Raw genomic sequence first — 115,343 nt, 5'->3', positions numbered from 1 at the left:
GGTGCAAAAGATATCATTCTGGGCGAGTTGACCAGGAGGGTTCACCGTATCTTCCCTGATGCTGATGTTCGGGTTAAACCGATGATGACACTGCCGGCGATCAATACCGACGCCAGCAAGCATGAGAAGGAACAGATAAGCCGTACTGTTCAGGAAATGTTTGAAGAGTCTGATATGTGGCTGGTTTCAGATTAAATGCCTTGAACCGTCATATTGCACAGGTACAATCCGATGCGACTGGGAACCACCCAATACTCGCTATATTGTAAGGTAACCAGTCGGCCGCAGTTACGTTCTTGCATACGACGTGACTGCGGCAATTCATATCACAAGAAAGGCATCACACACTGCTGTTCTGAAGTTCAGTAATTTGTTTCTGTAATGCCTGAATTGATAACGTCAGTTTGGCAATCATTGCTGTCTCATCCAGAGAATATGCGTCGGTAGTATCATTCTCATCATATCCATCTTCCAGACCTTTTCCCTTCACACACTCCGGGGACGTCACCACCAGGTCATTTGCGATAAATCCAAGCTTCGTTTCGCTCTCAGGAATAATACCTCGCTTCTTAAACCTGAACGTCGCGGGCTTCCATTCCATAACTTCATTCAGTGCTGTGGCAGATGCGGACAACTCACCCATCACGTTTTTATCCGAGAGATATTTTATTTCTTTTTTAAGATGTCTGTCGGATGTGGTTGTTAGCTGGAGTGCCCCCATTCGCGAATTATCAACCCACAAATCTACAGGCCCGCCAACGAAATTAAGGAAGGTTGAGTACATTTGCGGACCACCATAAATACCGGGCTGGCATAAAATGCCTCCGTTAGCGTAAAACACGGTACGCCTGTTCCCAACGGAATCAAGGTTCAGGATCACACGATTAGTACCATCGGTGAAATCAGCACGTGACCCACGGAGTCTGGCCGCTTCCTGCCCGGGGATTACATCAAACCCCAGAGAGTGAGAGAAAACGCCATCCGTTCCCCATGCCAGATTCACACCACTATTAATTTGACCTCCGGTTTTACCATTTATGGTGTTCAGGCGCGAATCGCTGCCCTGACAAAACTGTCCCTCTTTATCGCCAAATGGTTGAGAAAGTCCGGTACCGCCCTGCTCTTTAGGAACAACACCATCAACCTTATCTGCTTTATCGGCCACACTATTGATCAACTTTTTCGCAGATGGGCCCGTAGTCTGACTGGTATCTGGAAGCTTAATGGTTACATCACCGTCAGCAGTGAAAAACTGCTGCCAGTTCTGCTTGTCGTAGTTCAGTCCGCGAAGTGCCTCAGCACTCTGGGCCACCAGCGCCGCGGTAACCATATTCAGCGCCACGCGGGGAACGGCTGACCAGGCGGCACCAGATTGTGTTGGCCCGGTGAAATTACTTACCAGCGTCAATGCTGTACCGCTTTCCACTGATTTAACCGGGAGCGTATAAGGAACACCACCGACAGTGACAACAATAAAATCTCCGGCCGCCACCTCAGTAGTAAACGCGGTCCCGCTGCCAGCGACCGCATCAGAGTTATGCGTCAGGGTTAAAGTTCCTGCTGACATGGATATCTCCTGAATTCAGATAATAAAAAACCCGCCGGAGCGGGTTATTTTTGGTATTTCATTGAGAGCAATTCGAATGGGTGAAGTTATTTTTATTCACCCATCGCCAGTTAAAGGGATAACCGGCCCTGTACTCAGTCTGATTAGCAATTTTTCGCACACCGTAAATCTGCACTGACTGGGGTAGTCCACCAGCCACTAACTCAGCCTGACAAACAGGTTTCTGTTTCTCCAGAACAGGTCCTGAACATGCGGAAAGCACCAGACTGGCAATAACTGGAATAATTATATTTTTCATTTCGACACCAGAGTTAATTATTTAAACAAAAAATAACCAATGGCATCGAATAATAAAAATAGTTTTAATAGATCAATATTCTTAAATTGATCGTTTAAATCGATCGGTTTAATCATATACCGCTGTATTAATCGCCGTTATCACAATACCGCTATTTGTCGTACCGATTGAAGATCCGCTTGCTGATGTTGATGAAAGTCCTTTTATTCTTGTTCCCGCACCTTCATTGAAGCAACCCGTTCCTACATCAACAGGCTGAATGATTGGCTGCCCACCAGGCGCTGAACCAGCATGCAGAAGAACAGACCCCAGCCCTATCGGATTTACAGCCCATTTACCCGACATGTTTGCGTCGATGTTCAGCCCACCCGTTACAGCGCCGGGTGAGCCTATAGTTGTAAGGTCGCTTAATACCCGAGACTCATTCGTAAGTACCAATGTCCCTTCGGTATCCCATATAGCCACTCCCCAGGCCGGAAGAGTAAGCGGATATATGGCAAAAAAATACGCCTCCAGAACGAAAGCCGAACCTCTGTAATTAGACGCATCAACACTGAACGTGTTGCCACTTTTTGAAGCTGATATTTTCGCTGGGGTGCTGGTTCTTGCAAATACAATTCCCCCCTTCTGACCGTCGATGGTCACTGACACCGAAGCACTATTAAAGCTCCCCCCAAAAGTTGAGTTTACCGTTACTTTTCGGTAAAGCGTCATTGGTGTGGAATCAGGCGTGATAAAAGGGTTCCCGTTAGGTAATGAAATCAATGCGCCATATTTAGCCATCTACGCAGTCTCCGCAAAAACGATTAACTGCACTTTGACTGCCGGGTAATCATTAATCCCATCACTACCTGAAGGCTGTATTGTTATGGTGTTTCCAGATGCAATAATATTTCTTTTATCTGTGTAACTTATTGTCCCTTTATCCTCCAGAGTACCAACCGCAAAACCGACCTTTAAACCGGGCTCGAGGTTGAACTGGTAGCTTCCCGTTTTCTGACCTAAAGCAAGATCGATGATGCCCACCACGGTTACAGGTTTAATGCCATAGTTATTCGGGACGCCGTTAGCGTCCCATGAAGCAAATCCAAAATCAGACATTGGGAGCCACCCCTGTTAGTTTACCAATCTGCACAAACAAACGACCTTCCGGCCCTGTAAAGGAAAGATTGTTGTCGGCTTTAGAAAGACACCACCCCCCCTGATTTGCAACTTTGTAACCTTCTGACCAGATAGAACCTGAGATTTTCGCATTGTTGATTGCGGCGTTAGCAATTTTGGCGCTTGTTATACTTCCATTCTGAATAAACGCATCGCTGATAAAAACCTGACCATTAACAACAGCAAAGGGTGAATATTGCGTATCACCGCTGCCACTCATCAGGACGAACTGATTGGCGTTAAATCCGACACGAGTGACTACCGGTTTACCCGCTTCGGCCAGCACTGCAATCGACATCCCGGCGTTATACATCACACCGTTAATCCGGACCCCGGTTTTAAGGGTGTAAATCGCAGAGGCTCCGGTAGCATCAACCACGGCAGTAAGCTTGTCCTCCAGTGCGGCAGTTACATTATTGAACTGCGCCTGCACCTGCGTCGACATTTCAGCCATGGCCTTATCGACCTGCGCAATGGTCGTTTTAACCACCAGAATATCCGCGCGTACCTCGCCGTACTGCGCCCACTGATGTTCCACGGTTGCATGGTTGGCCAGCGCGTTCTGCAATGCGGCTTCGAGGTTGGTATCAATGTCGCCTGTCAGGCGGTCACCGTCTGCAGACGTCAGGAAGTCATCAGCAATATCGCCCAGGTAGTCGTCAGCATTCGCGTTGGATACACCACGAACCCAGTCGGTCCAGCCTGATTCATTACCCGTTCTGTCAACCAGCTGCGCGCGGTACCAGAACTCCTGTCCCGCCTTCAGTCCCAGTTGGGTGTATTCGGCTGACGGATAAGGCACATCCGACAGCAAAAGAGGATTAGAGAAATCACTGTTCGCGGTGTACTGAATTTCCGTTTTCAGCGTATCCCCGGTGTTAGCCGGGAATCCCCAGTTCAGGCGAATCCCCCAGTTGATCGGCGTTGTCGCAAAGCCGACAGGTTTCGGTGGATTTCCCACCTTGCCCGTCAGCGTTTTCTCTTCGGAGTAGCCCCAGCCAGAGGAAATTTCAGCGGCATTAATGGCACGCACACGCACGAGGTAGCGCCCTGCATAAATACCCGATACATCAAATGAGGTGGTGGAGCTGCGCGGCACGTTTACCCAGTTACCATCATTGCGGCGCCACTGTGCCTCGTAGGCGATAGCATTCTGCGCCTGGTCCCAGCTCACACGCATGGTTTCGACGCTGATATTCTGCTGCACCACTGAAAACGAGCTGATCACAATGTTAGCCGGCGGCGACTGGTTACCAGGCGGGATTACACTCACGGGCCGCTGGTCAATGATGGCTCCGGTATCGATACGGGCATATTTATCCGGGTCATGCCATGCGCCGGTAATAGAGAAAGTGCCATCATCATTATCGGAGACGCTGACAACTCGATACTGCTGGGCGTAGAGTTCATCTGACTCAACCACCCATACAGCTTCGGCCTGTGGTGTCTCACTGTATGCCGTGGTGACTGTGACTGATTCCCCATTAATCGCCTGAATAGTCCTGCTCTGTGACGCACCGGAGGGAAGATTGATAATAAGGCGATCGCCTGCTGCTGCATCAGCTACGCGGTCAAGTTTTATCACGCGACCGTTAACAGCACTGATGCGGCCACCCATAACTTTGCCGGACAGAAGCTCGTCTGACACGGCGATGATGTATCCCGGCTGCGGAATGTTTCCGTCCAGGCCAACATCAAACGAAACAACACGATCCTTATTGTTGGTGAGAATACCCCAGCGCCCCTTTCGGTTCGCTTCTGATTGACGGGTACAACCGATGGCTGTCATTTCCAGCTGATTAAATCCGTACCGGGCCACCAGAGGCTGCTCAAATACTGGCTCCATCGCATCCGCATAAGCGTTACCCGGATCAGACCAGGAAACCAGCGCGGTGGTATACCGCGTTTTTGTCGTGCTGCTGGAATAGGTAAAGCGTCCGTCGATAACGTTAGCGCGGGTGTAAGCGTAATCCACATCTCTCGGCATATCGGCAAGCGCAACAATCTGATCGCCGCCCCAGTACGTCATACCCCGGAATATAGCCGCAAAGTCACGCAGCACAGTGTAAGCGTCATTCCTGTCCTGAACATAGACGTTACAGGTATAGCGTGGCTCTGTCCCGCTTCCACCCTTTCCATCCGGTACCGGCTGATCGCAATATTGCGATACCTGGTACAACGTCCATTTATCGATGTTGGCTGCACTCAGGCGATTACCCAGACCAAAGCGATCGGTAATAACCAGATCGTAAAATATCCACGCCGGGTTATCGGTCCAGGCCCACTTAAACGCGCCCTGCCATGTACCACTATAAGTCCGCGTATCGGGGTCATAGTTATCAGGCACTCGGATCACCCGGCCACGTGGTTCACAGGATATCTGTGGAATCGAACCATTGAACTGACTTGAGTCGAATTCGATGTACAGCAGCGCGGTGTTCGGATAGCGCAGCTTGGCATCAATCACCTCCGTGAAGCTTTGCAGCGTCATCGTGTCGCCGATCTTGGCGCTGTTTGCGTCAGCGGTAATCTTACGCAGTCGGATTGTCCAGGTGCTGCCAGCCTGCGGTAAATCAATACGGTGGCTGCGCTCATAACCAGACGTCGTTTTGCCGGTTACGCTGGTATTAAGAACGGTTTGCCAAGTCCCACCATCAGTTTGCAGGTCTATTGCATAATTGATGGAATACCCTATCAGATCGCCGTTGTCCTCTTGCTTAAACAGAGAAGGCCATTTCAGTCGCAGGCGAACGGCTGATAGTTGGGTGTTGGTGAAGGTACGCGTCCAGGCTGTTGCGCTTGATACTTCAGTTCCAACGTTGATTTCGTTTTCGGTACCGGGAATGCCCTGAATGTAATTTTGTGCCTGAGTTCCCGCGCGAAACTCCCACGTCACACCGCTAAAGTTTTGGGAACCGTCGGAGTTTTCCAACGCCGTGCCGTCCAGGTAGATATTTTTTCCGGTTAATTGCCCTGCAAATTCCCCTTCCCCAAGCGCAACGAGGATTTTGGCCTTCGCTACAGATTGCAGATCATCAGGCTGTTCGGTAGGGGTTCGGGAACTGGAACTGCCGCCCTTGCGGCCTTTAATCGGGGTTACTGTAGCCATATTGCGCCCATAAAAAAAGCCACCATAAGGTAGCCTGAAAGGAAGATTATTTTGTTATTGCTGGTCTTCGACGTATATACCAGCAGAGATGATCGCCCCGCCAATGCGTCTGCGACCATAAAGCAGCGGGACCGGATAACCTTGTGCGGCAGTATTTGTCACCCCACCGAAAGCATATGAAGCGTGGTTATCTGCACTTTGCTTACTGGCAAGACCTGACGGTTGAGGTGAGAGCATCTGAACAACGCCGCCAAGTGCCATTGCCGCACCAATTTTCATCATAGGCACGCCAACAGCGCCGCCCCCAAAATATGTTGCTACAGCACCAACTACAACTAAAGCTGCTCCCAATATGGTTTGTAACACGCCAGCTTTTTTACTGCCTATAACGACAGGAATAATGCGAATAACCTCACCTGAAACAGGATATCCAAGATCAGATTCACTCAGATTTTTTTTACCTTTGAACACCGCATAAGTAAGACCACGCAGCTTACTTGAATTCAGAAACTTTTCGAATCCATTAATTGTACAGCATAGGGCGCTTACTGCTTCGGATGTGCTTCCGACTAATCGATAGTGTTGTTTACCAAATGTTTTCCCAAGAACACCACCTAATTCTATTTGCGTCATAACCTCAGACATAATCGCTCCATAAAAAAACCACCAGGAGGTGGTTTCATTGCACTGTAGTAGGTTTTATATCTACATTGGCATCATTGTCTATATATATTCTGACAGTCTTACTATCATCAGTTTTTATATTTATATAGCGTTCTTGCCTTTCAATTCCGGAGTTACACATACCTTTCCCATCAAATGTAGCTCCGACCGCCCATTCACCTGGAGGCAGATGAAAAATAGCCTTTTCCTTCTGGTTTAAAATTGCGGCTTTCTCACCGTTGATATACAAACTTGCTGCACAGCCTGCAGAGATAAATCCGCTGTCACGCACAACAGTAAGTACACCATCATTCGGATTAGTCTCTTGAAATTTATAGAGCTGATTTGCCGGAGCAAGTTTTGCTTTACTTGGAGGAACCACCTCAGTTGAACATCCAGACAATAACGCAATAGACAAGACTAAAAGTATTTTGTTCATATTCCATTCCCTGAGTAAACGTCCATAAAGGTTAGCACAGAGATTTATACCGTAGAACCTTCATCGTCCGTTCCTGCCAGTAGCCGCCATAAGGCACACGCTGACTCAAATGGCCATAAAGATGGTGGAGTAGCATATTGCCTTCCAGCAGGATCCCTGCATGGTTCCACTTATTAGCCTGGACCTGCATGATAACCATATCACCTGGCTGCGGTACGCCACTGAATTCACGGAATCCGCATTCATACCAGCAATCGTGGTAGAAGTTTTCGGGATAACTGTCTTCCCACCAGGGATAATCGACGCGGTAATCCGTCAACTCAATGCCATGCGTTTGCCGGAAGTAGCTCATCACCAGCCCCCAGCAATCGAAATGGCCGAGCACGAACGGACGTTCCAGCAGCGGTAACTCGCCGCGCGGCTGAATGGTGCGTAAATCCCCTTCCGGCCAGCTGACGATATGCCAGGGAAGTAACGTAGCGTCACACTGTGCCTTATCCAGTTCACTCGCCTGCGTCGTGGCATCCGGGTGGCTGTGGACAATGGCTATCACTGTGCCCCAGTCTTCGGCAGCGGCATAATCTTTCGGCGACAGGTGGAAATGCTCTGTCGGATCGGTTGCCAGATTACGGCAGGGAATGTACCGCTGCACCCTGCTTTTTTGCACCACTACGCCGCAGCATTCACGCGGATATTCAGCAGCAGCATGCGCCATAATGGCGTCGATAATTTTCTGACGCATATCAGCTCCTGATCAGGGATGTGCCAGGGAAGCCACCGAACGGCAACTCGTTCCCCTCGCCATGCCTCAACTTGCACGCAGTGAGCGTACCGGGACATTCATCGAGTGACGGATCGTTAACCGGGTTGTTGTGCTTGTCGAAATAACGCGTTCCGGCATAGTCACATCCATCACCTGAGCGATATTTGTTACGGATACACCAGGTACAAAGCGAATGTAGCTGGCGCGTCGGGATCATCAGCCCCTGCAGGTCCATTGGACTGGACAACGTAAACGCCACCACCTCGTTGGTTTCAGTGCTCTTGGCGTCAATGTAAAACACCTTCAGCTTTTCCTGCTGCGGATCCGCTGACGGGTTTCCCTCCGGATAGTTTTTCGCATCCAGATACTGCGCCAGCGTGTCATGAATCGTGACCTTTGCCTGCAGCAGGTCATCATAAGTAAGACACAGCGCCGTAATGGAACTATCCAGGTTAGCTACCGACAGCGTCGGCTGCGCGCTGGTCCCGTCGGTCGCCGTCTCAATACCCTCGATCTGGCAGGGCCAGGCTTTATATTCCTGCCCCTGCCACCAGATTGATTTCGCCGGTAGCTTATTTTCATCTCCACCAGCAGCGGCAATTTCATCGGGAGTGTGGGCAATGTTGTGGGCGTGGAAGCGGAGAACGTCGGAAACACCAAATGCGGTGCCATCGACATCAAAAAGCCGGACAACATTGCCCGGCTCAAGTTTCTGATAATCACTGTTTAAGCTCATGGTGCAAACGCCTGTTCAAAGGTGGCTGATACGGTTTCCACCGTTTTACTTTTGGTGACGCGCTGCAGGCTGTCTGCCTCAACACGCCACAGCGCAAGATCACCGCCTGGCGGGGTAAACGAAAAGGATTTCGTCTTATGGCGCCGCAGGAAAGCATAAATATCCCGGACGGTTTGCGGTTCGCCGGTAAATGAAAACTCATAACTGAGCGTTTCATCATTCATCCCGGCACCTGACACCTGCTTATAGCCATCACCAAACTGCGCCGTACGGACGGTATCCTTACTTTTCAGGGTCGGCTGGCTGGATGCTTTAATCCGCCATGCAAAATGCTCGATCGCCATTACTTACCTCTGTTTTGTTGCATTCCAGATGATGCCACCGGGCCGGACTTCTCTGGTGATACCTTCCCTGATTGAGCTGTTGATCACCTGCTGATAGGCTTTCCCCAGCGCATCGCCGCTTCCTTTCTGTTGACCGGAATCCCCCTGGCCTGTTGTCACCGAAACCGGCGCATACACGCTGACGCCAAAAGGAGAAGCAACGCCACCGCCACTCACGCCGACCAGACCACCAGTCGCATAACCACGCATCATGCGATAAAGGTTGCCGACACCTATTCGGTTGGTGGCCTCCTGCGTAAAGACAAACTCGCCACGGTGCACCACACCTGCTGGCTCATACTTGCCGCCGGATCCGGTATAACCACCGCCAGCAAAACCCAGCGCTGACGTGGCAGAACTGACCAGGCCAGCCATGGCCTGCTTCATCAGGATCTGCGTCAGCATCGACAACGTGGAACGGGTGAAATCTGCCCAGTTTGCTTTCCCTGTCGTCAGCATATCGGCCATATTCTGGCTGATACCATCGAATGTGGCTGAAGCAGCGGACTTCATCGAACCATAGGCATCAGCTGCTGAATCGGCATAGTCAGCCCACGCTGATTTCGCCCCAGCCTGCCAGTTGCCGCGGAGCTCGTCCTGTGCGGCATAATATTTCTTCAGTGCATCCAGTTCGTTCTGATAACCCTGATCGGTGTCCGTACCACCGGCATTCATCCAGCCCTGCCGCAGCTGTGCCTCTTCGTTTTGCCGCTGCGCGCCGCGGCTACTCATGCTGCCACCGGCCACCAGCGCTCGGGTCTTCTCCCCAATCTGGGTAACGTACTTCTGCGAGCTGTCCTGCAGGCGGTTTAACCGTTCTTGGGCAACAATCTGATCGCCCAGCCGGGCATTCACTTCGGCCCGCGCCAGTACCTCGTCTTTGTTCGCCAGCACCGATTTTTCATCGGCGGTCAGCGCGCGCTTTTTGGCGGCCTCTTCCAGCACCGAAAAGCGGGATTGTTGTTTCCACAATTCCTGCCGCTGCTGGCTGATGGTATCAGTGATGCTCTTATGCTCCTGCAGAGTGCGTAACTGCGCCTCCAGCTCCAGCGTCTGCGCGCTGGCAGTATCGACACTTTTCACGCCTGCTGGCGTTTTCACTGCTGACGGTTTTTTAGGCTTCTTCAGCGAGTCGTCGTATTCCTTCTTAGCGGCTGCCATCAGAATGTTGTAATCAGCCTGGAGGATACGTCCGTCTTTGATGGCCTGATTATATTCTTTCTGTTTTGCCGTAAATTTATCCAAAGCTGATTCGGTCTTTGAATATGCAGCCTGCGCCTGCGCGGCATACTTCTGGCGGTCAGATTCAATCACTGCCTCGCGGGCGGCGTTATCCTCAGTTGCCTTTGCCACACTGGCCTGCTGCTGAGCCATTTCCAGTGCAAGGCGGGCAGACTCCCGATCGTTCCAGTAGCTGGCGCGCGCATCATCATTGACATAACCATCACCTTTACGCAGATTCCAGATTTCATCCGCCCGCTTAAAGGCCGCTTCCGCTTTGGCAACCATCTCCTGCGTGGTGTCAGGCCGCCCAATATCGAGCGCCGCATCCCACATCGATTTAAAGGCACGCTTCAGGCTGTCGGCAGCAGTCTCAATCGACCCCATATTGTCGCGCAGGCTCTTTGTCTGTTCGCGAAAACCGTTCGTCGCCGCATCATTAGCTGCCTGTAGAGCCCCGGCCTCATCCCCGGCACGCTGCAGTTGCGCCACATAAGCAATCTGTTCCGCGGTAACGTTGTGGAACTGTTGCGCCATAGCAATAAGGCCTGAAGTCGGATCATTCGTCAGTTTGCCAAATGCCGCTGCCACCTTGTCGACCGGCACGCCCGACGCATCGGTGAACTTCGCTACCGCCTGACTCATCTCATCGAACCGGGCACCGGCACGCACTCCGGCGTTGACCAGCTCCATCAGCGCGCTGCTGGTCTGGTTAAACGTGAGTCCCGCCTGCTCGCCGGATTTCGCCAGCACCAGCATGCGGTTTGAGGTCAGCCCGGCAGTGTTACCGGACAGGACCAGCGTTTTGTTGAAATCAGACAGCGTGGACGAGCCCTGATACCAGGCGTAAACCACCGCGCCAGTGGCGGCAGCCAGCGCGCCAACGCCTACCATCACCGGCGATATGGTGCCCAGCAGCGCCCGAAAGGTCGGAATAATACCGCCGAAGGAGTCTTTCACCTGACCGCCCTGCTGCAGCAGGATAAGCCACGGACTCTGCCCTCCGGCCAGCTGAGTGGCGATATCCGTAAACTGCGCAGGCAGCATACGCATCGCCGCGTTGTACTGGCCGACTGAAATACCGGCCTTCTTCGCCGCGCTCTCCTGGCGGGTAAATGACTGCTGCACCTTCAGAGCAGAGTCATTCGCTGCGTCACCCGTCTGCTTAAACTGCCTTTTTACGTACTCCATCTGCTCGTTGAACTTTGACGAATTAACGTCAAGGTTAACGACCAGGTCACCCACTGCCGTCTGGGCCATAGCGAACACCTCCTGAAATGCCCTCGGCCTTTGCCATCAGCACAGCGTCACCAGGTTCATCATCGGCAATATCCTCCGCAGAAGGTGAAAGCAGGCTGAAGCTGGCAGGGGTTGATGTGGTTTTGGGGTCAAGCGCGGTAATGACGATATGCATCAGCGAGGAAAAATGTGCATCCAGTTGCGCATCATTAAAAAAATTGTCCTGGTAGAACGTTCGCCAGTCGGCGTATTCCGTTGACGACATACCAGCAAGCATGGCGCGCCAGTCCGGGCGGCGAAATTCACGCGCCAGTTTCAGGACGAATGTCAGCTCGCTGGCGAGGACTTTTCCAGACTGACCAGATCAGTCACAGCGATATCCTCTGGATCATTCGCTTCCTGCAGCGGAACCATGCCGGATAACAGCTTCACGCTGTACTCTGCAGCGGAAACAATCTCCAGCGGCCAGGTCATCAGCACTTCATTCTGGATCTGCTCAACGTCTTCTTTCGGTGTTTTGTGCGTCCCTTTCAGGGGATGTCCATGCCATAAAGACATGGCCACCAGCAGTGCGCCGGATTTAATCGTCATATCCATCGCCGCCTGCATGTCGGCATCGGTGATACTTTCCAGCGTCTTCAGGTGTTCAAGATGCTCAATACGCTGCAGCGCCGACAGTTCGTAGAGCGTGACGGTCTTACCGTTGCGTTCGAACGGCTCACTTTTTAAAAACATGGGTTACTCCAGAAAGCGGGGCCACAGCCCCGGAAGTCAGGAAACGGTGACTTTACAGGTCGCGACAAAAAGCCCGTCGTTGGTCATCACGATAATGTCGGCGGTTCCGGCGGCAATGCCGGTTACTGTCAGAACCGTACCGGCGACAGTCACTGTGGCTTTACCTGCATCCGTGGTGGTGGCCCGGAAAGATGGATCGCTTGCGCTGGCTGGCGCCACGGTGACATTCAGCGTGGTGGTGGCAGCAACCGCAACGGTGGTGGTCGATTTATCCAGGCTGACGCCGGTTACGGCAATCGCTGCAGCAGCGCTGTCTTCAGCAAGACCTGGTTTGCCGTTGTTGCTGATTTTGACAGAACGGGTAATGGTGTCTTTTGCCGTCACCGTTTTACCCAGGCTGCTTACCCAGCCACGGAACACATCGATGGCGCCATTCGGGTATTTGATTTTGTACGCCAGCACGGTACCGTCATCAAACCAGCGAACCAGATCCTGCTGCCCGCTCTCGGCAGGTTTCCAGGCCAGCGTAAAACTGGCCTCCCCCGCCGATTTCTGCCCCTGCGCGGTAGCAGTCCAGTCGGCATCTTCGTCGTCCAGATAGGTGTCGTCGTTTGATTCGGCAGTCAGTTCACCGGGCTGCAGGTCTTTAATCTTTGCCAGGCGCGTCCAGTCAACATCCGATAATGGGTTGGCGAAGGGGTTACCCGATCCGGAATAAATCCAGAGCGTGGTGGTGGCACCCTTTACCGGCGCCAGTGGGTTTGGTGTAGTCATTACGTCCTCACATTTCGTAAGTAATGGAATATTTCAGATCAGCCGAACTCCACAGCCCAAGATCGTCATCGCGCTGGTAGTCATACCCCTGCTGCACCATGTTATTGATCAGCAGAGAAAGTCCTGGCACATTGCCAAGCACCGGATAAATACGTGACTCCATCCAGTCATCGAGCTCGGAATCGGGTACCTGCGCCGGTAAAAAGATTTCGATATGCAGCGTGGCCTGCCAGATATCAGCATCCAGTTCTTCGCCGGTATACCCGGCATCCGTCAGGAAGACAGCGACCGCCGGAAAATCCCCCTCCTCCAGTACCGCTGGACGTCCGTCAAAATAGAGTGCGTCTTTACCAATATGGCTCTCCAGCGCATCAATAATGGCCTTTCTAATATCAGTGTGTTTCATCGTTTCAGAATCAGCCTGAGTTGGTTTTTAAGGGATGCCCGAAGTTCTTTGGGCATATCCGATTCCATGAGCTTCGGCAGCTCATCTTTAAATGCGGTCGTCAGTGGCGCTGCCAGTGGAATGCTGACCACTTCAATCGGGTAGCGGGGTCTGGATGTCCGTCGCATCACATGCCATCGGCCATTCTTCAGTTGTTGAATAAAACCACCAGGGAAACGAAAAGGGCCAATACGCAACACACTATTGGCCCCTTTTTTGTCCCGTTTTCTGCGGGATAACCGTACGCTGGCGGTACCGAGCTTTATCGCGGGCAGGTTGCCCCGGTTCACGCGAATCATTGCCATCGGCTTTTTCGCCGTGGCGCGTTTTATCCTGGCGCGTTGTTTTACCAGCTTGCGTGGCACCCGCGTATCTTTCGAGACAACGGCAACGCTTCTACTGACTGCCCGGGTGGCGACACGGTTAACAGCCTGCGCTGAGGCACGCGGAACCGCCGTATTGCTGATGCTGTTCAGGTTTGCTATAGCCTGTTCAAGCCCTTTTAAAGACATAGTTTCCCCTTAACGGCGTCGGGTTGCTGTGGGAGGAGAACCCGTACCGAGCCAGACATGGCAGGATCCGCAGTCATCAGGACCAATACGATCAACCCAGAAAGGTTTTCCGTTAATATCCAGCGTATCCAGCCGCGCCAGCTGCACAATCGTTGCTGATTTCACAAACAGCGACGGGCTGGTCCCCTCGACACGGATGCCGGGTGTGGCGTAACCGATATTTTCCGGATCATCGAAAACACCACTCAACGTGACGCCAGAAATAGCGCCGGACGTTACTGTTGCAGAAGTCCCCATAACCTGCCGAATAGTGTCATCGGCCTGTGTTATTGCAGCATCAAAAAGGTTATCGAAATCAGCCACACAGCCCCCTGTTAGTGCTTGCGGACCAGCCCAAGTGCAACCAGGCTGTCCGCATCCGCTTCTGTCACGCGGATCACGGTCCCCGCCTCCACAATAGATACCCGTTCATCGCGGGTCGCGTGCAGCGCCTCAATGTGCAGCGTGACCAGCGTTTCGACTGCCGTCAGCGCGTCATCTGTTCTACCGCTTAATACAGTATCCACTGGCGGCACGGGGTCTACGGCGCCGGTGGATGCACTACCATCACTCACGCCACCATTTTCAACACTATCGGTATCCGTGCCTTCATCCAGTTCTTCCTCCAGCTCCGCAATGCGCATAGAGAGCTCCTGAATGGTGCCACTGGTATTCACTTCCCGACCAAGCTGCGCGCCAAGCTCATTAAGCCGCGCAATCAACTTTTCTTTTTCTGTCATAAGAACAACTCCGGAACAGGGCCCCGCAGGGCCACAGAATGGACATCAGGCGAGTTTGACAGACACGAACGCATCCGGGTCAGCCAGCAGCATCAGTGGTGCAGACTGGATCATGGTGAACTCACGCGCCGGATCGCCTGTCTGTACCCAGTTTTTCGGATAACGCGTGGAAGCGTTAATGCCTTCACGCTGGGCATCAACATCCTGAATGCAGCCGTAGGTGCGCAAACCGCGCGCCTGGGTATTACCCAGCACCATGCTCAAATCCGGCAGGTAGTTCTTTTTGGTGTCGTCTTCAATGTATTGCCCGGAGTAAACGACGATGGCCACATCGCCATACATTCCCTTGTAGGAGACCGCTTCCCCCAGATCTTTCAGCGCCGTTTCCAGTTCAGAGTTAGAACCGCGACGGGTGTCGAGCTTCTCTTTTACCGCTTTGAATGAACGGAACAACGCCCAGCCCTTCGGATCAAAGACGATAATATTGACCACGCCGCTGGCGTTCAGCGCATAGGTTTCAATATCGTCAGTAGGGTCATAGGTTTCTTTGTCGCGGGTGCTCCAGGCCGCAGCACCTGCCTGGATGATGTTGTTTCCGGCACTGCGTCCCATATCCACCTCAACCGGTTCAAACGCTTCGCCGGTCATGGTGTATTTACCGTTGAGAACAGCAGCCACAGCCTGTTTCTCTTCCACCTGAGCAATCGCCAGTTCTTCATCCTTCATGTTCTGCAGGATTATGCGACGGCGGCGGTAGGCCGGGTCAGCCAGATTTTGCGGGTCTTCATCCGGCAGGCGGCGCAGCGTCATCTGCGGGTTTACCTCGTGCTTGGGCTTGACGTAACCCGGCGTAAACTCTGATGTTGCGCCACCACGGGAGCGGATAACCTTGCCGGAAATAACAGGAGAGACGTACAGCGCCATGTTGACCATGCCCGGAATTTGCGACAGATACACCTTCTCGGTGCTGAAGGGGTAGCTTTCACGGAAGAAAATACGCAGGAAAAGCGGATCGAATTTGAATTTCTTCTCATTGACCGCCAGCAGTTGGGCAGTTGTGTAAATTGACATAGATGTTTCCCGTAAAAAAAAGCCGCGAAGGCGGCTTCTGTGGATGATGGTTAGTGTTAAGTCGGATGTCAGACGATACTGATGGCTGTACCTGCGAATGCGTTGCGTTTGATGTGTTCATCTGTCACCGCATCCGGCCAGAGCACATCTTCAATACGGAAAGAGCCGGACTTATAGAATGCCAGCTCAGTGCTGCTCTGGTCCGAGGAAACAGCCAGAATGCCACAGGCAGCCCCAGCATGCTGGCCATCCCAGACGGTCAGCTTGCCGGAAGTGGCATCCAGCATCAGGGGCGTCATCGCCGGTACTGCTTTCGTCAGTTCACCGGGTGCATAACCGGTATGCGCCGGATCACTGTTCCCGAGGGGCTGATTGTGCGTAAATTGTTCAGTGTTAGACATGTTGACCTCTTAAACAGGCGTATTTAACAAATCGTCACCCGCCTCAGCAGAAGCGTTACCTGCCGTGACGGTGCCGGGTGCTGTTTCCATCAGACGATCCAGCGCAGTATCCGTGCGCGCCAGAGCACTCTGAGGTGCTGCGGCAAGAATGCGCTGGGCACTTTCCACGGTCATTCCCGGCGTTTCTGCCAGCGCACGCGCCTGTGATTCACGCCCTTTCGCCTCTTCACAGTTCAGGATCCCCATAATGCGACCGTTTTCGGCTGCGACCGCCGCTGCCACCTGGCTGCTGATATCAACAGTTGCGCCCGCGGCAGGGTCAGTAACGACCACAGCAGGCGCGTCAACGGTGGTCACGGTCTGGTCAGCAGATGCTGCTGGTTGAGTGGTATCTGCGGATGCAGTAGTACCTTTCATGCTTCCTCCTCGGGAAATCATCGTTCGTTTATTAATTGCATCGCGCATAACGTTCAGCGCATCCATGTTGTTGACCAGCTGCTCCGCCAGGCCGTTGTCTACTGATTCCTGGCCTGAAAACACAGCTGCTTCAGTATCAAGAACGGCCTGAACCGACATGCCGGTATAACCTGCCACCTTTTCAGCGAACATCTGCCGGGTAGCGTCGATACGCGCCTGAAAATCTGCACGTACCTCTTTGGGTAATTTCTCGTAGGGGTTCCCGTCCACCTTGTGATCGCCGCTGTAAATCAGCGTGACCTCAACGCCGCTGGTTTTAAGGGCAGCGCCGTAATTGCTGTGGGCCATCATGACCCCGATGGATCCCGTTCTGGCCGTCTGCGTCACAAGCCGACGCGATGCCGCACTGGCAATCAGCTGGCCAGCGCTGCAGTTCATATCGTTGGCTAACGCCCATATGGGTTTGATATCCCGCATGCGGGCGATGATGTCCGCACAGTCAAAGGCACCCGCCACCATTCCACCTGGCGTATCCATATCCAGAAGAATGCCGTCTACACCCGGATCGCTGATTGCCTGCTGGAGGCGGGCGATGATGCCGTTGTACCCCGTCATCCCCGAATACGGCTGGAGTGAGCGGGTTTTACTGACCAGCGTCCCGGAAACCGGCAGCACCGCGATACCATCAGTGACCTGGTAGCTTCGCGCCGGCTTTGGCCCCATGTCCTCATCATCACCAAAGAGTGCCAGCGGTTCAGCCATCTGCTCTGCGCCAAGCGTAACGCCCGACACGGTGTCGGTCAGACGGGTGATACCTAACTGACCAGCGAGCGCGCAAAAGAAAACCCGCGCATAGGCGGGTTCAAGTAAAAGTGGCTCATTGAAGGCCATACTGGCAATGTGCGGGAGATTACGCAGCTCTGGCGTCATCGGTCCCCTCCTCATTCGATTTTTTCAGTCCAGACTCAAAGGCCGAAGCCGCCCACGCTGGCGGTTTAAGTCCCGCTGCGCGGCGCTCCATCGTTTCGCGAACCTGCTGGGCAAAGATTTCCTGATAATCTTCCCCGCGTTTGGCGCATTCCTTCTCATAGGTGCTCAGCCCCGCCTCAATGAGCATGACAGCCTCCTGCACCTCCTTCAGACCGTCAATGGCCATTCTACCGGAGCCGATCCAGTCTGCATTTCCCCAGGCGCTTCTCGCCTCCTGAAAACTGAATCGGGCTTTAGACGGTAATGTCACCACGCGGCGGACAATGGCCTCTTCCAGCCAGCATAAAAACATCTGACAGGCCTGGCGGGAGGCAACAAATTTGCGACGCCCCATAAAGTACGCCCAGGACTCGTTAGCACTGGCGCGGGCGGTGGAATAACTCATCTGCGAATAGTTGCGAGAGAGTTGCTCATACGACACCCCCAGCCCTGCAGCAATGTAGCGCAGCAGAGATTGTTCAAACGTCGAATAGCCGTTGTCAGTGTCCTGCGCTGACTGAAGATTCAGGGAGTCGCCCGGCATCAGATGCGGCACCTTCGCGCCCCCGAGACGAACCGGCGCCGCGGTATAGTACGAGGCCATCTCCCCCAGCCAGCCGGTCATCTTGCTTTGCTGCTCTTTACTGTCTGAGCCGAGAATAAAGTCCATCGCAGTTTGCGTATCCAGCTCACTTTCAATCGTAGCGGCATACATCGCCTTGACAATCGCACTCTGGAGCTGCGTATTTTGCAGTGTATCGAGCATTTTCATTTGCTCCATGACGCTGTAAAACACGTTAGCACCGCGTGTCTGCCCATCTTCCAGGGGTTCAAATACGTGGATAAAGGAAGGCCGGCCGCCGGGCAGTTCACGCGGGATGTAGGTCCACTTCTGCGCCATCCACCCCGGATAGCCATCCTCGCTGACGTAATATCCCAGCGCGGCGCCACTGTCATTTGTTCTGACACCTGCCCGACAGTTTCGCGTGTCTCCGGCATTATTGGGGTTGCTGATGCGTTTTGGGCTCACCATCTTGAACTGTGTGCGGAAAAGACGCGTGGAATCACTGTCCCAGGTGGCCTGTGCACATAACTCACCGTTAAACGCATGCATGGAAACACCCTCGCGGATCATCATGGTGAATGTACGCTTACGTTCCGCATCAATGCAGCAGCAATCGTCCTCCGCAAATTCTTTCCAGGCCGCCTCAACTTCACGGGAGAACGCCCGGGCCTCTTCCTCTCCAATGCCCAGAAAACGCCAGCTGGGGCGATAACTGAGCCGGAAAAATGACCCGACAATGTGATCCTGATGGAGCTGTACCGCGTTTGCCGCATAGCCGTTATTGCGGACCAGGTCGTCAGCGCGCGCGTTACCACGGGAAAAATTAGGCAATAACGCAGCATCTGCGCTTTCACTCGGTGGGTTCCAGGCGCGGAGCTGACCGCCAAAGCCACCAGCACCGCCATGGTATCCGGCATAATCCCGCAGAGCGGTTTTACCGTCCGGTCCTAACAAAGCAGGTGTTTTCATGCGTAAAATCCTGCCGGTCCCCGGCGTCGTGGAGTGGTGCCAACCTGTGACTCAAGTTCGGCAATGTATTTTTTCAGGTCACTGACGGAGGTCGCGGTAAACTCAACCCGCCGGCCGTCTTTTTGCACCGTTGCCACCCGCTTTCCCATCATGAGATCGTGCAACGCAGCGCGGGCGGCATCCAGATCAGTCTGTGTCGCCATTATTCATCTCCAGATAATGCCCTGGCATAATCAGCCAGGGTTTTGTTATTGGTCCGGTTCCCCTCTTCCTCCAGTAGGCTCGCGAGCAGTGAATCAAGATTCAGTTGCCATCGCGAAATACTGATCCGCAGGGCAGCCAGCGCGTACACGAAGCAGTCCAGCGCCTCATTTCGTCGCTTTTTGCTGTCCCAGACGATTTTCTTACGCCCGTCCACCCATTTTTCAACCTGCTCCTCAGCAGTAAGCTGCTGTGCCTCAGCCAGATCGTAAATTTCGGGGTTATTGGGGAAATGCACGGCACCGGCAAGAGGATCACTCCCTTCCGGCTGAAGTGTGAAGCGGTTATAAATCTGCTCCTTTGCGGTATCAGTCCCCACTTCCGTCAGATAAACGCCGTTCTTGTTGCGTTTGCGCGGCATATTCGCCACAGGCTTGCCGTAAACGGAAGCCCCTTTAATTGGGATCACGCGAAACAGACCATGCTTTTTTGAGCGATTGTAGACAATGGTGGGGTCAATACCGCCGATATCCCAGCAGATACGGGATACCGACATTTCCACGCCATTCTTTCGGAGATAGGTTTTGTTAATCGCCTCGTCCACCCTGACGAGGGTCGCTTCATCATCATGACGGCCCATAATGATCTGCCGGTCAATCAGCCAGCTTTCCTCACCGGGCCCCCATCCCCAGACGCGCATTTCATATCGATCCAGTTGGGAGTCGATCCCGGCTGTCAGATAAGCAACACGCTCCGGTACGGATGCCCCGAAGAACTCTTTGCGTTCGGCCATGAGCTCCGCGTCAGGCCGTTCACCAATTTTAGGCTCCCATGTTTCGCCCAGAGTGGTGTTCACGAAGGTTTTACGCTTTCCTGTATCCCCTTTCGTTTTTAGCCAGTCTTTAACGATCTGAACCCAGGTGGTAAACGGGCTGTATGCCGTCCAGATGTGAAACGTCACGCTGTCTGGCGGGTCGATTTCGGTGCCTGTTGATGAAAACCAGGATAAACCGTCGCGCGTCCAGATCCCGGTGGTGTCGCAGATGTAACGAGCTTCAGTGAAATCCAGCTCCTGCTGCTTAATGACGCAGGCATTATGTTCACACAGGTAAAAGACGCTGGAGGGTTCGCCCGGTGTCCATTTCAGCCCGAACGGGGTCTCTTTGTCGCCGAATTTAAGGTACTGCTCTTCACCACAGTGCGGACAGGCAACATGAAAACGCATGAAATGCCCGGACTCGCTGGCAGCACGCTCAATCTGGCAGGTCCCCTTTGTTTTTGGCGTTGAGCCGCGAATAGATTTGGGCCAGACAGACCCCTCAATACGTTTATCACCCAGGAACGTCGGGGATCCCTCTTTCTCAATATCTTCATCGAATGCCGCCAGTTCATCGTAACCGGCGACATCGACCGATTTCTCACGATAGTTTTTCGCCGCTTTACCACCCAGACACCAGAACCCGCGACCGTTGGAGAAGCGTTTCATACTGAGCGTATTGTCCCGGTGCTTTTTTCCATACCAGGGGGCCAGCGCCAGAAGTGACGGAATATCGCGAATCGTCGGCTCAACATGCGACTTCATAAAGTTTTCGGCGTCACCATCAGTAGGCAGCCAGATAAGGGAATTTCGCTGTTTGTGCTGAATAAAATACGCATAAACACCCAGCAACATTTTTGAATAGCCAACACGGGCAGACTTAACAACGTTGACCTCACGTATGTAATCGTTACCCATCGCATTCATGATCGCGCGTTGAAACGGCAACGTTTCCCAGCGCCCTTCCTGGTAGGCCGACTCTTTGGGGAGATAGTAATTATCGTCTGCCCATTCAACCGCCGTTTGCGGCTCAGGTCGGTACAGCGAAAGTAGACCCGCGCGCGCAGAGTGCTGCAGCCCCTTAACCTGACTGTTCGATATATTCACTCAGCAACCCCGGTATTATTTCATCCAGCGCAGCTGCTTTGTTCATGGCTTTAATGATGTCCTTCTTGAGGAAATCAATATGTCGGTTTTCCAGCTCCGGGAAGCGCCGCTGAACCGACAGAGGAACTCCATCAAGAATGCTGGCTACTTCTCCGGCCATCCGCGACAGCACGAACGTGCAGAATGCGGTTTCCACCACCTCAGCGGAATCTTTTGCATTTTTTAGTTCCTGGGCATCTGCCTGCGCTCGGGTGAGGCGGTGACGCTCATAGTCAATCGTACCAGGCTGAAGGTCGGATTCCGATGCAAGACGAAGGTCTTCCACCTCCTTCCGTAATTTCTCATTCTCAATCGCCGCGTCGCGTGCGGAATACCATTCGATAGCCGCGGAAGATTCATAGAGGACCTCATTACCTTTTCCACCGCCACGTGCTACAGGCATTCCCTGATCCTGCCAGTTCTGAATGGTTCGCACGCTGACCCCAAATATTTCAGAAAGACGCTTTTTGTTGACCTCCATAGCTCACTCCATACACAAAAACAGAGAAAGGAAACACCCTCTGGCTATTTAGCCGTTTTTAAGGCTTATCATTTCCTTTCTTTTCAGGGGGTGTTTACAGTTAAAACAATGAATTAGCGAGAAGAAGAACGGAAACGGCAAATGCCTGAAAATTTTCATAAATAGCGAGAATCTGCGAGGTCGCCGCCCCGTAACGGCCCGGATCGCCGGAAAGGACCCGTAAACGATAATGATTATCAATTACACGCTATCGACGGCACTGCTGCCAGATAACACCACCGGGGAAACATTCCATCATGATGGCAGTGCGGACATAGGAAGCCAGTTCATCCATCGCTTTCTTGTCTGCTGCCATTTGCTTTGCGACATCCAGCGCCGCACATTCAGCAGCATTTTTCAGCGCATTATCAAGCACCGCTTCGAGATTGGTATCAACGCCAGATTTAACTTCGAATTTATCGGTACTAATGGTTACCTTGTTCTGCACCGGCTCATCACGCCGGATACCAAGGCTGATGTTGTAGATATTGGTCACCGGCTGAGGTGTATCGATTGCCGCTGCGTGGATAGCACCATTTGCGATAGCGGCGTCCTTGATGAATGGCACTCCATTGCGAATAAGTTCGAAGGAGACGGTGTCACGAATACGCTGGTCCAGCTCGTCGATTGCCTTTTGTGCAGCAGAGGTATCAATCTCAACACCAAGCGCCATCGAAGCGCAATATTGCTGCTTACCAAAACGCGTATTGACCAGGTGTTCAACGGCAAATTTCTGCCCTTCTGATGTCAGAAAGGTAAAGTGATTTTCTTTCTGGTATTCAGTTGCTGTATGTCTGGTTTCAGCAAAACCCAGCTTGCGTAATTCAGCGGCACCAGATTTAGACGGCAGGTCACCTGACAGCAACGCGCCACGGAAAAAGAGTGCATACAGCACGTCAGTAGCAGCGCCAGACAGCGTAATGATTTTGTTACTCATGATACGTTTCCTTTTAGGCGTGAGTCTGTCGCACGGCAATGCCGCCCGAGAGGTAAATGCAACCTAACGGCATCACCCAGGCTCGCTACTGAAAGACTCTCTTCGATATGCGCGTGCGATACGCATGAAATTCCGGTCCGGATACATGTGTTTTTATCAGGATATCCAAACCTATTTGCTTGCCTTATTTTGGTCGTAGCGGAATTAAATCCGTGCAAAGGAGATGTGAGCAATGAGTCTAGAAAAATTATTAATCAAAGACAGGAAGTGCGGTACATGTTCTGTTTGTTGCCATTCGTTACGAATCGAACAACCTAATCTTAAGAAGCTCGCCGATGTGCCATGCCAACACCTTAGACCACAAGGAGGATGCTCGATTTATAATGCACGGCCAGATGTATGCCGTACCTGGTATTGCGGATGGCGAATAATGGATGTTGGCCCAGAAATGAGACCCGACCGGAGTGGGGTTCTGATCCGTTTCGATGGATCCTCACTCTGTTTTCAACCCGTAGATAAAGATCGTGTATCGTCTTTGCTCGATTCAGAGCCGCTGCGCGTTTTGGGTGCCTCCATAGTCAATGGAATGAAGGTTGAAATATCAGTCCCCACGAAGGAAGGTTATTGCTCAGCCAATTTGGACGTTACTGAACTTATGTCAGTGGTCGTTAAAAGTAGAGAGTATGAAAAAATGCGTTCAGCACTGCTTGCAGCTATCCAGTTTGCGTCACATTCAAAGACAGACCCCGTAGAACCACTGAAGTGATTATTCGAGTCGGAGCCCCCTCCGACTCTTTAAAATGGTACTTCTTACAATGCTTAAATTTTTTTAGTAGGCTGACTTCCTCATTATTAATCGACACCATTAATGATTTATCAGATCGAACATTTATTTTTTTCATTGCATGGTTTTCTCTAATTTAATGAGTCCGGCTAGCCTCTTCTGATTCGCAGTTCACCTGCCACGCTCTGTTGTGAGCCAGAATGTCCCGCTTCGTCTGTTTATCCAGCACAGCAATATCATGCTCAGTGAGGTAGATAATATTTACCCAGTCACAGGCCGTGTCCGTTACTTCAGGTTTTACGGGTAAATTTTTCGCGCAACTCACGGTCAACATCGTCATCAGGAAGATGATTAACAGTCTGCTGTACATCCCTGGCTCCTTTTGTTGTTTCTACCCGGCGTTCAGCAACAGCTTCAGTAGCTACTGCACGTTCTTCAGTGCGTTGCTGGTCTGCTTTTGTTTCGGCGATATTGGTTCCGCGTGATTTACCCAGACCAAAAGCACCTGCAATTGCAGCCAGCGCGGCAACAACCAGGCCAATAATCATTTCAAGTCCCATAGTGACCTCACACCAGTGCGGCTTTAGCTTTGGCGTAACGTTCACGGCGGTCGTTAATGCCGTTCTGCCCGCCGTTGATAATCTGCGTGACACGCTCCACATCCCCCGAATAGAGAAGGCAACCACGTAACGTGAAGTACCATGCCGCCGAACGGGCCGCATGTCGCTCTTGCGTCAAAAGTTCTGGCGTACTGATCAGATCAAGTTTCAGCGCCGCACCGCATTTGGTGTAGTTCTCACGACCAGTGATTTGAAGCAGGCCACGACCGCGATATTTCCAGCCGTCACCCTGGCTGTTATTCCCCATGCGGTCACCATAAACCAGATTGGCTATTTGCGGCTGGTGGGCCACCTGCTTACCATCTACACGCCCCAGCATTTCACACTGATACGGCGTCAGGCGTTTACCAAAGGTTTTCTTCAGCCCGTCTACCGAGTATTTGAAGCTCTCGACCAGCGAGGTAAAACCAGCAGATTCATGCCCAACTTGTGCAATGAACATGGCCTGATCGGTAACTGCTGTGATTCCAAACTCTTTCATTGCAGCATCAATGTGCGGAAACCAGCGTGCAGAAAGCCCGGCGCTGATACCAGCCGCCTGCTGAAATTGTGATTGGTTCATTATTGCCTCAAATGATCAACCAGGCGTGCCACGTTGCCTCTGACGGCAACCAGCACAGACAGGAAAATAATGTTGGCCCCGATAGTGGCCCACGATGAATAAGGGTAGATGCCGCACAGATATGCCAGCGGAACTGCGCTGTAGATGACCGTAAGCAGCCACGCCAAGCGAGATATCCATGGTCGATGTCGCGAATCGCCACGACGATAAAACATCAGGGTCAGCACTACACCAGCGCAGAGCAATGCATTTAAAGTTGCCGATGGGTCATTTTGTACCACCTGAACCTCCCCGGCGCGTTATCAGCGCCACCAGCGAGCCAACATCCTGATTATTCAGGAACGTCAGGATTTTCACGGCTAAAGCAGAAACGATTACGGCGCCAATGGCATCCAGTGGTTTATCACTGTAGCCGGTAGCCTGAGCCAGCTTTGAACCCACCAGCCCGGAACAAAGGATCCCTGCGATATACGAAACCAGAAAATATGCCAGTCGGCGCGCTGCACTTAGATCTGCTGCGGTTGCAATGTAAAATACAGCCCCGGCAAATGCGCCAAATACCACACCGTAATCGGTTCCGGACAGAAATCCATAGACGCTGGCTCCCGTCAGGACACCACCAGCCAGCCCAGTACCGGAAATCGGATCGGACATTTAGCCCCCTCTTAATTGCTGTGAGTCCTCTCAGGAATGAGGGGAAATAGGTTCAGGCTTCACGGGCTGGATTTATCAACAATGTGTATCGAGGATGATTCCCATGAGCCTGAAATAGAAAAGGCCACCAATTGGTGGCCTTAGAATGCAAAAAACCCCGCCGAAGCGAGGTTTCAAATATTTATTTGGAACTAACTAGTTATCTTCATGACAACCTGACAAGAGATCATCAGCAGCATGCACGCTTTTTACCATCATCTGGCGTAAGCTTGATGACTACTCCAGGATTCTTGCGTTCTAACATCTGAGTTTGGCTCCATGAAATGCCGAAAGATTCCATAGGAGATGCGTTACCAGCAAAGAGTTCGGCAACGACTTTAGCCGCATCGATCTCGATCTGCTCATGATGTTTCATTGAAGTCCCCTCTATGCAGCGCTAGGCTGTGATTGCTTCTCTTGAAGCATACAAGCAACCAAGTTGGTCACTTGAAAATGTATAAATTAAAGCGTAGTGCATTTTGATGTATCTTGTGTGGGCTCAGATTGCATCAACTAAATGTGGTTTTCAATACTTTTATGATAAACCGAGTCAATTTAAGAACACCACTCACACTACTTAACCGAAAAGGTTTTTCTAAGCACCATAGCGCAACCTCCTCGTTCGTAATCCGAAATGTATTCAAAACCACTTTCAGTATAGTACCTCATTGCGCCATCAACTGGACTGACTAAAGCTATCGTATCAATAGTTTCGCCTTGATGATTGAGGAATTGTGCGTATGCAGAGAAGCAATCCAAAACGATACCCAGCATCTGATGATCTAGGTCTTCATGAGCATCGTTACGCTTTTCCATCCAGCAGATATGTACAGCCTGTTTAGGCTTGTAGTAACACCCGAATGCAAATCCGATTGGCTCACCACGATAGTATACAACCAGTTTAATCGGATGTTCTTCCATCATATCAATGAACACACGCGACTTAAGCCCTGGATCCCAGCGCAGCTTGTTATTTGTTTTAAGAAATTCCATATCTTTTAGGATCAGCTCGTCTGCATATACGAGTTCCAGCGACTTATGCGGAAAGCGTCCTTTCAAATGTTCTGCAACATTTTTGAATACTGCTGTTTGGAAGGCTTGGAACATCATGTCGATCCAGACAAGGCGAAAACCCAAATTTTACCTATTCGATAGCCTGTTTTTCAATGCCATATGAGTAAAATCCGAAAAAAACCCGCTCGGTGGCGGGTTTATTAACTCTGAACATACAATGCCCATCGTTAATGTCAAACATACACAAAAACGGCAACATTGCAAACATTATGACGCTAAATTACGCGATATTTATCACATCTTCACTTTTAGTAACTCGATTTAGCTGAGAGCTTGAATAACTCTCCTCCTGGAAACATTTGGTCACTAGGCTTTCATAGAATGGTTTCCAGCTATAACGCCACGTTCGGTCAGGCAGACTCGGCAACTCAGAAAAAACACCTCGATAGGCAACCGATGATTTTGGCCTGCTGTATCCCCGCCCTTCGCAGCGCTTACATTCTTTGTAAACCGGTACGCCCTGCTGTTCTGTCGCTTTACGGTCAATCGTCTTACCTGTGCCGCCGCACTGGCATCGCTTACTTAACTTTCCGGTGCCATGGCAGCGGGAACATAACGTTTGATCAGTGTCAGTAACATCTCGCTTTACCTCAAAGTCAGATGGTGACTGTCTCATGTCTTTTGCCCATTGTGGCAATCGCATTGTGTAATGGCTTTTCGTCACTGTTTTAGTAGTTGTGAGCAACCCTTTACCACAACATTTTGGGCATTCCACGCTATCAGCTGCTGATGAGGAATAATCGTTATAGGCAAACCGGGCAAGAATACGCATGCAGAGGGGAAACTTTTTCCCTGACGCTTTACGAATGGCCATAGGCGCATGCTCTTTCGCGTACTCCGTTAGCCAAGCTATTGACGCCTCCCTGTCCTGGCTGCTGATACCAGCTTTGCCCAGAAACATTGCCAGGCCGATCCCCGCATCGGCCTGAGTCATCCCCAGTGCAGCCATTACATCAGTAACCGTCAGTTGTTCACTGGCTGTCGCTCTGCAGGTATCTGATATGTGCATACCTTTCGGCGCAAAAAATTTCAGTACATTATCCAGGTTCATACGGTCTCCATACGTTTAAGCTTTCGCAATTACGCCGATCGCCAGCGCCCGATCCATAAAACGCAGTAGCAGCTCAAGCTGCGTACCATGCTTCTGCTCGAATGCCGATACATCGGCGTGTAACTCGTCGTGGCACTCTCTGCACAGAGGGATCACGAAGAGATCATGGGCTTTTGTTGCTGTCCCCCCCATACCGTGCCCTACGATATGGTGCGGATCATCTGCTGGTCGTCGGCAACACTCACAGGGTTGTGTTTTAACCCAGCGGGTGTACGTCTCATTTACCCAGCGGCGACGTTTTGGCCTGAGCATGAAAGACTCTGGCGACTCCGGATTAACAGAGAGCGTGAGGATCTTCTTCGCCTTCTCCTGCACGAGGCTGGTTGCAGACGCAGAAGGCACAATGTCGCTTTCCCTCATGACAGAGCGGATGTTTTCATCCGGAAGGCGTAGCCCCCTGTGCGCAACGCTTTCCGGTATTACATCAGCCAGGTCGTTCCTGACCATCCACCAGCACAGTTCCGGAAGCGTCAGGATATGCGACTCGGGAAAACCAGAATCACGCCGAATGACTTCCAGAATCCAGGATACCAGGTTACCGGCCGCTATACCTGCAAGCTGTTCGGTATGCTGCCCGGACAAAGTGTGATCACAATGCCAGCACAGGCGAATGCTTCCTGGTGAGTGCCGCATTGTTGTGAAGTTCTTGTCGTGCCACGATGAATGTGGCCACTGGCATTCAAACCGAGAACTCAGCCACTGCTCAAGGGAAGGAAGCCCACCGGCGCGCTGAATAACCCGCTCATTCCCGAAGACCTGCCGCATTACCGGATCATCAGCCAGCGGCTGAATGGCGGCGGGAACAGCTCCTGTACTGAATGACGCCATTTCTTCTGGTTCAGGCTCGAGCAGAACGCGACCGCGCATAAAGAGGTGCATCAGTTCCGCGCCGGGACGAAACAACACAATCCCCATGCGATGGGCGACTTCAGGAGTTAACAAAGCCCTCACGCCGCCTGCCCCCCTGCAATATGTTCAGCCCACAAACCACCAATCCAGCGTACTCCCTTGGCAGTGAAGCGCGTCTGGCTGAATGCGTGATTGGATGTGCTCGATGTTCCCGTCTTAACTTCAAATCTTCCCGCGGAAATGTGCTGCGCCATGGGGGTAAGTGTGCCGCCCAGGCGATACAGGATATTGCGTTCAATAAGGAACAGACGAAACTCAGTTTCTTTTGCGTTAAGCAATTTGGCTACCTGCCGGAATGACATGGAGCCTTTTGCAGAGCAATAACGATCAACAAACTCCACTTTTGGCGCCGCTGCTGCCAGTTGGATGGTCAGTTGCTCTTTCTGCTCGGCTAAATCAGCAGCCAGGCGCAGCGCTTCCGGCAATGAGCGGGGAACACTGACACTCTGCCCTTCTTCCAGTTCCTGCCAGCGATCGACGACCGCGGCGGTAAATTCAGGTGACAGTCTGGCAACAATCACCAGAGAGTCGCGTTTGTTAAAACGATACTCCTGGTACACATTACCGTTATGCTCAAAATCGAACTGCGCCAATGGCGCGGTTAAAATTCCCGCAGCAACAAGACGCTCAGCCGAGCGTTTCACGTCACTGTGTTTACTCTGAACCAGATCCGCAATATCACGGCTGGACATTGTTACTACACCATTCACGATTAACTGGCTCATACTTTTCTCCATATCAGGCGGCTGCACCCGCCGGTTCATATCTGCTGATCGTTATCTCTACCCGACCTTTCGGCACTACGGGTCCCCATTCCACCAGCATGCGCTTAATCTGGCTGTCATCTTCCCAGACACCCGCATGCGTCAGCGCGTCAAACAGGGCTTTGTTGTAATTATCGATATCCCGGCGGCGCGCATCCGGCGGGTACAGAGTGATTTCTACCGCTGCCAGTTCAGTCGATGGCTTCGGGAGACGTCGTAATTGCTCAATGATCGCCACGCAGGCAGCGCTTTGGTATTTACGTCCATCAGCGCTAATGAGGTGACGACCGGCCAGCGGCCCCTTGTTAGGGGCGCGCCAGTAAGTGTTCACGCTCGGAGGGAACGGGAGCACAAGTTTCATGCCACCTCCTGTTGTTGCACTGCACACAGTTCCGGAAGATTTGCCTCCACCAGCGCCCTGGCGAACGGTGGTGGTACCGCATTACCGCAGCGGGCTACCTGCTTATCTTTTGCATAGCGATTTCCACGGTAGTCCTGATCAATAACGTATCCATCCGGGAAGCCCTGCGCTTTGTAGAGTTCATGCGGCTGCAACATACGCATTCCGATATCAACGATCTGGTATTTAACCCCATCGATCGTTACCAGCCATTCATCGTCACTTTCCCCGCAATACGTCTCGAGAAATGTGCGTACCTCACCCACGTGTTGGCCACCAGCGGTGATTGTTGGCATGGGTACATCAAGGCGTTGCCCGTCGCGGCATGTTCCACGCAGTTTCACCAGATGAGAGGCAACAACTGCATGATGGTCGACAGTGGTCACTGAGTGCGCGGGTTCATCCATACTGACACCCGGTCCCGTATAGTTACCGCCGTAGTGTTTAGCCAGGAACGCGCTCACCGTCGCGAATTTATTTCCACCTGCAGTAACGGTCCCCAGCGGGTTATCCAGCCGCAGCACACGCGGTTCTTGTCCAGGTCGTTCGCCATAACCCATCTGGATCAGCGTAGGCGTTACCAGTTGAGATTTACCGCCACCGCCAGCGGTGATGGTTCCGCTCGGTTCGTCGGCCCGGTGGCCGACGCTGGCCCCAAACTGGCGGGCTATCACTGGCGCAACAAGACAGGCGCGGGATTGCTTCAGAATGGTATGAGCAGGTTTATCCAGCGGGCGCGGTTTAGCCTGGTATTCACTACCACCATTACCCGCCAGGAATGGCGTCAGTGCAGCCTCAACAATCCCGAGTGCATGCCCATTCCCACCTGGCCGTTTTGATGTGCCAGCGGTTACCGTCGGGACAGGTTCGGTAACTGGCTGCCCGGTTGCGCCAGTGCGGAATTTTGTCAGGTGTGGAACAGCTAACGCGTAACCGTGGGTTTTAGTAATAGTTTGCAAAGGCTCGTCCAGCTTCTGACCGCGGAAACAGTCGTAACTCGTTTTGGTGCTGGTGTGATTGCACTTCACGATAAACGGCGACGCACTTTCGATAACAAAGCGCTGTATGCCGCGCGCGATCCGCTTCAGAGTGTTCTCTGCCAGCGGTTTTTTGCGGTCGAAAATGGACAGGGCCGGAACATTCCAGTCGATACATTCCGCAGCGGTACGCCATGGCATCAGCCTGCCGCTTTGCACCTCCAGAGACTTAGGATCCCCATGGGTAACAGCAGGCCACTGGATTGGGCAACCATCGCAACGCATAACCATGAAGAAGCGTTTGCGGATCGTCGGCGCGCCGTAATCACACGCGCGTAGTTCGCGATAATCAACATCATATCCGAGCCCATCCACCAGCTTTTGCGCCTGCTCGCTACCTCTTTCGATAGACAGAAACTCACAAACCTCAGCCAGTGCCGGGTGATCCGCAGGAATGCCAGTGGAAAGCATGCCGACAAAAGCATTGAATGTTTCGCCAGTGCGGGCAGGGTCTGGACGCATTTCATCGGCCAGCAGCGGTCCCCACGTTTTAAACTCTTCCACGTTCTCCAGCATCATCACGCGCGGTCGTTTCGCCAGTGCCCAACGCAGAACAATCCAGGCAAGACCGCGTATCTCTTTTTTCACTGGCTTCGCGCCTTTTGCCTTCGAGAAGTGTCGGCAGTCTGGGCTAAACCATGCCAGCCCAACAGGATTACCTCCGGTGGCGGCTACCGGATCCACGTCAAATACGGATTCGCAGTAATGCAGTGTGTCCGGGTGGTTCGTCTTGTGCATCGCAATGGCGTTTTCGTCGTGGTTGATCGCAATATCCACGCTGCGCCCGATCGCCAGTTCAATACCCGTTGATGCGCCACCGCCACCAGCAAAGTTATCAACGATAATTTCACGCATTGATGGCCCCCTGCATGCTGCTGACCAGTCCACCAGCAGTAGTAATGATTTCGCTGGTTGGCATACGCTCAAGCCACAGCTGGTTAATGTTCGCTTTCAGCTTGTTCTGCTGCGATGCGTCCAGAGAATCCGCCCCCTCAACCTGGTTGAACACCAGACCAACCTCAAGCGGCCAGATACGCGAATCCACATCAGGTAATACTGCTGGCGCTACAATGGGTTCTTCTTGCTCTGGCACCGTGGTGGCTGGTGGCTGAACCTTTCCCGCGGCAAATTCGACCAGTGACATAAACGCCTTCCCTTTTTCCTCCAGATCGGTACGGCTGATGTAGCTGAAACGCTCGCCGCGCCAGGTCTTGTCGAACAAAGCGATTGCACCAGCAAAGAAAGCACCTGTGGGTTTCTGCTTATCGTCGGCAGGAACAAACCACACAGGGAGATCGAAGCCAATACGACCGCGAATAAACATGATGTGATCGGCGTCTTCCGGCCACCATGTTTCACTTGTCGCCGCTTTAATGAGGAACACGTAACGCCCACCCTTTTCACGCATCTCCATTGTGTGATCCATGATGTGGGTCATGCCGGTGATCGCCTGTTTCTCGTGGTACTGAGAGCGGCTATAGGGTGGATTACCGAATGCGGCCCCGCCGATTGACTCCAGCATTTCCGCCCAATCCTGCACCAGCGCGTTATCTTCGGCGGTGTACCATACCGGGCATTTCGCGTTGTCGTCGTCAGCAAACAAGTCCAGAACTAATGGACCAAATAGTGCGTTGATCCCCCAAAAAAGCAGATCCGGTGTCCGCCACTGATCGCCAACCTCTTTCAGTTCGTGGGCAGGTTTGCAACGCAGTGCTGCCAGCGCCTGGCAATATTTATTTGGCATCATGAGCGGAACCCCGAATTTTCTGGCAGTGAGTAATCAACTGTCTGATAACTGGCCCGTGCTACTGGTGAATCACCTGAAGGCTGTTTCATGGACACGGAAAGCTTCAGACTTAATTCGTCCCACTTTTCGCGAAGTTTTGAAGGGCTGAGAATGTTTTTGCACCAGAAGGAATCCTGATTAGCTCGTTTGAAGAGTGCGCGAATTTGCTTATGCGTTCTGCCGTCCTGCGCCACCATCAGACGTACTTCGTTAGCCCAGGATGCCCAGTTAGGCTCTTTAGGTCGGACTACTTCACCGTCACTTTCAGCGGCCTGCTCGTACATCGCGATGATTTTTCCCCATAGGTATTCCGCACAAGTCAAATCATCCTGACTGCCCCACTGCCGCTTCGGTACATTCCAGGTCACTGCTTCAGGATGTTTAGCAAGAAACTGTTCAACAGGAGATGAACTTTCAGCGTCCGGTTGCGAAGCTTCCGGACAAGAAGGGTTACTGATCTGTTTGTGGTGATCTGAGTAATGATCTGTATAGAGAATAGGTTCCGCGACTTCGCGGTTAGGGTTCCGCGGTTCTACGTTTTCGGTTCCGTGATTCTGCGGAATGGGTTCCGCGACTTCACGTTTCCCGTTCCGCGATTCTGCGGAATCCAGCGTTACCGGGAATAAAACGTTGATTAGAGCTTCGCCATTGATACGGTAATGCGTCTTTTTAGTGCCGTTTACCTGTCGCTGGGCCTTCTCGACAACCCCTGGTAACCATCGGGTACAAATTTTGTTTACCAGACGCTGCACCTGATCTTCACTCACGCCGCGAATCTCTGCCGCCAGCTCACTGTGTTCTTTGTAAAACCAGCCATCATTCAGGTCTGATTTACCGGACCAGAACACAAGCTGGTTTAGCACAGCACCCAAAGCATGCGCCTGCTGATCGCCGGAGAAATAATCGAGGTACGGGACCGGAATGGTGATGCAATTCCTTTGCCCCGACAGCGATTGAACGATTTCAAATATCTGGCTCATGATCGTCCGTTATCTCCCTGAACTTTTGCCTGAAATGCTCAAGTGGGCTGAAGCATTCGTGTGGATAGCCATCTCGCAGGTAGATAACGCGCTGTGTTTCTGGCTCCCAGCGGATAACACGAACTGGCACTCCGCGGTGATCTTTGAACCTTCGGTTAAGTTCGCGCACAGGCGTTTTGCCCTCCGGTTGTAGACCCCCACAATTGAAACCGCCCTACTGTGGTTACACGGAACCCAGCGGTTTGATAATCTGCGTTCATACCGAAACAACGGAGTACCCGAAACCGGGATCATCCTGAGTTGCGGTAGACGGTTAAAAGCCGTTAAACTGTTCATGCGGATTATTTCTCCATACTCGAAGAGTTGTTCGCCAAGGCGCCCGGAGCTGCACACTCGCGGGCGTCACTCTTTTCTGGAAGGCAATAGACTCGTGAAATCAGGTTCAGAAACGTCATAAGCGTTACCCGGAACTGGTAGGCGATTTCGTTCAGACTGTCCCACTCCCCTTTATCAACCACACCATCATCGATGTATCGACGATATGCGTTAACCAAGTCACCAAGCCTGCCCACCAGCTCAGCCAGCTTTAAACCAATCTCTTCGTTCTCTGTTTCTGGTGCCGCGCCCGGGATATGGATCCCGTTATCTGTTTGGCGAGAAAACGCATCAGCTATGTAGCTAACACCGGCGGCTTTCTGTAATACCATCGCCCAACCCATAGGGAAGATCTGATCCCCGCCAACACGGAGGCGGTTAAACAGCGCGTTCTCTGTTACTCCTAACCATTCCGCTGCTTCGGCATAACCACCAGGTAGATCGGTGATCGTTTTTTTTATCGCCGCCACCAGCCATGCTGGCTGACGTTCGACTTTCCAAATAGGCTCGTTACCCACGGCTTACCCCTTAGTTCTGTGGTTACAATTACGCTGCTGAATCTTTAATCTTTTGAAAAATATCAGGACGTAATTTCTCTCTTGAAACTCCGGTGACCTTTTCAATTAGCGCTGATAGTTTTGCTGGTGGTTTTTTCTCTCTGTTCAGCCAGTTCCAGACCTGCTGTTGTTTCACTAATCGCCCAGAACTAGCGGTAAGCTTGCGCGCTAACTCTGATTGGCCACCAGCCAGAGCGATTGCCTCTGAAAGGGCTAACTGCTCGGGAGTCATAGTTTTCTCCTGTATCAATACATAAAAGTTGTTGCCGATAGAGATTATACAACCTTAACAACTTTTATCACAACTTTTAGGTGTTGGAAAGCTAAAACATAAAGTTGTAATCTCACCATAAATAAGGGGGGAAGTTGTGAACACACTGGCGGAAAGACTGAAAATTGCGAGAGAAAAAACAGGGTTAAGCCAAGCTCAACTCGCTGAATCCATAGGTGTTTCTCAACAATCCGTAGCAAAAATAGAAAACGGAGATACATTGCAACCGCGAAAGATAAAAGAAATCGCAAATGTATTAGGCGTTAGCCAAAAGTGGTTGCAACTAGGCATTGAGGAAAATGCTTCACTTTCTGATTTTGTGGTTGGAGAGGCTGAAAGTGCCAGTTTAGACCCTGCCATTTTCGCTGACATACCAGTACTAGATGTTGAGTTATCAGCCGGAAATGGGTGTGAAGCCGAAATTGTGGAGTCTGTAATTGACTGGTTTCCTATCCGAAGAATGGATTTAAGGAAAGCTGGAGTCAGCGCTACAAATGCTAGGATCGTAAAAATTTGGGGGAACAGCTTATTGCCAGTTCTCAATAACGGCGATCATGTTGCTGTTGATATCGCACAAACAAATCCTATTCGAGATGGCGATTTATACGCTGTTAGAGATGGGGTCCTGCTAAGGGTCAAAGTGCTAATAAACCAACCTGATGGTGGTTTAATTATAAGAAGCTTCAACAAAGATGAGTATCCAGATGAAATACTCACCTTCAATGAACGCCGCGCAAGAATTCATGTTATCGGCAGAGTGTTCTGGTCATCACGTTCATGGTAATACGCTAAATAGCATTTCCTCTGAGATAATTTTTAGCTTTGCACCATTATCGTCGCGATAGCTAACAGCTTTCTCTATCTTTCTCCCATGGCTGGAAAATTTCCAGTCTCTGGATGATAGGGTTCCGACAACAAGGAAGTCCAGTTTTTGGGTAATTCCATTACTTATTTTTCCCCCTGCACTTTTGATCCGTTCCTCTACCACCGCTCGTTTACCTGCCATAAAGGTACCCGTTAAACAGTAGGTTTTGTCCGCAAGATCAACGAGTGCATCATTATCAATCGGTAGCCTCGTCGCCAATCCATCAACAACCCCGCTGTCTAGATCGCATCCAGTAAAGTCAACAAGTGCTTTATGTAGAGTTTCGCTTTCCTCTGGAGTTATTACCCCATCGTTAAGGATATCTTTTATTAGAATGTACAAATCCTTCCCTGGGTAGTTACTCTTAAGAGCCCCATTTTGGGTTAACCACCAATCGAGATATCTAATTTCATCTTCCGTCAAGGTCCTATCCGAGATCAGCCCTTTACACAATCCATTAAGAAGATGTAGATCCATTTCAGCAGAGTAAAAATCAATTCCAGGAATATCTAAAATTTCTCTTTGGATTTTTGTCAGACTGTTTTTGAGTTCTTTTCTTTCTTCCTCTGTAATGACACCATCAGCTAAGATATCTGAGACCCTCGCCGATAGACTCTTAATAACACCATTTCTTATAATTTGATTTGCTTCAAGTAGCCATGTGTCAAGGTAAAGAACTTCCTCATCTCTTACCACCCCATCAGCAACAATACCATCAATGATACTGATTAGGTTCGCAAACAACTTATCTCTATTGTGTGTGTAATTAAATACGTAAAGCTTGTCTTCCATACAGCCTCCTCTTTTTTTATACATCCTTGCATTCATCTCATCTTCAATCAAACCACATAAAGTTGTTGACATTGTGCATCACCACAACTAAATTACAACTTAAAGGTGTTACACAACAGCGAACAGGCAGGACGCCCACGAAGTAGCCGCCGGTGGCATATGAATAACCGGATGATTCGCTGACAGGTGTCTTCGGGAGGGGTTGCGAAGCTGGCTTGACCACCAGCAACAGAAACTCAGCCACGATACGGAGCCGTTAACCCACGGCGTGGAGTGTAAATACCATAGGGGTTGTAGCTGGTTGGTCGCCAGCGCCCCGCCCAAAGATACCTACCACCGCGCCTGATGTGGTTAAAAGCAGGCCAAAGCAATAACAAGTAACTCCCTGTTCTGGCGGCCCGGTGTTTTCCCGTTTGTCCGGTAACCGCCAGCCTTTTTCAGGGCACAACATAAAAGGGCATCACCGGGCGACGGGCTCATAACCCAATCCACCCGGGCAAGAGGATGGCGATTGCAGTCGCCGACAAATGCAGGTGCCCTTCTCTGTTGTGTATGGAGAAAGTTCGGCGGTGGCAGCCGCCTTAACGAGGGTAAAACCATGAGTAATGACCGCATGACCGTAGTGCCAGATTTTCTTGGCGAACTGGATGCCGGCGTGTTCATGAACAAAATCGCGGCAGCACTTAATACCACCGCGCTTGGCGTTCTGAACAATGGCAACAAAGGCAAAGTAGTCCTCACCTTTGATTTTGAGCGCATGGGTAATTCCGTTGAAGAGAAGCGCGTCAAGATCAAGCACAAGCTGAACTACAGCACCCCAACACCGCGTGGTAAAGCCTCCGAGGAGGACACAACCGAAACCCCGATGTGGGTCAACAAAGGCGGGAAGCTCACCATCCTGCAGGAAGATCAGGGTCAGTTGTTCGGGATTACTGGCGCGGTGGATGGAAAGCTTAAAGCGGCTCAGTGATCCGCGACAACAAACTCACTGATACCACTTCGATCATCAGTTAATAAGGAATTTCTATGTCTCAGTTAGACAGCGGTACTTTTCAGCAGGTAAAAGACCTGGTCCTTTCTGGCTACCACCTGAATGATATTCATGGCCTGGCTTGCCCGACCGCATTGCTGCCAGATGGTACTAGCGTTGAAAGCCTTGAGCGCTTTTCTCTGGAGCGTTTCCGCTTCCGTGGTGCAATGACAACAACCAGTATTGACGATTTCGCACGTTATTCTAAAGGTTACGCCAGCGCCAGCGATCCAGCCCGTTGCTTCATTGATGCTGACAACATGACCGCTCGTTCAGTGTTCAACATCGGCACCCTGGATAATCCCGGTCACGCCGATAACGTTGCTTCAATCACCCTGAAGAAAACCGCCCCGTTCCGCGCGTTACTGCAGATCGATGGTCAACGTCTGAAGCAAAAGCAAATTGCTGAATGGCTGGAAGACTGGAGTGATTACCTGCTGGCGTTTGATGCCGATGGTAATACGATGCAGATTTCCCAGGCGGCTCAGGCAGTGCGTCGTATCACCATTCAACAAGCAACCCAGCAGGACCATGAAACTAGTGATTTCGCTGGTAAAAAATCCCTGATGCAAAGCGTTGAAGCAAGCAGCAAAGACGTAATGCCTGTGGCGTTCGAGTTCAAATGTGTGCCATATGAAAGTCTGGGCGAACGCCGCTTTAGCTTGCGTAACAGCCTGCTGACCAGCGATGACCCCTGCTTTGTTCTGCGCATCGTCCAACTTGAAGCCCAGGAAGAAGCGATCGCCAACGAATTCCGCGATTTGCTGATCAGCAAGTTCGAAGGTGAATCAGTGGAAACTTTCATCGGTAACTTTAAAGCCTAATTGCTCTGCATTAAATCCCCGGCGCCGCGGGGATTTATTGAAGCGTAATTCCATTAATTATCGCCAACCGGCGAGGGATTCGTGCAACCAAAATCTGCGCGGTGCAGCGCGCCAATATGGAGAAAACCATGAGCTACATTCAGACATTATCCGGCAAAAAATTTAACTACCTGACCGCCACAATCGACGATATCGATGTTGAGGATATCGCGACTGCTCTTTCCAACATCTGTCGATTCGCTGGGCATCTCCCAGAGTTCTACAGTGTGGCCCAGCACTCTGTGCTTGTAAGCCAGATTGTGCCGCCAGAGTTCGCCTTTGAAGCGCTGATGCACGACGCTGCGAAGGCATATTGCCAGGATATTCCAGCCCCGCTCAAAGCCTTGCTGCCTGACTACCAGCGCATGGAAACTTATATTGATGGTCTTATCCGCTTTAAATTCGGTATCTCGCTTGAGCATGCTGCTGTCGTGAAATATGCCGATCTAACCATGTTAGCTACCGAGCGCCGTGATCTGGAAATCGATGACGGTTCAAAGTGGGAAATTCTCGAAGGTATTCCCTGCTCTGATCTCGTTCAGGTTATCCCTCTCCGTCCTGGTCAAGCCTATGGCCTGTTCATGAACCGCTTTAACGAACTGGTGGAGCTGCGCCAATGCGCCGCATGAAGGTAAAAGAACTCGTTGCGGAGGCTTTTGCCTCCGTTGCTGAACTGCCACCAAAGCATGCACCGCTTATGCGCGAAGTCGCCACCAGATTGGACGCTACGTTCGCAGCATTAAAAGAGTCTCTGGTGCAACTGGAACAGGAACGTAAAGGTAAAACGCCATGACCGTATTTGAATATCTCCAGGCTCACCCCAACGCCACCAGCGCTGAAATAGCTAAGGGTTTAAACAAAAAGACAGCTTCGATCGCTGGCGCATTATCGCAACTCTATGGCACCGGCCGGATCGTGAAGTCTGGTGTTCGCAAGGGCATTCCAACATACCGTGTTAACGATATGCCGTTTGGGTGCAGTAACAGCCTAACCATGATGTTTAACCAGCTATTGAATAGCGCCAGACAGGGAGCAGCCCAATGACAGCACTCAACAAACAGGCGCAGCGCCAAACAGCAGAGAAAGCCCAAGAGCATGGCGTATTCAATATGGATATTCACTCCGAGACCGTGCTGGCGCTGCTGGATGAGCTGAAATCCTCAGAGAACAACCTCATTGATAGCGAATGTCATGTTGCTGAACTGGAGGAAGCGCTACGTGATAAACAGGCGTTACTTGAGGCGCTGGATAATTCCCTCCGCGAACTCCTGCCCGGAACTCAGTACATGGACCCGCCAGATGGTGGCAGCGCTACCCCACTGGAGCAAGTGCGACGGATGGTTGCTGACTACCGGAATCGGATTGCAGAACTGGAGGCGCGGGAGGATAAACCAGTTATGTTCATTGACGGCGATATTTCACCTGCTGACGCCGACAAGCTGGCTTCTGTAATTCGAGAGTTCAACGAAGAAACAGAAACTCCAGCAGCAAGAATGGCGAGGATTATTCGCGAAAATCCACATCCAACAAACATATGCGATATGCCAGCCGCTGGCATTGGCGTGAAGGGGGAATGAGATGGCAAAGTCACCAATGAAACTCATGCTGCGGGCATGGAACAAAGAGCTTAAAAATCCAGAATGGGGCATGGGCAATCGTAAACACCGCAAAGCTTGTGCTCGTGATTTTGCCGGAGCCAGCATAGAAACCGATGCTGATATCCCTAACCAAGCCGAAGCAGATGACCGCCTGGCGGAAGAACTTACTTACTGGACGGACTAACCCATGAAAACTAACCACCCGGCGCACAGTCCTGTATCACTCGATCGCCTGCACCAGATAAGCGAAATACTCAGCAAAGCAGCAGCACAAAGCGACGGCGGCAATCTTGGTTACGCAATGGCTGATGCTGTGAAGGTGATTGATGGGGCGATTGCAGCGTTTGGTGCTGAGCCTGTGGCGTGGATAGTTCACGCTCGCACTGGTGACCAATTAACCACAGACGGCGGCTATGTCGCCAATGCCGAGGGGATATTAGGCCTTCATTCGACACCCCTCTATCGCCACGCGCAGCCAGCACAAACCGGCGTAGATGACGATGTACGCAACATCATTGGGTTATTAGAAACCAATGAATGGGCTGAGCATTGCACTGAAACGGTTTTAGGCTCGCGTCTGGAAGCGGAAATAACGCGACTCGTTGGTAGTCCGCAGCCAGCGCTGGTAGTGCCGGGGAATTGCGTAACAGCAGAACACCGTCGCGTTATTGAAATGCTGCTCAATGTTTGCGGGGCCGCATTCGAACTCGCAGATGATAGCTGTCAGCAAGATGTTGATGGCGAAGAGTGCCACGTTGTTCCAGACGACGCATTTCAGAAGCTAAGTGATGCGCTGGACGAAATCGAAAACACTCTCCCGACAGAAGATGTCGACAGGCCAGACGTATTTCTTGCCTGGTCGGCAATGCCAAGGGCAGCGCTGAAATCTATTCTCCAGGCTGGAAACTCTCCGGTAACTCCGGATGGTTACGTACTGGTGCCTATCGTTCCGACCGAGGACATGATTATTAACGGCTTCGAATCGGTTCCAGATCCGCACTTCAGCGATGAAAAAGAGTGGGAGGAATACGAAGCATTGAGTGGATGCCGACAGGCGGCGCGCCGGGATGAGTTGTGCTGGGCAGCAATGATTAAAGCAGCACCAAAACAGGAGAATATTTAACGTGAACAACTTAATGATCGACCTTGAGTCTATGGGCAAAAAACCGAATGCCCCTATTGTCTCCATTGGTGCCGTGTTCTTTGATCCGCAAAGCGGTGATCTTGATCAGGAGTTTTACACCGCCGTTAACCTTGAAAGCGCTATGGAGCAGGGAGCGGTGCCGGATGGTGACACTATTTTGTGGTGGTTAAGACAAAGCTCAGAAGCACGATCAGCAATCTGTGTTGATGATGCGATGCCGATATCATCTGCCCTATCTGAACTGAGCCATTTCATTAATCGGCATTCTGATAACCCAAAATATTTAAAAGTTTGGGGCAATGGAGCTACTTTCGACAACGTTATATTGCGCGGCGCATATGAGCGCGTCGGCCAGGTTTGTCCGTGGCAATTTTGGAACGATCACGACGTCAGAACCATCGTCACATTAGGCAGAGTTGTGGGTTTCGATCCAAAGCGAGATATGCCATTCGATGGGATAGCACATAACGCACTGGCTGATGCCCGCCACCAGGCGAAATATGTTTCAGCGATTTGGCAGAAACTAATCCCAACCACCAGCAACAGCTAAAATTTTCCCCGGGTGCAGCCGGGGTAATGGAGAAATATATGCTGAGCCTCGATTGTGTTCCCATCTCAACTTATTGCAAAGAGACAGGCGAAACCCCGGATGCCATCAACAAACGAGTGCAACGTGGAGTATGGCGTGAAGGGGTTCAGGTGCTAAAGGTCGACGGCGTTAAGGAAAGATGGATTGATCTTAGTGAGGTTGCAAAATGGGCACGACAGAATCGCCTAAACTCCCGCGCGGCGTAACCATCAGGAAACATCGCAACGGCGAAACCATCAATATTACCTTCACTTATAAAGGGGTGAAATGCCGTGAGCCCCTTTCTAATCTGGACGTAACCCAAAAAAACATCAAATACGCCGTGCGCACGCTCGGCGAAATCCATAACAAGATCGAAAGAGGGACGTTTGTTTATGCGGAATACTTTCCCCGTTCTACCCGGTTAAAAATTTTTGGCAACGCTGCCGCAGGCAAAACGGTGAAGATGTACCTGGACGAGTATCTGGTGATTTGTGAAACGAGGAAACTATCTCCTTCAACAATTGGCGGATATAAGAAATGCCGAAGCGCGCTGTCATCACTTCATATTTTTCCTGCAAGTGAGTTGACGCCGGCCGCACTGAAGACATGGATCCAGAACCAAAAAACGACATTGAAAACAATCCGAAACCAGCTGTCATTCCTGCGTTCTGCTTTGGATGAGGCAGTAACGGATGGTGTGCTTCAGATTAACCCTGTATCACTGGTCACAGCCTCACGCTACCAAAGTGATAAATCGGAAGCAGAAAGCAGCTACGTGGTCGATCCTCTATCGCCCGCTGAAGTTAATGCTTTACTCGCTGCGGCCGGAAACAAGCAATGGGAAAATCTTTTCCGGTTCGCTATACAAACAGGCCTACGTAGTTCTGAACTATGTGCTCTTCGCTGGCGTGATATCGACTTCGTTGGAAAGACCGCTCATGTTCAGAATGCCTGTGTTGTCGGCGTTATCAAAGGAACAAAAACAAAAGCCGGTACACGGAAAGTAGAACTGACTGAAGAGGCATTGGTAGCTTTAGCCAGCCAGAAACTGTTCACTTTTATGAAGGATGAAACGATATTCGAAGACCCAAAAAGTAACAAACCATGGGCTAGTGCTGACGCAATTAGAAAAAAAGCATGGGTTCCGACATTGCGAAAGGCAGGTATTCGATACAGAAACCCATATCAGACTAGGCATACATTCGCCACAAGCCATATCAGTCGGGGAACAAACTTGTTCTGGCTTGCGACTCAAATGGGACATAAAGGACCAGAGATGCTTTTCCGTCACTACGGCTCATATCTGAAGGAATATGATGGACAAACAAGCCTGAAGAAGATAAAAATATAATCCATGTCTGAATTATTGGCCGCAATTTGTGGCCATTTCATGGAACAAGGTACAAACATGGCAAATCCAATAACCAAACTAAAAAAAATAAACGTTGTGAAATTTCGCGGACTGAAAAATATAAATATAGAATTTGGTTCTCGCCTAACTGTTATTTGTGGTAAAAACGGCACTTCGAAATCAACAATTCTTGGTATTATCGCCCAAATTTTTAGTTTTACAAAAGATCTGTCTAAGAACCCCGAAGTTGATTTAACACAATATAAGACATTAACTAATGGCAGCTTCAAGTCAGCTTTCAGCGAACACTTTAGACTTTCAGAACAATTTGATACTGCCGGTTCAATGGAAGTCAGGATCAGTGTTTATGATGGCGCATCTAACAAACATCTTGAAAAGCTAACATTGGGCCTATACAGCTCCAGTGACAGGGATAAATCAAGGCCAATAGTCAGGGGTAATGATTCCATACCAGGCAAAAACCAAAGTAGAAACGTCACCCATCCAGTTATTTTTCTAAGTTTAGCCAGACTTCTCCCTATTACTCTACGGACTGATTACTCTACAAGGGATGTTCAGTACATCAATGAAAACTCAGATGATATAAGAATAATGAGCAATCAACTCTTACTTAAGAATAATGGGTGCTCAGTAACAGCCACGAAAGGGACGATCGATTCAATGGTCGTACATGGCGATAATTATGACCACCAATCAGTTTCTGTTGGTGAGGATAATGTAGGGCAATTAATTCAAGCAATATTTTCATTTAAAAGGCTAAAAGAGCTTTATGGCGATTATCATGGGGGTATTTTATTAATTGATGAAGCGGATGCAGGTCTTTTCCCTGCTGCTCAGTTAGAATTAATTAACATTCTTGCTAAAGCAGCTAAAAAGTATGACTTGCAAATAATAATGACTTCACACTCACCATTAATAATTGAAGATATTTTTAATCGTTCTAAGCAAGATGCCAACGGATTTAAAACAATCTATCTAACAGATACCTATGGTGATATTAAAACAAAAGATAACCTATCCTGGGCTGATATCAATGCTGATTTGCATGTTGAAACTGTAAAAATAAATGATGAAATTAGCCTTCCAAAAGCCAACGTATATTTTGAGGATAAAGAAGGTTTTGATTTCTTTAAACAATTGATTATTGACAGAAGAATAAACAGAATATTGAATCCATTGGGGAATATAAATATTAGCTGTACTGCCATCCTAGATTTAATGGCTAGAAAAATCCCTGAGTTTACTATTAAAAGCCTAGTAATCTTAGACGGTGATGTTGCTCTCGATAACAGTGATAATGCAAAAAAAGCAAAAAAAGAGAGAAGCTTATGCTTGCTTCCTAGCATTCTTCCTCCAGATCAAATGATTTTTGAATTCTTATATAACTTACCTCCAGATGATACATATTGGAATAATAAGAATAGATTTACAAAAGCAGTATTTATGAAAATAACAAAAGATATAATTACAACGCTAAAAATAGGTAACCACCCTATTGTTCTACAAAATTCTATAGAGAATTATAAAAAATCAAACAAAAACTATGGAGGAGTTGTTAGAAAACTATTTAAAGATTTTGCCCATACACCTGAGTTCCTAGCACAAGTAAAAGGGCCTGTTAAAGATAACCCCTATAGATATTGGGTGGAGAAACACCCTGTGGAATCCGATAACTTCAAGCATGAACTAATCAAAAATCTTAAAATTATTATGACAAATGGTCATGGCGTTGACTCTGCTACTATCACTTCGTATCTGTCTGGCAACTAATTGATTGAAAAGGGCTTTATGTGATGGCCATAAAGCCCTTTTTTTGATATACTTTAGACCTGACATTTAGAGGTATCATATGCGTTTTAACACCCCACTTCGCTATCCTGGCGGCAAAGGCAAGCTTTCAAATTTCATGCTTCGGATTATTGAAGAAAATAAGCTTTCGCCTATACATTATGCAGAGCCATATGCTGGAGGGGCTGGTTTAGCACTGAAGCTTTTACATTTAAATGTAGCTGAAAAAATCATTCTTAATGATATTAATATCTCTGTTTATGCTTTCTGGCACAGTGTATTAAATAATGCAGATCACCTATGTGCTTTAATTGAAGAAACTGAAGTCACAATGGATGAGTGGTTCAAACAGAAAGAAATAATTAATAAACCAAAAGACCATGATATGCTAACAATTGGTTTTTCTACTTTTTTTCTGAATAGAACAAATCGTTCTGGAATATTAAAAGGTGGTGTGATTGGTGGTAAAAGTCAAGAAGGGCAATGGAAACTTGATGCTCGCTATAACAAGAGTGATTTAATTTCTCGGATTCAGAAAATATCAAAAAACCGTGAAAGAATAGATTTGTATAACATGGATGCAATTGATTTCATAAAAAAGATAGTTGTTCAATTGCCTAAGAAATCATTAACATATTTAGACCCACCATATTACATAAAAGGTAAGGGATTATATATCAATCATTATGAACATAGTGACCATGTTAATGTTGCAAAAGTAGTTCAGAATGATATTAAAACACCATGGATCGTTTCTTACGATAATACTCCTGAGATCCAAGGTATGTATAAGGCATCATCATTAGTGTATGGAATAAACTACAGTGCTCAAGATCGATATAAGGGCTCAGAAGTGATGTTCTTCAGTAAACGATTGAAGGTCTTTAAAACCGATGATCCAACTAAGGTAAAAGCACCTGCCATTAAAAATGCTATGAGCTAGACGACTGCCCCCGGACAGAGAAAGCGCCGCAAAAGAGCCGCAGTAAAGTAACTTTCTGATAAATCATTTAGAATCAATATGATAATAAATTTCGGACGCTGGTTCAACTCCCGCCAGCTCCACCAAATCATGATCCGGATACGTCCGGTGAAGTACAGAAAGCCCGCACGGCACAAGCCCTGCGGGCTTTTTTGTGTCTGTCGTTGTCCGAGAGCATCCGGCTAAATCCAGAGAAAATTGGTACACGTTTAGGTACACGCTATACTGTGGTCCATTAAACGTGTACCAATTATGGAAGGGATCCAGATATGGCGCGTATCACACGCCCCCTCACTAACAATGAAATCCTTAAAGCCAAACCCCGTGAAAAAGACTTCACCCTTCATGATGGTGATGGCTTGTTCTTGCTCGTCAAAACCACTGGTAAAAAACTCTGGCGCTTCCGTTATCAACGACCGGGAAGCAGCAGCCGCACAAATTTGAGTCTCGGCTCATACCCTGCCCTTACACTCGCAGCAGCACGTCAGATACGCGACCAGCACTTAATCACGCTTGCGCAAGGCATGGATCCACAACAGCAACAGGAGCAGGCGTCAGAACAACGCCAGATTGAGTTAGACAGCATTTTCTCAACAGTAGCTGCTAACTGGTTCCAGATTAAAAGCAGAAGTGTCACAGAGGATTATGCAAAGGATATTTGGCGTTCTTTGGATAAAGACGTGTTCCCGGCAATCGGTGCGATACCAGTTCAGGAGATTAAGGCCAGAACGATTGTTGAAGCATTGGAGCCAATAAAAGCACGTGGCGCATTAGAGACGGTTCGTCGCCTAGTCCAGCGTATTAACGAGATAATGATTTACGCGGTTAATACCGGTCTGATTGATGCAAATCCGGCGTCAGGTGTTGGAATGGCATTTGAGAAACCCAAAAAGCAAAACATGCCCACGCTACGACCAGAAGAATTACCCAAGCTGATGCGTTCTCTGGTCATGTCAAATCTATCTGTTTCGACCCGCTGTCTTATTAAGTGGCAGCTTCTGACCCTAGTGCGTCCTTCTGAGGCTTCTGGTGCTCGCTGGGTAGAGATCGATCTCGATGCCAAACTCTGGACGATTCCCGCCGAACGAATGAAGGCTAAGCGTGAACACATTGTTCCTTTATCACCACAAGCATTAGAAATTCTGGATGCGATGAAACCTATCAGTGCTCATCGTGAGCATATTTTCCCGAGCAGGAATGATCCAAAGCACGCCATGAATAGTCAGACAGCAAATGCAGCGCTGAAACGTATTGGCTATGGAGGAAAACTCGTAGCCCATGGATTACGCTCTATTGCCAGTACGGCCATGAATGAAGCTGGATTTAATGCTGATGTGATAGAGGCTGCTTTAGCCCATTCTGATAAAAATGAAGTAAGAAAAGCTTATAACCGCTCTACATATTTAGAACAACGTAAAGAGCTTATGTCATGGTGGGGAAGTCGAGTAAATAAAATATGAAAAAACAGCATCGCCTTTAATGACGATGCTGCGTGTCTTACTGCATATCGAGAAAGAATCTTGATGCAGGATGATATTTATAATCCCCCCAAGGCATCATTCTTTTTTCTGGATAAGTAACAAAAATCCAACGCCGAGATCTTGTTATAGCTACGAAAGCATTATTTCTTTCTTCATCTAGCTCGACTTTGCTCTTAGCTCGATAATCTGGAAAAACCCCCTCACACATACCGATAAGGAAAACTATATCTTTTTCAAGTCCTTTCATTGTATGAACAGTACTTAACATAATCCCATTATTTAAGGTATCATCATTAAGCTGACCCAAAGCAAGTGCATTCCTAAATGAGGATAGATTATCACCGAGGCCTTTACGTTTGAATCGTGTCCACATGGATTGAAGCTGCTCTATATCTTTAATCCCTGTGGCAATATCATCTTCTTTAGCAGAATCTTTGGTATTTGCTCCTAAACTCACCAGTTCTGATTTAATATCTAAACAGAACTTCAAAATATTAGGTGTGTCTACAGACATATGATCAATATGTGCTAAAACCAAGCTAATTAAATCTTTATCTAGGTTAGATGATTTTTTTATGTCAGCATAGACTTTGCTAATATCGTAGGTAACATCTGATTCTGGATTTAATTCTAAACCGATTAATTTATACAATCTCTTCCCATCAACCCAATCCTTTGGATTAACCTTAACCCTTATAGCAAGATCGACTATTTTCCCAATAAGAGAAACAGGCGATTCATTTCTATCACTACGCTTTAGGAAATAAGGTATATTTCTTTTTTTAAGCTCACTTTCCATAGCTTTAAAAACAAATCTATTTCTACCTATAACAACAATTTTAGAGCAATCAATATCGCCCTCAATTTCTGGATGTCTTTTTAAATTCAGTATATGTTGAATGCTATCACAAACCCATATAGCTTCAGATTCTTCATCTGGTAAAGCATTAAAAGATTTATAGCCATCAAGAGCAGCATTAACACCAACTTGGCTATTTGGTTTTAATTTATTAGCTAATTCAATCACTGCTTTCGAAGATCTATAGTTCTCGTTTAAACAATAAGTTTTAGGAGTAAAATCTTTCACGAATGATTTAATAAAATAATCTGATGATGAACCATTAAAACCATAGATCATCTGGTCACTATCACCAACCATCATGACATCTTTTATTTTATCACCGCAGAGAACCTTTATAAATTCGTACTGAGCTCTATTTAAGTCTTGTGCTTCATCAACAAATAAAGCAACGTATTTTTTTTGATATATTCTTGCTACCGATTCTTGATTTAATAGGATTTTATGTGCATATAAAAGTATATCATCAAAATCCACACCACCACTTTCCAATAAAGCAGACTGATAATCTTGATAAATATTCCAAATACGCGGATTGGAGCTGAATTTTATCTTTACTTCATCTTCAGTTAAAAGCTCTCTTTTAATAATAGAGAATACATTAAGATATTGACTTATAACTTTTTCACGATTGCGCTTTTCTCTAACGTCCTCAACATCTAAGTACTCATCAATATTAACCCCCTGTTCTCTTAAGGAATGTAGGAAAACCTCCATCCGATCTTGGTCACGTTCAAATATATGTAATTCTTTTGGTAACCCAATAGTATACCCATAACTTTCGAGTACCCTTTGTGCAACAGAATGAATTGTAGCAATCCAAATCCTATCACGATTTTCTGAGCCATCATCTAACCTTTCAAGCATTTCATCTGCTGCTTTATTTGTGAATGTTAAAGCAACCACACTTCCTCTAGCAGAGTTATTAAGAATGAACCTAACCCTCTCAGTAAGCACTCTTGTTTTACCAGACCCTGCAGATGCAAGAACTTGTATAGCCCCTCCCATAGGAGCTCTAACAACTTCAATTTGAGATTGTGATAAATTATCAATCATAGCTCAAGCCATCCCCTAACTTTATTAAATGCAATAATAACAGATTCCGGAAGTAACTCCTCAATTCTCTTTCCATTTGCATTCTGTGCTAGAATCACTCCTAAATACCCTGCATAACTAGCTTTTGAGTCACGCATTTTTTCAATTATAGCACTATCTTGTAAATCCTCTATTTCTCTTTTCTTGGCTTCTCGATACCGTTCATTAGGACTAGCTTTGGTTTCACTTAACACTAATGATTCAATTATTTCTTCACGAATATTTAACTCGTTGTATAACTCAGCTTCAATATCATTTGTTTCTTTGAGGAACTCTAAAGAGAAACAATCAGGATTCAATACGAGGCCATCTTCACGAACTAAACGTGCTACCTGACGGTTTATCTCACCATGAGTATCACCATCATTATCACTAATAATACAGACAGGGATACCTAAATTACTTGCAAGTTTAATGAATGGTGGGTAATTTTTACCACTGACACTTACACAGTTAACTCCAACACTAAACATCGTCCTACCGAAATACAATTCAAACATGGATGGTATTAATTGTTCTTCTGTAACACCCTCACATAAAATTAAGGCTCGAGAGAAAAGCAACTCACCACGGGTTAACATTATCTCCCTTTTTAATGCATTTTTTTCATCATGTTCAATTCTTTTCTTCAAACAATTTACTGTTACTCCATCACCTTTCTTTATGAATGATCTTATATCTTCTATCTCAGCCATTGCGCTCAGGTATGGTGAATGAGTACTCAGTATAATTTGTCCCTGAGATGATGATAACTGTTTAAACAAGGTTCTTTGTGCATTGGGATGTAGATGCGCTTCTGGCTCTTCAGCTCCAACAATTGGATGTAGCGCCTTATTTTCGAGCTCATGCCGTTCATGCATAAAGCTTAAAAACGATTGAACTGTAAGCATTGAAGCCCAACTTCTCGTCCCAGTGCCATGATATTCCATTGAAAATGAATGGTTTTCTTCATCTCCGAAATGTACTGTAAATTGCTTTGATAGATCTCGGATTTTTTTAGGGAAAGGAGTTATTTCTGTGTGGCTTGATCCTAGAAATGATTGGTTTAACCCTTGAAGTGAATTTTTTAAGCTTTGAAGCGGCTCACTTCTACTCACTGCGGTTTCATTTATTGAACTTATCATTTCTTCAAGTGCAGTAACATCTTCATCTTCATATTTAATATATGATAAGACCTTCCCTATATATGAGCTTTTATCTTTAAGCTCATGATGTATATCCCTCTGAGCCTCAATACAAATATAGGGGATTGCATCAACTTTTGTTCTTACCTTTCTTCTCTCGTTGACAACAATCTCTTTCCATCCCTCAAACTCCCCCCATTCATTCAAATAATAACGTTGTGTATTAAACCCACCTTTTATCTCATCTGGCTGAACTTTTGTACGAATAGCCACAAACTCATGTCCATTTGCATCTACTGCAATATTATCACCGAAAACATCAATCCATTTTTCGTCAAACTCTTCTGTTTTATTATAATGTTCATCCGTAGGTATTATTTTTAAGTCAACGATAACTTCATTAACTTTTAACCCAGAACTATCTATATGAAGATCTTCATCACTAAAGTAACGTTGGTAATCACCTAAAGCTAGTTGCAACGATTTTAGGAAGGATGTTTTCCCCGCATTGTTTGTACCTAACAAAACGGCAATACGTCCTAGCTCAACCTCAATTTCCTTTATACCTCTAAAACCTGAAATCCTAACAGAATTTATAAGAATTGACATATATTCATTCCCTCCTTGATTTTATGACATATACATTCCGAATAAATGTAATAATTCTGTTATCCAGATTATCATTTGCGGAAAATAAAATATAGTATATCCCAACCCTGCCGCGCAATGCTCTCCCCGCCACGCCTGCCCGCTTAAGAGGTCGCTTTTAATGCAGGTGCATGAACGGCCTCAGGCCGCACCGGTACTGGTGTTGCGTGGGATAAAAAATACGGGGATTTGCATGCAAAGCCATGCACCTTATGGATGCATGGCTTTTTTCGGGAAAAATAGCGGAATTTTCGGGGATTTTTTTGCGTGCTAGCGTGCGACCAGTTCTGCACGTCGGCGGGTGTAAATCAGGTTCTGTGCTGGGGTGAATTTCTCGCGATTATCATCCCGCGAAGCCGCATCAGGCCTGAATCCGATGGCCGTTAAAATATCGCTGTCCTGCGCGGAATAATTAATTTTTTCACCTGCGGCCAGCCACACCGACAGGGCTTCACGCAGATAATCAACCGAGTGCTGCATGGCGCTCTGCTTTACTGCGGGAAGCTGTTTGTGATATCCCATCAGCTCAGGTGCCAGCGTGGCGGCCAGCTCCGCGCCGTGCTGCTGCATAAAGTCATGGAGCCGGTTTCGGATACTGATGTGCTGCACCTCCTCATGTGAGCGGATATAGTGACCGGCGGCCTGATTAATTTCCCACTTTTTCACGTCGATATTGTCGCGCAAATCCTGCATTCTGCGCGGAATTTGTTCGTCACCGGCAAGGAGCTGTTCACGGTATTCCCGTTCAAGGTCTGCCAGTTCGGCTTTACGTTTCAGCCAGGTGTTTTTGTTCGTCTGACAGGCCTCAAAGGCCTGCTGTATGGTCACAGTGGTCACGTGTCTCTCTCCTGATTAATGCCGGAACGGCGAGCTGTAGCAGCCCTGTACTTTACGCGGCGGTGGTGGTGTCACCGGGGCGGGGTCGGTTTTCTCCGGTGCGGCACGTATCACACCGTCAACCGACTCGATGGTGCGGAAAGTGGCCGAACATTCGATATTGGTACACTGGTGATAACGCTGTTTGACGTTTTCCGACAGATACCGGCTGGTACGGACGTGCGCGGTCTTTTTGCAGAACGGACAGTGAAACATAATTCAGCCCTCTGCCTGTTCGTGGTCTTTTGCGGCCAGTTCAGCGGCAAGCTTCATCCGTCTGGCCGGGCTTCTTAACAGCGCCATATCAACCCCGGTTATGACCGGGCGATTCATGCCCGTTACGGACAGGACCGGCTCCTGCTCCATATCAAAATGATACAGGGCTGACTGCATATTCAGGGCATCACCCAGCTCACGGGTCACGGTCGCACGCGGCGAGGTTTCCCCGCTCATTTCCAGCGACCGTATACGCAACAGAAAGGCACGTAACAGTGCGGGGCTGATACCGGTCAGCGCCTTCTTCCACTCGCTGTTGGCGTAAGTGGTGAACGCTTTTTCATGGGCGCTGATATAAGCAGTACCGGAGGAGCATGCGCCAAGCATGGCGTGGCTTTTGTCTTTCTCCAGCTCGGTAATCAGACCGGTGAACTCATCAGCCAGTTCGCGGCTGGCGATACGTTTACTGTGTTCAGCTTTCAGTTCAGGAGTGAGGTTGCCGCGCAGGGTTCGAAAGCGGCTGCGCCAGTCCTGTTCGGCCTGTGCACTTTCACTGAGCGCGGTCTGTCGTTCCTGCTCACAACGCTGAATGGAAGCCTCAATGTCGCTGAGTTTACCCATGCTGGCCGTGTGTGCATCTTTTGCTTCGTTAAGTGCGGCCAGCGCACCGGCAATGCGTTGTTCCGCGCCTTCATCCTGTTTACTGATAACGGTCTGCATGGCTTTGATAATGAGTTCGGGTTTCATGTTCAGGCTCTCCGTGTGTTCAACCTGAAATGATTCTGACGCCTCCTGCACAACAACACGATTCATTGCCGTTGTCAGAGTGCTGGCACAAACAGACCTTAAAAACCGGCTGGCCAGAGGAAGGTCGCAGGAAAACCTTACTCACCGTTTGTTTTTTTACTTATAACTATTCACCACTGTTCACCTCAAATAAAAAGATAAGTAATACAGTGAGTTAAGAGGTGAACAGTTGAAGATCTGACTGTTCACCGTCTGTTCACCACTGTTCACCCTCCTGTTTTTTCAGCCAGTCAGTTACTTAGATTTTTTAGCGATTAAAAAGCATATATATATAAATAAAAGTAATCATCGCTTTGCCAAAGAATTATCAAGGATTGCCAACGATTGTCAGAGATTGCCACTGTTTGCCATTCACCTGTTAACGGTTTGTTGTGTGAGATTTCACTGCAAAATGACTTGTTGCCCTGAGGGAAAATATTCACAAAATAGAGAGCTACCCGAAGCCGGACGGACACGACCGGCACTGTATGGACTTTGTGAGGTAGCCCGATGCACACCGCTTTTTCTTCCCCGTCTTCTGCTCCTGCCGCGCCGCTGATGCCGGTTTCTGATACCGTTCACGAACGCTTTATCCGTCTGCCCGAAGTGATGCATCTGTGCGGCCTGTCCCGCTCGACCATTTACGACCTCATCAGCCGGGAAGCCTTCCCGAAACAAATCTCCCTCGGCGGCAAAAACGTGGCGTGGGCGCAGTCTGAAATCACTGCATGGATGGCGGATCGCATTGCCGAACGTAACCGGGGCTATGACGCATGATGATGACCGTTCGGCAAACAGCCCCTTTTTCTGGCTTGCTTCTTTTCGCCGTTTCCAGGTATAGTTTTCCCGCTGTCGCAAAATCGGCAGCCGGGCGTAGGAACCCGAGTTACTCAATGGCGACACCGGACGCGCCATGCGTCTTTTTTTACGTCGTTGCTCAGGCACACCCATTTTTCGGGCTGTGGTGTTTACACCTTAGCCCCTGTCAGATAATGGTGATCCGGGCGGGGCAGCCTTCGGGCTGGCCGGTATTCATTGAGGCCGGTATTCCTACCCCCGTTCGGGTCACCACCCATGAGCGTAGGAACTCCGGTGGTGGCAATAACCGCTACTCAATGGAGGTTGCCACTATGGCTACGACCCTCACCCCGTCACACCCGCAGTTTGTCTTTGTATTTGCCGCTGTTCGTCGCGCAGACCGTAAACCCCGTATTTGTATGCTTCGCACCGTTGCCGGTGATGAGCACGCCGCACGCCTTTCTCTTGTTCGCGATTACGTCCTCTCGTTCGCTGGCCGCCTGCCGGTTGCGGAGGTGCGCGCATGAGACACACCACCATTACTGCCCGTGACCTCGAATGTCTGGAGCATATGCGCAATGTCGGCCAGCTCGTCGGCGACCTGATGCAGGTGCAGGACTGCGCCACCGTTCGTCGTGACCCGGCGCAGCAGTTACAGCTCACCTCCGTGATTTACCTCATGACCGCCCAGCTCGACGGCGTGGTCGAACGCTGCAATCAGCAGTGGCTGACCGGGGAGGGTAACGTATGAAAAAGCCATTACCACCCGTATTACGCGCCGCGCTGTATCGTCGCGCCGTGGCCTGTGCATGGCTGACCCTGTGCGAACGCCAGCACCGCTACCCGCACCTCACCCTCGACGCGCTGGAAAGCGCCATTGCCGCCGAGCTGGAGGGCTTCTACCTGCGCCAGCACGGCGAGGAAAAAGGCCGCCAGATTGCCTGTGCCCTGCTGGAAGATTTAATGGAAGCCGGACCACTCAAAGCCGCCCCGTCGCTGTCCTTTCTCGGGCTGGCCGTGATGGATGAGCTTTGCGCCCGTCATATCACGTCGCCGGTACTGCACTGAGGGAGAAAATAACGATGAAAATGAACGTAACAGAAACCGTAAAACAGGCGTGCGGCCACTGGCCGCGCATTCTCCCTGCGCTGGGTGTGAAGGTGATTAAAAACCGCCATCAGTCCTGCCCGGTATGCGGCGGCTCCGACCGCTTTCGCTTTGATGATAAAGAGGGGCGCGGGACGTGGTTCTGCAATCAGTGCGGCGCGGGTGACGGGCTTAAGCTGGTAGAAAAAGTGTTTGGCGTGACCCCGTCAGAGGCCGCCGGGAAGGTGAATGCCGTGACCGGCAACCTGCCGCCGGTTGCCCCGGAAGTGATTGCGGTCGCAGAGGCTGAAACTGAGGCCGACCGCAAAGCGGCCGCCACGATGGCCGTAAAGCTCATGGAGAAAGCCCGCCCGGCCACCGGCAACGCCTACCTCACCCGCAAGGGGTTCCCCGCTCTGGAATGTCTGACGCTCACCGTCATGCATAAAACCGGCGGCGTGACGTTCCGCGCCGGGGATGTGGTTGTCCCGCTGTATGATGATACCGGTGCACTGGTTAACCTTCAGCTTATCAATGCTGACGGTCTCAAACGAACCCTGAAAGGGGGGCAGGTCAAAGGGACATGTCATGTCATCGAAGGGAAAAAACAGGCCGGAAAACGCCTGTGGATTGCAGAGGGGTATGCGACCGCACTCACCGTGCATCACCTGACCGGGGAAACCGTCATGGTGGCGCTGTCCTCCGTGAACCTCCTTTCTCTGGCGAGCCTTGCCCGTCAGAAATATCCGACCTGTCAGATTGTCCTCGCCGCCGACCGTGACCTTAACGGCGACGGCCAGAGTAAAGCCGCTGCGGCCGCAGACGCCTGTGAGGGCGTTGTTGCCCTGCCGCCGGTGTTCGGTGACTGGAATGATGCGTTTATACAGTACGGCGAGGAAGCCACGCGCAAAGCCATTTATGACGCCATCCGGCCACCGGCGCAAAGTCCGTTCGACACCATGAGCGAGGCAGAATTTACCGCCATGAGCGCCAGCGACAAGGCTTTGCGGGTCCATGAGCATTACGGCGAAGCGCTGGCGGTGGATGCGAACGGCCAGCTCCTGTCCCGCTATGAAAACGGCATCTGGAAAAATATCCCTGCCGCCACTTTTTCACGGAATGTGGCTGATTTATTCCAGCGCTTACGCGCCCCGTTCTCGTCCGGGAAAATTGCCTCGGTGGTGGAGACCCTGAAACTGATTATTCCGCAGCAGGATACACCAGCGCGCCGTCTGATTGGTTTTCGCAACGGGGTACTCGATACCCAAAGCGGCGTATTCAGCCCGCACCACAAATCGCACTGGCTGCGCACGCTGTGCGACGTGGATTTTACCCCACCGGTGGGCGGGGAAACGCTGGAGACTCACGCGCCGAACTTCTGGCGCTGGCTCGACCGTGCGGCCGGTAAAAATCCACAAAAACGCGACGTGATACTCGCTGCGTTGTTTATGGTGCTGGCGAACCGTTACGACTGGCAGCTCTTTCTCGAAGTCACCGGTCCCGGCGGGAGCGGCAAAAGTATTCTGGCCGAAATCGCGACCCTGCTCGCCGGGGAAGATAACGCCACGTCAGCCGATATCGACACACTGGAAGACCCGCGCAAGCGTGCCTCCCTGATTGGCTTCTCGCTGATACGTCTGCCAGACCAGGAAAAATGGAGCGGTGACGGCGCAGGACTCAAGGCCATCACCGGCGGCGATGCGGTCTCGGTTGACCCGAAATACCAGAATCCGTACTCAACACATATTCCGGCGGTGATTCTGGCCGTGAACAACAACCCGATGCGCTTCACCGACCGCAGCGGCGGTGTGTCACGCCGCCGGGTGATTATTCACTTCCCGGAACAGATTGCCCCGGAGGAACGCGACCCGCAGCTCAGGGATAAAATTGCGCGCGAGCTGGCCGTCATCGTGCGCCAGCTTATGCAGAAATTCAGCGACCCGATGACCGCCCGCGCACTGCTCCAGTCGCAGCAGAATTCCGATGAGGCGCTCAACATTAAGCGCGATGCAGACCCGACATTTGATTTTTGCGGCTATCTGGAAATGCTTCCGCAGACCAACGGGATGTTTATGGGGAATGCCAGCATCATCCCGCGTAATTATCGTAAATATCTCTATCACGCGTATCTGGCCTATATGGAGGCTAACGGCTACAGGAACGTGCTCAGCCTGAAAATGTTCGGGCTGGGGCTGCCCATGATGCTGAAAGAGTACGGCCTGAATTATGAGAAGCGGCACACCAAGCAGGGGATACAAACCAATCTGTCGCTGAAAGAGGAAAGTTACGGCGACTGGCTGCCAAAATGCGACGACCCCACTGCGACATAACCAACCTCAGACCGGCAACAGCCGGTCTTTTTCTTTCTGACCATTATCACAGGGTGAACAATCCACTGTTCACCCTTCACCGTATATTCACCCTGTATCACCATGAAATTATTGATAAAAAACCAGAGGTGAACAGTGTGAACAGTAAAACCTGAAAAAACTTTTTATCCCTCCACCACATCGCCTGACCGGGCGCATCCAGAGCGAGAAAAAATCACAAAGGTGAAGAGTCGACTGTTCACTCTTCACCAACTCATCACCATTTATCTTTATGATTTAAAATAGAAAATAAGCATGGTGAACAGTGTGAACAGTTAAATGCAAAAAAACTTTTTTTGAGTATGATGTAGCTCTCCATACTTTATGGAAAGATCCAAGTTAGCTGAAAGCCTCACCAAGACAGCACGTTAATTCGTAACGTGTTAAGCAAAAGGGAATTTTATGGGGACTACTTTGCTTCAAGAAAACCATGAAAAAATTTTAAACATACTAAATGAAGCTAAAGATGTGGCGCTAAGGTATTACAAATTAACCAATAAGCCTCTCGGAATCACTGGAGAAATAGCTGAACATGAAGCTGCAACTCTTCTCGGGTTGTCACTATGTTCAGCACGTCAGTCCGGATACGATGCGACTGAGATTTTGGACGGGAAAGAATATAGAGTTCAAATCAAAGGTCGATATATGCCTGATCCTAAAAAAGTCTCTGCGAGAATTGGTGCTATTGATATATCTAAGCCATTTGATTCTGTTCTTTTAGTTTTGCTTGATGAAAATTATGATGCTTTTGCCATGTATGAAGCATCACGAGATGTAGTAGTCGCAGCTCTTCAAGCTCCGGGGTCAAAGTCTAGAAATGAGCGAAATCAGCTAGGCATAGCAAAATTCAAGTCCATTAGCCGTCTCCGCTGGAGCAAGGTTGTTGAACCTGAGATCCTTTAATTGGTACACGTTTAGGTACACACCTGAAAGTTGAATACGGAAAAATTCTTTATATTTAACGTGTTGATTAATTTATTCAGACTCCGCCAGCCCAAAATTCTCCATCGGTGATTACCAGAGTCATCCGATGAAGTCCTAAGAGCCCGCACGGCGCAAGCCCTGCGGGCTTTTTTGTGCCCTCAATTTGTCCCGCGAAGTCTGATGCCAACTAATTAAATCCGAACCTTTTAGGCCCATTGATAGGCCCAACGAAAAGCTCTATTGTTTTTGAGGGGCCTAAAACTACGGAAACCCGGCAATGGTCAGACAAATCACTCTCCGTAAAAGAAATCGAATCTGCCTGATTCGGGGAAACGAATCACGTTTTCTACGATGGCGATGCGCGGGGCTTTCGGGCGGAGTCCAGCACTTTTCTGGCGAAACAAATTGATCAGCAAGAACAACTCCGCTGTTCGTTAGAAGCCAAAATCAATACTTTCCAACTTGCACCTGAAATCACATAGGCTGGAAGGCTACATCAGTCGCCGTTTTAGATGTTACGACAACACAGTTGCGAAAAACTTATTCTTGTTACTGAAGCGTGAACGGATACATAAAATGATCTACGGAACGCGAGAAGAGACCCGGAGCGATATTTTAAATTTCAACAACCAAAAATCCAAAATAAGATTCATTCTTTTCTGGACTCGCAATTAATCGGCATGTTACTTTAAAATGAATTGATTAATTCCTAACCGTTTCACTGCATCGTGCTGAGATGAGTGTCATTTTTTAAGAAAAGTAACCACATGAACACTGTCACCAGGTTTATTCTGGCATTCAATTTATTTATACCATTAGTGTCACACGCTGAAATTCCTGACAAATTTAATAGCAGTTATCTTCTCGAGGGTTATCAGCTTTATAAAAAGGATCATAACACTATTTACCAACAATCCGCTCCAGCCGCATTTTCAGGATATGTAAGAGGAATAGCAACAGTTCTGACGGCTGAGAAAGAGATTTGTATTTCGGATACATTCGATATAAACCAGGTTTTTGATACCGTAGGCAACTGGCTTAAAAACAAACCAGAAGAAAGAAATAATCCCCCAGCAATGATAGTTGCTGAGGCATTGGTTGAAAAATACCCCTGTTCTTCTTAACTCATCAAAAGGCGGGTTTATACGTTGACGCCAGGTTTATAAACCAGTCGTTCGTTTTTAATGAGCGACTGCTAATCTATATTTCATATTATCTGACCCTTGACTTTAACTGCAAAAACCGCCTTTCTACTAAATACCACGACCCACTTGCCACAAAAAAAGTCAGTATCAATGACAACCCGAATGATAAATATGGATGCGTATTATATAACCCTAAAGAATAAAGAAGCTGGATTACAGGGAAGTTATACAGATAGATACCATATGAAAAATCCCCTATTTTTTCAAAATTGAATCCCAAAGGGATATTCAAACAACAAAAAAGCACAGAGGATACAACAAGAAAATATTCACTCAAAAACCTCAACTCTTTCCCTTCCGCCAGCATATAACAAATAGCAGAAACCACCGCAATTGGTGGGATGAGTTTTATAAAATTTTTAACAATAGCAAACAATGCACCGCCGAAAAAATATGCCGCCATACCGACAAACTGTAACGACATCATCCTGGCATTAGGTGAATCACTGATGCACCGGAAGTAAAACAGCCACGGGACAGAAACCAAACAGACCAAAGTAAAAGCGAGCATTTTATTCCGCACGTATATATAAAAAAAGATCGGCACAGATAAGTACAGGATGATTTCCGTTTTAAGCGTCCACAATGAACCATTGACAGCAGTTAATGGATTATCGACAAATATACCGGGCAAAGCCGGATGCAGAAAGTTCATAAATATTGCATTTGCCACAATATACTTTAATAAATCAAGGTTACAAAAATTTTCTCCGACACTATACATCGCAACTACACAGGCACAAAAAACAATAAAAGAAAGACAAAAATAATATGCAGGAAGTAATCTTAGAGCACGCCTGTAGAAAAAACCACGCTGATTCCTCATGTAGCTTTTTACTATCAGATAGCCGCTTATCACAAAGAAGCATTCAACAATCACATCACCACTAAGGTAAGACAGGATCGGCTTTAACACATCTGAATTTGTAATACCTCCATTATGTACAAGTAGTACACCAACAGCCAGAACCAACCTGATTAGGGTAAAATTATCACTGCATTTAACATTCATTTCATTATAACCTCCTGATTTTTTCTCTAAAATATTTTACTTTACATTTAAATAAACTCACCTTCATATATGAAACAAAAAAACACAACAGAAATATATTTATAGGCATCATTAATCAACCAATAAACATAATAAAAGTGAATAATAATAAACCCAGGACACACAACTTTTCTCGTCGCATCAATATCCTGTTTATTTACGCCTATGTGAATTTGACCGATTGCCACAATACGGCCTTAATCAGTCGGCAGTTCTGGCTTCATTGCCCGTCCCGTCGATCGCATTTCCGTTCTTGAGAAATTATCGCCACGCTATAGGAAAGTTAAGCTCTACGGTTTGTGAATCCGCGATCCAAACTCTTTATAAAAGCCCGTGCTCTACGGGCTTTTGTTAATCCAGACTGGGCTACATTTTCGGCTGATATCGATACTGCTCGAAATATTTCCTCGCCTTCGAGTCCGCTTCCTTTAGAGCTGTTGGAGTCAGGTTCTCCCGGGTAATATCAAGCCCAGTCTGCGCATTAAAGTTCCCATTAGCTACGGCCACAGCATTCCAGATATAGGCTTGCGCATAGTCTTTATCGACGCCTTTCCCCTCGAGGTACATCCTTCCCAGCATTCCCTGCGCTTCCGCGTTGCCCTTTCTGGCAGCCTGATCAAATTGTTCAACAGCTTTCTTGTCATCCTGGGCAACACCTTTACCTTCTAAGTACATCAACCCAAGCTCCTTGTAAGAGCCAGCATCTCCCTGTGCGGCGGCCTGTTCATACCACTCGACGGCTTTCTTATCGTCCTGTGCCGTTCCCTCACCCTTTGAATACATCATGCCGAGCATACCCTGAGCCAGCACATCACCGTGGGGAGCTGCTTGATTAAATAACTCAAACGCTTTCTTGTGATCCTGCGCCACACCGACACCTTCACCAAGGTAATACATGGCCCCCAGCATGCTCTGAGCCAGAGTATCTCCGTGGCTGGCAGCCTGATTAAACAATGCGAAAGCTTTGTTGTTATCCATACCCACGCCATCACCTTCCAGGTATTTTCGACCGAGCAGGCCCTGCGCTCTGGCATCCCCTTGCTCAGCCGCTTTGCTCAATGACTGAACTGTGTTGTAGCCATCTAACAGTGACTTCTTACTTTCAAGAAAATGCTGCGCGTCAGGATTCCCTTTCTCAACAGCCCGGTGTAACCACTCTATCGCATGATAGTTTCCCCGTTCGGCAGCAATACTTAGCCACTCAACCGCCTTCTTATTTCCTTGTTCGGCCTGTTTGTTAAACCAGTCGATAACCGTTTCGTCATACCAGCGCCTCCCTTCGCCATCAAAATAGACTAAGGCAAGAAAATAGCGCGCATCGAAGTTCCCTTGCTCAGCTGCGCGGGTAAGCCACTCAACGGCTTGCTTATCATCCCGGGCAACCCCCTGACCTTCGAAATACCGTATTCCGAGACAGTACTGCGCATCTACATCCCCCTCCCCGGCGCCCTGCTGTAATACCGCTACAGGCTCCTTTTCCCACTCTTTTGCTTGTCCTTGTGATGTTCCCACGCCCCATAACAGGCCAATGAAAGTTAAGGCGAGGAGAGGCCGACTGTTCATAAAACGTAATCCTTGTTAAGAAAATGCACATAATGGAGATGACACTTGCACAATCCAACCGGTTTGACTGGCGGTTGTGATCCCTATCAGAACTATTAGACATCGGCTGGACAAAGCAGGAAAAATAACTTCCTGATAATTCAGGTGATTCTGACAATCATATTTTCAGCGACATAACAATTATTGCGCCAAATGAAAAACATATCTCATCACACATCGTGACCTTTTGTCTTCAGACTGTTATTGAATGTTAATCAAACACATCATTAATACCTGGGATAATATGGAAGCAGATTCAACATAGAGGTACAGGAGGGAGTGGCTTTCCCCGCGCAGATCATTTGCAATATTGCCAGGTTAAATTCTGCGATTCCCGATAACTCAGATCTTCGAGTAACAGACTGAGGATCTGAGTTTTTGGGAATAACTTCGCGAAAACGGAGAGAAAACGGTGTTTTTTTTCAGTTAAGCTATGTTCATGCTTTGGCGCTACTACTCGGTCAGTCTCACAATCCAGGAACGCAACCTATAATGGCAAAAAGTATCCCGCAGCTGCCACATGACCCTCACATGTGCCGCAGTTATGAAAAAAAGACTCGCAGCCCACTGGCTCTCTATTCAGAGTATCAGCGGATGGATGTCGAGTTGCGGGCGCCGCTGGCGATGACCTACAGCCACTGGCATGGTCAGGTTGAGGTCAATGTGCCATTTGATGGCGATGTGGAATACCTGTTTAATGACGAAGTGGTACGCAGCAAACAGGGTTATATCACGCTATTCTGGGCCTGTACGCCTCATCAACTCACAGATGCCGGGCACTGTAAGCAAATGGCAATCTTCAATTTACCCATGCATCTGTTTTTGTCCTGGCCTCTGGATCGTGAACTGATTAACCATGTGACACACGGGATGGTTATTACCTCGTTAGCCTCACAGCAACTCAGCGCTTTTGAAGTTCAGCGCTGGCAGAACGAACTCAACAGCGATAACGAGCAGATTCGCCAGTTGGCCATTGATGAAATTGCCCTAATGCCCAAGCGCTTTAGTCTTTCAGGCTGGAAGCCTGTACTGGGTCATAAAACATCACGAACCCAGAAGAACAGTATTTCGCGGCATTCACAGTTTTACGTCAGCCAGATGCTTGAGTTTATCGCCGCCAACTGTGACAAACTGCTCACAGTCGATGCCATAGCCGAGCACGTTAAACTCAATCCAAACTACGCGATGGGTATATTTCATCGGGTGATGCAACTAACCATGAAACAGTATATTACCGCGATGCGCATCAACCACGTGCGAGCGTTACTCAGTGATACTGATAAGACAATACTCGATATTGCCATGCTTGCGGGTTTCCGCTCCAGCAGTCGTTTTTACAGCTCATTTCATAAATATGTCGGTATGCCGCCGCAACAGTACCGTAAACTCAGCCAACAACGGCGAAATCATCAACCCTATGTGGAGGGATAATTTATTAGCAAAACCGCCGCTTATATTACTACCGGGATATGAACATCAGAGTCACGATCAAAATAGAGAACCCGATACAGTTAATAAAAATAGCGTTTTTCCGGAAACACTAGCCACTATGTCATTCAATAATTGAATGACCTGTAGCAGGTATTTATTTGATTCGTTCAGCCATTAACGATTGGGATGGAATTATGCAACAGAATAGCTGTACCTCACGCAACAGAAAACCATTATCTTTCTTATGGTCAGTATTACCAATGGTGGTAATGCTGAGCGGAATTAGTATCGGGTATTTTATATTTGGTATTCGCGCAGAACCTATGATCCTGATGGGGACAGCGACCGCCTCATTTATTGCTATCGCTCATGGCTACACCTGGGATGACATTCTAAAATCCATTTGTAATAAAATATCGGAAGCGCTACCTGTAATATTGATTGTCGCCAGTATCGGTTTTTTAATTGGCTCATGGATGGTGTCAGGAACTATCCCTATGATGATCTATTACGGTCTGAAGTGGATTAATCCGCAATATTTCTATATTTCCGCTTTTATGCTGGGAGCACTGATCTCTGTCTGCACCGGTACGTCCTGGGGATCTATCGGTACCGTAGGGATTGCCATGATTGGCGTGGCGATCGGCCTCAATGTTTCACTCCCGGTTGCTGCCGGAGCCATTGTTTCGGGGTGCTGGTTCGGCGATAAACTCTCGCCGGTCTCTGATTCAACCAATATGGCGGCACTGGCTGCCGGTGTAAACCTGTACTCACATATCGGCCATCTGCTATGGACCACAGGACCTGGATTTATTATCTGCTGTGTCGTTTACAGTTATATGGGGATGGGTATTGATGCAACCAGCAGTGCTCCAGAAAATATCACTAATTTAATGAGCTCTATCGGCCAGATTTATCACTTTAATATTCTGTTGCTGCTACCGCCGATTATTGTTTTATACGGTTCATTATCAAAGAAACCACCTATTCCCATGTTATTTCTGTCGACCTTAGTCTCGATGATTCTGGCATTAGTCTTTCAGGCATTCACGGCATCCTCTGTTGGTGAATCCGTAGTCAGCGGCTTTAAGCTCGCTATGCTCACAGGAGATGCCCTTCCGGCACTATCATCTGATGTCTCTCGCTTGCTGGAGAGAGGTGGCGCAATTTCTATGTTTAGTAGCTTTGTGACTGTTTTCAGCGCCTTTAGTTTTGCCGGTGCCATGAGCGCAACAGGTTCTCTGCATACCGTGATTAACGCACTGACAAAAGGCGTTAAATCCACATTCCGTCTGGTTGCCACAACTATTGTTACGACATTCACCATCTGTGCCTGCACGGCAAATGGTACCTTACCGCTGCTGTTATGTGGCGATGCATTTAAAGACGAGTATAAAAAACGGGGACTTGCCGCAAAGAATCTTTCGCGAACCACCGAAGATGCCGGGACGGTCGTCGAACCTATTATTCCGTGGTCTGCTTCCGGCGTTTATTGTGCAACTATGCTCGGAGTCGCCACCCTCGATTATTTGCCGTGGGCAATCTTATGCTACAGCGGCGTCATCTTCGCACTACTGTGGGCGGCGACAGGTATCGGCATTGCTAAATACGAGCCAGACAATGTCGCTGAGAATATGGCCGAGCAAAAATCACCGGCTAATTAAAAAATCAATATCGATATTCACCAGGGTTAACTATTCGATATTTAGCTGACATGCAGATTATATGCATATAAATATTCTGCATTTATATTTCATTGTTTAAATAATAATTTATAGAGACTGACCAGGAGTTAACAATGTCTTTGTTTGACGATATTGTCATAAGGGATGATAGTTGCCGTAAATACGGGCAATTACAACAGATGTTTGGCACTCATGATGTATTGCCGCTATGGATTGCAGATATGGATTTTGTCACTCCAGAGCCGATTATGAATACGCTACATGCTGTGGTTGAACAACCCGTTCAGGGATATAACCTGGATTATCCGCACTGGAAGGAAGCGGTTATCCACTGGTATGCGAAACAGTATGACACCGACATCAAACAACACTGGGTGCATTTCGTCCCAGGGGTCATTAAAACGATTGTGTTATCTCTGATGGCGCTCACCCGTTTGGGCGATAATATATTGACCTGTACCCCAATATATGACCCTTATCCAAATCTTGTAAAGACCAGCGGCAGAAACCTGATCCAGACACGCCTGGTCGAGATGAATGGGGGCTATAAATTTGACTGGCATGATTTCCGTGAGAAGCTAAAACAGTGCAAAATGTTTCTTTTTCCTTCACCACATAATCCCGGCGGGATGATATGGAGGCGGGAAACGCTTGAGAAAATTAGCCTCTATTGCCAGGAGGCTGGCGTTATCGTTGTATCGGATGAAGTCCACGGTGATTTAACCTTACCGGGTAAGCAACATTACCCGTTTTTTACCATTGATGAAGGTCTCAACGCTAAATCAATCGTATTGACTTCGATCAGCAAGACCTTCAATACCGCGGCAATCCAGGGCGGGATAGCAATTATTAAAAATGATGAGCTGCGCAGTCAGTTTTATGGTTTTCTCGATAATTGTTATCTTGCAGAGACAAATTCATTACAGCAGGCAGCCATTTATAGCGCCTATACTCACTGCGCTAACTGGCACCAAAATTTATTAACTTATCTGTCTGATAACGTCGCGTTTGTAAAAAGCGAAATAGAGAAAAACTGTCCTTTAATATCAGTTACCTATGGTGGTGCATCCTATCTGCTTTTTCTTAATGCTGAAAAAATGGAACTCAGCGATAAGCAGCTCGCTTCATTTTTTGTTCATGAAGCCCGACTGGGTCTTTCTCCTGGCGCACAGTATGGCCCAGGCGGAGAGGGACACATGCGATTAAACGTTGGCTGTCCACGCGCCGTTTTGGTGGAAGCGATGAACAGGCTAAAAGCGGCTTACCAAAGGCGCTACGCAAGCTAATCTTGAGCTTATCAGCGTACTTTTTCGCTGTCCGCTATCGATATTATGTTGCCCTGCAGCGATGGGGCAACCATTGGCCTTACAAGGTAAATACCTGCCATTTATTACCCAAAGATATTGGTTTAACGGCTATAAAGTCTTTCTCTTCTGTCTGCTGGTGTTAAACTGGAAAGTGTGATCTTCATCATAACCTGCTTAAACAGAGAAAAGAGACACTGCTATGCAACATATCATTGAGGGCTTCCTCAACTTCCAAAAAGAGATTTTCCCTCAACGTAAGGAACTCTTCCGCAGCCTGGCATCCAGCCAGAATCCTAAAGCGCTTTTCATCTCCTGCTCAGACAGTCGCCTGGTACCAGAACTCGTCACACAGCAAGAGCCAGGGCAGCTTTTTGTTATCCGCAACGCCGGTAATATCGTGCCTTCCTTTGGCCCGGAGCCAGGTGGGGTATCTGCGACTATCGAATACGCGGTTGTCGCATTAGGCGTGACGGATATCGTTATCTGTGGCCACTCCAATTGCGGCGCGATGAAAGCCATTGCCGAAAGTCAGTGCCTGGATCCGATGCCTGCGGTCGCCCACTGGCTGCACTATGCCGATGCCGCTAAAGCGGTGGTCGATAAAAAAACCTGGGATAACGAAACCGATAAAGTTAACGCGATGGTAGAAGAGAACGTTATCGCTCAGTTGAACAATATTAAAACGCATCCTTCCGTTGCTGTTGGGCTACGTAATAATGCACTGCGTCTGCACGGCTGGGTGTACGACATTGAAAGCGGCGAAATCCGTACTCTGGATAAAAACAGCAAAGCCTTTGTTTCGCTGGCAGATAATCCGCAGGTACATTTCGAATAAATCCTCAACTGGAGCAGGGATGCTCTGGCAACGTCATACCTCCCCCCACTATCTCTGCTAGTGGACAAAAATCACTGTTGCTACTAGCTTTTACACTGGCGATGAGTGTAGCCGTATTGGAACCAGCAGCAAATTAAGCGATAAAAAGGAGCAGTTGCGAATGCGAACGAAAAATAACAGACTTATTAATATGTTATTCTTTCATGAGTCGTGGGACACTGTGATCATTAAAAATGACGGCCCTCATACATTCCCCACCAATACGCTGGACATCCTTACTAACACCAAGGGACAACAACTCAAAAAAAAATATACCTTCCAGGCCGATCCTTTCATTATTGAAAGGGACAATAAAGTGTATGTTTTTTATGAAGCATTAAGTTTTCGTAATTCTAAAGGAATATTACGATGTCGCATACTTGATGCTAATTTGGTTGAGCTTGATGATGTAAAACTCGAAGGTTTTGATAACCTAAAGTGTCATTTATCATTCCCTTTTTTATTTTACAGTCATGTTCAACTCTTCATGATCCCTGAGTCCTCCGAAAGAAAAGAAGTTATCTTATTCCAGTCCATAGATTTCCCCGTACGCTGGCAGCAAGTAAAAGTATTACTGTCTGACATCGCATTAACAGATAATGTTCTTTGTTCGCACAATGGGAATCTCTATCTTTTATCCACCACGATGGATGATGAGTTAACGATTCATACAGCCGCGGAGGTAAATGGGCCATGGCAGAAAATAACGCCAGCATTACACGTATGTAATCAACACCATCGGGGAGCGGGTTCGCCACACTGTATAAATAATAAAATGTACATCCTCACCCAGGAGTGTACGCCAGAGACTTATGGAAAGTCAGTCTATATCAAAGAGTTAAACACTCTTGACGCTGCCACATTTGATGAGAGTCTGGTTGTACAAATAAACGCCAGCATCAACCAAAGCGAAGGGGTACATACATTAAATTTCACTGGCAACTATATTGTTTATGATACCAAGATAAACCGGTTTAGCTTTTTAGCCATACTTAAAAAAATATCATATAAGTGCATGGTGAAATACAGGAATTTTTACCTTACCAGACGCCACCAATAGCGTTTTATTTATGGCAGTGGCATTGGTAAATCAATGGTCGTTTGCATAAAATTTATCTGGAGACTGTATGGCAATTCTAGTCACAGGTGGCGCTGGTTATATTGGTTCACATACCGTGCTAACCCTTCTGGAGAGAGGAGATGACGTCATCGTCATCGATAATCTCTCGAATGCCTCTCAAACATCACTGAACAGAGTCGCAGAACTCACCGGAAAAGAACCCGTCGTTTACATTGCTGACATCCTGGATCGGGATACTTTGAAAACAATTTTTTCCCGTCATAGCATCACCGACGTTATTCATTTTGCGGGACTAAAATCGGTTTCAGAGTCAATAAAAGAACCTCTCGCCTACTATGAAAACAATGTCACAGGAACGCTGGTTTTGCTTTCTGAGATGTTAACCGCAGGAGTTAAGAACTTTATATTCAGTTCTTCCGCAACGGTATATGGCGAACCGGAAAACGTGCCGCTAAGTGAAAAGTCACGTACAGGCGGTACAACTAATCCGTATGGCACATCCAAATTTATGGTCGAGCAAATTCTGGCGGATTTTTCGCGCGCACAACCCGAGTTTCGCATCACCTGCCTACGCTATTTTAACCCCGTTGGCGCTCATCCTTCAGGCCGGATTGGTGAAGATCCTAATGGGATACCTAACAACCTGGTACCCTACATTTCACAGGTTGCGATTGGCAAACTTGAAACCGTGTCTGTATTCGGTAATGACTATCCGACCCCTGACGGAACAGGCGTGCGTGATTACATCCATGTTATGGATCTGGCAACAGGTCATTTAGCGGCACTGGATTGCCAGGATAAAGGCGAGTCATTCAAAGTTATCAATCTGGGTACCGGAGTCGGTTATTCCGTCATTGATCTCATTGAAGCCTTCGAAAAAGCGGCGCAAACAAAAATCAATTATAAGATTGTAGCGAGAAGACCCGGTGATATCGCCGAATGTTGGTCGGACCCGTCGTTAGCACGAGCAGAGCTAGGCTGGCAGGCCATCTACGGACTTGATGAAATGATGCGTGATACGTGGAACTGGCAAAAAAACAATCCTGACGGATATCACGAGTAATATTTAACCCGCAATGCGCCTTACTATTGGGCGCATTGCGGCTGCAGGCTAACGTGCGGTAATCGACGACACTCGATACCAACCGCTGCTCTGTTTTCCTTCATTGGCAAAGCTAATTCTGGCCATGCCAGACTTGTCCACAATAGCAACCTCAAGATGGTACATCCCTTCCGGCAACGCACCTGGCATTGGCAACTGATAATTCAGCAGATGTTTTCCGGGCAACCAGCGACGAATATCTTCCGGCACATTCCCTTGTGCAATAACTTTATTGGCATCATTAATAATGCGAAATGACAGGGTGTAAGGAAGATAAATAGGCGCGATACCATCGTTATACCAGGTGCTGGTCAGTGCCAGGCTTTGTCCATTTTGCCATACTGACTCGTGGCTCAGGGAGGCTAAACGAAACCGGTAGCCCAGCTTTGTCAGCGCATCATCGACAATCGGCCGATATTCACTGGGGACCGCTCTCGATTTCAGGTTGATCGTACTGGCGTGCTGCTTCACCGCCCAGTCAAAAATCCCCTGCACTTCAGCCCGCGTATAATGGTAGGTCTTCTTCCATTCCGGCATATATGAACACATTTCCAGACTCACTGGCGCTTTCTTCCAGGCATCATTAAATCCTGAAAAACTTGTCTGCGCCGCCAGCAATCGTTGTGGATAATCATCGTGCATATGATTCCAGGTATCGGAAAACACGCGCAGGTCGCCCCAGCAGTCCGCGCGCCATCCAGCCCCTCGCGCCACCGCATTCGCCAGGCTTTGACCGCCACTCATCAACATAATTTTCGGGGTAACGGGAAAAGCAGAAAAATGCATGGCGACGTAACGATCCAACTGAGCCGTCGTGTACCTCTCCAGCAGCGGTTTCAGCGTCGGAAAGTTGCTGTTATGCCACTCTCCCCATGCCCCTACCATGCCAATATCCACAAAAGCCAGATTCTCATTACCATCGTAACGCTTACCAAAGGCATTCAGCAGTCGCTGACTGTATTCAATAAACAGGGGATCATCTAAATCAGGGGCGAAGGTTTTATGATCGGGCGTCCATGTTCCTTTCACTCCTTTTTTAATCAACCAGTCAGGTATTTGCGGACCACTTTCCGGTTCTGCAAGCGCCATAAACCGCAGCCCTACATTCATCGCAGGCCGATGTGCGGCTGCGTATTTGAAAGCATCATCAACAAGTGCAAAATTGTACTGACCTTCGACGGGCTCCAGTTCTCGCCAGTAAAAACGCTCATATTCAAATCCGGTATCAGGGTAATCAGCCAGGCCCAGCTTTTCGCCATATCCCTGATGAAAACTGGCAACCCCAATACCAGGATTCGTCAAAGGGCCGGTCAGTGCTTGGGGCGTTACGGTCGTTAATGCGGCCATTGCCGCCAGCGGAAAGAACAAACACAACAGTGCAGAAACCCATTTACACTTCATCGCAGCAACGCCCTCAGCAGTCTGTTAACACTAGCGGTCTTTCAGGCTTAACCACCAGTCCCAAATACCAACGTGAAAATTGTGGAAAATATCGATACCCAATGCAGATTTGATCATATACAGCGTCAGCAATATACAGCTGGTGACAAACAGCACGGCAATCAGCAGCAAAAAAGTGAGCAAGATTCGCGACAACGTCGACTCCTGGCGATGCTGCTGACGTAAATCTCTGCCAAGCAAAAAAACCAGATAAAAACGTTTACCGAAAAAAGGGAAACTTCTGCGGATATCAACCTTGTGCCTTGCGCCCAGGGTAATGGCGAGGACCGCTTTCTCTACCCCCGCTTTTTGTTCCGGAGTTAACTCTTCCGATATCTGCGGATCAAGCTGAGCATAAAATCTCTCGATAGCGGGGGGACGTGTTTGAGGACTGGTCAAAATTAACCTATATCTTTATCGATTGAGTGATAGACATTGACTGTTTTTCTGGCGATTTCGTGCCAGTTATAATTTTGCAAATATACACTATAGTCAACGCTATTAGCTGCTGCCCACACAGCCATTTTCTCAGCCAGATTAGTCAGATTCCCCACCTTAAAATACGCATCTGGAGGCAATTTGACCTCGAGGTTAGCAGGAATATCGCTCACCACAGCTGGCAGGGAGAATGACATAGCTTCCAATAACGCTATCGGCAATCCTTCATGGTACGAAGGCATCACGAACAGTTTTGCCTGCGAAAACACCGCCTGCAGCTCATCACCTCTTAAAAACCCAGTCATTACTACGCCAGGGGTATCGGCAGCAAGCTGCTTGAGTCGAATGCTGTATTCGGTCGGATGATCCGCATCACCAATTAATACTAATGGCAGTTGCAAACCGCTTTGTTGATAAGCGGAGATAGCATCATGCATCCCTTTTTCTTCAACGAATCGTCCAACCACAACTAAATAGTTTTTCGCTTCGAGTCCAAAGCGGGAAAGCGTGGTGTGAAGAGTGTTATCTGATAATAACCGGGGTTCATTGACGCCGTTGTAAATCAAATGTGCATCATAGCGGCCATGTTTTTTCTGGATCAGTTGGTTAATAACCTCAGAAATAACAATCACCTCACTGGCATATTTCACCGCCCAGCGCTCACCGAGCAACAATATTTTTTTGGCGACATATCCCCATTTCTGCCGATCGTAGTCAGGCCCATGATGGGTGAAAACTACCCTCTTACCTAACAAACGCAATAAAGGAATAACTAGTCCAGGACCAATAGCATGTACGTGCACAATATCCGAGCGGTCTATGCAGGTTCTGAACGTCGCTAAAACGGAATGGACAATCGCTTCCAGCGAGCGTTTTTTAGGTGCCCACAATGCATAAGTTTCGACTTTCTTATAGGAAGACCGTTTGTAATTCACATACGGCGAGCGGGCGATGACACAAATATCAACATCAAACTGCTGTTTAATAGCAGGATAAAGATTCTGGCAATGCGTTTCCACACCGCCCAATACATCTGGGATCCCACGAGTACCAAACACCGTTATTTTTTTGCTCATCTTATGGCCTGCTTAAAAGTTCTTTATATAACGTCTGTAGCGTCTCCATATGCTTGTCGAGAGCATATTTTTCACTTAGACGTTCACGGCCATGTAAGCCCATCACCCGAGCTTTCTCAGGATCCTCTACAAGGGTATCCATCGCTCCCGCCAGCTCCTGTGCATTGCCCGGCTCAAATAAGATCCCTTCAATACCATCGCGAATTTGTTCTGGAATGCCGCCAATGCGCGACCCAATCACTGGCTTCGCAAATGCCATCGCCTCTAACACCGCCATCGAGCAGTTTTCATAACATTCAGAAGGGAGGATCACTACCCTGGCTCGTTTAATCAGATTATCCAGCGCCTCTCCCTGCTGCACGTAACCTAAAAATTCAACATCCGGGTATTTAGCAACCAACTCGTCATACAGCGGACCGTGACCGACAATTTTCAGTGTGGCTTTGTTACGCATTTTTTGATGAGCCTGCAGCAACGTTGCCACCCCTTTCTCACGACTCAAGCGACCAAAGTACAGCACGTAACCCTCATCGTTTATCTCACCGACAGGCTGGCTGTCATCAACGCCATTGACGATCACATCAATACGGGAATTCGGCAGGGTACGCAGCAAAATACCGCGCAAGAACTTACTGGGTGACACGATCACATCCAGTGCCTGATAGTTTTGCGCAATATATTGCCAGGTAGCCTCTAAAGAGAGCAGTAAACTCTTCGAGGCAGAGCCTTCCTGGCAGCGATATCTGAAAGCATTAAAAACTGTCCCGGTGATGCAGGCATCACAAACCTTACCCTCACGTAACATTGAATACGAGGGACAAACAATCTTATAGTCGTGCGCAGTCAACACCGTTTTACAGCCAAAATTGCGCGCCACTTTAATCAATGCCGGCGTCAACTGGTGGTAGATATTATGAAAGTGGACGATATCCGGGCGTTCTTTTTGTAATAACGCCAGCATTTTTTTACAGGCTTCAGCGTTATGAATAAAGCTAACTGCCGTTTTGATACCGCCCAGAAGACTACTGTCTTTATGATAATCCACATTACCGACGAAAAAATCCGCATAATCAGAAGGGAAATTCTTTTCATGCTGCATGGAAAAATCAATCACCTGCACGCCAGCTTTTTTCAGCATGCTTCGTTCCTGAAAATAAACCGTTTCCGCCCCACCCTTAATGAAGAAAAACTTGTTAACCAATAAAATTTTCATCACATCTGCCCTGTTTATTCATGAATGATTTTACTGTTGGGCGGAGTCAGCGGATCGCGTACCGGATAAATACACCCTTTGAGCAACCCCGCTGAACGAACAACCATATTTATTACGCTTTGTAACCCATCGGTTAGCGAGCGGTTTTTCACTATTTTCAACAGGGTAAATACCAGTAATGGCAGAAGTGCAACCGCCATGACTTTACCGTTAAAAGTGAGCAGTGCAGCGAACAACAAAATAAGATAGAGGGCAAATACGGCCTCATTCCTGACTATTTTTAGTGCCCCCATAAACCAGGGTTTCCCCCAGCTACAGCGCAACAGCTCGCCTGGCGCCTGGTAATACCTTGTTTTCCACCGATGCATCAGCATCTTAAACGTCGGCATGGTATGTGAAGTATGGCTAAAATACGGAATATCCAGACGACGCAGTTTGTAACCTGCGCCAGTAATGCGCAGACCCAACTCAGCCTCTTCATAAGCATGTAAATTCCGGTTTGTCAGATAGCCTATTTTTTCTATCGCAGAACGGCGATACAACCCACCGCCACCTAAATGATCGCAATCCCCAATGGGATAAATTTGATTAATTCGTTGCTTACGGGATTTAAATTCATAGTTAACGGCATCATCCATTTCTACGGTCCCGGCAACACCCGCATATTCCGGTTCAGCCTGCAAAAATGCGATGGCCCGATCGATAAATCCTTCTTCCAGCTCCATATCGCCATCCATCAGCAACAGGTAATCTCCTTCACTAAAAAGATAACCCAGTTGATGCCCCACACCGCAGCAGCGATCGTCAGGATCGGTTAATGACACCACCGTCACCCCTTTATTTACCGCCAGTTGCTGGGTGTTATCGGTCGACAGGCTATCGGCAACAATAATTTTATGTGGGTAGCCTACGAGCTGTCGCCGGATACTATCGATCGTTTTCTCAATACCTTTTGATTCGTTGAGAGTCTTAATACTCACTGAAATAAATGGTTTATTGTCCATCCCATCCCCCTGCGCTGCGAAGAACGGTTCGACGAATCACTAAGCTTGAGCCCAGTGACAAATAAAAAAGGAACTGTAACATCGGCGTTATCATCAGTATTTGGCTGTAAGGTAAGCTGATTAAACAACTAATAGCAAAAGCGTTGAACGCTGGCGCGAAGCTCAACAACTGGAGATCCTGCTTGTCCAGTTGCTCAAGCACCAGCAATGGTTTTGGCTGGCACACTTTCAGAATATAAATAAACAGACTAATAAAAAGCAGTGTGCCGATGACACCAATTTCCCAAAGAAGCATACTCAGAGAAGTGGAATCGAGAATTAAGTTATAAACAATATTCAAAAACCCAGGGGAGACTGTACTTCCGCTGTTTGTCGCATTAAGTCCGTAGCCAAATAACGTGCCCGACAGCCCCCACAGATCGTTATTTTTTAGCCAGAACAGAAACGTCGTAAAGCGCCCCAACTCACCGGTAGACATGACGTAGTTTGGGTCAAAAATATAGCTCAGAGAATCGATGAAAATGCTCAATGAGCTTTTCGTTGGGTCGGCGCCAAAAGCCGAAGTATAGTACCAGGCAAGAATCACAACCGACAGGCAGATAAGCAATAGCATACCCGCTACGATCAAAATCAACGTCTTGAAGTTAATCTTACTGACGTCTTTAACATAGCTCGGGGAGAGCCATACCCATACCAGGAATAGAGGTGAAAGCAGGATGACAAACTTCACTTCACCAATGATGCATAACCCTAGCCCGAGCACAATATGCAGCGCCATAGATTTAAACGTCGTCAGCCCGTGCTTATACTCCGAGAGTTTTAGCAACATGATTAACAGGCAAAACAACCCCATTGCTGCTGTATTCCCGCCGCCCATTGGGTCGCCGCCAAATGTACCCACTACGGAGTCCCATTTTTCATCTTCACCACGCTGAGCAACGCGCTGAGGAACCACCAGTAACACCTGATATATCATTACCGGAATTTGTACGTAAAACACCCAATACAAATATCGCGTGGCCCGATAAATCTGCGATTCCCGGCAAAATCCCAGTAGCAAACAGATCATCACCAGCGACAACGCAATTTCGTTTTTAAACGCGACAATCGCGACGGTTACTCCCCCCTGGAGCAGAGTTGAGGCCCCGGCCAGCACCAGAAAAGAGAAATACAGTGCCAGGATTATGGTTTCCTGCGCATCCAGTTGCAGCGGGGCATCCCGTGTCTGCATGACCATTAATCCGACCATCAGCAGCGTCAGAAAAAATGGGATCCACAGCACCGACTGCATACCAGTGAAATACTGCACCAGACCACACAGTATCAACGTAATAAAGGTATAGGCCTGTAAATAATATCCGGTATTCAATGTCATAATATCACCGGCTTGTCTTTCAGGAGATTGGCACGTTTGTTCATTTTGAGATAAATGAACGCATAACGAATAAAGGTCAGTGAAGAAAATAATATTACTGACGCTGCATAGTCATGATAAAAATAAGGCGTCACAACAAAAGCAATCAACACAATGGCCAGCTGTTCAAGCTGGATCCTGAGAAAATAGCGATGGGAACCAAATATCAGCTCAATCACCGTCAAAGGGCTGATCGCCAGCGCCGGAAACAAATAGGGCAACATGTAGCGCGAAGTCTCAATTGAGTTAATCCAGTCTTCGCTAAAACCAAGCCGCATCACAATCGGATAGAAAATAAACACCCCGAGAGTGCAAACAACCCCAAGAACCAAAAGCAGCATCCTTACTTTAGTATACTCTTGATAATTAAAGGTATTATTCCGGAAATCCATAGACCACTTTGAGAAAATCGTATTGCGTACTGCATTACCGATGATCACGACGGGTGCCAGACAGAACCGACTGACGACTGAAAAATAGCCTGCTGTCAGCGCCGAGAACCAGAAGTTAATTAACATGATCGGCAAGTTGCTGCTTGCCATCGCCAACACCTCGGCACTCCCGACCTTAGTGATATGGTGAATATGCTGTTTAAAAAATAGCAGGTTACTGGATGGGCGCAGATGCTTGACAGTCACTGAACGAATATCAAACGAATGTAAAATGCAGCTCGTCGTCAGCAGCATCATCGCACATGCCCACGACCAGTAGAACATCTGTACATGATGAGTGAGCAGCACTGAGAGCACCACTACCACTGAAACAGAAATTCGCTGAAATATCAGAAAAGAAAAATTTGCCGTCCGCAGTGACAAATTCTCTGATATTAAAACCCACGCATTTGAAAGCGACAGCAAATAGAGAAACAGGATGTTCTGATGAAATAACCATGCTGTTAATGCGGCATACGGCAGCGCAATTACCGCACTTTGCAGCAGACAAAACACCACATTTTGCGCCAGGTCCTCATCCTGCTGTTTAGGAATCAACAGCTGTGAGGCAAAGGTACACACCTGTGCCCCAACCACCGCAATGCTGTAGTTGAGCGCATAAAGCCCAACCTCAGCCATATCATACTTGTGTGAGATCAACCAGATAGACAGCGCACCAATCAACTGCGAGATGACTGATGAACCGGCTATCGTGGAAGCACTCTTCAGTAGACTCATACACGACCTGGCGTAGTCATCAGTTGGTCAGTATTAAAGTTCAGTGAACGCAGTCCCTCTTGCGTTTCAAGATTCTTTTCCTCGACCGCATTTAATACCGCGCCAATCACAACGCCCTGATTATCTTCAATCTTATCCAGCGCGCTGGCGATTGTCTCCGCTGAACCACTCCCGGCTTTCACGATGAAAACAACGCCGTCAACCGCCCGTTTAAGCAGTTGGATATCCTGGCTCTGATTCACCGCAGCAACATCAATAATAATGCGCTGGTATTGCGACTTGAGTTCGCGCATTAAGGGTTCAACACGTTCAGACGACAGCATCAGTAAAGAGGAGATCGTGGCCTTGCCGTGTGGAATAAAATCAAGATTCTCATTAATCTTAATACGCGTATTTTCCAGTACGGCTTCACCCCGCAGTAGTTCCGCCATGCCAGCCGATGCTGGGGTAGCAAGCTCAGTAGACAGACCATCATGATTAAAGAAGTCCGCATCAATAAGCAGTGTTTTCTGATCGAAGCTAAATGAACTCGCCAGCAGATTAGCTAACAGAGAGCGCCCTTCACCATGCTCCGCCGATGCCATCGCGACCGTCTGTAACGCGCGGTTATCTAACATTATCCGCGTGCGAATACCGTGAATAATATCGGCGTTCAACGGGTTCTTGAGGATCAGGTCGCGAACCTGTGCTCGCCCCGTTATACCGATGAAACGACGGATCTCACCCAAGGGTTCGATATTAAGGCGTTTTTTCATCCGGCTAAGGGTGCTAATCGAATTATCCATTGCCGCTTTAACGATGAAATACATAATGCTGAAAACGACCACCAGCATGACAATCATCACCAGCAGTAAAGACTTATTCGGCTTAGCAGGCTTTAGCGGAGGAACTGCAGGATCATACAGCACCGCGTCAGCATTTACGCCGGAAAGCGACAACTCCTGAGTACGCTGGTAAAGCGTTTTATACAGATCTTCCATTTTATCCAGTGACAGTTTTTGGCTGTTGTAGATATCCCGTTTTGACGCCATTTTCTGGAATATCTCTTTCTGCTGCGCCAACTGCTGCCGGTAGTTATTTTCATCTGTCACCGCAGCCAGATATTGCTGACGTAACCCAGCTTTCAGTTCACCCAGTACCCGCTGCGTTTGATTTTGAATCGACTGAACGTCGGCTTCTGCTTTTAAGATGGTTGCGTGCTTAGGCCCATACAATTTTCTCTGTTCAGACAGCACGCGCTGTGCCTGAATCAGCGCAATACGTAAATCCTGAATCTGTGCATGGTCAGAAACAGAGGGCAGAGAAATGATATCCCCGGAAGACTTTCCGCGACCATTCACTTCGTTATAAACAGATTCCGCGGCGACACGACGTTGAGTCGCGTCTGCCAGACGATTGGTTACAATGCTTAATTGCTCTGTTTCAAAACCATCAATACCGCGGAACGTTAATAGCCCCGCATTTTTCAGGTAGTCATCCATCTCCGCTTTTTGTTTAGCAATTGACTTCTGCACCTCTTCCATCTTTGCAGCGTTTAACTCTTTCGCTTTCTCTGCTTTCTCGCGCTTTTGCTCAACGGTGTAGTTGATAAAAGCCTGAGCCACGCCATTGGCTATCTCAGCCGAAAGCTGCGGAGAGGTAGATTCATAGGAAATGGACGCCAGATTAGTCGTGCGAATGCCGACGATCTTCAGGTCTTTCGACAACGTCTTCAGCGCCTGTTCGACCCTCAACTGCCGACTCTCACTGCTGTCAGCCCCGCCAGTACCCGATTTCTCACCATTGAAGTCCGGATTTTCATCCAACTTCAGATCGCGCACAGCCTGTTCCAGAATGATTCGTGACTGCATCAGAGCATATTGGGTTTCGTAGTAGCCACTGCGCGTTGAATCAAAACCATCAACCTGTGGAAACGGCGAAACATTATCAGCCTGGGCCTTAATCAGCACAGTCGCCGTCGAAACATACTTTGATGACATCATGCTGATTAATGGATAGGCCACCGCCCCCGCAACGATACCGGCAAGTGCGATTTTCCAGGCATTCTTTTTAAGTTCTTTGGCAAAGCGTGAGAAATCGACTGAGTTCTCTCTTTTCTTGCCGTTTTCCACTATAGATAGTTTCATCGTTAGAAGAACCCCATGCCAATAATCACGACGTCCCCAGGACGAACAGAGTGCGTTAAATCGACATTCTCAAGGAGCTGATTGCTACCAGCCAGTCGAATGTTGATATCTTTGCGGTCTGCACGGTCAGTAAATCCCCCCGCCTGGGCAATAGCTTTTTCTACGGTAAGTCCCGGCTCATAAGCGAATGCATTCGGGCTTTTCACTTCACCTGAAACGTAGAATTTACGGAATTCAGCAATGCTTACGGTCACCATAGGATTAACCATATAACCATTGCGTAAACGTTGAGATAATTCCGCACTCACCTGTTCAGGCGTTTTGTCTTTCAATGCAAGCACGCCAATATAGGGGAAATTTATTGAGCCACTCTTATCCACAATAAACTTCATCGTCATCTCCGGTTCCCCGTAAACAACGATATTGACAGTATCCCCGGCACCAAGTCGGTAATCCTCTGAGGTGACAGCAGGATCGTCCGTTAATGGTGGTCTGGACGTTGCGCATCCGACCAACAGGATACTGAATAGAAAAAACGCGCACAGTTCTATTATTTTCATTTTAGATCTGAACCTTAGCTTTAAGCATAATCATCGAATTATCATAACCTAACGTTCTTATGACTTCCTGATTGTCATTGGGACCGATAAAGAACGAGTCAGTATCCTTATTCGAATTTAATGTATCTAACTGATATTTAATCTCAAAATTAACAGACGGTGTGTAGTCATAGCTCATGGTTACACTGAAGACACCATTTTTATCATGTCGGTCCTTGTTTTGTTTCTTATAGTCTTCCATGGTGTAGGCATAGTCGAGAATGGTTGAAAAGCGTTCACCTAACCAAAAATGCTGGTAAGAAACCCCATACTCAGTCACTAAAATATACCCCCCAACTTCCGATGGGTCTTTAATGCTTTGCGCGGTACGAGCGGTAAAAACAGACTGTTTTAACGGTTTCCACTCTCCCTTAATATCCCAGTTTAGACCATTAAAATCATGCGAGTTTGGGCTGTTTTCAAATGTTTTGTACAACCAGGCGATATTCATATCGACATTGGTTTTCCCCGTCAGCTGCGATTTCAGACCGTAAAGCAAATAATATTCATTACTGTCTTTTTCTGAGTTGTTATCATAGTGACGTTGGTTAGTAATAAAACTATAGCGAAAACGCGTTCTGGATGTGTATTGATCAAAAATCTCTGCAACCAGGCTATTTTCATGCCATTCCTGATCAAGGATGTAATTGTAAAAATCCTCACTGGTATCTTGCGTATCCTGCGTGTTACCGAAAGTCAGTTTTTTATATAACAACGCCAACTCCGCTTTACCACGTCCATCTGGCGCACCGTAGCTATAGCGTAATTCACTGTTGATAAAATTTGTCGTCAGCGGAGATGTAATTCCGTACTGCCGAAACTGGCCCGGCAGAAAACCTTCGGTGATATCACGACCACGATTTTCATGCCCAAGAGAATCTTCCAGATTGAGAGTTAAACCGTGCATTTGCCCATAACGCCAGGCACCGTTAAAACGGAAAAAATGATCGTTGTAGTTATCAGCGGAATCGCTTGAATAGTTACGGTAATCGCCGGAATACATCAGTAAATACTTATCCTGACCGCGCTCTCCGATCATACTCAGCACTGGCGCTGCGCTCTGAAATGAGGAACCAATAGCATCACTGTTATGTGGCTGATAAGTCACGTTATCATCATAACCGTAGTCCACAGCAACCTTGCCCTGGAAGTCGATCCCGGCAAAGCCAATGTGTGATTTCGGTGTTAAATCAGCCCATGCGGACTGCGATATCACGATTCCGGTAATAACTATTAATTTAGTATGCATTCTTACCGACAAATCCTTTGAAAATAGTTTTAATAATAATTTTTATATCCAGCCATAACGACCAGTTTTGAATGTATTCGATATCATACTGAACGCGTTTTTCCATCTTGTAGAGCGCATCAATTTCCCCACGAAACCCGTTAATTTGCGCGAGGCCAGTGATCCCAGGCTTAACTTTATGGCGGATCATGTAATTTTCTACCTGCTTACGGTATTGTTCATTATGCGTAACCGCATGCGGTCTTGGACCCACAATCGACATGCTGCCTTGCAACACATTAATAAACTGAGGTAACTCATCAAGCGACGTTCGACGCAAAAAACTACCAAATTTCGTCACTCGCGGATCGTTCTTCGTGGCCTGAATCACCGTGTCGGAATTCTCCATTACCCGCATAGAGCGAAACTTCCAGACTTTAATTTTTTGCCCACTCAAACCATAGCGGTCTTGTTTAAAAAATACTGGCCCACGTGAAGTGAGTTTGATACCAATAGCGATCGCTAACATTAGCGAAGAGATCATCACCATAATAATGCTGCCCAGCACCAAATCCTCAGCCCGCTTAATAAACGATCCGGCCCCTTCAAACGGGGAACTAAAGATACCGATAGTTTGCAGATTATGGATAGATCTCAACTTAGACATATTGTTACTGTAAGTATAAAAATCAGGCACAATATAGGTATCAACCGTGGTATCAGACATCATGGCCAAAAAATGACGAATACGTTGTAGCGCCACCATCGGCAACGCAATATAGATTTCATCTATATTTCCCAGTTTAGCCTCTTCAACCAGGTTGATCACCGGCCCTCTAAAGGGGCTTTTAATTCTGTTAACAAAATCACCGCAGCGGGATAAGCTGCGTTCATCATAAAAGGCCAAATCTAATTGGATATTGGAATATTCATTCATCAATGCATTTTCTGCAGCGAGGCCATTATCGGTAAGACCAATAATCGCTACGCGAACATTTTTCTTGGTTGAATATTTAAAAATGAAAAAACGAATGTAATATAAAAAAGGTAAGGGAAAGAGATACCAAAAAATAATAGCTGAACAAACTGGGTTGTCCAGTTTACTTAAATATCCTAATGTCTGAGGTTCAGCCACCGCAACACTGACTATCTCAATAGAAATAATCGCCAGCAAGGTACAAGAAAGCAGTCGTTTTTGATTACGTAAGCCAATGGTCTTTATTTTTTGCTGATACATTTTAGTATATTCAGCAAACAGCAGAAAAAAGGTAGAAAAAAGAACACTCAAAATAGCAACTGTCTTAAATGGTGCCATATTCAACAGATGTGCGCTAACAATCAACGTTAAGTTGATAACAATAAAATCGACCAGTTTTATAAATACTGGGTATCCTTGACTGCTAATCTTTAGCGAATTTTTCAGCATATCCCAGCCTATTATCTATTGATCTTTAATTATTTTTTGCTCTTTTCATGTTGCTAATTATATCACAAGTCAAAAAAACGCAATGGTACATTGTCAGTAAATGTAAAAAATAATGCTACACAATGTGACTCTGGCTCCATTGATAGTATGTATTTATATGATTTTTAAGGTTATTAAAAATATCAGCACTTGATTATCATTATCAAAAAAATGATTATTAGCAACAAAGCGACTATTGACAGATAACAATCCATAGACTATGGAATACCCACTTATGTATGATAAATATCATCTGTTTTTCCTTTTTTGCCCACCATTACTGCTAAGTTAATGCTCAACACAGAGAGAGTTATAAAAATATTCTCCACACATCCATCCAATAAATAACAAAATAAAACCATTAAAATTCTAATTAATAATAAAGTTAATTAATTGGAATATATACCCAATAGATTTCGAGTGCATTGAGGCAGCTTGAAAGACCTGGGGTACAGACAGACGATAAACAGCATCTGTATCTCTTTCTTAGCACGATACGCTCAAAAACCGTACCCGTACGCTCAACCCTCCTAACGTCTCACTGCGAGACAGGTGTGGACGCGTATGGTGCAAACGCGCGATGTCATTCACCAGCGCCAGACCGATACCCGCTCCGGGAACATTGCCGACATTATCCAGGCGATGAAACGGCAACAGCGCCTGATGCATCCGATCATCATCAATACCGGGACCGCTGTCTTCAACCACCAGCACCACCGCTTCCCCTTCTCGTAGTAGTCTGGCAGTGACTATTTCCTGCGCTGGCGTATATTTCAGCGCGTTATCCAGTAGATTCCCGCACAGCTCACCAAGCAGAACCTCATCTCCTTCAATCCATACCGCGTCCTGTTCACCTTCATAACCCAGATCGATGGCTTTACTGCGCGCCTGCGCCAGACGAGTAAAACAGCTGGTTTGCACGACCTCATACAGATTGACCGGTGAAAAATGTCTTTCCCCCTGCTCCTTACGCTTTACCGCGGAAAGCTGCAGTAGCCTTTCTGTCAGTTGAATGGTGCTATCCAGCGTCGAACTCATCGCTTGTAAACTCTCATACCACTGCTGCGGCTGTGGGCTGGCGAGGGCTACCGCCGCCTGGGTTTTAAGCACTGCCAGCGGAGTTTTGAGCTGATGAGATGCATCTGCGCTAAAGCGTTCCTGACGCGAAATAAGCGCGCGTAGCCGGTCGATATAGCGGTTGAATGCCACAATCAGCAGACGGGTTTCCGACCATGGCAGCAGCTCCGGCAACGGCGTCAACAGCCCCGGTTCACGGCGCACCATCAATGATGACAGCTGGCGCATGGGGCGTAATACCCGACGAAGCAGCCAGCCGACCAGCACCAGCGTCAGTAACACCAGCAACCCTTGAGAAACCCATGAGGAAAATAGCAGTTGCCCCGCCAGATAGCGCCGCGATTGCAGCGTTTCAGCGACATAAATCTCCGCCATACCAACGATTCCCCCTTCGTTCACTGGCTGGAGAAGACGCGCCACGCGGATAGCCTCCCCGCGATACTCAGTGTGATAAAACCACGCCAGCGCCGGATAAAGCCGGGTGCGCGATGTAGCTGGCGGCATCGCAGGTAAATCGTCATAGCCGGAAATCACCTTCCCCGCCGGATCAACCACTTTGCAATACAGCCTGTCATTCATGTTCAGTTCAAAGCTGTCCAGCACCACCCATGGCACATTGACTTCGAGCTGTTTATTACGAACCACAAGTCGCTCAGACACCGTTCTGGCCGATGAGAGCAGCGTCCGGTCATACGCCTGCGTCGCTGCCTGTAGAGCGCTAACGTAGCTGTTAAACGCCGACAGTCCCCACAGCAGCAACAGCGGCAAGCCAAGAAACATTAATAACTGCAGGTACAGCGACTGGGGCTTAACCCACTTCATCACAGCACTCCAGCACATAACCCAGGCCGCGCAACGTCGCGATCCTCACATCGCTCCCCAGCAGTTTTTTACGCAGGCGATGGATATACAGTTCAATGCTTTCAGGGCTGACCTCATCGCTCAGACTGAAGACCTGTTCAAACAGTTGCTGGCGCGAAACCGGGCGTAATCGCCGGTACATCAGCACCGTCAGCAGCGCCTGTTCACGCGGCGTGAGCGCCAGCGGCTGCCCCTGCAACAGAAAATAGCCTTCATCATGAAATGCCAGTTCCCCCAGTTGCTGTATACCTTGCACCTGGCCTGCGCTGCGTCGCAGCAGTGCCCGCAGTCGCGCATCAAGTTCTTCAATTTCAAACGGCTTCGCCAGATAATCATCGGCCCCGACGTTCAGCCCCTTCACTCTGTCAGCCACTGCGCTACGCGCCGTCAGCAGCAGAACCGGGAGCGTCTGCCCGCGTTTGCGCAGTCGCTGAACGACTTCCAGACCATCCAGCCCCGGCATATTGATGTCCAGAACCGCCAACGCATACGTTTCGCTATGCAAGAGATGATCGGCGGCCTGCCCATCAAAGACGCAATCGACAGCAAAACCGTTTTGTACCAGCGCTTTCTCCAGCCAGTGAGCCAATTCACGGTTATCTTCCGCTAATAAGAGACGCATATCACATCCTGTAAAGTTTCTGCCGCATTGAAAGGGAATTGAAAGGTTAATGTTTTAACAATCATGCAACCGAACTGCTACACATCGGCTCACATAATCACAAAAATCTTCTTTCGTACCCGAAACTCCGGTCGCCCGGCGCGAGGATAAATAATGAAAAAACAATTACTTCGTACCCTTACTGCAAGCATGTTACTGATGAGTACCGCTGTTCTGGCTGAACAAGCCCCCTCACGCACTGAATGTATCGCTCCGGCGAAACCCGGCGGGGGATTCGACCTCACCTGTAAGCTGATTCAGGTGAGCATGATGGAAACGGGTGCTATCGAAAAACCGATGCGCGTGACCTACATGCCCGGCGGGGTGGGCGCGGTAGCCTATAACGCCATCGTCGCGCAACGCCCTGCCGAGGCGGGAACCGTGGTGGCCTTCTCTGGCGGCTCGCTGCTGAACCTGTCGCAGGGCAAGTTTGGTCGCTATGGCGTCGATGATGTGCGCTGGCTGGCAAGCGTGGGAACTGATTACGGCATGATTGCCGTACGCAACGACTCACCGTGGAAAACGCTGAAAGATCTGCTGACGGCCATGGAGAAAGATCCCAACAGCGTGGTGATTGGTGCTGGTGCTTCTATCGGCAGTCAGGACTGGATGAAGTCAGCGCTGCTGGCACAAAAAGCCAACGTCGATCCGCACAAGATGCGTTACGTGGCGTTTGAAGGCGGCGGCGAGCCGGTGACTGCGCTGATGGGAAATCATGTGCAGGTAGTGTCTGGGGATCTCAGCGAAATGGTGCCCTATCTCAGCGGCGACAAGATCCGTGTGCTGGCAGTGTTCTCTGACGAACGTCTGCCTGGCCAACTGGCAAATGTCCCTACAGCTAAAGAGCAGGGCTATGACCTCGTGTGGCCGATCATCCGTGGCTTCTACGTCGGACCAAAAGTCAGCGATGCTGAATATCGGTGGTGGGTTGAAGCATTTAACAAGCTCCAGCAGACCGATGAGTTTAAAAAGCAGCGCGAACTGCGCGGTCTGTTCGAATTCAACATGAGCGGCAAGCAGCTCGACGATTACGTGAAGAAGCAGGTCACCGATTATCGTGAGCAGGCGAAAGCCTTCGGCCTGGCTAAATAACCGCAGGGACATTGATGATGAGCGATCGTATTTTTGCGGGTATCTGGCTGTTGCTCTGTATCGCCGGGCTGTTCATAGCCTGGCAAATCAGCAGCGAATACAGTTATGAACCGGTTGGGCCGCGTCCCTTTCCACTTGGCATTATCAGCCTGATGCTCCTGTGCGCCGTGGCGCTGCTGTTGCGTCATCCGGACACCATCAGTTGGCCTCGCCGCCACGTGCTGCAAAAACTGCTCACGATGGTGATTGTTCTGTTGATGTACGCCTGGGGGTTTGAATGGCTGGGCTTTCCGATTGCCACCGCCATTCTCACCGTGGTGATTGGCATGTTGTTCGGTGCCACCATTCCGGCTGCGGGTATTTCTGGCTCTGTCCTCGGCATTCTTCTGTGGTATGCCTTCGATCGGCTGCTTGATGTCACCTTACCACTCGGCGCCTGGCTGGGTTAACGGAGAAACGATGGATACCTGGATATATCTTTCTCAAGGTTTTGCGGTGGCGATGACGCCGGAAAACCTGGTTATCGCCTTGATCGGCTGTTTTGTTGGCACCATCGTTGGGCTGCTGCCGGGCCTCGGGCCCATCAACGGCGTGGCGATCCTGCTGCCGCTGGCCTTCGCATTGCATCTGCCAGCAGAGTCTGCGCTGATCCTGCTGGCCACTGTTTATATCGGCTGTGAATACGGCGGGCGCATCTCCTCGATTCTGCTCAATGTTCCCGGCGATGCAGCCGCCATTATGACCGCGCTTGACGGCTATCCGATGGCGCAGCAAGGGCGCGGCGGCGTGGCGCTCTCTATCTCGGCGGTCAGCTCCTTTTTCGGCTCACTTATCGCTATCGGTGGCATCATTCTGTTTGCCCCGGCGTTAGCGCAATGGTCGCTGGCTTTCGGTCCGGCAGAATACTTTGCCTTAATGGTCTTCGCCATTGCCTGCCTCGGCAGCATGATGGCGCAAAACCCACTGAAATCATTTCTGGCAGCGCTAATCGGTCTCGGCCTTGCGACCGTCGGCGTAGATGCCAACACCGGGGTCTATCGCTTCACCTTTGACAGTGTCCATCTCTCTGATGGCGTGCAGTTTATCGTGGTGGTGATTGGGTTGTTCTCTGTGTCAGAAATACTGTTAATGCTGGAACATACCAGCAGTGGCCAGACGCTGGTGCGTAAAACAGGCCGCATGTTGTTTAACGCCAAAGAAGGTATGCAGTGTGTGGGCGCGACACTTCGCTCGTCGGTGATTGGCTTTTTTGTCGGTGTGCTACCAGGCGCCGGGGCGACCATCGCCAGCGCAATCACCTACATGACTGAGAAAAAACTCAGCGGTAACAGCGACAGCTTTGGTAAAGGGGATATTCGTGGCGTTGCCGCACCAGAAGCGGCGAACAACGCCTCGGCCTGCGGATCCTTTATTCCGATGTTGACGCTCGGTGTGCCTGGCTCCGGTACCACAGCGGTGATGATGGGTGCGCTGACGCTGTACAACATCGCGCCAGGCCCGGCCATGTTCACCGAGCAACCAGATATCGTCTGGGGGCTGATTGCAGCGCTGCTGATTGCTAACGTGATGCTGCTGGTGATGAACATTCCGCTGATAGGTTTGTTTACCCGCATGCTAACCATTCCGCTGTGGTTCCTGGTTCCGGCCATTGCCGCAGTCTCCGCAGTAGGCGTTTATGCAGTCCACAGTACCACTTTCGATCTGGTGCTGATGGTCGCCCTCGGCGTACTGGGCTACATACTGCGAAAAATGCACTTCCCGATGTCACCGTTGATTCTCGGGTTTGTACTGGGGGAAATGTTGGAGCAGAATCTGCGTCGCGCGCTGTCTATCAGTAATGGAAACATAGATATTCTGTGGGCAAGCGGGGTGGCAAAAGTACTGCTGGTACTGGCAGTGATGGTTATCGTGATCCCACCCGTGCTGCGTCTGATCCGTAAGCGCCACAACAAGCCGCAGGTGGACATCGGTTAGTAAAATGACGCGCCTTATCCGGCCTACGATTGATCGCCACTGTAGGCCGGATAAGCGCAGCGCCATCCGGCATTTTTATTTTGAGCGTAAACCCTGAGTTCCTGCCAGGACATGCTCGACAAACTGCGTCAGCTTTGGCAGCGGGCGTAAATCCTGCCGCCACAGCAGATGTATCGGGCGCGGTTCAGGTGTAAAGCCCTCCAGTACCCGAACCAACCTGCCACTTGTGAGTTCTTCGGCCAGTAAAACCTCGGGCTGCAACAGCAGACCCGCCCCTGCGACCGCCGCCATACGCAGGCCGTGGCCATCGTTACAACGCAGGATCGCATCGCGTTTCCATCTGACCTCCCCTTCCACGCCCGGCAGCTTCCATTCGTTGCGGGCCGTCCACACCGTGTGGGATAAACACAAATGATCCACCAGATCTGCCGGCGTTCGGGGCGTACCGTGACGGGCCAGATACTCCGGTGAGGCGCAGATCGCCATACGGTACGGACACAGGTATTTCGCCACTACATCAGTCTGATGAATATCACCAATCCGGATCGCCAGATCCACACCCTCATCTACCAGATCAACCATCCGGTTAGTCAGATCCAGTTCAAGACGTACCTCCGGCCAGGTCTGTAAAAAAGCAGCAGCCAAAGGCGATACCACACATGCGCCAAATGAGGTTGGTGCGCTGATGCGCAGCGTGCCAGCAGGTACCAGCCGCAAGCGCTCTACCGAGCTTTCAGCTATTGCCACCTGCTCCAATACTCGTCTGGCTTCTTCAAAGTAAACCCGCCCGGCATCGGTCAAACTCTGGCGACGGGTATTACGCTCCAGCAGACGCGTACCGAGCTGAACTTCAAGCTGGGCGATATATTTCCCCACCATTACCGCCGACATCTCCAGTCGCGTTGCCGCGCCGGTAAAGCTACCGCTCTCCACCACGGCGATAAATGTTTCCATGCCGCGCAACTTGTCCATATTACAAACCTCTGGTTAGCAATCATCTAACTTTTAGCCAGTTTATCTGATTTCATTTTCATTAAAGAATGGTGGCTCACACTATTCAGGAGGTGGTTATGAAAATCGTCGTTATTGGTGCCAGCGGCACAGTCGGTCGCGCAGTCACAGAAGTATTGAGCCGTACACATGACGTTGTTCGCGTGGGCCGCACACAGGGTGATTACCTGGTTGATATCACTTCTCAGGAGAGCGTGCAGGCGTTGTTTGAAAAAATCGGTCGGGTAGATGCGATCGTGTCCGCCACCGGCAACCTGTTCTTTGGTCCGTTGTCGACAATGACCGACAACGAGTTTAATCAGGGGTTGCAGGATAAGCTGTTAGGTCAGGTGCGGCTGGCATTAACCGGGCAACACTATCTGAATGATGGCGGTTCAATTACGCTTATCAGCGGCATCATCGCTCATGAGCCGATTGCGCAAGGGGCAAGCGCTGCAACCGTCAATGCCGGACTGGAAGGTTTTGTTCGCGCTGCTGCCTGCGAATTAGAGCGCGGAATTCGCATTAATCTGATCAGTCCCACCGTGCTGAGCGAATCCGCCGACGCTTACGATAGTTTCTTCCCTGGTTTTGAAAGCGTGCCCGCCACTACGGTGGCAAATGCTTTTCGCCGCAGCGTGGAAGGCATACAAACCGGTCGCGTCTATAAAGTCGGCTACTGATATTTTGCTGCCGCTGCATCCCTTATCAGCGGCAGCATTATTAACTCATTGTTTTAAAACATTCCCTTCTTGATTTTCTTCCCTGCATCACACTTACCCTCATCTTTTATATTGTTAAATAATTGTTGCTTTTGATCACAAATAATAAACAAAGCAGTCAATTTTGTGCGCACTTTTCAAAAATGTAGATATTTTTAATTTATGGCTACGAAACGAGCATCGCCATGTCTCCCTGACAATCTACTGAGAGGATCGATTCTGATGAACGCACTGACTGCCGTAAAACCGAACGCTGAAGATCCAGCCCAGCACTACAGCGGTTTCACGCTGAAACCATCAGCCCAGTCTCCACGCCTGCTGGAACTGACTTTCTCCGCCGAGACTACGGAGCAATTTCTGCAAGCTGTGGCACAGTGGCCGGTGCAGGCACTGGAATACAAATCTTTCTTGCGATTTAAAGTGAGCAAAATCCTCGACGATTTGTGCGGTAATCAGTTGCAGCCTCTGCTGCTGAAAACGCTGCTGGATCGTGCTGAAGGCGCACTACTGATCAACGCCGTGGGTGTTGATGACGTGGCGCAAGCAGAAGAGATGGTCAAGCTGGCAACGGCAGTCGCACATCTTATCGGACGCTCCAATTTTGATGCGATGAGCGGTCAGTACTATGCGCGTTTTGTGGTTAAAAACGTTGATAACTCAGACAGCTATCTGCGCCAGCCGCACCGTGTAATGGAGTTGCATAACGACGGAACCTACCTCGAAGAAATCACCGACTACGTGTTGATGATGAAGATCGACGAGCAGAACATGACCGGCGGTAATTCGCTGCTGCTGCACCTTGACGACTGGGAACATCTGGATCAGTACTTCACCCATCCGCTGGCACGCCGCGCTATGCGCTTCGCCGCACCACCAAGCAAAAACGTCAGCCAGGACGTGTTTCATCCGGTGTTTGACGTCGACCAACAGGGTCGCCCGGTGATGCGCTACATCGACCAGTTCGTCCAGCCAAAAGACTATGAAGAAGGTGTCTGGCTGAGCGATCTCTCAGACGCGCTGGAAACCAGCAAAAGCATCCTGTCTGTTCCGGTTTCAGTCGGCAAATTCCTGCTGATCAACAACCTGTTCTGGCTGCACGGTCGCGATCGTTTTACGTCGCATCCTGATCTGCGCCGTGAACTGATGCGCCAGCGTGGTTACTTTGCTTACTCCACCAACCACTACCAGACCCATCAGTAAGCGCGAAGGAAAATAGTGGATGTATGATTTTGTGATTATTGGCGGCGGCATTATCGGCATGTCGACCGCCATGCAGCTGATTGATGTCTATCCGGACGCCAGAATTGCGCTGCTGGAAAAAGAGTCCGGCCCGGCCTGTCACCAGACGGGCCACAATAGCGGCGTGATCCATGCCGGGGTTTATTACACCCCCGGCAGCCTGAAGGCACAGTTTTGCCTGGCCGGAAATCGTGCTACCAAAGCCTTTTGCGACCAAAACGACATCCGCTATGACGTCTGCGGAAAAATGCTGGTTGCCACCTCTGAACTGGAAATGGAGCGGATGCGCGCCTTATGGGATCGCACCGCCGCCAACGGCTTAGAACGCGAGTGGCTGAACGCTGAAGAACTGCGTGAGCGTGAGCCGAACATCACCGGACTGGGCGGTATTTTTGTCCCGTCGAGCGGGATTGTCAGCTACCGTGAAGTGACGGCTGCAATGGCGAAAATCTTTCAGGCCAGAGGCGGTGAGATTATTTACAACGCCGAAGTCAGCGCGCTGAAAGAACACGCTACAGGTGTAATCGTGCATACCCGCCAGGGTCAGGAATATGAGGGCGCGACGCTGATTACCTGCTCCGGCCTGATGGCTGACCGACTGGTGAAAATGCTTGGCGTCGACCCCGGCTTTATCATCTGCCCGTTTCGCGGTGAATACTTCCGTCTGGCGCCAGAGCATAACCAGATAGTCAACCATCTGATCTACCCCATTCCCGACCCGGCGATGCCGTTTCTTGGCGTTCATCTCACCCGCATGATTGACGGCAGCGTAACGGTAGGTCCCAACGCAGTACTGGCGTTTAAGCGTGAAGGTTATCGCAAACGCGATATTTCCCTCAGCGACACGCTGGAGATATTAGGTTCCTCCGGCATCCGCCGGGTGCTGCAAAATAACCTGCGTTCCGGCCTTAGTGAGATGAAAAACTCACTGTGCAAAAGCGGCTATCTGCGGCTGGTACAAAAGTACTGCCCGAGCCTGACGCAAAAAGATCTGCAGCCGTGGCCCGCGGGCGTACGTGCGCAGGCGGTATCGCCTGACGGTAAGTTGATCGACGACTTTCTGTTTGTCACCACGCCACGTTCAATTCATACCTGCAACGCCCCCTCTCCAGCCGCGACATCGGCAATCCCTATCGGTGCGCATATCGTCAGCAAGGTTCATGCGCTGCTGGAAAACCAGAACAATCCCGGACGCACGCTGCGTGCGGCACGTAGCGTGGAAACATTACACGCCGCATTCACTCGTTAAACATTTTATGACAGGAAGCAATCATGCAACTTAACGATCCAACCTTGTTTCGCCAGCAGGCATTGATCAACGGCCACTGGCGTGACGCCAACAGCGGCGAGACCATCGCGGTGACCAACCCCGCAAATGGTCAGCAGTTAGGTAGCGTACCGAAAATGGGTGCGGATGAAACCCGCGAGGCCATTGAAGCCGCTAACCGTGCACTGCCCGCGTGGCGGACGCTGACCGCCAAAGAGCGGGCGAATATTCTGCGCCGCTGGTTTAACCTGATGATTGAACATCAGGACGATCTCGCCCGCCTGATGACCCTCGAACAGGGGAAACCGCTGGCGGAAGCGAAAGGTGAAATCATCTATGCCGCCTCCTTTATTGAGTGGTTTGCCGAAGAGGGCAAACGTATCTACGGCGACACCATCCCAGGTCATCAGGCCGATAAGCGCCTGATCGTCATTAAGCAACCTATCGGCGTGACCGCCGCGATTACGCCGTGGAACTTCCCTTCGGCGATGATCACCCGCAAAGCCGGTCCGGCGCTGGCGGCAGGCTGCACGATGGTACTCAAACCGGCCAGCCAGACGCCTTACTCAGCGCTGGCGCTGGCGGAGCTGGCCAATCGCGCCGGGATCCCGGCGGGCGTATTCAGCGTCGTCACCGGCTCGGCTGGCGCAGTTGGCAACGAGCTGACCAGCAACCCGCTGGTACGCAAGCTGTCGTTTACCGGCTCTACCGAGATTGGTCGTCAGCTCATGCAGCAATGCGCTAAAGACATCAAAAAGGTGTCGCTGGAACTGGGCGGCAATGCGCCGTTTATCGTCTTTGACGATGCCGATCTCGATAAAGCGGTGGAAGGCGCGCTGGCATCGAAGTTTCGTAACGCCGGGCAGACCTGCGTCTGCGCCAACCGTCTGTATGTTCAGGACGGCGTGTATGAACGTTTTGCTGAGAAACTCCAGCAGGCCGTGAGCAAGCTGCACCTCGGCGACGGCCTGGAGCCCAACGTCACCACCGGGCCGCTGATTGATGAGAAAGCGGTTGCCAAAGTGCAGGAGCACATCGCAGATGCGCTGGAGAAAGGCGCTCGGGTTATCACGGGTGGCAAGGCGCATGCGCTGGGCGGCAACTTCTTCCAGCCCACCATTCTGGTGGAAGTACCTGACAACGCAAAGGTCGCCAAAGAAGAGACCTTCGGCCCGCTGGCTCCGCTATTTCGTTTTAAAGATGAGGCTGACGTCATCGCACAAGCCAACGATACCGAGTTTGGTCTGGCGGCTTACTTCTACGCCCGCGATTTAAGCCGCGTTTTCCGCGTCGGCGAAGCGCTGGAGTACGGCATCGTCGGGATTAACACCGGCATCATCTCCAACGAAGTCGCCCCATTCGGCGGAATTAAAGCTTCTGGCCTTGGTCGTGAAGGCTCTAAATACGGCATCGAAGATTACTTAGAAATCAAATATATGTGCATTGGCCTTTAATAAAACAAATACTGGAGAACACCTGATGAGCACCAATAAAGAACTTATGCAACGTCGCAGCAATGCCGTTCCTCGTGGCGTAGGACAGATCCACCCTATTTTTGCCGAACGCGCAGAAAACTGCCGGGTCTGGGACGTTGAAGGCCGCGAGTTCCTCGACTTTGCTGGCGGTATCGCGGTGCTGAATACCGGTCACCTGCATCCACAAATTGTCTCTGCGGTAGAAGCTCAGCTAAAAAAGCTGTCGCATACCTGCTTCCAGGTGCTGGCTTATGAGCCGTACCTGGAACTTTGCGAAATCATGAACAAGAAGGTGCCGGGCGATTTTGCTAAGAAAACGCTGCTGGTCACTACCGGCTCTGAAGCGGTGGAAAACGCGGTGAAAATTGCCCGAGCCGCCACCAAACGAACCGGCACCATCGCCTTTAGCGGCGCCTATCACGGTCGTACCCACTACACCCTGTCATTAACCGGGAAAGTCAATCCGTACTCTGCCGGAATGGGACTAATGCCGGGCCACGTTTATCGCGCACTGTATCCTTGCGCTCTGCACGGTATCAGCGAAGACGATGCTATCGCCAGCATCCATCGAATCTTTAAAAACGACGCCGCCCCGGAAGATGTCGCCGCCATCGTGATTGAGCCGGTACAGGGCGAAGGCGGTTTTTACGCCGCTTCCCCCGCCTTTATGCAACGCCTGCGCGCAATTTGTGATGAACACGGGATCATGCTGATTGCCGATGAAGTGCAAAGCGGCGCGGGCCGTACCGGCACGCTGTTTGCCATGGAGCAGATGGGCGTCGCGCCAGATATCACCACCTTCGCTAAATCCATCGCCGGTGGCTTCCCGCTGGCAGGTGTTACCGGACGCGCCGAAGTGATGGACGCCATCCCCCCAGGCGGTCTGGGTGGCACTTATGCCGGTAACCCGATTGCCTGTGCCGCTGCGCTGGCGGTGCTGAACATTTTCGAGCAGGAAAACCTGCTGCAAAAAGCCAATGAGCTGGGCAAGACCCTGCGTGATGGGCTGCTGGCAATCGCCGAAACACATCGCGAAATCGGTGATGTTCGCGGCCTGGGAGCGATGATTGCCATCGAACTGTTCGAAGACGGCGACCACAACAAGCCAGATGCCAAACTGACTGCTGAGATCGTTGCCCGGGCCCGTGATAAAGGGCTGATCCTGCTCTCCTGTGGGCCGTACTACAACGTACTACGTATCCTCGTGCCACTCACCATCGAAGATGCGCAAATCCGCCAGGGGCTGGACATTATCGCCCAGTGTTTTGATGAGGCGAAGCAGCACTAATTGCCGGATGGCGCAATCTGTAGGTCAGATAAGGCCTTTACGCCGCCATTCGACAAACAAGCAAAACAAAACGGATAAGGCCGTCCGGTAAAAATATCCAATAACAATTATACGCGTGCCCCGGCGCGGGAATGCCGGGGTGCTCTCCCAAGTGAAATACTTTCGAGAGGTTTAAAAGATGGGGCAAGTGTCACAATCACATGATTTAGGGGGCGGGCTGAAATCACGCCACGTCACCATGTTATCTATTGCCGGGGTTATCGGTGCAAGTCTGTTTGTAGGTTCAAGCGTAGCCATTGCAGAAGCAGGACCTGCGGTATTGCTGGCCTATCTGTTCGCCGGATTACTGGTGGTGATGATTATGCGTATGCTGGCCGAAATGGCCGTTGCCACCCCAGATACCGGTTCCTTTTCTACTTACGCCGACAAGGCTATCGGGCCGTGGGCTGGTTATACCATCGGCTGGCTGTACTGGTGGTTCTGGGTATTGGTGATCCCACTGGAAGCTAATATTGCCGCCATAATACTGCACTCATGGATCCCAGGCATTCCTGTCTGGCTGTTCTCGCTGGTTATCACGCTGGCGTTAACCGGCAGTAATTTGCTGAGCGTCAAAAATTACGGTGAGTTCGAGTTCTGGCTGGCGCTGTGCAAAGTGATTGCCATTCTGGCGTTTATCGCCCTGGGCGCGGCAGCGATTAGCGGTTTCTATCCCTACGCTGAGGTCAGTGGAATTTCACGGCTGTGGGATCACGGCGGCTTTATGCCTAACGGTTTTGGCGCGGTGCTCAGCGCGATGCTGATAACCATGTTCTCCTTTATGGGCGCGGAGATTGTTACCATTGCCGCCGCGGAGTCCGACACCCCGGATAAACACATCGTGCGCGCCACGAACTCGGTTATCTGGCGTATCTCTATTTTCTATCTGTGCTCAATTTTCGTGGTGGTGGCATTGATCCCGTGGAACATGCCGGGGCTTAAAGAGGTTGGCTCTTACCGCTCGGTGCTGGAATTACTGCACATCCCGCACGCGAAACTGATCATGGACTGCGTCATTTTACTGTCGGTAACCAGTTGTTTGAACTCTGCGCTGTATACGGCATCCAGGATGCTCTACTCCCTGAGCCGTCGTGGAGATGCCCCAGCTTTTATGGGCAAAACTAACCGTAGCAAAACACCTTATGTTGCGGTGCTGCTGTCAACTGGGGCTGCTTTCCTCACCGTGATCGTCAACTATTATGCGCCAGCAAAAGTGTTTAAGTTTCTGATCGACAGCTCTGGCGCCATCGCGCTGCTGGTCTATCTGGTGATTGCTATTTCCCAGCTCCGGATGCGCAAGATCCTGCTGGCACAAGGCGGTGAAATTAAGCTGAGAATGTGGCTCTATCCGTGGCTGACCTGGCTGGTCATCGCCTTTATTATCTTTGTATTAGTGGTGATGCTCTTTCGCCCGGCGCAACAGCTGGAGGTTATCTCAACCGGGCTGCTCGCCATCGGGATTATTTGCACCGTACCAATTATGTCACGCTGGAAAAAACTGCTATCGTGGCAAAAAGCACCCTTGCAAAATACGCATTAAATCCGTTCCCGGCACAGGCCGGGAAACCTTTTCAGGAGTATGACCATGACCGCCATTTCCCAACCGACGGCCATTGATGGGTACCGCTGGCTCAAAAACGACATCATCCGTGGTGTGTATCAGCCTGATGAAAAACTGCGAATGAGCCTGCTGACCTCGCGCTATGAACTGGGAGTCGGGCCGTTGCGCGAAGCGCTTTCGCAACTGGTGGCAGAACAGCTGGTCACGGTGGTCAATCAGAAAGGGTATCGTGTGGCATCGATGTCAGAGCAGGAGCTGCTCGATATTTTTGACGCCCGCGCTAATACGGAGGCAATGCTGGTGAGTCTGGCAATTGAGCGCGGGGACGACGCCTGGGAAGCAGAGATTCTGGCGCGGGCACATATGCTGAGCAAGCTTGAAGCTGTTGACGCCAGCGAGCAGATGCTGGATGAGTGGGATCAGCGACATCAGGCGTTTCACACGGCAATTGTTGCCGGGTGCGGTTCACACTATTTGCTGCAAATGCGCGAACGGTTGTTCGATCTCGCAGCACGCTACCGGTTTATCTGGCTGCGTAAAACGGTGCTATCCGTTGAAATGCTTGAAGATAAACACGATCAGCATCAGACGCTTACCGAAGCAATTATGGCGCGCGATGCAGAGCGCGCCAGCGAATTAATGCGCCAGCACCTGCTGACGCCAATTCCTATTATTCAGCAGGCCATGTCCGGAAAACTTCTGACGGAATAAACCTGTTCTTCTTTACTCTTCCGGAATACGTAAAACCTGCCCGGGATAGATTTTATCCGGGCTTTTCAGCATCGGTTTATTCGCCTCGAATATCTTATTGTACAGGTTAGCATTACCATAAACCTGTTTCGAAATAGCGCTCAGCGTGTCACCGGACTTCACCGTATAAAACTGACTTTCATTCGCCGGCGCAGAAGTTGTGACCTGGTCATCCACACTACCAATACCGGAGATATTACCGATCGCGATCAGAATTTTTTCTTTCGTTTCCTGGCTTAACCCATCTCCAGAAACGGTCGCCTTACCTTCGGCAATTTGGACGTTCACTTTATCTGCATCTGGAATACCGGTTTTACTCAGGTGTTCCTGCACCTTTTTCGCCAGTTCGTCACCACCATGATTTCCTGTGACCGCATCCCAGAGTTTTTCACCCGCATCTTTCACAAAATTGAAGAGACCCATATTCACCTCGGTTATTAACAATCAACACCAAGAAGTGTAGCAGAGGGGAAGGATCGATCAGGAAAGCGGCGCAGATGCGCCGCAATAGTGGAAAAGATTAGTTACGCGTCTGTACCCAGAATGCATGAATAAGACCGGGGATGTAACCCAGCAGTGTCAGTACGATATTGAGGATAAACGCCCAGCCAAATCCTTTCCCCAGCAGTACACCAAGAGGAGGCAAAATAATAGTTAAAACAATTCTCCAGAAACCCATACACACTCCATACAAGCAAAAAATTAATCATTGTGTATACCCAAAATAATTTGAGTTGCAGCCAGACGGCAAAAGAGTGAGTCCCGATGAGCTTGCTCTTGCAAGTGATTCGGGTGAGCGACAAATCTGTCAGAAACAGATTTGAGCGCTACGGAACAACCGCCCGTAAGGCGAGACTCATGGATGAGTCGTGTAACTCGTAGCCAACGCGCATGCAACTTAAGTATGACGGGTATAAAAAGAGATTTCGTCTCTAAGCATAACCAGTGTACTCAACTCTGCCAGCCCTCCCCTGCGGTTTTACCCTCCTTTACTCTCTTTACGCTGGCGTACGATGATTGTTTATTTTAGAATGCGCTTAATTTAGAACTCACTTAAATAACTATGACTGAACTTGAACAACTCCAGGCCAGCGCTGAAAAAGCGGCCGCCCTGCTCAAAGCGATGAGCAATCCGAAACGGTTGCTGATTTTGTGCATGCTCTGCGGTTCACCGGGTACCAGCGCGGGTGAATTAGCCCGCATTACCGGCTTGAGTCCTTCCGCGACCTCCCAACATCTGGCGCGAATGCGCGAGGAAGGTCTGATAGAAAGCCAGCGAGATGCTCAGCGCATCCTCTATTTCATTAAAAATGCGGCGGTGAATTCACTTATCGCCACATTAAAAACACTGTATTGCCCATAAGGAACCATCATGACCATTGGGATAATTTCCCCGCGCGAAGCACAGGCGCTCCTGGCACAAGGGGCAAAACTGATTGATATCCGTGATGCAGATGAGTATCTGTACGAGCATATCCCAGAGGCGCAACTGGCCCCGCTATCCACCCTGGAACAGAACTCACTACCCACAAATTTGCGGGCCGAGCGCATTATTTTTCACTGCCAGTCGGGCAAGCGCACACAAAACGCCGCAGCCAAATTGCATGCCACCGCCGCGCCTGCACAGGTCTGGCTGCTTGAGGGCGGAATCGACGGCTGGAAAGCTGCAGGTTTGCCGGTAACAAAAGATAACTCACAGCCGTTGCCGCTGATGCGTCAGGTGCAGATTGCGGCTGGTAGCCTTGCCTTACTCGGCGTCGTTCTCGGTTACACGGTCAACAGTGGCTTCTTCTTACTCAGCGGTTTTGTCGGCGCAGGTCTGGTTCTTGCTGGCGTTACCGGCTTTTGTGGCATGGCACGGCTACTGGATAAAATGCCGTGGAACCGACGTACTCATTAAGCGGTAATAACCGAAACAGCGCTGTACCCGCCAATTGACGTGCTCTATGGTGGGCCATGTGATAAAGAAAGGAGCGCAGTATGTTTAAACCTGGCGATTTGGTGCAACCGCGTATGGGCGGACCAAAACTGAAAGTTGTCGAAGTGAATGGCGATCAGATTGTGGCCGTACAAGCCAGTAACGAAAGCGGTGAGAAATTCACACTGAAAGCTGCTGATGTTACGCGATATTCCGAAGACGGTGATTTCGGCGTTTGCTGAAATAAGCGGTGAGGATCTCCTCACCGCATTGCTATCAGATTAAAAAATCGTCGAGAGATTTACCAGCAGCCAGTGCCTGAGCAATGGGCTTCGGTGTACGTCCTTGTCCGGTCCATGTTTTCGTTTCACCATTGGTATCAGTAAAATGATATTTCGCCGGACGCGGTTGGCGTTTTTTTCCGCCCCGTGACGTGGTTGGCACCATACTCAGCAACTCTTCTGGATTAATTCCATCAGCTTGCATCAGCGCCAACAACGTATTAATTTTTTCCTGCTGCTCTGCACGCTGACGCTGTAGCTTTTCTTCTTCATCGCGTCTTTCTTTGGTAACTACCCTGAATTTTTCCAACATATCTTCAAGAACCTCGATGGGAAATTCACGGGCCATAGAACGCAGTGTGCGGATATTATTTAAGTTTTTTAACATTAAGCTCATATTAATAAAACCTCTTTAACGCAGAAATCAAAAACAGTAATACGGCAGGAAGTGTATTCGATTGTTTTTTCTATTTCCAGTATATTTTGTCGCAAAGTATTAAGCTAACAACGTTTCTTATTATTTACCTGTTGGTACGGGTGAGTCGATTTTCCGATATTTTATATAACGTGAGTATTAAAATAAATATGGCTAACGGCCTCTTAAATCATATACCCACAATACAGAAAATCACAACGTACAGTCTGGTCTGGCAGACATACCCAACATCAATTCACATTCAGAAAGGAGCTCAAAAAATTCAGAAAAACAAGTCAAAATAAGATATTGATTTAAAAGAGTTTTAACCAATACAGCAACGAAAATGCCAAAACGAACAAAAAACGAACCAACACAGAGCATTTTATCGACAAAAAGACAATAAATAAAAATTTTAAGCTAGTTGCCAGTTATTATGTAGCCATATATCCTATTAAAACGCGAAAACAGCAAGATAAAACACTAGTTAAAAGGCATTCAAAACCTTTTCTTCCCTTTTTACAAGGAGCATTAACATGTTCTCTCCGCAGTCACGCTTGCGTCATGCTGTAGCAGACACGTTCGCGATGGTTGTTTATTGTTCTGTCGTGAACATGTTGATCGAAGTATTCCTCTCTGGAATGACCTTTGAACAATCGCTTTCTTCCAGACTGGTGGCTATCCCTGTTAACATTCTGATCGCCTGGCCCTATGGTATGTACCGTGATTTATTCATGCGCGCGGCGCGTAAAGCCACGTCAGCCGGATGGGCTAAAAATCTGGCAGATGTGCTGGCGTATGTAACGTTCCAGTCTCCGGTATATGTCGTTATTCTGTTGACGGTTGGCGCTGACTGGCATCAGATTACAGCTGCAGTAAGTTCAAACATCGTGGTATCAATGCTGATGGGGGCTGTGTATGGCTACTTCCTTGATTATTGCCGCCGCCTGTTTAAAGTCAGCAGCTATCACCAGGCTAAAGCCTAAATACATCTTCTTCGCGACTGGCATCGCCAGTCGCGCCTTTAGTTCGAACTCACGTCACCAAACAACCCATTTAAATAACGCTCAAGCGCAACACGCGAGCTAAAGCCGTGCGGAATACCATAATGTTCATGGGTTTCTCCCGCTAAATAAAGCGGAAATTGCTGATAGTGATCGCAGGTTTTAATATCTGTCGCGGGGTCAGCCAGCGATGAACTGCGCTCTTTTAGCGTGGGATGGATAACTAAAGCGGTACGTCCCATGCGTGCTTCCCGGTTAACGTACACATAATTTTCACCACGTCGATAGCCATAAGCTTTCTGTGTGACTACATCGACGGTAAAGCCCACTTTTTCAAGTACGCGCGCCACCTCATCTGGTCGTAAATACATATTATTTTCCTCGTTATCTTTTACTGCGGGCTTACCTTACCTGATTCAGCATTAGCAACGCTTTCAGAAAAGTCCATAAAGAAGTGAATATGACGGGATAAATATTTACAGAACGACTGACAATCAGGCCATTGCCAGCCGAAGTTGATATGCGGCCTGCTGCGCCATTTCCACAGATCTAATATTGGTAAATGACAGCAGTATTCCGCCCTTTCCTGTCGATGTTATTCGCCAATCAGTTAAAGCCTGAACTGCCAGACCCGCGAGGTTAGCTTTACGTACTAATACTGTGTCCTCTCCGCTAACCGACATCACCAGTTGGATCCCGCCGTCCTGAGGAACTACGGTAAATCCTTGCTCTGTCAGCGCAGTTTCCATCCATTGACGTCGTTGAGCGTAATGTTGTCGCATCTTCTTCAGATGCCGCCAGAAATACCCCCCGTGGATAAAATCAGCCAGCGTTTGTTGCCATAAAACCGGAACACTACAGGCCGTTAGCGCCGCTTGCTGGCGGAACCGCGACACCTGAGTCAGGGGAACCACCAGCCATGCCGTGCGCAGTGCAGGAAACAGCGATTTACTGAACGTTCCGGCATAAATAACCCGCTGTGGCGCATCCAGGCTTTTTAGCGGTGGCAACGGTTTTCCGTGGTAGCGAAATTCACTGTCGTAGTCATCTTCAATGATCCATGCCTGCGCACGGGCGGCCCACTCCAGCAACTGATGTCGACGGGCTAACGAAAGCGATACCCCCAGCGGACTTTGGTGAGCTGGCGTAAGGAGCGCAAAGCGCGCATGTGGATAGTCACGGATCCCGACGTACACATCCAGTCCCTCTTCATCGACCGGAACAGGCATCATTTCAACCCTTTCCTGCGCCACTACTGGCCTGATTAACGGAAAACCCGGATCCTCTACCCACATTCCCTCACCAGGTTTTGCCAGAGCGCGCAGGATTAATGTCATCGATGCCGCATATCCAGAAGTAATAAACACCTGCTCCGGCAGGCACTCAATGCTGCGTGAAACGCGCAGGTAATCGACAATAGCCTGGCGTAACGTCAGTTCACCGCAAACATCTCCCAGCGCAAGGTCAAAACGCGTCTGTGTGCGCAAACGCCGCCCCATTACCCGCGCCCAGGTTTCCCGGGGGAAAAGATCGAGAGCGGGCAGCCCCATCTGAAACAACTGCGGCGTTGGACTTTCTCCGGCGTATACAACAGGGGCAGCAAACGTTGTATCCAGCCGCAGTTGTCTACTCACAAACGTTCCGGCCTGGCCACGTCGCACAAGCCAGCCCTGAGCCACCAGCTCAGCGTATGCATTTTCCACCGTCGAACGTGACACGCCCAGCTCCTGAGACCATGTACGGCTGGAGGGTAATCTTGTGCCAGGCTTAAGTTCACCTTTCTCAATAGCGGTTTTTAACTGGCGGGCGATTTGCTGGTAGCGTGGCATTTATGGTCTGCTTTTTTAGTGAAAATATGGCTCTCTTTTGCAGACCATTATAGTGCTACATTGCTGGTCATCCAAACGAGGAGAAATACCATGACTATGTTACGCCAGCCCTACTATGAACTCAGCCCTGAAGTCTATAACGCCCTGGTTCAGGCCAGCAAAGCGCTGGAAAACTGCGCTCTGGACACCACGCTGACGGAACTGATTTATCTGCGCATTTCACAAATTAACGGCTGTGCATTTTGTCTGGAAATGCACAGTAAAGCGCTGCGCAAATCTGGCGTTGAACAAACCAAGCTGGACGCACTGGCGGGATGGCGTGTAAGTCATCATTTCAGTGAGCAGGAACGTGCGGCACTGGCGTGGGCCGAGTCTGTCACACACATCGTCACAACTCATGCCGAAGATGATGTTTATCTGCCGCTGCTTGACCATTTTAGCGCCAAAGAGATTAGCGACCTGACATTCGCAATTAGCCTGATGAATTGCTTTAACCGCCTGGCGGTAAGCATGCGTATGTAATTGCGGGCTGCCCGATAAACCGCCTTATCGGGCCTCTCCATGCTTGTCAGTAAGCCCGAGAAGCGTAGGCATCGGGCAATTTATACGTCACTCATCCTCTTCCCCCGCTCCGCTCGTTACTCTGAACACTTTCAATCTAAAATTCCCATATCTTGTATGGTTGAATCTTTTTAAAACTACATCTAGTATCTTCTGTATCAAGACACACACAACCCGACGCCTGTTATCGCGCCGTTCTTTTATTTTTAGATGGAAATACGAATCATGCGCATTATTATTTACACTCGCAACAACTGTGTTCAGTGCCATGCCACTAAGCGGGCAATGGAAAACCGCGGATTTGATTTTGAAATGGTGAATGTCGATCTGATGCCTGACATGGCAGACACGCTGCGTGAACAAGGTTTTCGTCAGTTACCGGTGGTAGTCGCAGGTGAAACCAGCTGGTCAGGATTCCGCCCGGATATGATTAACCGCCTGCGCCCGCAACCCCATGTGGCCAGCGCATGAATACCCTCGTCTACTTCTCCAGCAGCTCCGAAAATACCCATCGCTTTATGCAGCGTCTGGAGATGCCCGCTATTCGTATCCCACTTAATGAGCGCGAACGAATCCGGGTAGACGAACCTTACATTTTAGTCGTGCCGTCTTACGGCGGCGGCGGTACGGCTGGTGCGGTCCCACGGCAGGTGATCCGCTTTTTAAACGATACGCACAACCGGGCATTAATACGCGGCGTGATCGCCTCCGGCAATCGCAATTTCGGCGAAGCCTATGGCCGCGCGGGTGAGGTTATCTCACAAAAATGCGGCGTGCCGTGGCTCTATCGCTTTGAGCTGATGGGAACGCAAAGCGATATCGACAATGTCCGAAAAGGAGTGAGTGAATTTTGGCAACGACAACCGCAGAACGCGTAATCCCGCAAACGCTGGACTACCACGCCCTTAACGCCATGCTGAATCTGTACGATAAAGCCGGGCGGATTCAATTCGATAAAGACCATCAGGCGGTGGACGCTTTTATTACTTCCCACGTCCGCCCCAACTCGGTGGTGTTTGCCAGCCAGGATGAGCGTCTGAATACGCTGATCCGTGACGGTTATTACGACGAAAGCGTTTTAACTCGTTACGATCGCGCTTTCGTGGTGAGGCTTTTTGACCACGCCCACGCCAGAGGATTCCGCTTCCAGACCTTCCTCGGCGCATGGAAGTACTACACCAGCTATACGCTAAAAACCTTTGACGGTAAGCGCTACCTTGAAGATTTTGCGGATCGTGTGACCATGGTGGCGTTAACGCTGGCGCAGGGTGACGAAACGCTCGCCATGCAGCTTACCGATGAGATGCTCTCCGGGCGCTTTCAGCCTGCTACACCGACATTTTTGAACTGCGGTAAACAACAGCGCGGTGAACTGGTCTCCTGCTTCCTGTTGCGAATTGAAGACAACATGGAGTCAATTGGACGGGCGGTAAACTCCGCGTTGCAACTCTCCAAACGCGGCGGTGGCGTGGCGTTTTTGCTCTCTAACCTGCGGGAAGCTGGTGCACCTATTAAGCGCATTGAAAATCAGTCTTCCGGTGTGATCCCGGTAATGAAAATGCTGGAGGACGCATTTTCTTATGCTAATCAACTGGGTGCACGTCAGGGTGCGGGGGCCGTGTATTTGCATGCACATCACCCGGATATTCTGCGTTTTCTCGATACCAAACGCGAAAACGCCGATGAAAAAATTCGCATCAAAACGCTCTCTCTCGGCGTGGTGATCCCGGATGTCACCTTCCGTCTGGCCAAAGAAAATGCGCAGATGGCGCTGTTTTCCCCTTATGACGTGGAGCGCATTTACGGCAAACCGTTTGGTGATATCGCCGTCAGTGAACACTATGACGAACTGGTTGCTGATGCGCGCGTGCGCAAAAGCTACATTAATGCCCGCGATTTCTTCCAGCGGCTGGCGGAAATCCAGTTTGAGTCAGGCTACCCGTACATCATGTTTGAAGACACGGTGAATCGTGCCAATCCGATTGCCGGACGCATCAATATGAGCAACCTGTGCTCCGAGATTTTGCAGGTCAATAGTGCCTCGACGTACGACGAAAATCTTGACTATGTGCAGATCGGACACGATATCTCCTGCAACCTCGGCTCGCTCAACATCGCTCACACTATGGATTCACCGGACTTTGGCCGCACGGTTGAAACAGCGGTTCGCGGCTTAACTGCGGTCTCTGATATGAGCCATATCCGCAGCGTGCCGTCTGTTGAAGCCGGAAACAACGCCTCACATGCCATTGGCCTCGGACAGATGAATCTGCATGGTTATCTGGCGCGAGAAGGCATTGCCTACGGTTCACCTGAAGGGCTGGATTTTACTAATCTCTATTTTTACACCATCACCTGGCATGCGCTGAACACATCGATGAAACTAGCCCGCGAACGCGGTAAAACCTTTGCCGGATTCAAACAATCCCGTTACGCCAGCGGCGAATACTTTACGCAATATCTGCAGGGCGACTGGCAACCGAAAACCGAGAAAGTCCGCGCGTTATTTGCCCACAGCGGCATTACATTACCGACGCGCGAAATGTGGTCACAACTGCGTGACGATGTGATGCGCTACGGCATCTATAACCAGAATTTACAGGCCGTTCCACCGACCGGCTCTATCTCCTACATCAATCATGCGACCTCAAGTATCCACCCGATTGTGTCGAAGGTGGAGATCCGTAAAGAGGGTAAAACCGGGCGCGTTTACTACCCGGCCCCGTTTATGACCAACGACAATCTGGACATGTACCAGGATGCTTACGAAATCGGTCCGCAAAAAATCATTGATACCTACGCCGAAGCGACACGGCATGTCGATCAAGGGCTCTCACTGACGCTATTTTTCCCTGATACCGCCACCACCCGCGATATCAATAAAGCGCAGATCTATGCCTGGAAAAAAGGGATCAAATCGCTGTACTACATCCGACTACGCCAGCTGGCGCTGGAAGGCACTGAAATCGAAGGCTGCGTGTCATGCGCACTGTAAGGAGAGCAGGATGAGATTAAATCGCATAAGTGCCATCAACTGGAATAAGATCCAGGATGATAAAGATCTCGAGGTATGGAACCGCCTGACCAGTAACTTCTGGCTGCCGGAAAAAGTCCCGCTGTCGAATGATATCCCTGCCTGGCAGACGCTGAATGCGGCCGAGCAGCAACTGACCATTCGCGTATTTACCGGGCTGACGCTACTCGACACCATTCAGAATATTGCGGGTGCGCCAACGTTAATGCAGGATGCACTAACCCCGCATGAAGAAGCCGTGTTGTCGAATATCAGCTTTATGGAGGCGGTACACGCCCGGTCATACAGCTCTATTTTCTCCACTTTATGCCAGACCCAGGATGTGGATGCAGCCTATGCCTGGAGTGAGGAAAACGCCCCTCTCCAGCGCAAAGCACAAATCATTCTTGAACATTACGCCAGCCATGATCCGCTGAAGAAGAAAATTGCCAGCGTATTTCTGGAATCTTTCCTGTTCTATTCCGCTTTCTGGTTACCAATGTATTTCTCCAGCCGTGGCAAGCTGACCAATACTGCTGATTTAATCCGTCTGATTATTCGTGACGAAGCGGTACATGGTTATTACATCGGTTATAAGTATCAAAAAGGTCTGGAGGCCATTACAGAATCGGCACGCGAAGAACTGAAGAATTTTGCGCTCGATCTGTTAATGGAGTTGTACGATAACGAAGCACGCTATACGGAAGAGCTCTACGCAGAAACGGATTGGGTGGAGGACGTCAAAGCATTCCTTTGTTACAACGCCAATAAAGCGTTAATGAACCTGGGCTATGAGGCGTTATTCCCGGCTGAAATGGCGGATGTAAATCCGGCGATCCTCGCCGCACTGTCACCTAATGCCGACGAAAACCACGATTTCTTCTCCGGTTCGGGGTCGTCCTATGTAATGGGAAAAGCCGTCGAAACCGAAGACGACGACTGGAACTTTTAACACACATTATTGCGGAGAATATCCGACTGTTTTCCGCAATAATATTTTAACTGCATCACACAATTATGCATATGTGATCTACACTCAATCTCAGTCACATTATTCGTCTGCATTTCAACAATTCAGACGTCTTTTCGGTGTTCCTTACAAAAAATATCATCTTGCTGTTATCAGCGCTCAGCCCTTATATCATGGGAAATCCCGCCTCCTGGCCTTCGGCAATATTCATGCCATTAACAAATTCAGGGTTGTCTCAGATTCTCAGTATGTTAGGGTAGAAAAAGGTAACTATTTCCATCAGGTAATATATCGATATAAACAAATAACAGGAATCATTCTATTGCATGGCAATTAAATTAGAAGTTAAAAACCTCTATAAGATATTTGGCGAGCATCCACAGAGAGCGTTCAAATATATTGAAAAAGGACTTTCAAAAGAGCAAATTCTGGATAAAACAGGGCTATCGCTTGGCGTTAAAGACGCCAGTCTGGCCATTGAAGAAGGCGAGATATTTGTCATCATGGGATTATCCGGCTCGGGTAAATCCACAATGGTACGCCTTCTCAATCGCCTGATTGAACCCACCCGTGGACAGGTACTGATTGATGGCGTAGATATTGCCAAAATATCAGATGCCGAGCTTCGCGAGGTGCGCAGAAAAAAGATTGCGATGGTTTTCCAGTCCTTTGCATTGATGCCGCACATGACGGTACTGGACAATACAGCATTCGGTATGGAATTAGCCGGTATTGCCGCAGATGCTCGTCGTGAAAAAGCGCTGGATGCGCTACGCCAGGTCGGATTAGAGAATTACGCTCACGGTTATCCGGATGAGCTTTCCGGTGGTATGCGCCAGCGTGTTGGCCTTGCCCGTGCATTAGCCATTAACCCTGACATCTTATTAATGGATGAAGCTTTCTCAGCGCTCGATCCGTTAATTCGAACTGAGATGCAGGATGAACTGGTAAAACTGCAGGCGAAACATCAGCGTACCGTGGTCTTTATTTCCCATGATCTTGATGAAGCTATGCGCATTGGCGACAGAATTGCCATTATGCAAAATGGCGAGGTGGTACAGGTCGGTACACCGGATGAGATCCTGAATAATCCGGCAAATGATTATGTGCGCACTTTCTTCCGTGGTGTTGATATAAGCCAGGTATTCAGCGCGAAAGATATTTCACGCCGTAGCCCTGAGGGCTTAATTCGTAAAACACCAGGCGTAGGTCCACGATCGGCCCTGCAATTATTGCAGGATAAAGATCGTGAATATGGTTACGTAATTGAACGCGGTAATAAATTCATTGGCGTCGTCTCCATCGACTCATTAAAAGCAGCCTTAAGCCAGTCACAAGGTATTGAAGCAGCTTTAATTGACGAACCGTTAGCTGTAGATGCACAAACCCCTCTGAGCGAGTTGCTTTCTCATGTTGGTCAGGCGCCATGCGCCGTACCGGTTGTCGATGAGGAACAGCAGTATGTGGGCATTATTTCAAAACGCATGCTGTTACAGGCTTTAGATCGCGAGGGGGCAAACAATGGCTGATCAAACGAATCCGTGGGATACCACACCAGCGGCCGATAGCGCCGCACAATCCGCTGATGCCTGGAGTACGCCGTCTGGTGCGCCTGCCGACGGAGGTAGCGCAGACTGGCTGACCAGCGCACCCGCACCAGCGCCTGAACATTTCAACATTATGGATCCCTTCCATAAAACGCTGATCCCGCTGGATAGCTGGGTTACCGAAGGGATTGACTGGGTAGTAACCCATTTCCGTCCTGTCTTCCAGGGCATTCGTGTTCCGGTAGATTACATCCTTAATGGCTTCCAGCAGCTGCTGCTGGGTATGCCTGCACCTGTAGCGATTGTTCTTTTTGCACTGATCGCATGGCAGATTTCCGGCGTCGGGATGGGTGTTGCCACCTTAATCTCATTGATTGCTATTGGCGCAATTGGCGCATGGTCGCAGGCGATGATAACCCTGGCACTGGTACTGACCGCGCTGCTGTTTTGCGTGGTGATCGGCCTGCCAATGGGAATATGGCTGGCGCGTAGTCCCCGAGCGGCAAAAATTGTTCGCCCCCTGCTGGATGCAATGCAAACCACGCCTGCGTTCGTCTATCTGGTGCCGATTGTTATGCTGTTCGGTATCGGCAACGTACCGGGGGTAGTCGTGACGATTATCTTCGCCCTGCCGCCAATCGTACGTCTGACCATTCTGGGGATTAACCAGGTGCCAGCCGATCTGATTGAGGCCTCGCGCTCATTTGGTGCCAGCCCGCGTCAGATGCTGTTTAAAGTACAGCTGCCGCTGGCGATGCCGACCATCATGGCGGGGGTTAATCAGACACTGATGCTCGCCCTTTCCATGGTCGTTATCGCTTCGATGATAGCGGTCGGTGGGCTTGGTCAGATGGTCCTGCGTGGTATCGGTCGTCTGGATATGGGACTGGCTACAGTCGGTGGGGTCGGGATTGTTATCCTCGCCATTATTCTGGATCGTCTGACACAGGCTGTCGGTCGCGACTCGCGTAGCCGCGGTAACCGTCGCTGGTACACCACCGGACCTGTCGGGCTTTTCACCCGTCCTTTCATTAAGTAATTCACCCATTGCCCGGTGGCATTGCGCTCGCCGGGCCTGAAACTCATAAACTTTGCACAAAATCATTTAAGTTGCACCGCGGCAGCAAACGAATGTATTCCGGAAGCGTACAAACAGTATGTGACGAGTACATAAGTGCAGCCAACAAAGAGTCAGCTTGAAAGATGAAGTGTAATAAGGAACAACGATGCGACAGAATATAATCCTTGCCACAACGTTTGCCACCCTTGTCTCTACCAGCGCTTTCGCTGCCGACCTGCCGGGCAAAGGCATCACTGTACAACCTATCCAGAGCACCATCTCTGAAGAGTCCTTCCAGACGCAACTGGTCAGCCGCGCGCTGGAAAAACTGGGGTATACCGTCAACAAAGCGAGTGAAGTTGACTACAACGTCGGCTACACCTCCATTGCCTCTGGCGATGCGACTTTTACCGCCGTGAACTGGCAGCCGCTGCATGATGATATGTATGCCGCAGCAGGCGGAAATAAAAAGTTTTATCGCGAGGGGGTATTCGTAACAGGTGCGGCGCAGGGGTATCTGATCGACAAGAAAACCGCTGAGCAGTACAAAATCACCAATATCGCCCAACTGAAAGATCCGAAGATTGCCAAAATCTTTGATACCAATGGCGACGGTAAAGCCGACATGATGGGCTGTTCACCAGGCTGGGGCTGTGAAGCCGTTATCAACCACCAGAACAAAGCATTCGATCTGGAAAAAACGGTCGATGTCAGTCACGGTAACTACGCGGCGATGATGGCCGATACCATTACCCGCTTTAAGGAAGGCAAACCGATCCTCTACTACACCTGGACACCGTACTGGGTGAGCGACGTAATGAAGCCGGGCAAAGATGTGGTCTGGTTGCAGGTACCGTTCTCTTCCCTTCCGGGTGAGCAGAAAGATATTGATACCAAACTGCCAAACGGCGCTAACTACGGCTTCCCGGTAAACACTATGCATATCGTTGCTAACAAGGCGTGGGCCGAAAAAAACCCGGCGGCGGCAAAACTGTTCGCGCTGATGAAGCTGCCGCTGGCAGATATCAACGCGCAGAACGCGATGATGCATGACGGTAAATCTTCTGAATCAGACGTACAGGGCCACGTTGATGGTTGGATTAAAGCCCACCAGCAGCAGTTCGACGGTTGGGTGAAAGAAGCGCTGGCCGCGCAGAAGTAATTCCCCTTTATGCCGGATGGCGGCGCGACGCCACCATCCGGCCTGGTAACCAGCGCACTTCTCTCCCTTCCCCATAACCGCACAATCTATCACCTAACAAATCTGCAACATGTAGCTGCTTCCGTTATGATTGTTTTCTGAAACCCATTATTCAGTTGAAAACAATGACTAAAACCACTCATGGACTTAGCCCGTCGCTGATCCTTTTAATGTCCATCGCAACCGGTCTGGCCGTCGCCAGTAACTACTACGCGCAACCGCTACTCGACACCATTGCGCGTAACTTTTCGTTGTCGGCCAGTACTGCGGGCTTTATCGTCACCGCCGCGCAGCTTGGTTATGCTGCAGGCCTGCTGTTTCTGGTGCCGCTTGGCGATATGTTTGAACGTCGGATGCTCATTGTCTCCATGACGCTGTTAGCGGCTGGCGGCATGTTAATTACCGCCAGCAGTCAGTCATTGACAATGCTGATCCTCGGTACGGCGCTGACCGGACTCTTTTCCGTGGTGGCACAAATTCTGGTTCCGCTGGCGGCAACGCTCGCCACGCCGGACAAGCGCGGCAAAGTCGTTGGCACAATTATGAGTGGTCTGTTGCTGGGCATTCTGCTGGCGCGTACCGTCGCCGGATTACTGGCCAATCTGGGCGGCTGGCGCACTGTGTTTTGGGTGGCGTCGGTACTGATGGCGCTGATGGCTATCGCGCTGTGGCGCGGCCTGCCGAAGATGAAATCTGAAACCCATCTCAACTATCCGCAACTGTTAGGTTCCGTCTTCAGCCTGTTTATCCACGACAAGCTGCTGCGTACCCGTGCGATGTTGGGCTGCCTGACCTTTGCCAACTTCAGTATTCTCTGGACATCAATGGCCTTTTTGCTCGCCGCGCCGCCATTTAACTATTCAGAAGGCATGATCGGTCTGTTTGGTCTGGCAGGTGCTGCCGGTGCGTTAGGCGCTCGCCCGGCTGGGGGATTTGCCGATAAGGGCAAATCACATCTCACGACCACCATCGGTCTGTTATTACTGTTATTCTCCTGGCTGGCTATCTGGTTCGGGCATACATCAGTGCCAATGCTGATTATCGGAATCCTGGTGCTGGATCTCACCGTGCAGGGTGTTCATATCACCAACCAGACGGTTATTTATCGCATCCATCCGGATGCGCGTAATCGGCTGACTGCCGGATACATGACCAGCTATTTTATTGGCGGAGCGGCAGGTTCGCTGATTTCTGCTTCTGCCTGGCAGCATGCCGGCTGGGCTGGCGTTTGCCTGGCGGGTATGACCGTTGCCGTACTCAACCTGCTGGTCTGGTGGCGAGGTTTTCACCGCCAGGAAGCCGTAAATTAAGCGGATACAGCTCGTTTATCTCTGATTAAGCTCCTCAGGGTGTTAAGGAGCTCATCAGTCTGCTAAGGTTATAACTCATTGAGCCAGGTTATTTTAATTTCGGTAATGAAGCCTATAATCCTATGGAAAGCCCTGTTCCCCAGTCTGACCCCAGCCCGGCAACGTTAACGGAAGGGGTCAAAGACAGCCTGCCGATAGTCATCAGTTATATTCCGGTCGCATTTGCATTTGGTCTCAATGCAACTCGCCTGGGCTTTACTCCCGTTGAAAGCCTCTTTTTCTCCTGCATTATTTACGCGGGAGCCAGTCAGTTTGTCATCACCACCATGCTCGCCGCAGGAAGCTCACTGTGGATCGCCGCGCTTACCGTGATGGCAATGGATGTTCGCCACGTTCTGTATGGCCCTTCCCTGCGTAGCCTTATCGCCCGACGACTCAGCAAACCCAAAAGCGCGCTGTGGGCCTTTGGTCTCACCGATGAAGTGTTCGCTGCTGCAACGGCAAAGCTGGTACGGGATAACCGGCGCTGGAGTGAAAACTGGATGATCGGCATTGCGCTGTGCTCATGGATTTCCTGGGTATTCGGCACGATTATTGGCGCATTTTCTGGCAGTGGTTTACTGAAGGACTTTCCGGCGGTCGAAGCGGCTCTCGGATTTATGCTCCCGGCTCTGTTTATGAGCTTTCTGCTCGCCTCTTTCCAGCGTACACAGGCGCTATGCGTCACAGCGGCATTAGCCGGAGCGCTGACGGGGGTAATATTGTTTTCTATCCCCGTCGCGATCCTGGCAGGCATTGTCTGCGGATGCCTGACGGCGCTCATACAGTCATTCTGGCAAGGAGGTCCTGATGAGCTATGAGGTTCTGCTGCTCGGCCTGTTGGTCGGTGGCGTCAATTACTGTTTTCGCTATTTGCCACTCCGTCTGGGGATGGGAAATGTTCGCCCGACTAAACGCGGCGCGACAGGCATACTACTCGACACTATCGGCATTGCATCAATTTGCGCCCTGCTGGTGGTGTCTACCGCACCAGAAGTGATGCACGACGCCCGTCGGTTTGTGCCTACACTGGTGGGGTTTATTGTACTGGGCGCAAGTTTCTATAAAACCCGAAGCATCATCATTCCGACATTGTTGAGTGCTCTGTGCTATGGATTAGCATGGAAAATGCTGGTTGTTTTATAGATAAAAATAATCATTTTAATTAAATAATACATTTACTTTATTTGTCACTGTCGTTACTATATCGGCTGAAATTAATGAGGTTATACCCAAATGGATAGTTCGTTTACGCCCATTGAACAAATGCTAAAATTTCGCGCCAGCCGCTACGAAGAGTTCCCTTATCAGGAAGTTCTTCTCACTCGTCTTTGCATGCATATGCAGGGCAAGCTGCTGGAAAACCGCAATAAAATGCTGAAAGCTCAAGGGATTAACGAGACATTGTTTATGGCGTTGATTACGCTGGAGTCTCAGGAAAACCACAGTATTCAGCCTTCTGAACTGAGTTGCGCGCTTGGCTCGTCGCGGACTAACGCCACCCGCATCGCGGATGAGTTAGAAAAACGTGGCTGGATCGAACGTCGCGAAAGCGATAACGATCGCCGCTGTCTGCATCTGCAATTGACCGAGAAAGGCCATGCATTTTTGCAGGAAGTATTACCGCCTCAGCATAGCTGCCTGCATCAACTCTGGTCCTCTCTCAGCGCCACCGAAAAAGATCAGCTTGAGCAAATCACTCGTAAGCTTCTGACCCGTCTTGATCAGATGGAACAAGATGGCACGGTATTAGAAGCGCTGCGCTAATGCGCTGACTCGCTCAAAAATCCAGATTTATAAATGAAAAACCGACAGGCCAGCACGTCATACTGCTGGCCTTTCTGATAAACAGGTCGGCTCAGCCGATGTGAAAAAAATAAGATCGTGGAGAACAACATGAGCGCAAATGCGGAGACTCAAACCCCGCAGCAACCGGTCAATAAGAATGGCAAACGTAAAAGTGCGCTGCTCCTTCTGACCTTGCTCTTTATTATCATTGCCGTGGCATATGGGATTTATTGGTTTTTAGTACTGCGTCATATCGAAGAGACTGACGATGCCTACGTGGCAGGGAACCAGGTTCAAATCATGGCTCAGGTATCAGGCAGCGTGACGAAAGTCTGGGCTGATAACACTGACTATGTCAAACAAGGCGATGTGCTGGTCACACTCGACCAGACGGATGCTAAGCAGGCATTTGAAAAAGCCAAAACTGCGTTGGCCTCCAGCGTGCGCCAGACGCATCAGCTGATGATCAACAGCAAACAGCTACAGGCCAGCATTGAAGTGCAAAAAACGGCACTGGCCCAGGCCCAGAGCGACTTTAATCGCCGGGTTCCACTGGGTAATGCCAACCTGATTGGTCGCGAAGAGCTGCAACATGCCCGCGATGCCGTCGCCAGTGCTCAGGCTCAGCTTGATGTCGCAATCCAACAATATAATGCGAACCAGGCGATGATCCTCGGAAGCCGACTGGAAGATCAGCCTGCCGTACAACAGGCAGCCACCGAAGTGCGTAATGCCTGGTTGGCGCTTGAACGTACCAAAATCGTCAGCCCGATGACCGGTTATGTTTCCCGCCGTGCCGTGCAGCCTGGCGCGCAGATTAGCCCGACCACGCCGCTGATGGCGGTCGTACCAGCCACTAACCTGTGGGTGGATG

Annotated in this window: 126 protein-coding genes and 2 pseudogenes (2 of these 128 cut by a window edge); 58 read left to right on the top strand and 70 right to left on the bottom strand. The window is 49.4% G+C overall.

From position 1 onward, the window contains the following. Positions 1–195, top strand: partial view of a DinI family protein gene (locus SK36_RS03495; RefSeq protein WP_048220770.1) — the 3' portion only. It extends 48 nt beyond the left edge of the window; the window shows 195 of its 243 coding nt (coding positions 49–243); its start codon lies off the left edge, out of view; the stop codon is at positions 193–195. A 145-nt stretch (positions 196–340) separates the two neighbouring features. Here the strand turns inward: SK36_RS03495 and SK36_RS03490 are convergent, their stop codons facing one another. The 43 genes from SK36_RS03490 to SK36_RS03285 form a co-directional block, all read right to left on the bottom strand. Continuing rightward, entirely contained in the window at positions 341–1,567 is a 1,227-nt protein-coding gene (locus tag SK36_RS03490) for a tail fiber domain-containing protein (protein ID WP_048220769.1), read from the bottom strand. A gap of 58 nt (positions 1,568–1,625) precedes the next feature. Beyond that, complete coding sequence (cor, locus tag SK36_RS23310; RefSeq protein WP_071696700.1) at positions 1,626–1,865, bottom strand: phage exclusion lipoprotein Cor; 240 nt, start codon at positions 1,863–1,865, stop codon at positions 1,626–1,628. Between the two features lie 108 nt (positions 1,866–1,973). Further along, a complete protein-coding gene (locus SK36_RS03485) occupies positions 1,974–2,648 on the bottom strand; it encodes a hypothetical protein (RefSeq protein WP_048220768.1) in 675 nt (224 codons plus the stop codon). Next, entirely contained in the window at positions 2,649–2,966 is a 318-nt protein-coding gene (locus SK36_RS03480; protein WP_048220767.1) for a hypothetical protein, read from the bottom strand. Further along, a complete protein-coding gene (locus tag SK36_RS03475) occupies positions 2,959–6,135 on the bottom strand; it encodes a TipJ family phage tail tip protein (RefSeq protein WP_048220766.1) in 3,177 nt (1,058 codons plus the stop codon). Before SK36_RS03475 ends, SK36_RS03480 begins: the two co-directional genes overlap by 8 nt. A gap of 54 nt (positions 6,136–6,189) precedes the next feature. After that, complete coding sequence (locus SK36_RS03470) at positions 6,190–6,780, bottom strand: tail assembly protein (RefSeq protein ID WP_048220765.1); 591 nt, start codon at positions 6,778–6,780, stop codon at positions 6,190–6,192. 34 nt (positions 6,781–6,814) lie between these two features. After that, entirely contained in the window at positions 6,815–7,237 is a 423-nt protein-coding gene (locus SK36_RS03465) for a hypothetical protein (RefSeq protein ID WP_003826218.1), read from the bottom strand. A gap of 31 nt (positions 7,238–7,268) precedes the next feature. Beyond that, entirely contained in the window at positions 7,269–7,979 is a 711-nt protein-coding gene (locus SK36_RS03460; RefSeq protein WP_048220764.1) for a C40 family peptidase, read from the bottom strand. A gap of 1 nt (position 7,980) precedes the next feature. After that, positions 7,981–8,736, bottom strand: coding sequence for a phage minor tail protein L (locus SK36_RS03455; protein ID WP_008322438.1), 756 nt, complete (start codon positions 8,734–8,736; stop codon positions 7,981–7,983). Beyond that, positions 8,733–9,080: a phage tail protein gene (locus tag SK36_RS03450; protein WP_008322439.1), complete on the bottom strand. Its 348-nt coding sequence runs from the start codon at positions 9,078–9,080 to the stop codon at positions 8,733–8,735. The genes SK36_RS03455 and SK36_RS03450 overlap by 4 nt, the downstream gene beginning before the upstream one ends. A 3-nt stretch (positions 9,081–9,083) precedes the next feature. Then, on the bottom strand, positions 9,084–11,600 hold the full coding sequence (locus tag SK36_RS03445) for a phage tail tape measure protein (RefSeq protein WP_048220763.1): 2,517 nt from the start codon (positions 11,598–11,600) through the stop codon (positions 9,084–9,086). After that, positions 11,578–11,856, bottom strand: coding sequence for a phage tail assembly protein T (locus SK36_RS03440; protein ID WP_003034817.1), 279 nt, complete (start codon positions 11,854–11,856; stop codon positions 11,578–11,580). The genes SK36_RS03445 and SK36_RS03440 overlap by 23 nt, the downstream gene beginning before the upstream one ends. A gap of 50 nt (positions 11,857–11,906) precedes the next feature. Further along, a complete protein-coding gene (gpG, locus tag SK36_RS03435) occupies positions 11,907–12,314 on the bottom strand; it encodes a phage tail assembly chaperone G (protein WP_048216153.1) in 408 nt (135 codons plus the stop codon). Positions 12,315–12,350: 36 nt separating this feature from the next. Beyond that, the gene (locus tag SK36_RS03430; RefSeq protein ID WP_048220762.1) at positions 12,351–13,088 is read right to left on the bottom strand and encodes a phage tail tube protein; all 738 of its coding nucleotides are present in this window, start codon (positions 13,086–13,088) and stop codon (positions 12,351–12,353) included. A gap of 7 nt (positions 13,089–13,095) precedes the next feature. Then, positions 13,096–13,494: a phage minor tail U family protein gene (locus SK36_RS03425; RefSeq protein WP_003826202.1), complete on the bottom strand. Its 399-nt coding sequence runs from the start codon at positions 13,492–13,494 to the stop codon at positions 13,096–13,098. Next, positions 13,491–14,045: a phage tail protein gene (locus SK36_RS03420; protein ID WP_003034808.1), complete on the bottom strand. Its 555-nt coding sequence runs from the start codon at positions 14,043–14,045 to the stop codon at positions 13,491–13,493. Before SK36_RS03420 ends, SK36_RS03425 begins: the two co-directional genes overlap by 4 nt. 9 nt (positions 14,046–14,054) lie before the next feature. Then, positions 14,055–14,408, bottom strand: a complete 354-nt coding sequence (locus SK36_RS03415) for a head-tail joining protein (protein ID WP_048216150.1) — start codon at positions 14,406–14,408, stop codon at positions 14,055–14,057. Between the two features lie 11 nt (positions 14,409–14,419). Beyond that, positions 14,420–14,824: a DNA-packaging protein FI gene (gene gpFI, locus SK36_RS03410; protein WP_048220761.1), complete on the bottom strand. Its 405-nt coding sequence runs from the start codon at positions 14,822–14,824 to the stop codon at positions 14,420–14,422. 45 nt (positions 14,825–14,869) lie between these two features. Continuing rightward, a complete protein-coding gene (locus tag SK36_RS03405; RefSeq protein WP_003034798.1) occupies positions 14,870–15,895 on the bottom strand; it encodes a major capsid protein in 1,026 nt (341 codons plus the stop codon). Between the two features lie 68 nt (positions 15,896–15,963). Continuing rightward, complete coding sequence (locus tag SK36_RS03400) at positions 15,964–16,296, bottom strand: head decoration protein (protein ID WP_048216148.1); 333 nt, start codon at positions 16,294–16,296, stop codon at positions 15,964–15,966. A gap of 9 nt (positions 16,297–16,305) precedes the next feature. Further along, the gene (locus tag SK36_RS03395; protein WP_048220760.1) at positions 16,306–17,643 is read right to left on the bottom strand and encodes a S49 family peptidase; all 1,338 of its coding nucleotides are present in this window, start codon (positions 17,641–17,643) and stop codon (positions 16,306–16,308) included. Next, positions 17,624–19,216, bottom strand: a complete 1,593-nt coding sequence (locus tag SK36_RS03390) for a phage portal protein (RefSeq protein ID WP_003826190.1) — start codon at positions 19,214–19,216, stop codon at positions 17,624–17,626. The genes SK36_RS03395 and SK36_RS03390 overlap by 20 nt, the downstream gene beginning before the upstream one ends. Then, a complete protein-coding gene (locus SK36_RS03385; protein ID WP_003034782.1) occupies positions 19,213–19,419 on the bottom strand; it encodes a phage head-tail joining protein in 207 nt (68 codons plus the stop codon). The genes SK36_RS03390 and SK36_RS03385 overlap by 4 nt, the downstream gene beginning before the upstream one ends. Continuing rightward, positions 19,419–21,341, bottom strand: coding sequence for a phage terminase large subunit family protein (locus SK36_RS03380; RefSeq protein ID WP_048220759.1), 1,923 nt, complete (start codon positions 21,339–21,341; stop codon positions 19,419–19,421). Before SK36_RS03380 ends, SK36_RS03385 begins: the two co-directional genes overlap by 1 nt. After that, on the bottom strand, positions 21,316–21,861 hold the full coding sequence (locus tag SK36_RS03375; RefSeq protein ID WP_000453624.1) for a terminase small subunit: 546 nt from the start codon (positions 21,859–21,861) through the stop codon (positions 21,316–21,318). Before SK36_RS03375 ends, SK36_RS03380 begins: the two co-directional genes overlap by 26 nt. 247 nt (positions 21,862–22,108) lie before the next feature. Further along, positions 22,109–22,837, bottom strand: coding sequence for a hypothetical protein (locus SK36_RS03370; protein WP_048220758.1), 729 nt, complete (start codon positions 22,835–22,837; stop codon positions 22,109–22,111). Positions 22,838–23,757: 920 nt separating this feature from the next. Continuing rightward, a complete protein-coding gene (locus SK36_RS24920) occupies positions 23,758–23,955 on the bottom strand; it encodes a hypothetical protein (protein WP_075261751.1) in 198 nt (65 codons plus the stop codon). After that, complete coding sequence (locus SK36_RS03360) at positions 23,912–24,181, bottom strand: hypothetical protein (RefSeq protein WP_048220756.1); 270 nt, start codon at positions 24,179–24,181, stop codon at positions 23,912–23,914. Before SK36_RS03360 ends, SK36_RS24920 begins: the two co-directional genes overlap by 44 nt. A 7-nt stretch (positions 24,182–24,188) precedes the next feature. Then, positions 24,189–24,803: a glycoside hydrolase family 19 protein gene (locus SK36_RS03355; protein WP_048220755.1), complete on the bottom strand. Its 615-nt coding sequence runs from the start codon at positions 24,801–24,803 to the stop codon at positions 24,189–24,191. Beyond that, complete coding sequence (locus SK36_RS03350) at positions 24,803–25,084, bottom strand: phage holin family protein (protein ID WP_000250463.1); 282 nt, start codon at positions 25,082–25,084, stop codon at positions 24,803–24,805. Before SK36_RS03350 ends, SK36_RS03355 begins: the two co-directional genes overlap by 1 nt. Then, complete coding sequence (locus SK36_RS03345) at positions 25,071–25,457, bottom strand: phage holin family protein (protein ID WP_001283171.1); 387 nt, start codon at positions 25,455–25,457, stop codon at positions 25,071–25,073. Before SK36_RS03345 ends, SK36_RS03350 begins: the two co-directional genes overlap by 14 nt. 229 nt (positions 25,458–25,686) lie before the next feature. Further along, positions 25,687–25,872 carry a hypothetical protein gene (locus tag SK36_RS03340; RefSeq protein WP_048220754.1) on the bottom strand — a complete coding sequence of 62 codons (186 nt, stop codon included), beginning with the start codon at positions 25,870–25,872 and terminating at the stop codon, positions 25,687–25,689. A gap of 197 nt (positions 25,873–26,069) precedes the next feature. Further along, positions 26,070–26,606 (bottom strand): hypothetical protein, encoded by a 537-nt coding sequence (locus tag SK36_RS03335; protein ID WP_225280721.1) that lies wholly within the window; start codon positions 26,604–26,606, stop codon positions 26,070–26,072. A gap of 184 nt (positions 26,607–26,790) precedes the next feature. Beyond that, on the bottom strand, positions 26,791–27,621 hold the full coding sequence (locus tag SK36_RS03330; RefSeq protein ID WP_048220752.1) for an antitermination protein: 831 nt from the start codon (positions 27,619–27,621) through the stop codon (positions 26,791–26,793). Positions 27,622–27,636: 15 nt separating this feature from the next. Then, positions 27,637–28,632: a DUF968 domain-containing protein gene (locus tag SK36_RS03325; protein ID WP_048220751.1), complete on the bottom strand. Its 996-nt coding sequence runs from the start codon at positions 28,630–28,632 to the stop codon at positions 27,637–27,639. Further along, complete coding sequence (locus SK36_RS03320; RefSeq protein ID WP_003034743.1) at positions 28,629–29,315, bottom strand: phage regulatory protein/antirepressor Ant; 687 nt, start codon at positions 29,313–29,315, stop codon at positions 28,629–28,631. The genes SK36_RS03325 and SK36_RS03320 overlap by 4 nt, the downstream gene beginning before the upstream one ends. A 13-nt stretch (positions 29,316–29,328) precedes the next feature. Then, the gene (locus SK36_RS03315; protein WP_003034741.1) at positions 29,329–29,715 is read right to left on the bottom strand and encodes a RusA family crossover junction endodeoxyribonuclease; all 387 of its coding nucleotides are present in this window, start codon (positions 29,713–29,715) and stop codon (positions 29,329–29,331) included. Beyond that, positions 29,712–31,646 (bottom strand): DNA cytosine methyltransferase, encoded by a 1,935-nt coding sequence (locus tag SK36_RS03310; RefSeq protein ID WP_048220750.1) that lies wholly within the window; start codon positions 31,644–31,646, stop codon positions 29,712–29,714. Before SK36_RS03310 ends, SK36_RS03315 begins: the two co-directional genes overlap by 4 nt. Beyond that, on the bottom strand, positions 31,639–32,535 hold the full coding sequence (locus SK36_RS03305; RefSeq protein ID WP_048222546.1) for a phage N-6-adenine-methyltransferase: 897 nt from the start codon (positions 32,533–32,535) through the stop codon (positions 31,639–31,641). The genes SK36_RS03310 and SK36_RS03305 overlap by 8 nt, the downstream gene beginning before the upstream one ends. Continuing rightward, a complete protein-coding gene (locus SK36_RS24915; protein WP_048220749.1) occupies positions 32,535–33,557 on the bottom strand; it encodes a hypothetical protein in 1,023 nt (340 codons plus the stop codon). The genes SK36_RS03305 and SK36_RS24915 overlap by 1 nt, the downstream gene beginning before the upstream one ends. Continuing rightward, a complete protein-coding gene (locus SK36_RS23300; protein ID WP_071828988.1) occupies positions 33,541–33,726 on the bottom strand; it encodes a DUF4222 domain-containing protein in 186 nt (61 codons plus the stop codon). Before SK36_RS23300 ends, SK36_RS24915 begins: the two co-directional genes overlap by 17 nt. 172 nt (positions 33,727–33,898) lie before the next feature. Next, the gene (locus tag SK36_RS03290; RefSeq protein ID WP_048220747.1) at positions 33,899–34,450 is read right to left on the bottom strand and encodes a YmfL family putative regulatory protein; all 552 of its coding nucleotides are present in this window, start codon (positions 34,448–34,450) and stop codon (positions 33,899–33,901) included. Between the two features lie 28 nt (positions 34,451–34,478). Further along, on the bottom strand, positions 34,479–34,721 hold the full coding sequence (locus SK36_RS03285; RefSeq protein WP_044702968.1) for a transcriptional regulator: 243 nt from the start codon (positions 34,719–34,721) through the stop codon (positions 34,479–34,481). 136 nt (positions 34,722–34,857) lie between these two features. On the opposite strand from SK36_RS03285, the gene SK36_RS03280 reads away from it, so the two are divergent. After that, positions 34,858–35,544, top strand: a complete 687-nt coding sequence (locus SK36_RS03280) for an XRE family transcriptional regulator (RefSeq protein WP_048220746.1) — start codon at positions 34,858–34,860, stop codon at positions 35,542–35,544. Here SK36_RS03280 and SK36_RS03275 read toward each other — a convergent pair. Then, the gene (locus tag SK36_RS03275) at positions 35,536–36,417 is read right to left on the bottom strand and encodes a BRCT domain-containing protein (RefSeq protein WP_048220745.1); all 882 of its coding nucleotides are present in this window, start codon (positions 36,415–36,417) and stop codon (positions 35,536–35,538) included. The genes SK36_RS03280 and SK36_RS03275 overlap by 9 nt on opposite strands. Positions 36,418–37,015: 598 nt before the next feature. Here SK36_RS03275 and SK36_RS03270 point away from each other — a divergent pair. From SK36_RS03270 to SK36_RS03215, 14 genes are all read left to right on the top strand, one after another. Then, on the top strand, positions 37,016–37,387 hold the full coding sequence (locus SK36_RS03270; protein ID WP_001515608.1) for a hypothetical protein: 372 nt from the start codon (positions 37,016–37,018) through the stop codon (positions 37,385–37,387). 56 nt (positions 37,388–37,443) lie between these two features. Continuing rightward, positions 37,444–38,271, top strand: a complete 828-nt coding sequence (locus SK36_RS03265) for a YfdQ family protein (RefSeq protein WP_048220743.1) — start codon at positions 37,444–37,446, stop codon at positions 38,269–38,271. Positions 38,272–38,399: 128 nt separating this feature from the next. Then, the gene (locus SK36_RS03260) at positions 38,400–38,939 is read left to right on the top strand and encodes a hypothetical protein (protein WP_048220742.1); all 540 of its coding nucleotides are present in this window, start codon (positions 38,400–38,402) and stop codon (positions 38,937–38,939) included. Further along, on the top strand, positions 38,927–39,103 hold the full coding sequence (locus SK36_RS24820) for a hypothetical protein (protein ID WP_001253786.1): 177 nt from the start codon (positions 38,927–38,929) through the stop codon (positions 39,101–39,103). Before SK36_RS03260 ends, SK36_RS24820 begins: the two co-directional genes overlap by 13 nt. Continuing rightward, the gene (locus SK36_RS03255; protein WP_048220741.1) at positions 39,100–39,354 is read left to right on the top strand and encodes a hypothetical protein; all 255 of its coding nucleotides are present in this window, start codon (positions 39,100–39,102) and stop codon (positions 39,352–39,354) included. Before SK36_RS24820 ends, SK36_RS03255 begins: the two co-directional genes overlap by 4 nt. After that, on the top strand, positions 39,351–39,887 hold the full coding sequence (locus tag SK36_RS03250) for a hypothetical protein (RefSeq protein WP_048220740.1): 537 nt from the start codon (positions 39,351–39,353) through the stop codon (positions 39,885–39,887). The genes SK36_RS03255 and SK36_RS03250 overlap by 4 nt, the downstream gene beginning before the upstream one ends. Position 39,888: 1 nt before the next feature. Beyond that, positions 39,889–40,092: a hypothetical protein gene (locus tag SK36_RS03245; protein ID WP_048220739.1), complete on the top strand. Its 204-nt coding sequence runs from the start codon at positions 39,889–39,891 to the stop codon at positions 40,090–40,092. Between the two features lie 3 nt (positions 40,093–40,095). Continuing rightward, a complete protein-coding gene (locus SK36_RS24910) occupies positions 40,096–41,031 on the top strand; it encodes a hypothetical protein (protein WP_048220738.1) in 936 nt (311 codons plus the stop codon). Between the two features lies 1 nt (position 41,032). Then, entirely contained in the window at positions 41,033–41,602 is a 570-nt protein-coding gene (locus SK36_RS03235; RefSeq protein ID WP_048220737.1) for a 3'-5' exonuclease, read from the top strand. 38 nt (positions 41,603–41,640) lie between these two features. Then, on the top strand, positions 41,641–41,847 hold the full coding sequence (locus SK36_RS24905) for a hypothetical protein (protein ID WP_003826122.1): 207 nt from the start codon (positions 41,641–41,643) through the stop codon (positions 41,845–41,847). Then, positions 41,808–42,974: a site-specific integrase gene (locus SK36_RS03230; protein ID WP_048220736.1), complete on the top strand. Its 1,167-nt coding sequence runs from the start codon at positions 41,808–41,810 to the stop codon at positions 42,972–42,974. Before SK36_RS24905 ends, SK36_RS03230 begins: the two co-directional genes overlap by 40 nt. A gap of 57 nt (positions 42,975–43,031) precedes the next feature. Then, positions 43,032–44,765, top strand: coding sequence for an ATP-dependent nuclease (locus SK36_RS03225; protein WP_048220735.1), 1,734 nt, complete (start codon positions 43,032–43,034; stop codon positions 44,763–44,765). A gap of 79 nt (positions 44,766–44,844) precedes the next feature. Beyond that, complete coding sequence (locus tag SK36_RS03220) at positions 44,845–45,726, top strand: DNA adenine methylase (RefSeq protein ID WP_048220734.1); 882 nt, start codon at positions 44,845–44,847, stop codon at positions 45,724–45,726. 308 nt (positions 45,727–46,034) lie between these two features. Next, entirely contained in the window at positions 46,035–47,225 is a 1,191-nt protein-coding gene (locus SK36_RS03215; protein WP_048220733.1) for an integrase domain-containing protein, read from the top strand. Positions 47,226–47,262: 37 nt separating this feature from the next. Here the strand turns inward: SK36_RS03215 and SK36_RS03210 are convergent, their stop codons facing one another. The 5 genes from SK36_RS03210 to SK36_RS03190 form a co-directional block, all read right to left on the bottom strand. Further along, entirely contained in the window at positions 47,263–49,161 is a 1,899-nt protein-coding gene (locus SK36_RS03210) for an ATP-dependent helicase (protein WP_000566758.1), read from the bottom strand. Further along, positions 49,158–50,933: an ATP-dependent nuclease gene (locus SK36_RS03205; RefSeq protein ID WP_048220731.1), complete on the bottom strand. Its 1,776-nt coding sequence runs from the start codon at positions 50,931–50,933 to the stop codon at positions 49,158–49,160. The genes SK36_RS03210 and SK36_RS03205 overlap by 4 nt, the downstream gene beginning before the upstream one ends. Before the next feature lie 309 nt (positions 50,934–51,242). Then, positions 51,243–51,809, bottom strand: coding sequence for a phage polarity suppression protein (locus SK36_RS03200; RefSeq protein WP_048220730.1), 567 nt, complete (start codon positions 51,807–51,809; stop codon positions 51,243–51,245). Positions 51,810–51,824: 15 nt separating this feature from the next. After that, positions 51,825–52,064, bottom strand: a complete 240-nt coding sequence (locus SK36_RS03195) for an STY4826 family bacteriophage gene regulatory protein (protein WP_000468231.1) — start codon at positions 52,062–52,064, stop codon at positions 51,825–51,827. Between the two features lie 3 nt (positions 52,065–52,067). Continuing rightward, positions 52,068–52,811: a hypothetical protein gene (locus SK36_RS03190; RefSeq protein WP_001353007.1), complete on the bottom strand. Its 744-nt coding sequence runs from the start codon at positions 52,809–52,811 to the stop codon at positions 52,068–52,070. 549 nt (positions 52,812–53,360) lie between these two features. Between SK36_RS03190 and SK36_RS03185 the strand changes: the two genes are divergently transcribed. From SK36_RS03185 to SK36_RS03155, 9 genes and pseudogenes are all read left to right on the top strand, one after another. Next, entirely contained in the window at positions 53,361–53,627 is a 267-nt protein-coding gene (locus SK36_RS03185) for a helix-turn-helix transcriptional regulator (protein ID WP_000556587.1), read from the top strand. Next, positions 53,624–54,175 (top strand): host cell division inhibitor Icd-like protein, encoded by a 552-nt coding sequence (locus tag SK36_RS23270; protein ID WP_010364305.1) that lies wholly within the window; start codon positions 53,624–53,626, stop codon positions 54,173–54,175. The genes SK36_RS03185 and SK36_RS23270 overlap by 4 nt, the downstream gene beginning before the upstream one ends. Further along, positions 54,172–54,399: a hypothetical protein gene (locus tag SK36_RS03175; RefSeq protein ID WP_001216599.1), complete on the top strand. Its 228-nt coding sequence runs from the start codon at positions 54,172–54,174 to the stop codon at positions 54,397–54,399. The genes SK36_RS23270 and SK36_RS03175 overlap by 4 nt, the downstream gene beginning before the upstream one ends. Then, positions 54,396–54,716 carry a DUF5375 domain-containing protein gene (locus SK36_RS03170; RefSeq protein ID WP_000743146.1) on the top strand — a complete coding sequence of 107 codons (321 nt, stop codon included), beginning with the start codon at positions 54,396–54,398 and terminating at the stop codon, positions 54,714–54,716. The genes SK36_RS03175 and SK36_RS03170 overlap by 4 nt, the downstream gene beginning before the upstream one ends. 14 nt (positions 54,717–54,730) lie before the next feature. Further along, positions 54,731–57,064, top strand: a complete 2,334-nt coding sequence (locus tag SK36_RS03165) for a primase-helicase zinc-binding domain-containing protein (RefSeq protein WP_048220729.1) — start codon at positions 54,731–54,733, stop codon at positions 57,062–57,064. 441 nt (positions 57,065–57,505) lie between these two features. After that, positions 57,506–58,006 carry a DUF6998 domain-containing protein gene (locus SK36_RS03160; RefSeq protein ID WP_000537444.1) on the top strand — a complete coding sequence of 167 codons (501 nt, stop codon included), beginning with the start codon at positions 57,506–57,508 and terminating at the stop codon, positions 58,004–58,006. 377 nt (positions 58,007–58,383) lie between these two features. Beyond that, positions 58,384–58,500 (top strand): annotated as a pseudogene (locus SK36_RS25185) (hypothetical protein); the annotation flags it as partial. Beyond that, positions 58,496–58,651, top strand: a pseudogene (locus SK36_RS24895) (IS3 family transposase); the annotation flags it as partial. The pseudogenes SK36_RS25185 and SK36_RS24895, both read left to right, overlap by 5 nt. 143 nt (positions 58,652–58,794) lie before the next feature. Further along, positions 58,795–59,151 carry a Rap1a/Tai family immunity protein gene (locus SK36_RS03155; protein WP_048220728.1) on the top strand — a complete coding sequence of 119 codons (357 nt, stop codon included), beginning with the start codon at positions 58,795–58,797 and terminating at the stop codon, positions 59,149–59,151. Positions 59,152–59,239: 88 nt separating this feature from the next. Here SK36_RS03155 and SK36_RS03150 read toward each other — a convergent pair whose 3' ends face one another. Continuing rightward, positions 59,240–60,244 (bottom strand): acyltransferase family protein, encoded by a 1,005-nt coding sequence (locus SK36_RS03150; protein ID WP_048220727.1) that lies wholly within the window; start codon positions 60,242–60,244, stop codon positions 59,240–59,242. A gap of 405 nt (positions 60,245–60,649) precedes the next feature. Beyond that, positions 60,650–61,846: an SEL1-like repeat protein gene (locus SK36_RS03140; RefSeq protein ID WP_053069220.1), complete on the bottom strand. Its 1,197-nt coding sequence runs from the start codon at positions 61,844–61,846 to the stop codon at positions 60,650–60,652. 531 nt (positions 61,847–62,377) lie between these two features. On the opposite strand from SK36_RS03140, the gene melR reads away from it, so the two are divergent. The 6 genes from melR (at position 62,378) to galE (ending at position 69,326) form a co-directional block, all read left to right on the top strand. Beyond that, positions 62,378–63,316, top strand: a complete 939-nt coding sequence (gene melR, locus SK36_RS03135; RefSeq protein WP_048220725.1) for a transcriptional regulator MelR — start codon at positions 62,378–62,380, stop codon at positions 63,314–63,316. A 194-nt stretch (positions 63,317–63,510) separates the two neighbouring features. After that, a complete protein-coding gene (gene nhaC, locus SK36_RS03130) occupies positions 63,511–64,980 on the top strand; it encodes a Na+/H+ antiporter NhaC (RefSeq protein ID WP_048222540.1) in 1,470 nt (489 codons plus the stop codon). Positions 64,981–65,114: 134 nt separating this feature from the next. Continuing rightward, positions 65,115–66,287 (top strand): MalY/PatB family protein, encoded by a 1,173-nt coding sequence (locus SK36_RS03125; protein WP_048220724.1) that lies wholly within the window; start codon positions 65,115–65,117, stop codon positions 66,285–66,287. A gap of 220 nt (positions 66,288–66,507) precedes the next feature. After that, complete coding sequence (locus tag SK36_RS03120) at positions 66,508–67,143, top strand: carbonic anhydrase (RefSeq protein WP_045446462.1); 636 nt, start codon at positions 66,508–66,510, stop codon at positions 67,141–67,143. A 160-nt stretch (positions 67,144–67,303) separates the two neighbouring features. Continuing rightward, a complete protein-coding gene (locus SK36_RS03115; RefSeq protein ID WP_048220723.1) occupies positions 67,304–68,242 on the top strand; it encodes a glucosamine inositolphosphorylceramide transferase family protein in 939 nt (312 codons plus the stop codon). Between the two features lie 67 nt (positions 68,243–68,309). Further along, a complete protein-coding gene (gene galE, locus SK36_RS03110; RefSeq protein WP_048220722.1) occupies positions 68,310–69,326 on the top strand; it encodes a UDP-glucose 4-epimerase GalE in 1,017 nt (338 codons plus the stop codon). Positions 69,327–69,374: 48 nt separating this feature from the next. Here galE and SK36_RS03105 read toward each other — a convergent pair whose 3' ends face one another. The 13 genes from SK36_RS03105 to tctD form a co-directional block, all read right to left on the bottom strand. Continuing rightward, the gene (locus SK36_RS03105) at positions 69,375–70,766 is read right to left on the bottom strand and encodes a DUF4832 domain-containing protein (protein ID WP_048220721.1); all 1,392 of its coding nucleotides are present in this window, start codon (positions 70,764–70,766) and stop codon (positions 69,375–69,377) included. Positions 70,767–70,796: 30 nt separating this feature from the next. After that, entirely contained in the window at positions 70,797–71,204 is a 408-nt protein-coding gene (locus SK36_RS03100) for a hypothetical protein (protein WP_045446474.1), read from the bottom strand. 2 nt (positions 71,205–71,206) lie between these two features. Continuing rightward, positions 71,207–72,319: a glycosyltransferase family 4 protein gene (locus SK36_RS03095; RefSeq protein ID WP_048220720.1), complete on the bottom strand. Its 1,113-nt coding sequence runs from the start codon at positions 72,317–72,319 to the stop codon at positions 71,207–71,209. Between the two features lies 1 nt (position 72,320). After that, positions 72,321–73,532 (bottom strand): glycosyltransferase family 4 protein, encoded by a 1,212-nt coding sequence (locus tag SK36_RS03090; protein ID WP_045446480.1) that lies wholly within the window; start codon positions 73,530–73,532, stop codon positions 72,321–72,323. A 14-nt stretch (positions 73,533–73,546) separates the two neighbouring features. After that, positions 73,547–74,536, bottom strand: coding sequence for a glycosyltransferase family 2 protein (locus SK36_RS03085; RefSeq protein WP_048220719.1), 990 nt, complete (start codon positions 74,534–74,536; stop codon positions 73,547–73,549). After that, the gene (locus SK36_RS03080; protein ID WP_045446486.1) at positions 74,526–75,911 is read right to left on the bottom strand and encodes a hypothetical protein; all 1,386 of its coding nucleotides are present in this window, start codon (positions 75,909–75,911) and stop codon (positions 74,526–74,528) included. The genes SK36_RS03085 and SK36_RS03080 overlap by 11 nt, the downstream gene beginning before the upstream one ends. Continuing rightward, a complete protein-coding gene (locus SK36_RS03075; RefSeq protein ID WP_048220718.1) occupies positions 75,908–77,119 on the bottom strand; it encodes a lipopolysaccharide biosynthesis protein in 1,212 nt (403 codons plus the stop codon). The genes SK36_RS03080 and SK36_RS03075 overlap by 4 nt, the downstream gene beginning before the upstream one ends. Beyond that, entirely contained in the window at positions 77,116–79,245 is a 2,130-nt protein-coding gene (locus SK36_RS03070) for a GumC family protein (protein WP_048220717.1), read from the bottom strand. Before SK36_RS03070 ends, SK36_RS03075 begins: the two co-directional genes overlap by 4 nt. Before the next feature lie 2 nt (positions 79,246–79,247). Further along, positions 79,248–79,805, bottom strand: a complete 558-nt coding sequence (locus SK36_RS03065) for a polysaccharide biosynthesis/export family protein (protein WP_045446495.1) — start codon at positions 79,803–79,805, stop codon at positions 79,248–79,250. A 1-nt stretch (position 79,806) separates the two neighbouring features. Then, positions 79,807–81,093, bottom strand: coding sequence for an outer membrane beta-barrel protein (locus SK36_RS03060; protein WP_045446498.1), 1,287 nt, complete (start codon positions 81,091–81,093; stop codon positions 79,807–79,809). Next, entirely contained in the window at positions 81,083–82,498 is a 1,416-nt protein-coding gene (locus SK36_RS03055; protein WP_045446501.1) for an undecaprenyl-phosphate glucose phosphotransferase, read from the bottom strand. Before SK36_RS03055 ends, SK36_RS03060 begins: the two co-directional genes overlap by 11 nt. Positions 82,499–83,023: 525 nt before the next feature. Then, complete coding sequence (locus SK36_RS03050; RefSeq protein ID WP_048220716.1) at positions 83,024–84,436, bottom strand: sensor histidine kinase; 1,413 nt, start codon at positions 84,434–84,436, stop codon at positions 83,024–83,026. Beyond that, complete coding sequence (gene tctD, locus SK36_RS03045; protein ID WP_048220715.1) at positions 84,423–85,097, bottom strand: transcriptional regulator TctD; 675 nt, start codon at positions 85,095–85,097, stop codon at positions 84,423–84,425. The genes SK36_RS03050 and tctD overlap by 14 nt, the downstream gene beginning before the upstream one ends. Positions 85,098–85,250: 153 nt before the next feature. On the opposite strand from tctD, the gene SK36_RS03040 reads away from it, so the two are divergent. Genes SK36_RS03040 through SK36_RS03030 form a run of 3 tightly spaced genes read left to right on the top strand, consistent with a single transcriptional unit; the run spans position 85,251 to position 88,202 of the window. Further along, on the top strand, positions 85,251–86,228 hold the full coding sequence (locus SK36_RS03040) for a Bug family tripartite tricarboxylate transporter substrate binding protein (RefSeq protein WP_045446510.1): 978 nt from the start codon (positions 85,251–85,253) through the stop codon (positions 86,226–86,228). A 14-nt stretch (positions 86,229–86,242) separates the two neighbouring features. Beyond that, complete coding sequence (locus SK36_RS03035; RefSeq protein ID WP_136345262.1) at positions 86,243–86,677, top strand: tripartite tricarboxylate transporter TctB family protein; 435 nt, start codon at positions 86,243–86,245, stop codon at positions 86,675–86,677. A gap of 10 nt (positions 86,678–86,687) precedes the next feature. Further along, positions 86,688–88,202: a tripartite tricarboxylate transporter permease gene (locus tag SK36_RS03030; protein ID WP_048220714.1), complete on the top strand. Its 1,515-nt coding sequence runs from the start codon at positions 86,688–86,690 to the stop codon at positions 88,200–88,202. Positions 88,203–88,277: 75 nt separating this feature from the next. On the opposite strand, the gene SK36_RS03025 is transcribed toward SK36_RS03030, so the two are convergent. After that, positions 88,278–89,174: a LysR family transcriptional regulator gene (locus tag SK36_RS03025; protein WP_045446514.1), complete on the bottom strand. Its 897-nt coding sequence runs from the start codon at positions 89,172–89,174 to the stop codon at positions 88,278–88,280. Between the two features lie 98 nt (positions 89,175–89,272). Between SK36_RS03025 and SK36_RS03020 the strand changes: the two genes are divergently transcribed. The 7 genes from SK36_RS03020 (at position 89,273) to csiR (ending at position 97,494) form a co-directional block, all read left to right on the top strand. Then, positions 89,273–89,875 carry a short chain dehydrogenase gene (locus SK36_RS03020; protein WP_048220713.1) on the top strand — a complete coding sequence of 201 codons (603 nt, stop codon included), beginning with the start codon at positions 89,273–89,275 and terminating at the stop codon, positions 89,873–89,875. A gap of 261 nt (positions 89,876–90,136) precedes the next feature. After that, positions 90,137–91,114, top strand: a complete 978-nt coding sequence (gene glaH / locus SK36_RS03015; RefSeq protein ID WP_045446517.1) for a glutarate dioxygenase GlaH — start codon at positions 90,137–90,139, stop codon at positions 91,112–91,114. A gap of 19 nt (positions 91,115–91,133) precedes the next feature. After that, positions 91,134–92,402 carry an L-2-hydroxyglutarate oxidase gene (gene lhgO / locus SK36_RS03010; RefSeq protein WP_048220712.1) on the top strand — a complete coding sequence of 423 codons (1,269 nt, stop codon included), beginning with the start codon at positions 91,134–91,136 and terminating at the stop codon, positions 92,400–92,402. Between the two features lie 23 nt (positions 92,403–92,425). Further along, entirely contained in the window at positions 92,426–93,874 is a 1,449-nt protein-coding gene (gabD, locus tag SK36_RS03005) for an NADP-dependent succinate-semialdehyde dehydrogenase (protein ID WP_048220711.1), read from the top strand. Between the two features lie 25 nt (positions 93,875–93,899). Further along, the gene (gene gabT / locus SK36_RS03000; protein ID WP_048220709.1) at positions 93,900–95,183 is read left to right on the top strand and encodes a 4-aminobutyrate--2-oxoglutarate transaminase; all 1,284 of its coding nucleotides are present in this window, start codon (positions 93,900–93,902) and stop codon (positions 95,181–95,183) included. 178 nt (positions 95,184–95,361) lie between these two features. Then, on the top strand, positions 95,362–96,762 hold the full coding sequence (gene gabP / locus SK36_RS02995) for a GABA permease (RefSeq protein WP_045446526.1): 1,401 nt from the start codon (positions 95,362–95,364) through the stop codon (positions 96,760–96,762). Between the two features lie 45 nt (positions 96,763–96,807). Continuing rightward, complete coding sequence (csiR, locus tag SK36_RS02990; protein ID WP_045446529.1) at positions 96,808–97,494, top strand: DNA-binding transcriptional regulator CsiR; 687 nt, start codon at positions 96,808–96,810, stop codon at positions 97,492–97,494. A 12-nt stretch (positions 97,495–97,506) separates the two neighbouring features. On the opposite strand, the gene lysM is transcribed toward csiR, so the two are convergent. Then, complete coding sequence (gene lysM / locus SK36_RS02985) at positions 97,507–97,956, bottom strand: peptidoglycan-binding protein LysM (RefSeq protein WP_048220708.1); 450 nt, start codon at positions 97,954–97,956, stop codon at positions 97,507–97,509. A gap of 97 nt (positions 97,957–98,053) precedes the next feature. Further along, entirely contained in the window at positions 98,054–98,212 is a 159-nt protein-coding gene (locus tag SK36_RS23255; protein ID WP_045446535.1) for a YqaE/Pmp3 family membrane protein, read from the bottom strand. A gap of 384 nt (positions 98,213–98,596) precedes the next feature. On the opposite strand from SK36_RS23255, the gene SK36_RS02975 reads away from it, so the two are divergent. The 3 genes from SK36_RS02975 (at position 98,597) to SK36_RS02965 (ending at position 99,693) form a co-directional block, all read left to right on the top strand. Beyond that, positions 98,597–98,896 carry an ArsR/SmtB family transcription factor gene (locus SK36_RS02975; RefSeq protein ID WP_048220707.1) on the top strand — a complete coding sequence of 100 codons (300 nt, stop codon included), beginning with the start codon at positions 98,597–98,599 and terminating at the stop codon, positions 98,894–98,896. Between the two features lie 9 nt (positions 98,897–98,905). Beyond that, the gene (locus SK36_RS02970) at positions 98,906–99,433 is read left to right on the top strand and encodes a rhodanese family protein (RefSeq protein ID WP_045446541.1); all 528 of its coding nucleotides are present in this window, start codon (positions 98,906–98,908) and stop codon (positions 99,431–99,433) included. 80 nt (positions 99,434–99,513) lie between these two features. Continuing rightward, positions 99,514–99,693, top strand: coding sequence for a hypothetical protein (locus SK36_RS02965; RefSeq protein ID WP_045446544.1), 180 nt, complete (start codon positions 99,514–99,516; stop codon positions 99,691–99,693). A 34-nt stretch (positions 99,694–99,727) separates the two neighbouring features. Here the strand turns inward: SK36_RS02965 and stpA are convergent, their stop codons facing one another. Further along, positions 99,728–100,129, bottom strand: a complete 402-nt coding sequence (gene stpA / locus SK36_RS02960) for a DNA-binding protein StpA (protein WP_045446547.1) — start codon at positions 100,127–100,129, stop codon at positions 99,728–99,730. Positions 100,130–100,683: 554 nt separating this feature from the next. Between stpA and alaE the strand changes: the two genes are divergently transcribed. Then, complete coding sequence (gene alaE, locus SK36_RS02955) at positions 100,684–101,133, top strand: L-alanine exporter AlaE (RefSeq protein WP_045446551.1); 450 nt, start codon at positions 100,684–100,686, stop codon at positions 101,131–101,133. Positions 101,134–101,171: 38 nt separating this feature from the next. Here the strand turns inward: alaE and SK36_RS02950 are convergent, their stop codons facing one another. Beyond that, entirely contained in the window at positions 101,172–101,522 is a 351-nt protein-coding gene (locus tag SK36_RS02950) for a DUF2002 family protein (protein ID WP_045446554.1), read from the bottom strand. A gap of 123 nt (positions 101,523–101,645) precedes the next feature. After that, the gene (pdxR, locus tag SK36_RS02945) at positions 101,646–102,980 is read right to left on the bottom strand and encodes a MocR-like pyridoxine biosynthesis transcription factor PdxR (protein WP_048220705.1); all 1,335 of its coding nucleotides are present in this window, start codon (positions 102,978–102,980) and stop codon (positions 101,646–101,648) included. A gap of 90 nt (positions 102,981–103,070) precedes the next feature. On the opposite strand from pdxR, the gene SK36_RS02940 reads away from it, so the two are divergent. The 13 genes from SK36_RS02940 to emrA form a co-directional block, all read left to right on the top strand. Then, complete coding sequence (locus SK36_RS02940; protein ID WP_048220704.1) at positions 103,071–103,502, top strand: carboxymuconolactone decarboxylase family protein; 432 nt, start codon at positions 103,071–103,073, stop codon at positions 103,500–103,502. Between the two features lie 264 nt (positions 103,503–103,766). Continuing rightward, positions 103,767–104,012 carry a glutaredoxin-like protein NrdH gene (nrdH, locus tag SK36_RS02935; protein ID WP_048220703.1) on the top strand — a complete coding sequence of 82 codons (246 nt, stop codon included), beginning with the start codon at positions 103,767–103,769 and terminating at the stop codon, positions 104,010–104,012. Then, positions 104,009–104,419, top strand: coding sequence for a class Ib ribonucleoside-diphosphate reductase assembly flavoprotein NrdI (nrdI, locus tag SK36_RS02930; RefSeq protein WP_045446567.1), 411 nt, complete (start codon positions 104,009–104,011; stop codon positions 104,417–104,419). Before nrdH ends, nrdI begins: the two co-directional genes overlap by 4 nt. Continuing rightward, on the top strand, positions 104,392–106,536 hold the full coding sequence (gene nrdE / locus SK36_RS02925) for a class 1b ribonucleoside-diphosphate reductase subunit alpha (RefSeq protein ID WP_048220702.1): 2,145 nt from the start codon (positions 104,392–104,394) through the stop codon (positions 106,534–106,536). The genes nrdI and nrdE overlap by 28 nt, the downstream gene beginning before the upstream one ends. A 10-nt stretch (positions 106,537–106,546) precedes the next feature. Beyond that, entirely contained in the window at positions 106,547–107,506 is a 960-nt protein-coding gene (gene nrdF / locus SK36_RS02920; RefSeq protein WP_048220701.1) for a class 1b ribonucleoside-diphosphate reductase subunit beta, read from the top strand. A 344-nt stretch (positions 107,507–107,850) separates the two neighbouring features. Beyond that, positions 107,851–109,053, top strand: coding sequence for a glycine betaine/L-proline ABC transporter ATP-binding protein ProV (gene proV / locus SK36_RS02915; RefSeq protein WP_045446575.1), 1,203 nt, complete (start codon positions 107,851–107,853; stop codon positions 109,051–109,053). Then, positions 109,046–110,110, top strand: a complete 1,065-nt coding sequence (gene proW / locus SK36_RS02910) for a glycine betaine/L-proline ABC transporter permease ProW (RefSeq protein WP_045446578.1) — start codon at positions 109,046–109,048, stop codon at positions 110,108–110,110. The genes proV and proW overlap by 8 nt, the downstream gene beginning before the upstream one ends. A 187-nt stretch (positions 110,111–110,297) precedes the next feature. Then, a complete protein-coding gene (gene proX, locus SK36_RS02905; RefSeq protein ID WP_045446581.1) occupies positions 110,298–111,293 on the top strand; it encodes a glycine betaine/L-proline ABC transporter substrate-binding protein ProX in 996 nt (331 codons plus the stop codon). 164 nt (positions 111,294–111,457) lie between these two features. After that, positions 111,458–112,642 carry an MFS transporter gene (locus SK36_RS02900; RefSeq protein ID WP_045446584.1) on the top strand — a complete coding sequence of 395 codons (1,185 nt, stop codon included), beginning with the start codon at positions 111,458–111,460 and terminating at the stop codon, positions 112,640–112,642. 122 nt (positions 112,643–112,764) lie between these two features. Then, entirely contained in the window at positions 112,765–113,502 is a 738-nt protein-coding gene (locus SK36_RS02895) for an AzlC family ABC transporter permease (RefSeq protein ID WP_048220700.1), read from the top strand. Further along, positions 113,492–113,827 carry an L-valine transporter subunit YgaH gene (gene ygaH, locus SK36_RS02890; protein ID WP_045446590.1) on the top strand — a complete coding sequence of 112 codons (336 nt, stop codon included), beginning with the start codon at positions 113,492–113,494 and terminating at the stop codon, positions 113,825–113,827. Before SK36_RS02895 ends, ygaH begins: the two co-directional genes overlap by 11 nt. A 90-nt stretch (positions 113,828–113,917) precedes the next feature. After that, positions 113,918–114,448, top strand: coding sequence for a transcriptional repressor MprA (mprA, locus tag SK36_RS02885; RefSeq protein WP_045446593.1), 531 nt, complete (start codon positions 113,918–113,920; stop codon positions 114,446–114,448). A 129-nt stretch (positions 114,449–114,577) separates the two neighbouring features. Beyond that, on the top strand, positions 114,578–115,343 hold the 5' portion of the coding sequence (gene emrA / locus SK36_RS02880) for a multidrug efflux MFS transporter periplasmic adaptor subunit EmrA (RefSeq protein WP_045446596.1). It continues 407 nt past the right edge of the window; 766 of the gene's 1,173 nt are visible here — the first part of the coding sequence; the start codon lies at positions 114,578–114,580; its stop codon lies off the right edge, out of view.

The sequence above is a fragment of the Citrobacter sp. MGH106 genome, from assembly GCF_001037495.1.
Classification (GTDB): domain Bacteria; phylum Pseudomonadota; class Gammaproteobacteria; order Enterobacterales; family Enterobacteriaceae; genus Citrobacter; species Citrobacter murliniae.
This window is presented reverse-complemented; position numbering and strand designations above follow the sequence as displayed.

Bases quoted from the DNA above. Each gene is read 5' to 3' on its own strand.
- SK36_RS03490 (WP_048220769.1), bottom strand. From the start codon at position 1,567: ATGTCAGCAGGAACTTTAACCCTGACGCATAACTCTGATGCGGTCGCT.
- cor (WP_071696700.1), bottom strand. From the start codon at position 1,865: ATGAAAAATATAATTATTCCAGTTATTGCCAGTCTGGTGCTTTCCGCA.
- SK36_RS03485 (WP_048220768.1), bottom strand. From the start codon at position 2,648: ATGGCTAAATATGGCGCATTGATTTCATTACCTAACGGGAACCCTTTT.
- SK36_RS03480 (WP_048220767.1), bottom strand. From the start codon at position 2,966: ATGTCTGATTTTGGATTTGCTTCATGGGACGCTAACGGCGTCCCGAAT.
- SK36_RS03475 (WP_048220766.1), bottom strand. From the start codon at position 6,135: ATGGCTACAGTAACCCCGATTAAAGGCCGCAAGGGCGGCAGTTCCAGT.
- SK36_RS03470 (WP_048220765.1), bottom strand. From the start codon at position 6,780: ATGTCTGAGGTTATGACGCAAATAGAATTAGGTGGTGTTCTTGGGAAA.
- SK36_RS03465 (WP_003826218.1), bottom strand. From the start codon at position 7,237: ATGAACAAAATACTTTTAGTCTTGTCTATTGCGTTATTGTCTGGATGT.
- SK36_RS03460 (WP_048220764.1), bottom strand. From the start codon at position 7,979: ATGCGTCAGAAAATTATCGACGCCATTATGGCGCATGCTGCTGCTGAA.
- SK36_RS03455 (WP_008322438.1), bottom strand. From the start codon at position 8,736: ATGAGCTTAAACAGTGATTATCAGAAACTTGAGCCGGGCAATGTTGTC.
- SK36_RS03450 (WP_008322439.1), bottom strand. From the start codon at position 9,080: ATGGCGATCGAGCATTTTGCATGGCGGATTAAAGCATCCAGCCAGCCG.
- SK36_RS03445 (WP_048220763.1), bottom strand. From the start codon at position 11,600: ATGGCCCAGACGGCAGTGGGTGACCTGGTCGTTAACCTTGACGTTAAT.
- SK36_RS03440 (WP_003034817.1), bottom strand. From the start codon at position 11,856: ATGCTTGCTGGTATGTCGTCAACGGAATACGCCGACTGGCGAACGTTC.
- gpG (WP_048216153.1), bottom strand. From the start codon at position 12,314: ATGTTTTTAAAAAGTGAGCCGTTCGAACGCAACGGTAAGACCGTCACG.
- SK36_RS03430 (WP_048220762.1), bottom strand. From the start codon at position 13,088: ATGACTACACCAAACCCACTGGCGCCGGTAAAGGGTGCCACCACCACG.
- SK36_RS03425 (WP_003826202.1), bottom strand. From the start codon at position 13,494: ATGAAACACACTGATATTAGAAAGGCCATTATTGATGCGCTGGAGAGC.
- SK36_RS03420 (WP_003034808.1), bottom strand. From the start codon at position 14,045: ATGTCTTTAAAAGGGCTTGAACAGGCTATAGCAAACCTGAACAGCATC.
- gpFI (WP_048220761.1), bottom strand. From the start codon at position 14,824: ATGACAGAAAAAGAAAAGTTGATTGCGCGGCTTAATGAGCTTGGCGCG.
- SK36_RS03405 (WP_003034798.1), bottom strand. From the start codon at position 15,895: ATGTCAATTTACACAACTGCCCAACTGCTGGCGGTCAATGAGAAGAAA.
- SK36_RS03400 (WP_048216148.1), bottom strand. From the start codon at position 16,296: ATGTCTAACACTGAACAATTTACGCACAATCAGCCCCTCGGGAACAGT.
- SK36_RS03395 (WP_048220760.1), bottom strand. From the start codon at position 17,643: ATGACGCCAGAGCTGCGTAATCTCCCGCACATTGCCAGTATGGCCTTC.
- SK36_RS03390 (WP_003826190.1), bottom strand. From the start codon at position 19,216: ATGAAAACACCTGCTTTGTTAGGACCGGACGGTAAAACCGCTCTGCGG.
- SK36_RS03385 (WP_003034782.1), bottom strand. From the start codon at position 19,419: ATGGCGACACAGACTGATCTGGATGCCGCCCGCGCTGCGTTGCACGAT.
- SK36_RS03375 (WP_000453624.1), bottom strand. From the start codon at position 21,861: ATGGAGGTCAACAAAAAGCGTCTTTCTGAAATATTTGGGGTCAGCGTG.
- SK36_RS03370 (WP_048220758.1), bottom strand. From the start codon at position 22,837: ATGAGTAACAAAATCATTACGCTGTCTGGCGCTGCTACTGACGTGCTG.
- SK36_RS24920 (WP_075261751.1), bottom strand. From the start codon at position 23,955: ATGTTGACCGTGAGTTGCGCGAAAAATTTACCCGTAAAACCTGAAGTA.
- SK36_RS03360 (WP_048220756.1), bottom strand. From the start codon at position 24,181: ATGGGACTTGAAATGATTATTGGCCTGGTTGTTGCCGCGCTGGCTGCA.
- SK36_RS03355 (WP_048220755.1), bottom strand. From the start codon at position 24,803: ATGAACCAATCACAATTTCAGCAGGCGGCTGGTATCAGCGCCGGGCTT.
- SK36_RS03345 (WP_001283171.1), bottom strand. From the start codon at position 25,457: ATGTCCGATCCGATTTCCGGTACTGGGCTGGCTGGTGGTGTCCTGACG.
- SK36_RS03340 (WP_048220754.1), bottom strand. From the start codon at position 25,872: ATGAAACATCATGAGCAGATCGAGATCGATGCGGCTAAAGTCGTTGCC.
- SK36_RS03335 (WP_225280721.1), bottom strand. From the start codon at position 26,606: ATGATGTTCCAAGCCTTCCAAACAGCAGTATTCAAAAATGTTGCAGAA.
- SK36_RS03330 (WP_048220752.1), bottom strand. From the start codon at position 27,621: ATGAACCTGGATAATGTACTGAAATTTTTTGCGCCGAAAGGTATGCAC.
- SK36_RS03320 (WP_003034743.1), bottom strand. From the start codon at position 29,315: ATGAGCCAGTTAATCGTGAATGGTGTAGTAACAATGTCCAGCCGTGAT.
- SK36_RS03315 (WP_003034741.1), bottom strand. From the start codon at position 29,715: ATGAAACTTGTGCTCCCGTTCCCTCCGAGCGTGAACACTTACTGGCGC.
- SK36_RS03310 (WP_048220750.1), bottom strand. From the start codon at position 31,646: ATGCGTGAAATTATCGTTGATAACTTTGCTGGTGGCGGTGGCGCATCA.
- SK36_RS03305 (WP_048222546.1), bottom strand. From the start codon at position 32,535: ATGCCAAATAAATATTGCCAGGCGCTGGCAGCACTGCGTTGCAAACCT.
- SK36_RS24915 (WP_048220749.1), bottom strand. From the start codon at position 33,557: ATGAGCCAGATATTTGAAATCGTTCAATCGCTGTCGGGGCAAAGGAAT.
- SK36_RS03285 (WP_044702968.1), bottom strand. From the start codon at position 34,721: ATGACTCCCGAGCAGTTAGCCCTTTCAGAGGCAATCGCTCTGGCTGGT.
- SK36_RS03275 (WP_048220745.1), bottom strand. From the start codon at position 36,417: ATGGAAGACAAGCTTTACGTATTTAATTACACACACAATAGAGATAAG.
- SK36_RS03270 (WP_001515608.1), top strand. From the start codon at position 37,016: ATGAGTAATGACCGCATGACCGTAGTGCCAGATTTTCTTGGCGAACTG.
- SK36_RS03265 (WP_048220743.1), top strand. From the start codon at position 37,444: ATGTCTCAGTTAGACAGCGGTACTTTTCAGCAGGTAAAAGACCTGGTC.
- SK36_RS03260 (WP_048220742.1), top strand. From the start codon at position 38,400: ATGAGCTACATTCAGACATTATCCGGCAAAAAATTTAACTACCTGACC.
- SK36_RS24820 (WP_001253786.1), top strand. From the start codon at position 38,927: ATGCGCCGCATGAAGGTAAAAGAACTCGTTGCGGAGGCTTTTGCCTCC.
- SK36_RS03255 (WP_048220741.1), top strand. From the start codon at position 39,100: ATGACCGTATTTGAATATCTCCAGGCTCACCCCAACGCCACCAGCGCT.
- SK36_RS03250 (WP_048220740.1), top strand. From the start codon at position 39,351: ATGACAGCACTCAACAAACAGGCGCAGCGCCAAACAGCAGAGAAAGCC.
- SK36_RS03245 (WP_048220739.1), top strand. From the start codon at position 39,889: ATGGCAAAGTCACCAATGAAACTCATGCTGCGGGCATGGAACAAAGAG.
- SK36_RS24910 (WP_048220738.1), top strand. From the start codon at position 40,096: ATGAAAACTAACCACCCGGCGCACAGTCCTGTATCACTCGATCGCCTG.
- SK36_RS24905 (WP_003826122.1), top strand. From the start codon at position 41,641: ATGCTGAGCCTCGATTGTGTTCCCATCTCAACTTATTGCAAAGAGACA.
- SK36_RS03230 (WP_048220736.1), top strand. From the start codon at position 41,808: ATGGGCACGACAGAATCGCCTAAACTCCCGCGCGGCGTAACCATCAGG.
- SK36_RS03225 (WP_048220735.1), top strand. From the start codon at position 43,032: ATGGCAAATCCAATAACCAAACTAAAAAAAATAAACGTTGTGAAATTT.
- SK36_RS03220 (WP_048220734.1), top strand. From the start codon at position 44,845: ATGCGTTTTAACACCCCACTTCGCTATCCTGGCGGCAAAGGCAAGCTT.
- SK36_RS03215 (WP_048220733.1), top strand. From the start codon at position 46,035: ATGGCGCGTATCACACGCCCCCTCACTAACAATGAAATCCTTAAAGCC.
- SK36_RS03210 (WP_000566758.1), bottom strand. From the start codon at position 49,161: ATGATTGATAATTTATCACAATCTCAAATTGAAGTTGTTAGAGCTCCT.
- SK36_RS03205 (WP_048220731.1), bottom strand. From the start codon at position 50,933: ATGTCAATTCTTATAAATTCTGTTAGGATTTCAGGTTTTAGAGGTATA.
- SK36_RS03195 (WP_000468231.1), bottom strand. From the start codon at position 52,064: ATGTTTCACTGTCCGTTCTGCAAAAAGACCGCGCACGTCCGTACCAGC.
- SK36_RS03190 (WP_001353007.1), bottom strand. From the start codon at position 52,811: ATGAAACCCGAACTCATTATCAAAGCCATGCAGACCGTTATCAGTAAA.
- SK36_RS03185 (WP_000556587.1), top strand. From the start codon at position 53,361: ATGCACACCGCTTTTTCTTCCCCGTCTTCTGCTCCTGCCGCGCCGCTG.
- SK36_RS23270 (WP_010364305.1), top strand. From the start codon at position 53,624: ATGATGATGACCGTTCGGCAAACAGCCCCTTTTTCTGGCTTGCTTCTT.
- SK36_RS03175 (WP_001216599.1), top strand. From the start codon at position 54,172: ATGAGACACACCACCATTACTGCCCGTGACCTCGAATGTCTGGAGCAT.
- SK36_RS03170 (WP_000743146.1), top strand. From the start codon at position 54,396: ATGAAAAAGCCATTACCACCCGTATTACGCGCCGCGCTGTATCGTCGC.
- SK36_RS03165 (WP_048220729.1), top strand. From the start codon at position 54,731: ATGAAAATGAACGTAACAGAAACCGTAAAACAGGCGTGCGGCCACTGG.
- SK36_RS03160 (WP_000537444.1), top strand. From the start codon at position 57,506: ATGGGGACTACTTTGCTTCAAGAAAACCATGAAAAAATTTTAAACATA.
- SK36_RS03155 (WP_048220728.1), top strand. From the start codon at position 58,795: ATGAACACTGTCACCAGGTTTATTCTGGCATTCAATTTATTTATACCA.
- SK36_RS03150 (WP_048220727.1), bottom strand. From the start codon at position 60,244: ATGAATGTTAAATGCAGTGATAATTTTACCCTAATCAGGTTGGTTCTG.
- SK36_RS03140 (WP_053069220.1), bottom strand. From the start codon at position 61,846: ATGAACAGTCGGCCTCTCCTCGCCTTAACTTTCATTGGCCTGTTATGG.
- melR (WP_048220725.1), top strand. From the start codon at position 62,378: ATGGCAAAAAGTATCCCGCAGCTGCCACATGACCCTCACATGTGCCGC.
- nhaC (WP_048222540.1), top strand. From the start codon at position 63,511: ATGCAACAGAATAGCTGTACCTCACGCAACAGAAAACCATTATCTTTC.
- SK36_RS03125 (WP_048220724.1), top strand. From the start codon at position 65,115: ATGTCTTTGTTTGACGATATTGTCATAAGGGATGATAGTTGCCGTAAA.
- SK36_RS03120 (WP_045446462.1), top strand. From the start codon at position 66,508: ATGCAACATATCATTGAGGGCTTCCTCAACTTCCAAAAAGAGATTTTC.
- SK36_RS03115 (WP_048220723.1), top strand. From the start codon at position 67,304: ATGCGAACGAAAAATAACAGACTTATTAATATGTTATTCTTTCATGAG.
- galE (WP_048220722.1), top strand. From the start codon at position 68,310: ATGGCAATTCTAGTCACAGGTGGCGCTGGTTATATTGGTTCACATACC.
- SK36_RS03105 (WP_048220721.1), bottom strand. From the start codon at position 70,766: ATGAAGTGTAAATGGGTTTCTGCACTGTTGTGTTTGTTCTTTCCGCTG.
- SK36_RS03095 (WP_048220720.1), bottom strand. From the start codon at position 72,319: ATGAGCAAAAAAATAACGGTGTTTGGTACTCGTGGGATCCCAGATGTA.
- SK36_RS03090 (WP_045446480.1), bottom strand. From the start codon at position 73,532: ATGAAAATTTTATTGGTTAACAAGTTTTTCTTCATTAAGGGTGGGGCG.
- SK36_RS03085 (WP_048220719.1), bottom strand. From the start codon at position 74,536: ATGGACAATAAACCATTTATTTCAGTGAGTATTAAGACTCTCAACGAA.
- SK36_RS03080 (WP_045446486.1), bottom strand. From the start codon at position 75,911: ATGACATTGAATACCGGATATTATTTACAGGCCTATACCTTTATTACG.
- SK36_RS03075 (WP_048220718.1), bottom strand. From the start codon at position 77,119: ATGAGTCTACTGAAGAGTGCTTCCACGATAGCCGGTTCATCAGTCATC.
- SK36_RS03070 (WP_048220717.1), bottom strand. From the start codon at position 79,245: ATGAAACTATCTATAGTGGAAAACGGCAAGAAAAGAGAGAACTCAGTC.
- SK36_RS03065 (WP_045446495.1), bottom strand. From the start codon at position 79,805: ATGAAAATAATAGAACTGTGCGCGTTTTTTCTATTCAGTATCCTGTTG.
- SK36_RS03060 (WP_045446498.1), bottom strand. From the start codon at position 81,093: ATGCATACTAAATTAATAGTTATTACCGGAATCGTGATATCGCAGTCC.
- SK36_RS03055 (WP_045446501.1), bottom strand. From the start codon at position 82,498: ATGCTGAAAAATTCGCTAAAGATTAGCAGTCAAGGATACCCAGTATTT.
- SK36_RS03050 (WP_048220716.1), bottom strand. From the start codon at position 84,436: ATGAAGTGGGTTAAGCCCCAGTCGCTGTACCTGCAGTTATTAATGTTT.
- tctD (WP_048220715.1), bottom strand. From the start codon at position 85,097: ATGCGTCTCTTATTAGCGGAAGATAACCGTGAATTGGCTCACTGGCTG.
- SK36_RS03040 (WP_045446510.1), top strand. From the start codon at position 85,251: ATGAAAAAACAATTACTTCGTACCCTTACTGCAAGCATGTTACTGATG.
- SK36_RS03035 (WP_136345262.1), top strand. From the start codon at position 86,243: ATGATGAGCGATCGTATTTTTGCGGGTATCTGGCTGTTGCTCTGTATC.
- SK36_RS03030 (WP_048220714.1), top strand. From the start codon at position 86,688: ATGGATACCTGGATATATCTTTCTCAAGGTTTTGCGGTGGCGATGACG.
- SK36_RS03025 (WP_045446514.1), bottom strand. From the start codon at position 89,174: ATGGACAAGTTGCGCGGCATGGAAACATTTATCGCCGTGGTGGAGAGC.
- SK36_RS03020 (WP_048220713.1), top strand. From the start codon at position 89,273: ATGAAAATCGTCGTTATTGGTGCCAGCGGCACAGTCGGTCGCGCAGTC.
- glaH (WP_045446517.1), top strand. From the start codon at position 90,137: ATGAACGCACTGACTGCCGTAAAACCGAACGCTGAAGATCCAGCCCAG.
- lhgO (WP_048220712.1), top strand. From the start codon at position 91,134: ATGTATGATTTTGTGATTATTGGCGGCGGCATTATCGGCATGTCGACC.
- gabD (WP_048220711.1), top strand. From the start codon at position 92,426: ATGCAACTTAACGATCCAACCTTGTTTCGCCAGCAGGCATTGATCAAC.
- gabT (WP_048220709.1), top strand. From the start codon at position 93,900: ATGAGCACCAATAAAGAACTTATGCAACGTCGCAGCAATGCCGTTCCT.
- gabP (WP_045446526.1), top strand. From the start codon at position 95,362: ATGGGGCAAGTGTCACAATCACATGATTTAGGGGGCGGGCTGAAATCA.
- csiR (WP_045446529.1), top strand. From the start codon at position 96,808: ATGACCGCCATTTCCCAACCGACGGCCATTGATGGGTACCGCTGGCTC.
- lysM (WP_048220708.1), bottom strand. From the start codon at position 97,956: ATGGGTCTCTTCAATTTTGTGAAAGATGCGGGTGAAAAACTCTGGGAT.
- SK36_RS23255 (WP_045446535.1), bottom strand. From the start codon at position 98,212: ATGGGTTTCTGGAGAATTGTTTTAACTATTATTTTGCCTCCTCTTGGT.
- SK36_RS02975 (WP_048220707.1), top strand. From the start codon at position 98,597: ATGACTGAACTTGAACAACTCCAGGCCAGCGCTGAAAAAGCGGCCGCC.
- SK36_RS02970 (WP_045446541.1), top strand. From the start codon at position 98,906: ATGACCATTGGGATAATTTCCCCGCGCGAAGCACAGGCGCTCCTGGCA.
- SK36_RS02965 (WP_045446544.1), top strand. From the start codon at position 99,514: ATGTTTAAACCTGGCGATTTGGTGCAACCGCGTATGGGCGGACCAAAA.
- stpA (WP_045446547.1), bottom strand. From the start codon at position 100,129: ATGAGCTTAATGTTAAAAAACTTAAATAATATCCGCACACTGCGTTCT.
- alaE (WP_045446551.1), top strand. From the start codon at position 100,684: ATGTTCTCTCCGCAGTCACGCTTGCGTCATGCTGTAGCAGACACGTTC.
- SK36_RS02950 (WP_045446554.1), bottom strand. From the start codon at position 101,522: ATGTATTTACGACCAGATGAGGTGGCGCGCGTACTTGAAAAAGTGGGC.
- pdxR (WP_048220705.1), bottom strand. From the start codon at position 102,980: ATGCCACGCTACCAGCAAATCGCCCGCCAGTTAAAAACCGCTATTGAG.
- SK36_RS02940 (WP_048220704.1), top strand. From the start codon at position 103,071: ATGACTATGTTACGCCAGCCCTACTATGAACTCAGCCCTGAAGTCTAT.
- nrdH (WP_048220703.1), top strand. From the start codon at position 103,767: ATGCGCATTATTATTTACACTCGCAACAACTGTGTTCAGTGCCATGCC.
- nrdI (WP_045446567.1), top strand. From the start codon at position 104,009: ATGAATACCCTCGTCTACTTCTCCAGCAGCTCCGAAAATACCCATCGC.
- nrdF (WP_048220701.1), top strand. From the start codon at position 106,547: ATGAGATTAAATCGCATAAGTGCCATCAACTGGAATAAGATCCAGGAT.
- proV (WP_045446575.1), top strand. From the start codon at position 107,851: ATGGCAATTAAATTAGAAGTTAAAAACCTCTATAAGATATTTGGCGAG.
- proW (WP_045446578.1), top strand. From the start codon at position 109,046: ATGGCTGATCAAACGAATCCGTGGGATACCACACCAGCGGCCGATAGC.
- proX (WP_045446581.1), top strand. From the start codon at position 110,298: ATGCGACAGAATATAATCCTTGCCACAACGTTTGCCACCCTTGTCTCT.
- SK36_RS02900 (WP_045446584.1), top strand. From the start codon at position 111,458: ATGACTAAAACCACTCATGGACTTAGCCCGTCGCTGATCCTTTTAATG.
- SK36_RS02895 (WP_048220700.1), top strand. From the start codon at position 112,765: ATGGAAAGCCCTGTTCCCCAGTCTGACCCCAGCCCGGCAACGTTAACG.
- ygaH (WP_045446590.1), top strand. From the start codon at position 113,492: ATGAGCTATGAGGTTCTGCTGCTCGGCCTGTTGGTCGGTGGCGTCAAT.
- mprA (WP_045446593.1), top strand. From the start codon at position 113,918: ATGGATAGTTCGTTTACGCCCATTGAACAAATGCTAAAATTTCGCGCC.